Source organism: Aquamicrobium segne (assembly GCF_042656785.1).
Lineage (GTDB): Bacteria > Pseudomonadota > Alphaproteobacteria > Rhizobiales > Rhizobiaceae > Mesorhizobium > Mesorhizobium segne.
Genome location: NZ_JBHSLL010000019.1, coordinates 57672 through 139493, shown reverse-complemented (window position 1 = coordinate 139493; position 81822 = coordinate 57672). Strand labels below are relative to the sequence as shown.

68 protein-coding genes, 1 tRNA gene and 1 pseudogene (1 of these 70 cut by a window edge) are annotated in these 81822 nt (G+C 59.3%); 19 read left to right on the top strand and 51 right to left on the bottom strand.

Going from position 1 to position 81822, the window contains the following annotated elements; genetic code table 11:
* From trbL to ACFPLB_RS08110, 22 genes and pseudogenes are all read right to left on the bottom strand, one after another.
* On the bottom strand, positions 1 to 1017 hold a 1017-nt coding region (gene trbL, locus ACFPLB_RS08215; protein ID WP_378228868.1), incomplete at its 3' end, for a P-type conjugative transfer protein TrbL.
* A 3-nt stretch (positions 1018 to 1020) separates the two neighbouring features.
* Positions 1021 to 1308, bottom strand: a complete 288-nt coding sequence (trbK-alt, locus tag ACFPLB_RS08210) for a putative entry exclusion protein TrbK-alt (RefSeq protein WP_024707398.1) — start codon at positions 1306 to 1308, stop codon at positions 1021 to 1023.
* Positions 1309 to 1328: 20 nt separating this feature from the next.
* Positions 1329 to 2111 carry a P-type conjugative transfer protein TrbJ gene (trbJ, locus tag ACFPLB_RS08205; protein ID WP_378228867.1) on the bottom strand — a complete coding sequence of 261 codons (783 nt, stop codon included), beginning with the start codon at positions 2109 to 2111 and terminating at the stop codon, positions 1329 to 1331.
* Positions 2108 to 4615, bottom strand: coding sequence for a conjugal transfer protein TrbE (gene trbE / locus ACFPLB_RS08200; protein ID WP_378228866.1), 2508 nt, complete (start codon positions 4613 to 4615; stop codon positions 2108 to 2110). Before trbE ends, trbJ begins: the two co-directional genes overlap by 4 nt.
* 10 nt (positions 4616 to 4625) lie before the next feature.
* Entirely contained in the window at positions 4626 to 4907 is a 282-nt protein-coding gene (locus ACFPLB_RS08195; protein WP_024707401.1) for a VirB3 family type IV secretion system protein, read from the bottom strand.
* On the bottom strand, positions 4907 to 5239 hold the full coding sequence (locus ACFPLB_RS08190; protein ID WP_009450539.1) for a TrbC/VirB2 family type IV secretion system protein: 333 nt from the start codon (positions 5237 to 5239) through the stop codon (positions 4907 to 4909). The genes ACFPLB_RS08195 and ACFPLB_RS08190 overlap by 1 nt, the downstream gene beginning before the upstream one ends.
* On the bottom strand, positions 5236 to 6228 hold the full coding sequence (trbB, locus tag ACFPLB_RS08185; protein WP_024707402.1) for a P-type conjugative transfer ATPase TrbB: 993 nt from the start codon (positions 6226 to 6228) through the stop codon (positions 5236 to 5238). Before trbB ends, ACFPLB_RS08190 begins: the two co-directional genes overlap by 4 nt.
* Positions 6229 to 6374: 146 nt before the next feature.
* A complete protein-coding gene (locus ACFPLB_RS08180) occupies positions 6375 to 6836 on the bottom strand; it encodes a ribbon-helix-helix domain-containing protein (protein ID WP_009450541.1) in 462 nt (153 codons plus the stop codon).
* Positions 6837 to 6850: 14 nt separating this feature from the next.
* Positions 6851 to 8839, bottom strand: coding sequence for a conjugal transfer protein TraG (locus ACFPLB_RS08175; protein WP_378228865.1), 1989 nt, complete (start codon positions 8837 to 8839; stop codon positions 6851 to 6853).
* Between the two features lie 175 nt (positions 8840 to 9014).
* Positions 9015 to 10247: a DUF3363 domain-containing protein gene (locus ACFPLB_RS17655; RefSeq protein ID WP_417281648.1), complete on the bottom strand. Its 1233-nt coding sequence runs from the start codon at positions 10245 to 10247 to the stop codon at positions 9015 to 9017.
* Between the two features lie 1153 nt (positions 10248 to 11400).
* Positions 11401 to 12111, bottom strand: a complete 711-nt coding sequence (locus ACFPLB_RS08165) for a lytic transglycosylase domain-containing protein (protein WP_378228863.1) — start codon at positions 12109 to 12111, stop codon at positions 11401 to 11403.
* 4 nt (positions 12112 to 12115) lie between these two features.
* Positions 12116 to 12451, bottom strand: coding sequence for a DUF736 domain-containing protein (locus ACFPLB_RS08160; protein ID WP_378228862.1), 336 nt, complete (start codon positions 12449 to 12451; stop codon positions 12116 to 12118).
* 35 nt (positions 12452 to 12486) lie between these two features.
* Complete coding sequence (locus tag ACFPLB_RS08155; protein WP_378228861.1) at positions 12487 to 13032, bottom strand: S26 family signal peptidase; 546 nt, start codon at positions 13030 to 13032, stop codon at positions 12487 to 12489.
* The gene (locus ACFPLB_RS08150) at positions 13029 to 13547 is read right to left on the bottom strand and encodes a DUF2840 domain-containing protein (protein WP_378228860.1); all 519 of its coding nucleotides are present in this window, start codon (positions 13545 to 13547) and stop codon (positions 13029 to 13031) included. The genes ACFPLB_RS08155 and ACFPLB_RS08150 overlap by 4 nt, the downstream gene beginning before the upstream one ends.
* Positions 13544 to 13798, bottom strand: a complete 255-nt coding sequence (locus ACFPLB_RS08145; RefSeq protein WP_378228859.1) for a hypothetical protein — start codon at positions 13796 to 13798, stop codon at positions 13544 to 13546. Before ACFPLB_RS08145 ends, ACFPLB_RS08150 begins: the two co-directional genes overlap by 4 nt.
* The gene (parA, locus tag ACFPLB_RS08140; protein ID WP_378228858.1) at positions 13795 to 14448 is read right to left on the bottom strand and encodes a ParA family partition ATPase; all 654 of its coding nucleotides are present in this window, start codon (positions 14446 to 14448) and stop codon (positions 13795 to 13797) included. The genes ACFPLB_RS08145 and parA overlap by 4 nt, the downstream gene beginning before the upstream one ends.
* Complete coding sequence (locus ACFPLB_RS08135; protein WP_378228857.1) at positions 14445 to 15590, bottom strand: replication initiator protein A; 1146 nt, start codon at positions 15588 to 15590, stop codon at positions 14445 to 14447. The genes parA and ACFPLB_RS08135 overlap by 4 nt, the downstream gene beginning before the upstream one ends.
* Positions 15591 to 15609: 19 nt before the next feature.
* Positions 15610 to 15891 (bottom strand): helix-turn-helix transcriptional regulator, encoded by a 282-nt coding sequence (locus ACFPLB_RS08130; protein WP_035746363.1) that lies wholly within the window; start codon positions 15889 to 15891, stop codon positions 15610 to 15612.
* 137 nt (positions 15892 to 16028) lie between these two features.
* Positions 16029 to 16628: a DUF2285 domain-containing protein gene (locus tag ACFPLB_RS08125; RefSeq protein ID WP_378228856.1), complete on the bottom strand. Its 600-nt coding sequence runs from the start codon at positions 16626 to 16628 to the stop codon at positions 16029 to 16031.
* 25 nt (positions 16629 to 16653) lie between these two features.
* A pseudogene (locus ACFPLB_RS08120) lies at positions 16654 to 16791 on the bottom strand (transcriptional regulator domain-containing protein); the annotation flags it as partial.
* Positions 16792 to 16919: 128 nt separating this feature from the next.
* Positions 16920 to 17183, bottom strand: a complete 264-nt coding sequence (locus ACFPLB_RS08115) for a DNA -binding domain-containing protein (protein ID WP_378228872.1) — start codon at positions 17181 to 17183, stop codon at positions 16920 to 16922.
* A gap of 60 nt (positions 17184 to 17243) precedes the next feature.
* A complete protein-coding gene (locus ACFPLB_RS08110) occupies positions 17244 to 17510 on the bottom strand; it encodes a helix-turn-helix domain-containing protein (RefSeq protein ID WP_378228855.1) in 267 nt (88 codons plus the stop codon).
* A gap of 2 nt (positions 17511 to 17512) precedes the next feature.
* On the opposite strand from ACFPLB_RS08110, the gene ACFPLB_RS08105 reads away from it, so the two are divergent.
* The 3 genes from ACFPLB_RS08105 (at position 17513) to ACFPLB_RS08095 (ending at position 19368) form a co-directional block, all read left to right on the top strand.
* Positions 17513 to 17647 (top strand): hypothetical protein, encoded by a 135-nt coding sequence (locus ACFPLB_RS08105; protein WP_378228854.1) that lies wholly within the window; start codon positions 17513 to 17515, stop codon positions 17645 to 17647.
* A 181-nt stretch (positions 17648 to 17828) separates the two neighbouring features.
* A complete protein-coding gene (locus ACFPLB_RS08100) occupies positions 17829 to 18149 on the top strand; it encodes a helix-turn-helix domain-containing protein (protein ID WP_378228853.1) in 321 nt (106 codons plus the stop codon).
* Positions 18127 to 19368, top strand: coding sequence for a type II toxin-antitoxin system HipA family toxin (locus tag ACFPLB_RS08095; RefSeq protein WP_378228852.1), 1242 nt, complete (start codon positions 18127 to 18129; stop codon positions 19366 to 19368). The genes ACFPLB_RS08100 and ACFPLB_RS08095 overlap by 23 nt, the downstream gene beginning before the upstream one ends.
* A gap of 94 nt (positions 19369 to 19462) precedes the next feature.
* Here the strand turns inward: ACFPLB_RS08095 and ACFPLB_RS08090 are convergent, their stop codons facing one another.
* Together ACFPLB_RS08090 and ACFPLB_RS08085 are read right to left on the bottom strand one after the other, a co-directional pair.
* The gene (locus tag ACFPLB_RS08090) at positions 19463 to 19789 is read right to left on the bottom strand and encodes a DUF736 domain-containing protein (protein WP_009450558.1); all 327 of its coding nucleotides are present in this window, start codon (positions 19787 to 19789) and stop codon (positions 19463 to 19465) included.
* Between the two features lie 568 nt (positions 19790 to 20357).
* On the bottom strand, positions 20358 to 20798 hold the full coding sequence (locus tag ACFPLB_RS08085; RefSeq protein ID WP_378228851.1) for a hypothetical protein: 441 nt from the start codon (positions 20796 to 20798) through the stop codon (positions 20358 to 20360).
* A 229-nt stretch (positions 20799 to 21027) separates the two neighbouring features.
* On the opposite strand from ACFPLB_RS08085, the gene ACFPLB_RS08080 reads away from it, so the two are divergent.
* Positions 21028 to 21528: a hypothetical protein gene (locus tag ACFPLB_RS08080; RefSeq protein ID WP_378228850.1), complete on the top strand. Its 501-nt coding sequence runs from the start codon at positions 21028 to 21030 to the stop codon at positions 21526 to 21528.
* Between the two features lie 23 nt (positions 21529 to 21551).
* On the opposite strand, the gene ACFPLB_RS08075 is transcribed toward ACFPLB_RS08080, so the two are convergent.
* From ACFPLB_RS08075 to ACFPLB_RS08015, 13 genes are all read right to left on the bottom strand, one after another.
* Positions 21552 to 22478, bottom strand: a complete 927-nt coding sequence (locus ACFPLB_RS08075) for a DUF2493 domain-containing protein (protein ID WP_378228849.1) — start codon at positions 22476 to 22478, stop codon at positions 21552 to 21554.
* A gap of 307 nt (positions 22479 to 22785) precedes the next feature.
* Positions 22786 to 23823, bottom strand: a complete 1038-nt coding sequence (locus tag ACFPLB_RS08070) for a DUF7146 domain-containing protein (protein WP_378228848.1) — start codon at positions 23821 to 23823, stop codon at positions 22786 to 22788.
* Positions 23823 to 28142, bottom strand: coding sequence for a strawberry notch-like NTP hydrolase domain-containing protein (locus tag ACFPLB_RS08065; RefSeq protein WP_378228847.1), 4320 nt, complete (start codon positions 28140 to 28142; stop codon positions 23823 to 23825). The genes ACFPLB_RS08070 and ACFPLB_RS08065 overlap by 1 nt, the downstream gene beginning before the upstream one ends.
* Positions 28143 to 28299: 157 nt before the next feature.
* The gene (locus tag ACFPLB_RS08060) at positions 28300 to 28944 is read right to left on the bottom strand and encodes an antitoxin of toxin-antitoxin stability system (protein WP_378228846.1); all 645 of its coding nucleotides are present in this window, start codon (positions 28942 to 28944) and stop codon (positions 28300 to 28302) included.
* Entirely contained in the window at positions 28937 to 29353 is a 417-nt protein-coding gene (locus tag ACFPLB_RS08055; protein ID WP_378228845.1) for a hypothetical protein, read from the bottom strand. Before ACFPLB_RS08055 ends, ACFPLB_RS08060 begins: the two co-directional genes overlap by 8 nt.
* Before the next feature lie 65 nt (positions 29354 to 29418).
* Complete coding sequence (locus ACFPLB_RS08050; protein ID WP_378228844.1) at positions 29419 to 29967, bottom strand: hypothetical protein; 549 nt, start codon at positions 29965 to 29967, stop codon at positions 29419 to 29421.
* 198 nt (positions 29968 to 30165) lie between these two features.
* Complete coding sequence (locus ACFPLB_RS08045) at positions 30166 to 30330, bottom strand: hypothetical protein (RefSeq protein ID WP_015740132.1); 165 nt, start codon at positions 30328 to 30330, stop codon at positions 30166 to 30168.
* A 416-nt stretch (positions 30331 to 30746) separates the two neighbouring features.
* The gene (locus ACFPLB_RS08040; RefSeq protein WP_293333937.1) at positions 30747 to 31052 is read right to left on the bottom strand and encodes a hypothetical protein; all 306 of its coding nucleotides are present in this window, start codon (positions 31050 to 31052) and stop codon (positions 30747 to 30749) included.
* A 97-nt stretch (positions 31053 to 31149) separates the two neighbouring features.
* Entirely contained in the window at positions 31150 to 33288 is a 2139-nt protein-coding gene (locus ACFPLB_RS08035; RefSeq protein WP_378228843.1) for a ParB/RepB/Spo0J family partition protein, read from the bottom strand.
* 124 nt (positions 33289 to 33412) lie between these two features.
* Positions 33413 to 33802 carry a DUF2958 domain-containing protein gene (locus ACFPLB_RS08030; protein WP_378228842.1) on the bottom strand — a complete coding sequence of 130 codons (390 nt, stop codon included), beginning with the start codon at positions 33800 to 33802 and terminating at the stop codon, positions 33413 to 33415.
* On the bottom strand, positions 33799 to 34761 hold the full coding sequence (locus ACFPLB_RS08025; RefSeq protein WP_378228841.1) for an ArdC family protein: 963 nt from the start codon (positions 34759 to 34761) through the stop codon (positions 33799 to 33801). The genes ACFPLB_RS08030 and ACFPLB_RS08025 overlap by 4 nt, the downstream gene beginning before the upstream one ends.
* Before the next feature lie 422 nt (positions 34762 to 35183).
* The gene (locus ACFPLB_RS08020; protein ID WP_378228840.1) at positions 35184 to 38408 is read right to left on the bottom strand and encodes a DEAD/DEAH box helicase; all 3225 of its coding nucleotides are present in this window, start codon (positions 38406 to 38408) and stop codon (positions 35184 to 35186) included.
* Positions 38409 to 39296 (bottom strand): hypothetical protein, encoded by an 888-nt coding sequence (locus tag ACFPLB_RS08015; protein WP_378228839.1) that lies wholly within the window; start codon positions 39294 to 39296, stop codon positions 38409 to 38411. It lies immediately after the preceding gene.
* A 204-nt stretch (positions 39297 to 39500) separates the two neighbouring features.
* Here ACFPLB_RS08015 and ACFPLB_RS08010 point away from each other — a divergent pair, with 204 nt between their 5' ends.
* Positions 39501 to 40046, top strand: a complete 546-nt coding sequence (locus ACFPLB_RS08010; RefSeq protein ID WP_378228838.1) for a hypothetical protein — start codon at positions 39501 to 39503, stop codon at positions 40044 to 40046.
* A 64-nt stretch (positions 40047 to 40110) separates the two neighbouring features.
* Entirely contained in the window at positions 40111 to 40659 is a 549-nt protein-coding gene (locus ACFPLB_RS08005) for a hypothetical protein (protein ID WP_378228837.1), read from the top strand.
* Positions 40660 to 40720: 61 nt separating this feature from the next.
* Here the strand turns inward: ACFPLB_RS08005 and ACFPLB_RS08000 are convergent, their stop codons facing one another.
* Entirely contained in the window at positions 40721 to 42076 is a 1356-nt protein-coding gene (locus ACFPLB_RS08000; RefSeq protein ID WP_378228836.1) for a tyrosine-type recombinase/integrase, read from the bottom strand.
* A gap of 372 nt (positions 42077 to 42448) precedes the next feature.
* Here ACFPLB_RS08000 and ACFPLB_RS07995 point away from each other — a divergent pair, with 372 nt between their 5' ends.
* The gene (locus ACFPLB_RS07995) at positions 42449 to 43054 is read left to right on the top strand and encodes an IMPACT family protein (protein WP_378228835.1); all 606 of its coding nucleotides are present in this window, start codon (positions 42449 to 42451) and stop codon (positions 43052 to 43054) included.
* A 181-nt stretch (positions 43055 to 43235) separates the two neighbouring features.
* Positions 43236 to 44069, top strand: a complete 834-nt coding sequence (gene fghA, locus ACFPLB_RS07990; RefSeq protein ID WP_378228834.1) for an S-formylglutathione hydrolase — start codon at positions 43236 to 43238, stop codon at positions 44067 to 44069.
* A 1-nt stretch (position 44070) separates the two neighbouring features.
* Here the strand turns inward: fghA and ACFPLB_RS07985 are convergent, their stop codons facing one another.
* Positions 44071 to 44448: a GFA family protein gene (locus tag ACFPLB_RS07985; protein ID WP_378228833.1), complete on the bottom strand. Its 378-nt coding sequence runs from the start codon at positions 44446 to 44448 to the stop codon at positions 44071 to 44073.
* A 152-nt stretch (positions 44449 to 44600) separates the two neighbouring features.
* On the opposite strand from ACFPLB_RS07985, the gene ACFPLB_RS07980 reads away from it, so the two are divergent.
* Both ACFPLB_RS07980 and ACFPLB_RS07975 read left to right on the top strand, forming a co-directional pair.
* The gene (locus ACFPLB_RS07980) at positions 44601 to 45872 is read left to right on the top strand and encodes a metallophosphoesterase family protein (protein ID WP_378228832.1); all 1272 of its coding nucleotides are present in this window, start codon (positions 44601 to 44603) and stop codon (positions 45870 to 45872) included.
* A complete protein-coding gene (locus ACFPLB_RS07975; RefSeq protein WP_378228831.1) occupies positions 45872 to 49456 on the top strand; it encodes an AAA family ATPase in 3585 nt (1194 codons plus the stop codon). The genes ACFPLB_RS07980 and ACFPLB_RS07975 overlap by 1 nt, the downstream gene beginning before the upstream one ends.
* Positions 49457 to 49588: 132 nt before the next feature.
* Here the strand turns inward: ACFPLB_RS07975 and ilvD are convergent, their stop codons facing one another.
* On the bottom strand, positions 49589 to 51262 hold the full coding sequence (ilvD, locus tag ACFPLB_RS07970) for a dihydroxy-acid dehydratase (RefSeq protein WP_378228830.1): 1674 nt from the start codon (positions 51260 to 51262) through the stop codon (positions 49589 to 49591).
* A gap of 199 nt (positions 51263 to 51461) precedes the next feature.
* Positions 51462 to 51537, bottom strand: a tRNA-Thr gene (locus ACFPLB_RS07965).
* Positions 51538 to 51707: 170 nt separating this feature from the next.
* Between ACFPLB_RS07965 and ACFPLB_RS07960 the strand changes: the two genes are divergently transcribed.
* Entirely contained in the window at positions 51708 to 52805 is a 1098-nt protein-coding gene (locus ACFPLB_RS07960; RefSeq protein WP_378228829.1) for a hypothetical protein, read from the top strand.
* 46 nt (positions 52806 to 52851) lie between these two features.
* On the opposite strand, the gene ACFPLB_RS07955 is transcribed toward ACFPLB_RS07960, so the two are convergent.
* The 3 genes from ACFPLB_RS07955 to ACFPLB_RS07945 all read right to left on the bottom strand — a co-directional run bounded on the left by ACFPLB_RS07955 (position 52852) and on the right by ACFPLB_RS07945 (position 58640).
* Entirely contained in the window at positions 52852 to 53658 is an 807-nt protein-coding gene (locus ACFPLB_RS07955) for a TIGR02186 family protein (protein WP_378228828.1), read from the bottom strand.
* Positions 53658 to 54581: a sulfite exporter TauE/SafE family protein gene (locus ACFPLB_RS07950; RefSeq protein WP_378228827.1), complete on the bottom strand. Its 924-nt coding sequence runs from the start codon at positions 54579 to 54581 to the stop codon at positions 53658 to 53660. The genes ACFPLB_RS07955 and ACFPLB_RS07950 overlap by 1 nt, the downstream gene beginning before the upstream one ends.
* Positions 54582 to 54959: 378 nt before the next feature.
* Complete coding sequence (locus ACFPLB_RS07945) at positions 54960 to 58640, bottom strand: peptidoglycan-binding protein (protein WP_378228826.1); 3681 nt, start codon at positions 58638 to 58640, stop codon at positions 54960 to 54962.
* Positions 58641 to 58999: 359 nt separating this feature from the next.
* On the opposite strand from ACFPLB_RS07945, the gene ahcY reads away from it, so the two are divergent.
* The 7 genes from ahcY (at position 59000) to trxA (ending at position 72506) form a co-directional block, all read left to right on the top strand.
* The gene (gene ahcY, locus ACFPLB_RS07940) at positions 59000 to 60400 is read left to right on the top strand and encodes an adenosylhomocysteinase (protein ID WP_378228825.1); all 1401 of its coding nucleotides are present in this window, start codon (positions 59000 to 59002) and stop codon (positions 60398 to 60400) included.
* Positions 60401 to 60605: 205 nt separating this feature from the next.
* Positions 60606 to 63179, top strand: coding sequence for a sensor histidine kinase (locus ACFPLB_RS07935; RefSeq protein ID WP_378228824.1), 2574 nt, complete (start codon positions 60606 to 60608; stop codon positions 63177 to 63179).
* A gap of 8 nt (positions 63180 to 63187) precedes the next feature.
* Positions 63188 to 64711, top strand: a complete 1524-nt coding sequence (tsaE, locus tag ACFPLB_RS07930) for a tRNA (adenosine(37)-N6)-threonylcarbamoyltransferase complex ATPase subunit type 1 TsaE (RefSeq protein WP_378228823.1) — start codon at positions 63188 to 63190, stop codon at positions 64709 to 64711.
* Positions 64708 to 65433 (top strand): nucleotidyltransferase family protein, encoded by a 726-nt coding sequence (locus ACFPLB_RS07925; RefSeq protein WP_378228822.1) that lies wholly within the window; start codon positions 64708 to 64710, stop codon positions 65431 to 65433. The genes tsaE and ACFPLB_RS07925 overlap by 4 nt, the downstream gene beginning before the upstream one ends.
* Positions 65430 to 68594 carry a double-strand break repair protein AddB gene (addB, locus tag ACFPLB_RS07920; protein ID WP_378228821.1) on the top strand — a complete coding sequence of 1055 codons (3165 nt, stop codon included), beginning with the start codon at positions 65430 to 65432 and terminating at the stop codon, positions 68592 to 68594. The genes ACFPLB_RS07925 and addB overlap by 4 nt, the downstream gene beginning before the upstream one ends.
* Positions 68591 to 72109, top strand: coding sequence for a double-strand break repair helicase AddA (addA, locus tag ACFPLB_RS07915; protein ID WP_378228820.1), 3519 nt, complete (start codon positions 68591 to 68593; stop codon positions 72107 to 72109). Before addB ends, addA begins: the two co-directional genes overlap by 4 nt.
* A gap of 73 nt (positions 72110 to 72182) precedes the next feature.
* Positions 72183 to 72506: a thioredoxin gene (gene trxA, locus ACFPLB_RS07910; RefSeq protein ID WP_378228819.1), complete on the top strand. Its 324-nt coding sequence runs from the start codon at positions 72183 to 72185 to the stop codon at positions 72504 to 72506.
* Between the two features lie 58 nt (positions 72507 to 72564).
* Here the strand turns inward: trxA and ACFPLB_RS07905 are convergent, their stop codons facing one another.
* The 7 genes from ACFPLB_RS07905 to ACFPLB_RS07875 form a co-directional block, all read right to left on the bottom strand.
* Positions 72565 to 73896 carry a bifunctional folylpolyglutamate synthase/dihydrofolate synthase gene (locus ACFPLB_RS07905; RefSeq protein ID WP_378228871.1) on the bottom strand — a complete coding sequence of 444 codons (1332 nt, stop codon included), beginning with the start codon at positions 73894 to 73896 and terminating at the stop codon, positions 72565 to 72567.
* Between the two features lie 13 nt (positions 73897 to 73909).
* Positions 73910 to 74833 carry an acetyl-CoA carboxylase, carboxyltransferase subunit beta gene (accD, locus tag ACFPLB_RS07900; RefSeq protein ID WP_378228818.1) on the bottom strand — a complete coding sequence of 308 codons (924 nt, stop codon included), beginning with the start codon at positions 74831 to 74833 and terminating at the stop codon, positions 73910 to 73912.
* A gap of 43 nt (positions 74834 to 74876) precedes the next feature.
* Complete coding sequence (gene trpA / locus ACFPLB_RS07895; protein ID WP_378228817.1) at positions 74877 to 75716, bottom strand: tryptophan synthase subunit alpha; 840 nt, start codon at positions 75714 to 75716, stop codon at positions 74877 to 74879.
* Positions 75717 to 75718: 2 nt separating this feature from the next.
* Positions 75719 to 76939, bottom strand: coding sequence for a tryptophan synthase subunit beta (gene trpB, locus ACFPLB_RS07890; protein ID WP_378228816.1), 1221 nt, complete (start codon positions 76937 to 76939; stop codon positions 75719 to 75721).
* Between the two features lie 31 nt (positions 76940 to 76970).
* Complete coding sequence (locus tag ACFPLB_RS07885; RefSeq protein WP_378228815.1) at positions 76971 to 77630, bottom strand: phosphoribosylanthranilate isomerase; 660 nt, start codon at positions 77628 to 77630, stop codon at positions 76971 to 76973.
* Between the two features lie 115 nt (positions 77631 to 77745).
* A complete protein-coding gene (locus ACFPLB_RS07880; protein ID WP_378228814.1) occupies positions 77746 to 78642 on the bottom strand; it encodes an outer membrane protein in 897 nt (298 codons plus the stop codon).
* A 244-nt stretch (positions 78643 to 78886) separates the two neighbouring features.
* Positions 78887 to 80152, bottom strand: a complete 1266-nt coding sequence (locus tag ACFPLB_RS07875) for a glycoside hydrolase family 5 protein (protein WP_378228813.1) — start codon at positions 80150 to 80152, stop codon at positions 78887 to 78889.
* 268 nt (positions 80153 to 80420) lie between these two features.
* Here ACFPLB_RS07875 and ACFPLB_RS07870 point away from each other — a divergent pair, with 268 nt between their 5' ends.
* A protein-coding gene (locus ACFPLB_RS07870) for a heparinase II/III family protein (protein WP_378228812.1) crosses the window boundary here: on the top strand, positions 80421 to 81822 show its 5' portion. It continues 533 nt past the right edge of the window; 1402 of the gene's 1935 nt are visible here — the first part of the coding sequence; the start codon lies at positions 80421 to 80423; its stop codon lies beyond the right edge, outside the window.

Genomic DNA, 81822 nt, shown 5'->3' with positions numbered 1-81822 from the left:
TCCGTCATCGTTCCGTCCGTCCAATCTCCGCCAAGCATGCTCAAGCTTCACGATTTTTGCAACAGAGCCCGCAGCAGCACCGCCACGGACGGCAGCAGCTCCACCCGACAGCGCCGCTGCCCCTCCCTTCGCGGCCATGCCTGCGGCAGCGCCGCTGGCAAGCATCATGCCGCCAGCGGCAAGGCCGGTCCCAACAGCGGCACCTGCGCCAAGCTGCGGGCCGCCTGAGACGAGACCGGAAGCGATACCAGGCCCGAATATGCCGAGGCCGAGAAGGGAAAGGGCAGCCAGCACAATCGCCATGGCGTCGTCGATGGTCGGTGTCACGCCGCCGAAGCCTGCGGTGAACTGGCTGAACAGGGTCGATCCGATGCCGATGATGACGGCAAGCACCAGCACCTTGATGCCGCTCGACACGACATTGCCGAGAACGCGCTCGGCCATGAAGGCGGTCTTGCCGAACAGGCCGAAGGGGATGAGGACGAAGCCTGCAAGAGTGGTCAGCTTGAACTCGATCAGCGTGACGAAGAGCTGCACGGCGAGAATGAAGAAGGCCAGCAACACCAGCGCCCAGGCGAACATCAGGCAGGCGATCTGGATGAAGTTCTCGAAGAACGACCAATAGCCCATCATGTCCGAGATGGATTCGAGCAGCGGGCGACCGGAATCGAGGCCGGTCTGCGCCACCTTGCCGGGCCGCAGCAGATCGGCGGCGGAAAAGCTGGTGCCCGAACCTTTCAGGCCAAGACCGGCGAAGCTGTCGAAGATGATCTGGGCGAGATTGTTCCAGTTGCCAATCAGGTATGCGAAGACGCCGACGAAGAGCGTCTTCTTGACCAGCCGGGCGATGATATCGTCATCCGCACCCCAGGACCAGAAGAGTGCCGCGAGTGTCACGTCGATGACGATCAGGGTGGTGGCGATGAAGGCGACCTCGCCACCGAGCAGGCCGAAGCCGCTGTCGATATAACTGGTGAAAACGCCCAGAAAGTTGTCGATGACGCCGGTGCCGCCCATGGTTCACTGACCCCCGTTCTGATGCGGGGCGGCGGGCACCGGCGTCCGGCCGAGGAACCGGTCGCGGTTCTCGGCCCAGGTGGCGAGGCAGCCGGGGTCGTTCACGGCGGCCTCGCCTAACTGCTGGCAGTGGCGCAGGCTCTGGTGCAGCGGATCGGCAGGCGCCTGAAGCGCCGGCGCCGAACGGGGCTGTGCCGGTTCGTCCTCGCGTGTCATTTCGATCACCGTCGCGGTGATGGCGATGGCCACGAATATGATTGCGCCAAGCCGGGCCAGCATCTTGCCGTCCATGTCGCGCCCCTCCTGTCCGGTCAGTTGCTGCCGTTGCCGAACATCCGGGCATTGCCGGGCTGATAGCCCGATCCCGGTGTCAGGAAACGCTCGCGTTGGATGCGGCCCTGGTCGGCGGCGGTGGCGCGCTCGGCTTCGATCAGAGCTTCGGAGCGACCATTGGCGGACATCAGCGCGATCAGGTCGGAAAGCTGCTGCGACTGGAGCGCGAGAAGCTGATTGCCCGCTTGTGTCGCCTGCAACGCGCCGGTCGCGTTCTGGCTCTGCGCGACAAGGGCGGACATTTCAGCGCGATTGGTGTCAATATTTCCGACGACACCGGCCTGCACGCGCATGGCGTCCTGCAAGCCGCCGACCGTATTCTGCCAACGGGACCGTGCATCGGCGACGAGCTGGGCGTCGGTCGCGGATAGCGAAACCTTGCCGTATTTCTGTTGGAACATCTGATCGACGTTCTGCACGTCGAAGGCAATGTTCTGCGCCTGGGCCAGAAGCTGCTGCGTGCGCTGGACGTTCTGCTGCAAAGTCTGGAGCGAGGAATATGGCAGACTGGCGAGATTCTTCGCCTGATTGATGAGCATCAGCGCTTCATTCTGAAGCGAGGTGATCTGGTGGTTGATCTGCTCCAGCGTGCGTGCGGCGGTCAGAAGGTTCTGCGCATAGTTGGTCGGATCATAGACGATGCGGCCGAAGCCAAAAGCGTGAGCGGGGCTTGTCAGCATGGGCGACAGGGCAACAGGCATGGCGAGCGTCAGCGCCAGCACGGATGCACTGAAATATCGGCAAACGGGGATACGGATCATGGCAGGATCTCCTTTTCTTGGCTGTCATCTGGATGGATTTGATCTGGCGCGACCGACCGAGCGGGCTCTGTCCGTTCGACAAGATTGGTAAGGTTCGGGATCAGATCGACGGCCCATTCGACGCCGCGATCGCGCAGCCAGGCCGCGAGAAAACCGTCCTGCCCATGCTCGGCAACGAGTTCGGCGATACGGGTCTGATCGGATTTGGATGATGCGGCGCAGAGCGCGAGGCCGACTTCGCTGAGGCCAAGCTCGAACAGGCGATTGCCGCGCCGCGATTGGCAGTAATAGTCCCGCTTTGGCGTGGCCCGCGCGAGGATCTCGATTTGCCGGTCATTGAGGCCGAAGCGGCGGTAGATTGCCGTGATCTGCGGCTCGATGGCGCGTTCGTTCGGCAGCAGCAGCCGCGTCGGGCAACTTTCTATGATGGCAGGCGCGATATTGCTGCCATCGATGTCGGAAAGTGACTGCGTGGCGAAAATGACGGAAGCGTTCTTCTTCCTGAGCGTCTTCAGCCATTCGCGGAGCTGATTGGCGAACCCCTCGTCATCGAGCGCCAGCCAGCCTTCGTCGATGATGAGCAGGGTTGGCCGACCGTCGAGCCGGTCGCCGATCCGATGAAACAGATAGGACAGGACGGCAGGCGCAGCCCCAGTGCCGACCAGCCCCTCGATCTCGAAGGCCTGTACATCGGCTGATCCGAGATGTTCGGCCTCGGCGTCGAGCAACCGGCCATAGGTGCCGCCAATGCAGTAAGGGCGCAACGCCTGTTTCAGATCGTTGGATTGCAGCAGCACGGCAAGGCCGGTGATGGTCCGTTCCCCCGCCGGGGCGGATGCCAGCGATGTCAGCGCCGTCCAGATGTGCTCCTTCACCTCCGGCGTGATGCTCATGCCTTCACGCATCAGGATCGCGGCGATCCAGTCAGCGGCCCATGACCGTTCATAGGCATCATCGATCCGCGCCAGCGGTTGCAGGGAAACGGAAACCTCCGATCCCTCGGTCAATCCACCGCCGAGATCATGCCAGTCGCCACCCATGGCGAGCGCGGATGCCCGGATCGATCCCCCGAAATCGAAAGCGAAAATCTGGCTTCGCTCATAACGGCGAAATTGCAACGCCATCAGCGCCAGCAGCACGGACTTGCCTGCGCCGGTCGGGCCGACGACGAGGGTATGGCCCACGTCGCCGACATGAAGGGAAAGCCGGAACGGCGTCGAACCCTCGGTCTTGCCGTAAAGCAAGGGGGGCGCTCCGAGATGTTCGTTCCGTTCCGGCCCCGCCCACACGGCCGATAGCGGGATCATGTGGGCAAGGTTGAGCGTCGAGACCGGCGGCTGCCGAACATTGGCATAGGCATGTCCGGGGATCGAGCCGAGCCAGGCATCGACGGCATTGACGGTTTCCGGCATGGCCGTGAAGTCACGGCCCTGAATGATCTTCTCGACCAGACGCAGCTTCTCGTCGGCGATACGGGGATCGGCGTCCCAGACGGTGACGGTTGCTGTGACATAAGCCATGCCGGCGACGTCAGCGCCCAGTTCCTGCAAGGCCATGTCGGCATCGAGCGCCTTGTTGGACGCATCGGTGTCCACCAGCGCCGATTGCTCGTTGGTCAACACCTCCTTGAGGATCGCGGCGATGGATTTTCTCTTGGCGAACCATTGACGGCGGATTTTGGTGAGGAGTTTCGTCGCGTCCGTCTTGTCCATCAGGATGGCGCGGGTGGACCAGCGATACGGGAACGCGAGCCGGTTCATCTCGTCGAGCAGGCCGGGCGTGGTCGCTGTCGGAAAGCCTGTGATGGTCAGGATGCGCAGATGCGACAAGCCCAGGCGTGGCTCCAGCCCGCCGGTCAGCGGCTGATCGGCCAGCAGCGCGTCGATGTGCATCGGCACCTCGGGCACGCGGACGCGATGGCGGTTCGTGGAAATCGTGGAATGGAGATAGGTCAGCGTGCCCGCGTCATCGATCCAGTGGCATTCGGGCATGAAGCCGTCGAGTAGCGCCAGCACGCGGTCGGTGCGGTCGACAAAGCCGCGCATCAGCTCCCATGGATTGACGCCGGATTGCTCACGGCCCTCGTAGAGCCAGGTCTCGGCGCGAGCCGCATCTTCGGCGGGTGGCAGCCAGAGGAAGGTCAGGAAGTAGCCCGACACGAAATGCGTGCCCGCTTCCTCGAAGGCAGCTTTGCGCTCGGCATCGACCAGAGCGGAGGCCGGATCAGGAAATTGGCTGCCGGGATAGGTCGCGGCTTCGCTTCGTTGTGCCTCAACAAAGATCGACCAGCCGGAGCCGAGGCGGCGCACGGCGTTGTTGATACGCCCGGCGACCGCGACCAGTTCGGCGGCAACAGCGGAATCCAGATCCGGCCCGCGAAACTTCGCAGTCCTCTGGAAACTGCCGTCCTTGTTCAGTACGACGCCCGAGCCAACCAGCGCGGCCCAGGGCAGGAAATCCGCGAGGCGGGTGGCGGTACGGCGATATTCGGTGAGGTTCATCATGGCCGCGCCCTCACACCGACAGATGACCGGGGATGCGCAGATGCCTGCGCCCCACCTCGACGAAGAGCGGATCGCGTTTGGCAGCCCATACCGCGAGGAAATGACCGACTGCCCAGATGGCGATGCCAACCAGCCAGAGACGGAGGCCGAGGCCGACGGCGCCGGCCAGCGTGCCGTTGACAATGGCAATCGAACGCGGTGCGCCGCCGAGCAGGATATGCTCGGTTAGCGCCCGGTGAACCGAGATGGAGAAGCCCGGCACCGTATCGAGCTGTTCAAACCCGCCCGCCATCAGATGAGCGCCCCGCCGCCGAACGAGAAGAACGACAGGAAGAAGCTCGACGCGGCGAAAGCGATGGACAGGCCGAAGACGATCTGAATCAGGCGGCGGAAGCCGCCGGAGGTATCGCCAAAGGCCAGCGCCAGGCCGGTAGCGATGATGACGATGACGGCGATGATCTTGGCGACAGGACCCTCGATCGACTGGAGGATCGACTGAAGCGGTGCCTCCCAGGGCATGGAGGAGCCGGAGGCGTGTGCGGCAGGCGCCAGCATCAGACTGATGGAAACAGTGGCAGCGGCGGTTGCCATGATGCGGCAGCCGCGTGAAATCGTGCGGATCATGAAAGGTTTCCTTTCGGGGTGGTTGCCAAAGTGATGGGATGCGTGATGGCGTAATCGCCGTCCGGCCCCAGCCCATCGACGCGGGCGAGTTCGACCAGCCGGCGGGAAGAGCCGCGTCCGGCAAGAACGGCGACGAGGTCGATTGTCTCGGCGATCAGGGCGCGCGGGACGGTGATGACGGCTTCCTGGATGAGCTGTTCGAGGCGTCGCAGCGCGCCAATGCCGGAACCGGCATGGATGGTGCCGATCCCGCCCGGATGGCCGGTGCCCCAGGCTTTAAGGAGGTCGAGAGCTTCGGACCCGCGCACCTCGCCGACCGGGATGCGATCCGGGCGCAGGCGCAGCGATGAACGCACCAGGTCGGAGAGGGTCGCCACGCCATCCTTGGTGCGCATCGCGACCAGATTGGGCGCGGCGCATTGCAGTTCGCGCGTGTCTTCAATGATCACGACGCGGTCCGAAGTCTTGGCGACTTCTGCCAGCAGCGCGTTGGTCAGCGTGGTTTTTCCGGTCGAGGTGCCGCCCGCGACAAGGATATTGGCACGCGTGGCGACGTTCAGGCGCAGCACCTCGGCCTGAGCACTGGTCATGATCCCAGCGTTTACATAGTCGTCGAGCGTGAACACCGCGACGGCAGGCTTGCGTATGGCGAAAGCGGGTGCTGCGACCACCGGCGGCAGCAGACCCTCGAACCGTTCGCCGGTCTCGGGCAGTTCAGCCGACACACGCGGATTGCGGGCATGAACCTCGGCGCCGACATGATGGGCGACCAGCCTGACGATCCGCTCCCCATCGGCAGCCGACAGCCTCTCCCCCGTATCGGCCAGCCCTTCGGAGAGCCGATCCACCCAGATGCGGCCATCGGGATTCAGCATCACCTCAACCACAGCTGGATCTTCCAGAAACCGGGCAATCGATGCCCCGAGCGCGGTGCGCAGCATCCGCGCACCACGCGCAATCGTCTCGGGTTTCTGATGTGATGCGGTCATGGCGGCCCCATTCATGGCGGGACGCGCAAAAGACGGACCCCGGATTGGGGTCGATTAAAAGAACCTGATTTAGGGCCGTTTCAACAGATGTTTACGCGTGTGCGGGCATCGGCGGCGCAGGGCGGCAAATAGGATGGATCTAAAGTTCAGAGCTGGTTTCCATCCGCTTCGGACTGGCCTTGTGACGAAAGATCGTGAAGCGAATCCATATCCCGCGACAACTCTTTCAGGAATCTGTCGCCGGAAGCCAGGCGCTTGCCCAGCGTCTGCATGAAGCCTTCGAAGCGCTCGTTGCCCTTGATGCGCGCCGATTGTTTCGCGCTATCTGACAGCGGCGGCGTCATGGTGAGCCAGAATTGTACGAACAGCGAAAGCGTCTCGCCGAGGATGGCCACATCTTCGTCCAGCATATCGAACTGGCGGCCTAGCTTATCCAGGCGTCGCGACATTGCGGCTTCCAGCCGTTCGGTCGTGTCACCGGACAGGAAGGATGCTACCGCAGCCTCGATCACCGCGGATTTTGAAACATTGCGACGCAGCGCCAGACCCTCGACCTGCTTCAGCAGATCCGGGGAGAAGTAGACATTCATGCGGGTGCGACTCGTCATGCCTGTCTTCCTTCTCAAAGCTCGATGCCGTCATTTGGGTCAAGTGACGCCTGCCGCGCGACCATGCGCATCCGCTGACGCATGGCACGGGCTTTGGCGGCATCGACGTCGGGCTCATCATCGAGAAAGTCGAACTCCTGCGATGGCGGCGGTGGTGGCGGGATGATTTCCTCATGCTCGGGAAGCTCCGGCTCACGACGGATACCGGCATTGGCAGGATCGTCGTCGGACGTGTTCGACGTGGGTCCGTGGCCGGCCGCGGCCGTAACAACACGGCTCGTCCAGTCGTCTGGCGCCGATGTTTCCATCTTCACCGACTGCTTGCGTAGATCGGGCGGCGGCAGCACCCGTTCCTGAAGCCGCGCATCGGCATAGTAGCGCGCCTTGGCGGCGCGGATGGGCGGCACACCCGCTACCATGACGATCTCGTCGGTTGGCGGAAGCTGCATGATTTCGCCGGGCGTCAGCAATGGCCGCGCCGTTTCCTGCCGCGACACCATGAGGTGCCCCAGCCATGGCGCGAGGCGATGGCCCGCATAGTTGGTGGAATCGCGCATTTCCGTGGCCGTGCCGAGCGCATCACTGATCCGCTTGGCGGTGCGTTCATCATTGGCAGCAAAGGCGACACGCACATGGCAGTTGTCGAGAATGGCGTTGTTCTGTCCATAGGCCCGCTCGATCTGGTTGAGCGACTGCGCGATCAGGAACGCTTTGAGGCCATAACCGGCCATGAAGGCGAGTGCCGATTCAAAGAAGTCCAACCGCCCGAGCGCGGGGAACTCGTCCAGCATCAACAGCAGGCGATGGCGCTTGCCGGAGGTTTCCAGCTCCTCGGTCAGCCGCCGCCCGACCTGATTGAGGATGAGGCGGATCAGCGGTTTTGTGCGATTGATGTCCGAGGGCGGTACGACGAGGTAGAGGCTGACGGGTTCTTTTGCTCCGACCAGATCAGCAATGCGCCAGTCGCAGCGGGCCGTCACGCGGGCCACGACCGGATCTCGGTAGAGGCCGAGAAAAGACATCGCCGTGGACAGCACACCGGAGCGTTCGTTCTCAGATTTGTTCAACAGCTCGCGTGCCGACGAAGCGATGACGGGATGCACACCGGCTTCGCCCAGATGCGGCGTGTCCATCATGGCGCGCAAGGTTGCCTCGACCGGACGGCGGGGATCGGACAGAAAACTCGCGACGCCGGCGAGCGTCTTTTCCTTCTCGGCGTAAAGGACATGCAAGATCGCGCCGACCAGCAGCGAATGGCTGGTCTTTTCCCAATGGTTGCGCTTGTCGAGACTGCCCTCGGGATCGACCAGAATATCCGCGATGTTTTGCACATCGCGGACTTCCCACTCCCCCTGGCGGACTTCCAGCAACGGATTGTATGCTGCGGAATGAACATTGGTCGGATCGAACAGCAGGACGCGGCCGTAATGGGACCGGAAGCCGGCCGTCAGATTCCAGTTCTCCCCCTTGATGTCATGGACGATGCAACTTCCCGGCCAGGTCAGCAGCGTCGGCACAACGAGACCGACGCCTTTGCCTGATCGGGTGGGCGCGAAGCAAAGGACATGCTCGGGGCCGTCATGGCGCAGATAATCCTTGCTGTGTCTTCCCAGGACCACGCCATCGGGGCCAAGCAACCCGGCGGCATGGATTTCCTTAACCTCGGCCCATCTGGCCGATCCGTAGGTGGCGACATTGCGCGCCTCGCGCGCCCGGATGATCGACATGAAAAAAGCGGCGGCGATAGCGAACAACGCCCCGGACGCGGCGATGAACGCGCCTTCGGTGAAAATACCGGGCGCATAGGCGTCGAAAGAAAACCACCACCAGAAGAAGGCCGGAGGATAATAGACCGGCCATCCCGCAACATCGAACCATGGATTGCCGAGCTGGGGCTGAAAGCCAAGGCGGAAGGCCACCCATTGTGTCGAAGTCCAGACCATCGCCAGGACAATGGTGAATACAACAATGATCTGGCCCCAGAGTATTCGGCCACCACGCATACAGGCTCCAATCGGCAAGAGAGTCGGAGCCGATCAAAGAATAGACGTTTTCGAAAGCGGCAACAGGAAAAGCAGGGGTGCCGTGTTGCCGGATACTATCGGCGGCACATCGGACAGGCCCTTTCAGATGCCGATGTCGACAGAACAATTTGCGAGGTGCCAGATCGGCAAAGGCTCAGATCCCGAGCCCTCGTGTTCGCCCCATTTGCCACGATACCGATCCACCCTGCACGATGCCCGCAACCTCGCGGCCGAGCTGGCGGTCGATCACTGGCCGCCATGGGACAAGAGTGAACTCGTGGCTCTTTTCGACAATGGCGAACTTGCCGCTCGATAGATGTGCGGTCCCGGTGAACTTGCCGCTGATATTTTCGCCATCGGCAGCCGCCCGGAACGGCAAGCCTTTGCTGCTGGCCATTTCCGCACCGACGCGGGCCACTTCCCGTTCCCGCAGATTGGCGAGCAGGTTGCGCCGATAGAGAATGCGTCCATTCTGCTGCCGCGTGGCATCGCCCTGAGCGATATGGTGCTCGCGGCGCTGGTCCATAGCCTCGCGCACCTGTTGCCCGAACCCTGCCGGAGTAAGATCCGAAGCGTGTGGCGTAACGAGTCGCCGGTCCAGCCAAGTCGCACCATCGGCGCCGATCTGCTTTTCGAGATCGAAGGACGACACGACACGGATGCTGGCCTGCTGGTTGCGACCGGCATCATAGGCGGTGGCGCGGCTCTCGAAGTCTTCGGGGATGCGCCACTGGTCGGCGTCGATCCGCTCGGCAATCCCGGCCCGGCGTAGCGACTCCAATCGCCGGACATGGGCATCGACATAGCCCTCATAGTCGCCACCCGGCACACGTCCCTCGAACTTCGCCTGTTCGAGGTGGCGGCTCGGTCGGTAGATACCATTTTCCGAGATCGCAGCGATGGTGCGATCGGATGGGCGCTGTGCTGTATCGGCGGGGCCGACTTCCACGATGCTGCCAATCCGGGCGTCTTCGACGCGGGCCGGATCAATGCCGGGAAGATGATGTGTTCGCCCGTCGATGCCGTCGACCACGAGGGTCAGGTTCTCGCCCATCTCGTCGGTGAGATATTTGTCCACGACGCGGCCGGTGATCGGCATCGCGGGCGCGCCGTCGTGAAGCTGGAAGGTCATCGGATCACGTTCCTGCCCATCAGCCTTCAGCGCCTTGTGCATGTTGCGGATGATGTCACCGCGCTCACCGAGTTCACGCAGCGCTGGTTCCATCTTCGCGCCAAGCTCCCAGATGCCGGGTGCATGTTCCGTTGCCAACCCCATCTTTTCCAGTTTGGCGAGACGGCGCAGGCGAAGCGTACGGTTGAACTGGCGGCGCGTGTCGTCGGGATCATGGCGCAGATCGAGGATCCGTTCATCGGCCTCTTCGGTCATTGCCCGGTCGATCCGGGTGAAGCGGTCCTGGTCGATTTCGGCAGTCAACTTGCGGCTCTGCTCGATCTCGGTGGCGAGTCCAAGTTCCAGCGTGACCAGTTCGCTGGCCCGCTCACGAATACCATTTGCGAGATAATCGCCATTGATGACCAGGTTCTCGCCCAGATCGTCCTTGCCCCGAACAATGATATGGGCATGGGGATGGCCGGTATTGTGGTGATTGACCGCCACCCAATCGAGCTTCGTGCCAAGATCGCCCTCAATGCGGCTCATCAGATCGCGGGTGTGCTCGGTGAGATCGGAAAGATCGGCGGCATCTTCCGGCGAGACGATGAAGCGGAACTGGTGGCGATCATCCTTGCCGCGGTCAAGAAACGCATCTCCATCGGCGCCGTCCTCGTTCGCCGAATAAAGCTGGCCGCGCTCGCCATCACGCGATGTCCCGTCTCGCTGGATATAGCGCAGATGGGCAGCCCCTTTGCCATTCTTTCCCGCGCCTTGGACATAACGGGTTTTGACGACGACGCGGCGCGCTCCGGCCGTACTGTGACGCCAACCGCCCGACAGGGTTCGGGCGCGGACAAAGGCCGCGCCACGGCCACGCTTGACACCCGGACCTTTGCCAGTGCGCGATGCCTCCCCCCTCTTTCCAGCCGAACCAGATGAAACCGACGAGGAAGTCCGTGATGCGAAAGATGAAGATCTGCCGGAGCTGTTGCTATGCTGACGCGCTAGCTTCTTCGCCTGCGTCAGAAAGCACTTCGCCTTGCCCACCTTCGGCACGTCGGATTTGATCCGACCCGGCCTGGGGCGAAAGCGGTTCTCGTCATCGGCGCTCATGTGCGCACTCCATGACGCTTAGGCATGCAAACTGCAGATATTCGGCTAGAGTGCCGGTCAAAACTCAGCAAAACCAAGGCGTTGCGCCATATCGCGGCACGCGAGACCCAAAAGCAGGGTGCCGTGCGCCGCGCCCCAAAATAGTGTGCAGACAAGGGCTTGCCCAGAAACCGGCCAGATAGGGTGCCGGTTTCCTTTATCTTGCCCTCCGCCCTTCTTTCCCTTTTTGCCCCTCCTGCCGGAAATGCAGTCAGGCGCAATCCTGCCTGTCTGCACACCGGAGCCGGACCGAAAGAGCGCGCAAACGTCATGGTCATGGCCAATTTCCATCGCTCGAACGGGCCACGAATATGCCTCCGTCCTGCGGCTCCTGGTCGACGGGATGGTGCAGAGGAACGGTTGCGCGACTATCGCGCGGCGGCTGATCGGCCGCCGCTGAAATGCCGCCGGATTGCGTAACAAAGAGAGGAGCTTCGCGCCAATCCGGTGGCGGCGGCGGTACGATGGTCGGTGCGCCTGGCGCAGTTACGCCGCCGAGAAGTGGCGCAAGCGTGGCGACATAAGCGCGCGTCTCTGCGGGCAAAACGCGGCCGGTCGCCAGATGCTCGTCATAGCGACCCGGACCGGCATTATAGGCGGCAAGCATGGCTGCGACATTGCCGTAACGGTTCCACATCTCGCGCAGATACGCTGTGCCTGCGAGGATATTATCGCGCGGGTCATAGGGATCGCGCCCGAGGCCGTGGCGGCTGCGCAGGCCCGCCCAGGTATCGGGCATGACCTGCATCAGTCCCATTGCGCCCGCCGATGAGATGGCGCGTATATCGCCCGCGCTTTCCACGCGCAGCACGGCACGAATCCAGTGCTCCGGAATACCGAAGCGCTGTGATGCCTCGGCAATGAAAGCAGCATGGGGGTGCACTGTGACAGGCGCGGATTGCGGTGTCACTTCCGCCATGGCCACCGTCCAGCCGTCGCCCGCCGACAGCAGGGCCGTGAAGAGAAGCAGGGTGCGGGATCGCATGATGTCAGTCCCGATCTTCGCGGGGGCGTGGGCGGCTCCAGTGCAGCGACCATGACGAGCCAGCATCGTCGTCGCGGAACAGGTTGGCGCGGATCGGTTGCGGCAAGGCGGGATCGTCGAGTAGCACCGAAAGATATTCGCCAGCCTTCTCGCCAGTGCGTTTCCATGCGGCGCCGACCTCCGGTCCGTCCTGTTCAACGTGATGGACGCGGTAGTCCGGTGCATTCTCCGCATCAGAATGTTCAGCGGGAACGATGACGAGGTCGCGCTTCAGGGTGAGCGTTACGAGCTGACCGGCAAAGCCGGATGCGTCACGCGAGAATTGACCGATCTGTGGCATGGTAGGTCTCCTGTGTTTGAAAGTTTGGCTTGGGTTCAATGCGTGGCCGCCCGCCATTCGTAGCGGCCATCGCCTTCCTCATCGGTCCAGAGAGGGAGCGCCCGGCCGATGACGGAACTGGCAGGAAGAGGTCCGAAGTAACGGCCGTCGAGGCTGTCCCGGATTTTCCAATTCATGAGGAAGAGTTCGCCGTCGCCGATGATGCGGCAGCCCTGCCAGACCGGCAGATCGCGGCCCATGCGGTCGCGCTCCAGCGCGTCCCCCATCTCGACATGATCGACGGTAATGGTCGCGCCGCTGCGGCAGACGCGCTGTCCCGGCAGACCGAGGACGCGCTTGAGCAGCGGCACGCCGCGTCCGATATAGCCGCGCTCGACCATGAAGCGCTCCAGTGGTTCGGGCGGCATGAGGGCGACCAGTTCGGGGACTTCGAGCGCGTCCGCAGTCTCGACGGTGTAGAAACCGATGGGCGCGCTGGCGGTAGCATTCCAGATCAGCCGGGTCGGGAGATCGACGACAACCGTAGTGACGAGAGTGCCGACAGCTATCATCGCAGCGGCAAGGATATGACGGCGGCTCATGGCGCGATCCTCCGGCGGCTGATCCATGCGGCATGACGTTCGGGCGTGTAGGGATTGGGTTCCTGACCGGCGCTCTGCCGGTTGTGGACATGTCGCCAGTAATCCGGCGCGACATCCGCGGGATCGACTCCGAGGGCGTCTATGGTGTCGATAAGGGCGAGTGCCCGCTGAACCTTTGGCCAGCCATCGATACGCAACAGGATTTCGCCGCCGGGGCGAACGAAGGGCACGGTCTGGAATGGTTCGCCGCGCCCGACCGCACGCAGGATGTCGAGCCGGGAAACGATGGTGCCGTAATCATTGGAGGCCCAACGGACGAAGGCGAAGACGCTGCCCGGCGCAAAGCCGACAATGCTGCGACGGCGATCGATGATCTGCTCGAAGCTCTTGTGGCCGAAGCGTATCCATCGCTCGACCTTCTGCTTCTGGAAGGTCAGTTCAACCAGCGTGGTGAAGGGGGCTGGCCCGTCTGATTGCAGACGGCCATGCACAGGACGTGTCGCTCCACCGCTCATGACGGATCTTCTTCGCTGGGTGGAAACGCGCTGCCGAGCATCTCGCGCAGCATGACGGCGACAGTGACGCCGCGCCGGAAGGCCGCGACCTTGATGCGTCCACGCAGCTCGGGCGTGATGTCGATAGTCAGGCGGGCGGTGAACGCCTCACCAATCGTCTTGCCGGTTGCCGGTACATCGGCAGCCCTGACCCAGCTATCGGGATTGCCCGGACGCGACGCAAAGCCAGATCTGGCGGGCGGACGTATCATGGCACAACCCTTCCGATTCCGAGGCGATCGATCTCGGTCGCCAGCGCTGTGATGTCCTGTGCGGCCCGTTCGCCGCCATCGGTCTCCAAGACCAGCCGCCCGGTCTGTGCGGCTTCGGCGAAGGCGACGCGCTGGCCGATGGTCGCGGCCAGCAAGGGCGGATCATGGTCAGCCAGCGTTTCGGCTGTTTCGCGGGCGATGACGGTGCGCGCACCACATCGATTCAGCAGAAATCGGGCAGCAAGCTCGGGGCGATAGATGCGTGCTTCGCCCAGAAGCGCCAGCATTTCGGCCGAAGCCCAGCCGTCGAAGGGCGACGGCTGTACCGGGATCAGCACCAGATCGGCGGCAAGCAGCGCAGAGCGCATAAGACCGGCGACACGGGGCGGACCATCAATGACGATATGATCGGCGTCACGCGCCAGTTCCGGCGCTTCCCGGTGTAGCGTATCGCGGGCCAGACCGATAACACTGAACAGCCTTGGCAGCCCTTCATGGCTGCGTCGCTGCGACCAGTCGAGTGCGGAGCCTTGCGGATCAGCATCGATCAGGATGACGCGCTTGCCTTCCGCTGCCCAGGCCCCGGCGAGATGCAGGGCCAGCGTCGTCTTGCCCACGCCGCCTTTCTGGTTGAGGAGTGCGACGATCATCGCTGGCCTCCCGGTTTGCCAAGAGGCAGTTCAGACGCGCTTCCCGATGCGAGAGATCCTTGTTTTGGGCGTGTCAGTTCGCCTTTGCGGGCACCCGACCTGAGGGCCGCTCCAGCCCTGGCGATGAGCATTTCCACATCGCGCCGGCGCTCTTCAAAGTTAGATTCTGTGTTAGACTCTAAGTTAAGGGCGCGATTTTCGCTTTTATTCCCGGAGGATAGGAGCTGCTTGGGTTCCTGATAGCACGAGCCGCCGGTTCCCGATGGCACGATAGTGCGGGTTCCCGATAGCACGAGGCCGTCCACAGGTTTTCCACAGGGCGGCACCGGCTCGAAAGCGAGCAGAATCCGGCCGCCGGTCTCGACCTCGGTGAACAGGATGTAGCCGGGCAGCGGTTGGCGCCGGATAATGTCGCGCAGCTCGAACGCGAAGCGCTTGAATGGCGAGAGACTTCCCGATTTCTGGTAAAGGTGATGGAAATCGAAACGCCAGCCGTTTTTCTGCCGGCCACCATGTTTGCGCACCAGGCGATAGAGCCAGCGTTCCAGCCCGCCGGTCAGATTGAAATAGGCCCGGTCGATGGTGAGGATCAGGGCGTCATCCAGAACCGCGCTGTAGAACCAGTCAGGCACGATCATCTCGATGCCGTCCGGACGACCATTGGCATCGGTTCGTTCATGCCATTCGTTGATCCACGAGAAGCGATGGCGCCGTCCGTTGGTGCGCTGGCGGATCGACGTTGCAACTGTGGTTGATTGCAGGCGGTCCAGTGCCGCTTTCAGGCGCTGATAGTCCCGCAGGGAGGTTCCTCGCCCCGTGAACGTCAGGATCTCGTAGGGCGTTGCCGCCATCAGGCGTGACGTGCGCAGACCTGCGTCCCGTGCTTCCACGATCTGGCTGGCCGCCCAGATCAGTATATCGGCGTCCCAGATCGTCGCCATACCGTGATCGGGAACAGCTTCGACACGGATGGACACGTTGCCCAGGGCAAAATCGATGGGGCGGACGCGGTGCGATTTGGAAAGGGAGAAGAAGGGATAGGCCATGAGGTCCTGCGCGTCTCGTGGCGCGAATTCCCCGGGAAGCGCCCGAAACAGATCGAGTTGCCCGCGTTCCGAGGCGGATGGGTGCTGCGCTGCCATCAGGGGCTGACCGCCGTGTTCAGCGCGTGATGCGCTTGGGCGAGGTGAATGCGGTCGGCGGCATAGGTTTCGCCGGGAGAACTTGTCCGCGTGGGTCCGACGTGGAGGTAACCGATCCGCGCGCAACCCAGGCTGCGAGATCCTCGACCGAATAGACAACGCGGCCGCCGAGCTTGTGATAGGCAGGTCCCGTTCCGTAGGTTCTGTGCTTTTCCAGCGTGCGCGCGGACAGACTGAGGAAATCGGCGGCTTCCTTGGTGCGCAGATAGCGTGGCGGCAAGGCGGCGAGATCAGGTCGCATGGGGTGGCCTCCGTGGTTGTGCAGGATGCCGCTGACGATCAACGGCATGACATGCGCACGGTGGCGAAGGCGCGGCGGCATGGGGGATGAGGAAGATCGAAGGGGTAGAATCCTCACCCCTTGGTCAGTCGTGAGATTCAGCGTTTGCGACGCTGGCGCAGGAGGCCACGATAGCCGCCATCGATGAGGGCGGTGGCTGACCGGACAAGGGCGATGACAGCGGCGCGCAGGGCGGATGTCTTCCACGGCTCGGCGCGAACGCGCTCCTCTCCGTAGATCGCGATGGCAATTTCACGATAGGTCGCGTGGTTGGAGTTTCCGTCAGCGGCTTGCATCATCAGACGGAAGCGACGGCGTTGATATGGCGTTACTCTGGGATCGCTGCGCGCGGGTTTCGCGGCCAGCATGTGCCAGAACCGGAGAACGGCTTCGAGCCGGTCCGGCAGATCGTCGTCAAGTGGCAGGATGAGCGCGGGCTGCGCATCGTGGCCGGTACCAGCTAGGATCAGATACTGAGTGTCACCCTGGCAGCATGCACCATACGTCCCCTCTGGCCCGCGGATGACATCAACAGGATCGACGGATAGCGCGGCCGACGAAGGGGGTAGAAAATCGGGGGTGGCACCAAGGATCAGCACGGCCGGATTGGCAAGGGACGACCAGATAACCGGTTGGTCGAGCGCGGAATGTTTGGGGTCTGCCGGGAAATCGTAACCCCCAGCGACGCTGGGCATCATCCGAAAGGGGAAGATGTACGGCGTCTTGTGTTAGAAGATCATCGAAGCTGGCCTGATAGGCAGCGTTACGGCGTAAGCACTCCCACGCGACACCCTCAACGGGCAGCGCATCGTAGAATTCATAGTGGTTCTGGTCTCGCCAGCGGGACGTATCCGGCTTCATTGTTCCGCTCCCGGTTGAAACTGCACAGGTGGAGCGTGAAAAGATTCCGGCGCATCTATCGGGATGGAAGCCGGAATGGAGGCATGGAGTGATGTCCGCAGGGCATCACTCCGGGGCCGGTGGCGAGGTCAGTCGCGATCTGACGGACGCTGGAGCAATTGGCGATAGCCGCTCTTCGTCATCCAGCGCGCCCGTGCCAGATGACTGTCATGGACACGCCTTGCGCGCCCGGGTTCCTGAACAGGGTCGATGCCGAACAGCACATTAACAGCTTCGGTCCATTCGGCGCCATCGTCAGCGGCATCGAGCAGTCGCATATAAAGCTTGATATGCGCACGGTCATACTCGGTGAGCTCGTCGCTGACGGGAGCAATGTCGTCGAAAGATGTCATGTCGAGGATCGCCGTAAGACACAGGCCGTCGCTGCGGGTCGATGATGGCGCCTGCGCCAATCAACCGTCGTAGGTTTGCCGGTGTCTTCTCTCGTCTTGACCATGAACCAACAACACTCCTTGCCCGCGATCCGTGGACAGGAGAACAATCCCTGCTGCTTCAAGCGCCCGGCGCACCTGATCCCGCGTTGTCTCATACACCTCGAGCCGGTTCTCGGACTCAAGGCGTTTCAGGGCAGTCAGCGATATTCGGGCCTTGTCAGCGAGCGTCTCCTGCGTCCAACCCAGCAACGCGCGTGCGGCCCGCGACTGTCGAGCGGTGATCATGCATGATCACCTCCCATCGCGACCGGCGCGCATTCCAGAACTACGGCTATTTTAGTCGCTCTTGCGCAGCGCGCCACATGATTTCTTCGAAACTGGCGATGGCGACGCTTCTACAAAGCAGCACACCACAGGCCTGATTCGATTCTCTGTGCAGGCGCAGCACCTGCAGAGCGCTCGGTCGCGATCTGATAAAATGATCCCTAAACATATCCTCCGAACGCGACATGGTATGTTGGCAGATCAACTGCATTGCAAATCCTGGGAGACATGATACCTATTCAGATCAATATTAATACGAATGATCCGCAAAGGTGTCGCATGAAGTCAGAGGAAGAAACGCTGGGGTTGGTCGGCGACCATTTTCGCCGTGCCAGGCTGTCCATGGGTATGACCCAGGGACAAGTGGCCGATCTCGCCGGCATTTCACGGCCACGCTACCGGGATATCGAGACGGGGGCCGCGGCCGCACGCGCCACGACATTGATCAACATCGCCCGGGCGCTTGGTCTGGAAATGATGCTGGTCCCGCAGGCAATGGTGCCCGCCATCGAGGCGCTTTTGCGCCCCGAGGCCGAGGATGATTATCCGGCCTTCAGCCCGCAACCGGAGAGCGACGATGACAGCCGTCCGTACCGCTGAGACCATCACCGCGCTGGACGTGTTCCTAAACAGTGCGAAGGTTGGCACGATCGTCAGGACGCCGGGTGATTTCAACGCCTTCAGCCTTGATCCGGCCTATCGCGCGACCGGCGGCATTCCGGTTCTGAGCCTGTCGCTGCGCGCGGCATCAGGGGGCTTGCGCAAGGATCCGCGACCCGTCGCAGGCAGCCTGCCGCCCTTCTTTGCCAACCTGCTGCCCGAAGACCGGCTGCGCGAGGCGATGGAAAAGCACCATGCGGGCAATGTGCGGTCGGGGAATGATTTCGATCTCCTTGCCACCCTTGGTGCGGATTTGCCGGGGGCCGTTCGGGTGCTGCCAAGTGAAGGTGAAACCGGCATCGGGGCGGCGCCATCCCAAGGGCGGCCCAAGGCCCGCTTCTCGCTGGCAGGCGTGCAGATGAAGCTCTCGGTGATGAAGAACACCGGCAAGGGCGGTGGACTGACCTTGCCGCTCGGGGATGACGAGGGCCAGTATATTGCGAAATTCCCCTCGACCGCCTTTCCGGGCGTCTCGGAGAACGAGTTTGCAAACCTCGCGCTTGCCGAAGCCATCGGCATGGACGTGCCTGAGCGGGAACTGGTCAGCCGAGACCAGTTCGAGGGGATACCCGAAGAGTTCGAAACACTTGCCGAGGGGCTGGTTCTGCTCGTGCGGCGTTTTGATCGCGGGACAGACGGGCAGCGCATCCATATCGAGGATTTCGCGCAGGTTTTCGGCCTGTACCCGGCGCGCAAATATGATGGCGCCGCCTCCCACGATATCGCCTCTGTGCTGAATGTTGCGATCTCGCCGTTCGCCGCGCTGGAGTTTGTCCGGCGGCTGACCTTCTCGGTGGTCATGGGCAATGGCGACATGCACCTCAAGAACTGGTCGCTGATCTATCCGGGCGACGGCGACACGCCCGCTCTTGCACCGATCTACGACATGCTTTCGACCGTTCCTTATATTCCGGCAGATGGGCTAGCGCTGTCTCTGGGCGGCGAGCGAGCCTTCAAGGGCCTGGCTCCGGCCCGCTGGAAGACGTTTGCCAATCGGGCAAGGCTTCCCGAGCCAGCCGTGCTCAAGGCCGTTGTCGAAACGGTGCGGCGGATTGATGCGAAATGGTGGACACTGCCGGAACGCGAGGTGGTCCCGCCGCTCGTGCTGGAACGGATCGACGCCCATGTGAAAACCATGATCCCGATCCTGACCGGCTGAGCAGTTCCAGCCCGGACAGGTCACCGGGTCTGGCGGCTTTCCCGCGGGCACGGGAAAGGCCCCGACCTTGCGGTCGGAGCCTTTGTTCCGCGCCTCAGTCGCCGCGGCGACCGTTGGGGCGGGACCAGATGAGGGAGAAGGTTTCGCCGTCTTCTTCGTCGAAGAGATTGGCGTAGATCGGAGCGTTGAAGCTTGGATCGTCCAGCTTGAGGCCCAGATAGTCGCGGCCCTCGTTGGAGCGCTTGGACCAAGCGGCGCCGATTTCGGCGCGACCGACCAGAACGCGGTGGCTGGGGGCGTTCTCGCCGGTGGCGCGCAGGTCGGGGATGATGCGCACGCCCTTGGCCTGGACGCTGAGGGTGACGATTTCGCCGGTGAATTCGTTCGAGCCGGTCTTCTTGAAGGTGCCGATGGTTGCCAATTTAAGTCTCCGTTTTCCGTTTTCGAGCCCGCACCATTGCGGCCTCTATGGCGATCGACCGGCCGGAGACGAACGCTAGCGCACCCCCTTTGGGGGCTGGACAGCACAGGAGAAACTTTCTTGTTCCGCGCGGAATGTCGGCTTTGCCGGCAGGGGAAGAAAGTTGTGACGACGCTGTTGCGCTAGAGCGGTCGAAGCGCATCGCGCTGGTTTTCGGCCAGATCAGGCCATTGAAGAGGCCGTTTGGAGCGGTCGAGACACGGGGGTTGAACGGGGACGGTGGCAACCTCGAGGCTGCATCAGTATGACCTGACCGGCGCACCGGCTTGTCTGGCCCCCGGCGTTTCAGGCCGTGCACATCCTTTTCTCCGGCCTGTGTTATCGGCATTGCCCCAACCGGTTTTTGGCCAGTCCTCGAATGCTGGCACTGACCGTCCTGCACTCCTATGGACCGTGCCTGTGCCTCACGCTGCCCCGGGATCCACACGCATCTACCCACCCGCCTCCTGACGAAGACGGCAGATGATCCGTATCCGCTTCTGGTCCTGCCTCTACGGGTCACTCCAGTTCAGGTGCGTGCAAGGTTCCTGTCCGCAGGGCCGGTTGCCGCCATGCCTGCAACGCGCAGAAAAGCTGTCACGCCCACCGCGACCGCACCGACCACCGAGAAGATGATCTGCCAGGTCTCGGACGGCATCATGTGTTTGACGATCCCGAGCGTAGCGTAAAACCCGGCCATGCCCGCCGGGGCGACGAAGGCCAAAGCGATCAGCAGCCGTGCCCAGATCGGACGAACCAGCATGAGCAGGCCCTGACCGACCGCCAGTGTCAGACCCGCAGCGATAAGACCGATGAGGATGCCGCCAAGCCAGCCAGCGCCCGTGCCAATGGCCCATATGCCTGCGTTCAGGCCGATAAAGAACGGCAGGGCGAAGACGGCGAGATTGAACAGCAGCCAGCACATGGTACCGATGGCTGCAATGGAAACAAGAATTCCGAGAACGATCATGGTGGTGACTCCGTGCAAAAGGTTGGACGGCTGCGCCTTCCACCACCACCATGGCGCAATCACAGCATAGCAGCATTTCTCTCACCGCGCGAGAAGCGATGGCTTTCGAGGCCAGGCCTGTCCGAAAACTCGCAGTTTGAATGAGAAAGCTTATGCGTCTGGTGGACCAGTATCTGCTGCACCTCTACGATGACCATATCGTTGGGCGGAAGGATGCGGGTTAAACTTTATGACAGAAGTCGATTGGTCAGATCGGGCATTTTACGACGATGGCGAATGGGTAAGCTGGTCAGACATCGATGAGCAGCTTCGTCACAAGGAGTGGGGAGCGAAGTATCCAAACGCCATCCGATCAATGATCCCGTATTTTGAGGACCTGATCTCACTCGCTGAGAGCTACCATCTGGAGACGGGCCTGCATTTGTCCGTGTATGGCGACATCGGTGAGCTGTTCGGTGCCATCACCTACGGCATCAAGTTGAACAAGACCTACGCGCAAGGTTCGGACGGCAGGCTCGAAAACGATCATGTCGAAATCAAAACCATCACACCTTTCAAGACCAAGGACGTAGTGATGGTGGATACATCGAGGCATTTCAGCAAGCTGCTCGTGGTCAAAATTAATGCGGAATTCCAGGTCTCCGGGCGAATGGTCAGCCGCAAGCAATTGCCAAAGCGCTCAGGCCGTTATGTCCGAATTCGTTGGGACGACCTGGCGCTATTGCAGTAGTGCTTATGCCGAACAGGCAGCGCTCACGCGCTGCCGGTCCCGAAACGATAGACCGGGATGCCCATCTTGCGGGCCTTGTCGGCAAGGTTGTCCTGAATGCCCGTGCCGGGGAAGATGATGACCCCGATCGGCATGATGCCAAGCATCTGGTCGTTGCGCTTGAACGGTGCTGCCTTGGCATGTTTCGCCCAGTCAGGTTTGAAGGCGACCTGTGCGACCTTGCGGTTATTGGCCCATGTGGCCGCGATGCGTTCCGCGCCCTTGGGCGATCCGCCATGCATCAGCACCATGTCCGGGTGCTTGGCGTGGACCTGATCGAGCTTGGCCCAGATCGTCCGGTGATCGGTGGCGTCACCGCCCGAGAAAGCGATTTTCGGTCCGGCGGGCAGCAGCACCTCGTTGTCGGCCCGGCGTTTTGCGGCGATGAAGTCGCGGCTGTCGATCATGGCCGAGGTCATCTGGCGATGGTTGACCCGTGAGCCGGAGCGTTGCGACCAGGGCGTTCCGGTGGTGCGCAGATAGATGTCGGCGGCGGTATCGCGGAAGGTTTCCATGCTGTCGCGGCGCTCGATCAGGCTTTGTCCCGCGCCGATCAGGGTTTCGAGCTGGACGGATTTGACCTCGCTGCCATCCTGTTCACGCTGAAGGCGCTTCTGTGCCTGCTCGTTATCGTCGAGTTTGGTCTCGATCCGCTCGACAGCGCGGTGGAAGGTGTTGACGGTGGACCAGAGGATCTCGTCGAGGTCGAAATCGAGGCTGGTGTCGGCCATGGTGGAAATCAGGGCGTCGAAGATGTCCGAGACTGCGCCCTGGATGACGTGATCTTCGGGTGTAGTGCGGGGATCGGCCTCGTCTTCCGAGGGGCGGTAGCCGTAGAGTTCAAGTTCTTCGATGGCATGGCCGGTCGGGGACGTGCTGTGATCGGGTTCGAAATCGTCGTGCGCGTACATGGGATGCTTCCGTCAGTTGGACCGCGACCGTCGCGGCCTTCATGGCGACGAAAGCTCACGGGCGCTCCGGTCTGGCAGCGCGAGCCTCTGGCGAGGGCCTTGATGGCAAAGCCCGGCTGATTTGTTTCGCGCTGTAAAGGCGGGCTTGCCCGCCGACGGAAATCAGTCGGGCGCCGCCATTGCCTGACCGGAGCGTTTGTGGGCCGATCGCCCTCTCGGAAGGCCAAGGCGCGGTCCTCTGCTGGTGACAGGATGCAGCCTGCGCGCATGACAGGATCGGAACGGCCCGATCACGGCCCCGTACCGGCTATGCACTTGAAGCCATGAAGCGGCAGACGTCCTCGGGAGCGATTTGCACCCGGATTTCTGCCCGAACGGCATCCAGCCCGTAAGTTGCGAGATCTTCGTTGAAGTCCCCCATCATGGGCGAGAGCGTGATGGCCTCGATCCCGACTTCGTGCGCCCGGTCCACCAGGCTATCGCGGGCGCTGTCACCTGCCGGATCGTTGTCGCGGACGATATAGAGCCTGCGCAGTTGCGGCGGGAACAGGATGGCAGCGAGGTGTCCGGCCGAGAGCGCGGAAACCATCGGCATGGTTGGCAGAGCCTGACGCAGCGACAGGATGGTTTCGATACCTTCCCCCGCTGCCATGACATCCCTCACGCACCCGAAACGAACCGCATGTCCGAGCAGGTCGCCCATTGCCTTCCTCGGCGGATCGACAGGTGCCTTGCCGGAACCGTCAGGGGCCAGCCATGTGCGGTGCGCACCGGTGATCCTGCCATCGAGGTCGGTGACGGCGGCGATCATGGCGGGCCATGTTTCGGTCGTGCCATCGTCCTCGGGCCGCCAGTAGCAGTTGGGATGGAAGCGCAGATTTGCGGTTTGGCGTAAATCCGTAATGCCGCGACCGCGTAAATACGCTTCTGCGGTACTGCCGATCAGCGGCTGCGTCATGCGCCAGAGGCGGCGTGCTGCCTCGGATGATCCCGATGGTGCTGGCGTTCGGGACGGGCGCGATGGAGGCTGCGGTTCAGGATGCGGCAGGCTGAGGAAGCGCCGGGCCTCTTCGGCAACATCTGCGAAGTCGATCAGGCCGAGCGAGTCCCGGATCACGTCCAGCAGATCGCCATATTCACCCGTGGCCGAGTCCTGCCATTTGCCGGCAATGCCTTTCACGCTGTCGTGCAACCGGACGAACATGGAGCGGCCAGCCGTATTTCGGACATCGCCGACCTGCCAGTAATTGCCCTGCTTGCGACCATTCGACAGATAGTACCTGCATACCGCCTCGGCCTGTCGGCCGAGACGCTGCGCGAGTTCGGAAGCGTTGAGACGCGCCATTATACGGCCTCCCGCTCACCAATGCGCTCAACCGGAAAGCGATGCAGCAGCTTGGCCGTAATCTCCGGCCCCGTTGCATCGACTGGCACGAAGAAGCGCAGTTTCCACGAGATGATCTCGCTGAAGAGGCCATAGGCCCGCAACCGGTCACGCATTGCATCGGTGAAGCCGGTCAGTTCGATCCGGTTGGCGCCCATGACGCGGACGCGGCGCAGTTGCAGCCCTTCGGCAAGATCGAGAATCGTGCGACCTTCGATCAGCGCGGCATAGGCGGTATCCGGTGACAGGTTGCTGGTAACGCCGCTGGTCGAGGCATTGGTGGCCCAGGCCGGCGATACCCGACGACCGATGATGCGTTCGCCCTCGTCGGTCTGGAGCCGATAGACGCGGGAGGTTTCCTGCGGCAGGCGTTTCCAGATCGGCAGCAAAAGCCCAGTCACCATATGCAGGATATTATCGGTGAACTCCGGCACCTCGGCCAGTTCCGCCTTCCAGCCTGAACTGAAGGCGGCACGGTCGGCCTCTATCCAATGGGTCTCGCCCATCGCCCGCACCGGAATGTTCATCGCCTGCATGGGCCGGATCAGCCGCACGCGCCGTTCGATCTCGCCATCATCCAGCATGACGCTGGTGGTCGGGATCTGCACGGCGGCACGACCGGATCGCTCGTTGATGAGTAATCTTGCGCGGGGATCATCCAGTTCCGCCAGGGCTGCATCGAGCGTGACCGGCTGATTGCGTTTGCGCTCTGTCAGGGTCAGGAGCCGCGTTTCCGCGCCGGTGCCCGGATGGGTGTGGATCACCTGCCGGTCGGTGACGATGAAGCTCTCCGCCTTCAGCGTTTCCAGCCCCATGTCATAGGTGCCGGATGCAATCGCCCCGTCGATACGCGCCTGCAGAAGCTGCTCGAAGGCCGAGAACAGAATGCCCTGCAACTCGATGGTCAGCGCCAGCAGGCGGTTGAGGAAGGTGGTGATTGGCGGCAGTTCGTCCTTCACCCCGTTGCTGTCCATCAGCTTCAGCCCTGTGGCGGATTCAAACCGCTCCAGCGAGCATCCCTCGACCTTGCCGCGCACGATCAGCAGATAAAGTTGGCGCAACGCATCGCGAGCATAGGCGGATTCCAGATTATCCTCGGGACGGAACAGCCCCTGACCGCCGGTCTGGCGCTGGCCGCGTGTGATGGCGCCCAGCGTGTCGAGGCGGCGGGCGATGGTCGAGAGGAACCGCTTCTCGGCTTTGACATCCGTGGCGATGGGTCGGAAGAGCGGCGGCTGCGCCTGATTGGTGCGGTTGGTGCGGCCCACCTGAATGGCGGCATCTGCCTTCCAGCCCGGTTCCAGCAGATAATGGACGCGCAGTCGTTGGTTCCGCGCCGAGAGTTCGGCGTGATAGCTGCGTCCCGTGCCACCGGCATCAGAGAAGACCAGAACGCGCTTCTGGTCATCCATGAAGGCCGAAGTCTCGGCAAGGTTGGCAGAGGGTGCACGGTTCTCGACCGCAAGGCGTGTCGATGCACCGTCGCCCTTGCGCACGATCCGGCGCGAACGCCCCGTAACCTCCGCCACCATATCCGTGCCGAAGCGCTGCACGATCTGGTCGAGCGCACCCGGGACAGGTGGAAGCGAACCCAGCTGCTCCAGCATCTCGTCGCGTCGCGCTACAGCTTCGCGGCACTCAACCGCCTGACCGTCGCGGAAGACGGGGCGTGACGACAGGTTGCCCTCGCCATCGGTGAAGGGTTCATAGAGCTGCACCGGAAAGGAATGCTGCAAATACGAGCCGACATATTCCCTCGGAGTGACATCGACGGAAATATCGTTCCATTCCTCGGTCGGGATCTCGGACAGCCGCCGCTCCATCAGCGCTTCGCCGGTCGAGACAATCTGGATGACAGCGGCATGGCCCGCTTCCAGATCGGCCTCAATGGAGCGGATCAGGGTCGGTGTTTTCATGGAGGTCAGCAGATGGCCAAAGAAGCGCTGCTTGGTGCTTTCAAAGGCCGAACGGGCGGCGGATTTGGCCTGCCGGTTCAGCGTCCCCTCGCTGCCGGTGATGTTGGCGGCTTCCATCGCCGCGTCCAGGTTTCCATGAATGACAGCGAAGGCGGCAGCATATGAGTCGTAAATGTGCCGCTGTTCGTCCGTGAGCTGATGCTCGATCAGTTCATATTCGACGCCATCATAGGAGAGTGAGCGGGCGGTATAGAGGCCGAGAGATCGCAGGTCCCGGGCCAGGACCTCCATGGCCGCAACGCCACCGGATTCGATCGCCTCGACGAACTCGGCGCGGGTCTGGAACGGAAAGTCCTCACCGCCCCAGAGGCCGAGGCGCTGAGCATAGGCGAGATTATGGACGGTGGTGGCGCCAGTCGCCGAGACATAGACGACGCGGGCGTCGGGCAGCGCGTGCTGAAGCCGCAGGCCCGCACGTCCCTGCTGCGAGGCGGCGACATCACCGCGTTCACCTTTTCCGCCACCGGCATTCTGCATGGAATGGCTCTCGTCGAAGATAATGGCTCCATCGAAATCGGACCCCAACCATTCAACGATCTGCTTGACGCGGGAAACCTTCTCCCCCCGATCGTCGGAGCGCAGCGTGGCATAGGTGGTAAAAAGGATGCCTTCTGACAGCGTGATCTGCTTGCCTTGCGGGAAGCGCGACAGTGGCGTGACAAGCAGACGCTCCATGCCAAGCGCTGACCAGTCGCGCTGAGCATCCTCGATCAGCTTGTCGGATTTGGATATCCAGATCGCCTTGCGACGTCCGCGCAGCCAGTTGTCGAGAATGATGGCGGCGGACTGGCGGCCCTTGCCAGCGCCGGTGCCGTCACCGAGCATGAAGCCCCGGCGAAAGCGGATCGATCCGGCAGCATCCTCGGGTGCAGCGCTCACATTGTCGAAATGCTCGTCCACGGTCCATGCACCCGCGAGATGATCGGCATGGGCTTCACCAGCATAGATCACCGTTTCAAGCTGGGCGTCCGACAGACGCGCGCAGATGTCAGCGGGCAGCATGGGCCGGTAGGAAGGCTTCGGCGGTGCGACCGAGGCCATGGCGGCGGATTGCACCAGCTTGGTCGGATGCGGCTGCGCGCCAGCAATGCGCAGCGATTGCAGCGCATACTCCTCATAGATCGCATCGGACAGGCGAGCGCCGTCCGGTGGCGTCCAGTCCACAGTGTCATAGGCGAGTTCGACGCCATCAGGATCATTGGCCGAAGCAGCGACAGATCGCGTAACCGCCGAGCGTTCGAGATAGCCCCGCACGGTCTTCGGCGCGGTGGCCGAAGCGGAAACCACGATCTTCGGCAATGACACTGGCAGGCGCGGCGGAACCTGTTCCTCGATCCATCTGATCAGCGTGGCAACATCAGGCGCGATCCCCGGCGAAGCCGGCAAACTGGCGGGATCGTCGGCGGGCAGTTTGTCGATCACGGTCAGCCGCGTGTCGATCGTGGTGCCGTGCTTTGCATAGACCGCGCCATCTACGGCGGCGCTGAACACCACGCGGCCACGGGCCTGCAAGCGGATGAAGGCGTCCCGCCATGCCGGAGCTTCGGGGCCAAAGCCTGCGCCGGTGATCGTCACCAGCCGACCGCCCGGTGCAAGACGGGCCAGCGCCGAGGCAACATGGCGGTAGGCCGCATCGGCGACACGCCCACTGACATTGGCCATGACCGAGAATGGCGGGTTCATCAGCACCACGGACGGGACGGCATCCGGGGCCAGATGATCGTCGATCTGGGCGGCGTCGAAGCGGGTGACGGCAAAAGCCGGAAAGATCTGGGCAAGCAGATCGGCGCGGGTCTCGGCCAGTTCGTTGAGGACCAGCGAGCCACCGATGGTCTGCGCCAGGATCGCCAGAAGGCCGGTGCCCGCCGATGGTTCCAGCACCCTGTCATCAGGTGTGATCGCGGCGGCCGTCAGAGCGGCAAGGCCGAGGGGGATCGGCGTCGAAAATTGCTGGAAGTTCTGGCTTTCCTCGGAACGCCGGGTCTGCGTGGGCAATAGTCCCGCGATCTTTGCCAACACGGAAACCCGTGTAGCCGGAGACGCGGCCTTACGGAAAAGCGCCTTTCCGTATTTGCGCAGGAAGAGAACCGTTGCGACCTCGCACGCCTCATAAGCCATCTTCCAGTCCCAGACGCCGGTAGCATCGGACGCGCCGAAGGCCGTTTCCATAGCACCGCGCAAGGTGGCGGCATCGACACGCTGACCGCGTTCGAGATGGGGGAGCAGGAGATTGGCCGCAGCCAGGATCGCAGGCGCGGCCGCCAGCGGTGTGACCGGATCGGCTACGGGGAAAACCATGTTCATGTCGGGAACCTCAGGAGAGCGGGAAGGACAAGCCCGGACAGCGCTCTCTCTCGACCACCCGGACCTGACCCTTTCCGGCCCACCTCTCACTCTCAAAGCGCAGCATGAAAAAGCGCCCCGACCGGACGGCGGGGCGCTTGTCAGTGTCTTCTCGGGATCATCCGAAGCGGCGACCGGCTTCGGTGAACGTGTATTCATTGGCGGCGATGGTTTCATCGACCGCTTCGTCCGAGGACAGATAGTCATATTCGCGCTCAAGCTGGCGGTAGAGCCAGCGGGCCAGATCGCGCAACGCCTCGATGATCGTCTCCTCGGCATCGGCGGTCATGTCCTGCCAGGTCGGGCTGTCGCGCTCGACCGAGATCGACATGCAGTATTCGTGATAATAATGGCCGCGATGGCTGGCCTCTGCGCGAATCTGATAGAAGTTGCGGCGCTGGATCGCCTGAAGGGCATCGGCGATGCGGTGCAGTTCGGTGTCCTGCGGGGCGTATTCCCGGATCAGGTGCGGCGCCTGTTTGCGGTAGGAATAGAGAGATTCGAAGCAGGCACCGTCCCCTTGTGACCAGAAGCCCCGGAACCAGATGCACGGTTCCAGCCGTGTGCCGCCGCCCATCAACCGGACGGTGCGGGTCTTGAGGTTGAGCCCGAGGATTTCGGCGATGCGCTGGAAATCCTCATAGACGGCATCGTACCAGTCATAGTCGAAGCCGCCCTCACGATACCAGGCGCGGGCCTTGTCCTTCGCCGCGTCGGAAAGTTCTCCCAAGCGATAGACGGTGGTTTCGATGATCTCAGGCATAGGGATCTCTCCCTTCCAAAACCGAGGAAAGCCAGCCGTCAGTATAGATCCAGTCCACTGTTTCGCCGGTGGCAAGATCGAGGACATGCGCACCACCGCCGAAGCCGTCGATGCGCGGTTTCGAGCAGCTATTTGCGTACTGGAAACCCCACAATCCGCTCAGGCCAAATTCGGCAGCGCAGCGTTTGACGAATTGGATGACATGCTCAGGGTCACCCGTGACATCATCACGCATCCAGAGCTGTGTGCCACCATGTTCTGGCTGGATGGAGAGCAGGAAGCCATCCGAGGGCGGATCCTCAGCGGCATTGTCATCCGCCAGAGCGTTGTAGAGATCAAGCGCGCGGGCAGCGTTTTCGGGGGTGCCTACGTCGAGGAGGCAAGAAAAATGCGTGTAATAGTCGGCCATGGCGGTCTCCAGGCATGACATGGCCCGGCGTATGGCCGAGCCGAATGGGATGGAAAGGGTTAAGCTCAGGCGGCCTGCGGCAGGCGGAGCAGATCGGCCGAGGTTTCGCGCCAGAAGGGATCGGCCAACCGGGCCTCCAGCGCAGCGGCGCGATAACGCAGCCGTCTCGCATCACCGGGGTCCGAGGCCCGGAATGCCATACCGCGCAAGCGGCTGGCCTCGGTCACGATCCTGCGTGCCTCGGCATCGGATGCGACTGGCTGTTGCCAGAGGATAATGCCGGCGCGGATTTCACCGGCGAGGACCAGGCGCTGATCTCGGTCCTGAATGAGCATGATGCGCGGCTGAAAATACGGGAAGCTGTCCGGCCCCGTGCAAATATCACCGCGCGCCACGCGCAAGGCTGCGGCCTGGATGGCCTCTTCCGGTGACGGGCATTCGCCAAGCGGGATCACGCGGTCGAAGCTGTTCGCCGCGTCACTGGCGTCATAGCTGGCGACGCCCAGGCAAGAGATGCGCAGCGGCAGCTTTTGCGCTCGATAAAGCGCCGGCAGAATATCGACAGCCAGAATCTGACCGATGGAACGGAAGGTTTCGGAACGGACAAAGGTCATCGGGATCACTCCATGACGGGCGCCGGTGAGCCTCTCTCTCCGACCCTCAACCCGTCACGGCCGAACGGCCCGCACTCTTCCTCTCTGACCGGGGCAGCCCGGTTCCGCCGTCGACGATGGGCAACCATCGCGACGCGCTGAAGGCCGGGTCGCGAGCTTGTCGCGGCCAGGCCGTCGGGGATGAGGCGCGGTCGCGCCTTACCCCCAAGGATCCAGCTCCAGCTTTACCATGTCGTCGTCGCCGTCGAACTCGGCGGCGGGACAAGCGGCGTGGGTGCCGTCCCCGGCCTGGAACACGACGATCTCGACCATCAGCGTGGCGGCGAGGCTGGCGGCGAAGGCGGTGGCATCTGCATAGGACATGGGTTCCGGCTCCTGTCTTTGGAGGCGGGGGACCATCCCCCGCGCGACAGGCGCCCGAAGTGTCTGACCGGATCTGCAATCACCCGAGGGCGTTCGGACTTTTTCCGAATCCCCGAGGGCGGCACGCGCGCGTAAGCCGACCCCTTTGGGGTTGAATGTCAAAGAGACGGATCGGACCAAGGTTTGCGAATGGAATCGGGGGTGGTTCTTCGCATCTGACAGGATGCCGGATACCCGTCGCAGATGCTCTGCCGCGCCAGTCTTGCCACCATGCTGGCATCAGGATCATGTTCCCTTCAGGCCAGAGATGGCTGCCGCTTGTCCTGATGGAGATGGCGGATTGCATGGTGAAGCCGGATTGGACCCGTCCGGTGCAGACCTCGCATCCTAACGGCCCGAACCCTGCGATCGGGTCTTCAGCTCCAAAGCCCATCTGCAATTTCTCGGGCGATCATCGCGCGCGCTTTCATTATCAGGTCATCGCCTGAAGTATCGATATGACCGAAGAAACGGGCACGAGCACCATGAGCTGTCCACTCGGCGTAGCGGCAATATTCACGGGCATCGAGCAGGAACACCCGCATGTCTTCGGCCCAATGGGGCTTTGGCTCCACGACAACAGTGATGCCATCGCGGGTTTCGGTCCACGGTAAGGTACGATCCGACGGGGGGTGTTCGCGGTCTTCCAGAAAAATCTTATCGATGTCGATCATGGCCGGCATGGCGGCTCTCCAAAGAAAAAGCCCGATCACGAGGATCGGGCGAGTTGCGGAAACGGAGGGCGATAAACGGGGCGACCGAAGCCGCCCCGCATGAGTGCTATTCAGCAGCGACCATATGCTGTTCTTCCTCGTCGTCAGCCGGATCGTCCTCGCCATCGCCGGAGAGGAAGTCGGGCAGATCGTCGGCTTCCGCCGCAGCGCCCGATGCCGTATCGACTTCGATACTATCGTCCACCATGCGCAGCGGCTCAGGCAGCCAGCCGGAATCGGCCAGCAGGCGTTCGGCTTCCTTGGCCATGTCGCCCTTCTTGAGGTGTCCGATCAGATCTGCGGCCCGGTCTCCGGCCCCTTCGCGCACAGCTTCAAGGATACGCGGCTTGGTCACGCGGCCTAGATAATTGCCAACTGTAGGCCGCCAGCCCACCGCCACCATGTCGAGGCCGGTCGAACGGGCCAGCCGGTCAGCCTGCGACAGGCGGATGCCCAGCCCGTGCTGGCTGACGCCCGTACCGCTGTAAGGGTTGGGCTTTTCATAGAGCGCGTTGACACCGAAGCTGACGCAATGGGCGAGCAGATCCATGCGCGAACCATCGTCCAGATCGGTCAGCCAATCCCAGAGGGCGGCATCGTCTGCCGGGACATGATCGCCCCAGCGTTCGTGCCGGTCTGCAATGGCCTTGGCGGAAGCGCTATCGCGCAGATCCTCGGCCTGTGCCGGCAGATGGACCTCCCGGACCTGCGCTTCCAGGCAGCCCTTGCTGGAATGCGGCATGAAGCAATCCATGACCAGCCGGTGCAGCAGCGCGGTCATGGCGACATGCGGGTTCACCGCAACCGCATCCCGCAGCGCCAGGGTGCGATGCGCGGTCAGTTCGCTGACCAGACGATCGGGCAGCGGCTTGATGGTGTCGGCCTCGTCTTCCTCCTCCGTTTCGACCTGTTGGCCGCCCAGCGTGATAACCGCACGCATGCGGCTTGCCTCCGGTTCTGCCCGCTGGATCACTTCGCCGGTTTCCGGGTCGATTATCTCTGCCTCCGGTTCCGAAGGCGTTTCATCCTCGGCGCGAACATAGCCGCGCTCGACCAGCAATGCGCCATCGACGTCTATGCTGATGAAGACACCCGCCTTGGCCGTCTGATCCGGATCGAAGGTCATCGGACGGCGCTCGAAGGTTTCAAGCGCCTGTTCGATCTCACCGAGTCGGGCGTCGATCTCGTCCGGCAGTTCATCGGCCTCGACATAGTCTGCTTCGAGCCGGTCATACTCTTTGCGCAGCGTCTCGCGCCTCATGCGCTCTTCCTCGGTCAGGTCGACCGTGGTGCCGACAAGCTGCCGCAGTCCATGATCGTGACCGTAGGGGAAGGTCATGGCGACCTCGACCCACTTCCACCCTTCGGCAGCGATGGCTTCGGCTTCCGCCTTCAACTTTTCGCCCACCAGCCGGTCGAGCAGCACCGGATCTTGTAGCCAGCCACCATCGTCTTGCTGGAAGAGATCGCGCAGCACGCAGCCGCCAGCCTCCTCATAGGCGTCGATGCCGACGAAGAGCACCCGCTTGTCAGCGGCACGGACCGTGGTTTCGGTCAGCATGCGCCGGATGGTATAGGGCTCTTTCTGCCAGCCGTCCTTGATCCCATCCCAGACCTGTTCCTGGCGGGCATGGTCAGAGCTGACGGTGAAGGCCATGAGCTGCTCCAGCGTCATACCATCCTCGGCGTAAGTCTCCAGCAGCGTGGGCGAAACGGATGCAAGGCGCAGGCGCTGTTTCACCACCTTCGTGTCAACGAAGAAGGCGGCCGCGATCGCTTCCTCGGTCATGCCTTTCTCGCGCATGGCCTGGAAAGCGCGGAACTGGTCGAGCGGATGCAAGGGTGCGCGCTCGATATTCTCGGCGAGCGACACCTCGTCGATCAGCACATCGGCGCTGGCCTCCGACACCACGCACGGGACCGGCGCGATTTTGGCGAGGCGCTTCTGCTTGACCAGCAGTTCCAGCGCGCGGAACCGGCGACCGCCGGCAGGCACCTCGAACATGCCGGTTTCCTTGCCCTCGGCATCCACCACCGGGCGGACATGCAGGGACTGGATCAGGCCGCGACGGGCGATGGACTCGGCCAGTTCCTCGACCGAGATCCCGGCTTTGACGCGCCGGACGTTGGACTGGCTGAGAACCAGCTTGTTGAAGGGAATGTCGCGTGAGGACGACAGGGTGATCTTCTGAACGGCAGTGGCCATGTCAGTTACTCCATGACGGACGCCGGTGAGCCTCTCTCTCCGGCTATCAGCCCGTCACGAAGCGAAGCGCCGCCCTCTTCCTCTGAAGAGAGCGACGCCAGCCACAGAAGCTGAAACCCGGAAATCAGGCACTCCGGCTTTCCGTATCGGCGGATGTGCGGGAAAAGCTCACGCCGACGCGGTAGAGCAGACGTTCAGCGGCGCGGATGCTGCCGGTCTCACGAGCGGCCTCGGCCCAGACGGAGATCGGGAAATCGCCGGTGAACAGCAGATCCCGCTCGATGCCCATGCCGAAGGGCAACCGGACTGACTGCATCTCGCCAAGGCTCCACGAACCCAGTTCGGGATGGCCGAGATCGGCCAGACCGAACATGATGTCGCCATCCAGTTCGGTGGCGAGCCAGACGCCTTCACCGAGAGGGTTGAAGAACTTCACGACCGGGATGTGATCCTGATCGCGCTGGCGACTATTCGCTAGCAGACGGTCGCGCTGTGTGCCGGTCAGGAGGATCATGCTGCAGCCCTCCGATCGGTTTCGCTCGCATCCGGCTCTCCGGTGTGCTCGGCAGGCAGATGCGAAAGCAGCCAGTCTGCCGCCTTGCTGGCCTGCGAGGCCGCGCGGACAATGGCGCGGGAATCCTCGCGCATGACCTCCAGCCACGACCCGATATAGTCGGCATGGCGCACGGTCGGCACGATCCCGAGCGCGGCGCAGCTGAAAGCCGCGGTCTGTTCCGCAATCATTTCCTCGAAGGCGTATTTTTTCGAACCAAACGAGCCGGTCAGATCGCGGTTGAGACGGCTGTGATGACCGCTGGCGTGGCCCAGCTCGTGCAGGGCCGTGCGGTGCCAGTTGATCGGCTCGAAATAGGCTTGCGGAGGCGGCACCTGCACATAGTCGAGGGACGGCATATAGAAGGCGCGATTACCACCGATACGGAAGTCGATGCCGGTGGCTCCGATCAGCGCCTCGACCCGAGGTTCGATCAGACCCGGCGGCGGTGGCGGCGCGACTGCCGTGATCTCATCGGGCAGGCCATCGCATTGCGCGGCGTTAAAGACCGTGAACCGCTTCAGGAACGGAATGGCATGCGCATCCTCACCTGTTTCGCGGGCACGGCGCTTCTCGTCCTCGGGGGTGAAACGGTCGGCATAAACGACAGTCGTGCCACGCTCGCCCTTCCTGACATTGCCGCCAAGCGAAAGCGCCTGGCGGAAAGTCAGCCACGCCTGACCAGGGAAGCCGTGCTGGATGACAGCGCCCCAGAGGATCAGAATATTGATGCCGGAATAGCTGCGGCCGGTTGAAGCATTTCTCGGCAGGCCCAGAGGGGCGGTATCGGGTGACGCGCCCCAGGGCTGGACCCAAGGTAGCCGCCCTTGCTCCAGCTCTGCGATGATCTTGTTGGTGATGTCGTCGTAAAGGTTGCTGCGCGCGCCACCGCCTACGGGGCTGCGATCGTGTCTGGCCATCGTGATGATCTCCGCGACGGGCACCGGAAGCCTCTCTCCCAGCCCTCAACCCGTCACGGAAAACCCGTCCGCACTCTCACTCTGAGGGGGTGTTGCGGGGTCTCCCCGCAGAAGGTGTAGGCCGAGACTAAGGCTCGGCCTCAGGGGAAGGCTTTCCCCATCAAGATAGGATATCGAAGAAAACGCAGCTACGGATTCTAGTAGCCTTCGTCATGTTGAACTGAAATCTGGGTCTGACATCGCGTCCTACCTGACCATCAGATCGGTCCTTGAACGCAATACTAAGGCAATCCAGGATCGCGATCCGTCCGTACAAGTTCATGCGATAATCAAGGCGCTTCCGGTTAAGAGTCCGGGATGTACACCAGACCGGTTAGTACGGTGCCTTTGGGTCGTATGAAAGTTTAGTGGCCAACATCGAATTAGGTTCTGGTGGCCTGCGCAGCCAACCGATGGATCAGAACGCGGCTGAGGATCTTTGGATTTTCGCCGGACAGTAAAACCTTTGCGGGTGTGTCGTACCCTTTTCGGACAGCCGGACCGAGGCACTCAATTAGTTGTCGGTCGAGCTCAACTTGCTTGTCAAAAGGATCTTCCTCGTCAACGATATGTGAGACAAGCCCCATTATGAAAGAAAGGCCTCGCGGCACGACGCCACTTACGAGCTCGCGCGCCCTCGGACATATCTTTTCGGCATCGGAGGTGGAATCAGGGTTCCCCCCCAAGGCGCGTTCGATCTCACAGAGTGGTGCGCCACTGATCCACGCAAGGAGCCCTGGGAGGATAAGGTGCAGTTCCTCCGAGCTGAGCTCCGTGTCCCGCTTGCGACCGCAGGAGCCCATGATTTGCCGGCTTACATCGCTTAGGAGCGATCCGCGCGCATCCTCGTCGGCAGACAACCAATCAATCGTCCAAATTAGCCAATCGCTGACCGTGATGGGTAATGCCCCAGCACCATCGGTGATCCGCTGTCGAAGCCGCAGCAGCAATTTCATCGACAGTCCGCTCTGCGAGGCGAGTTCGGCGGTCATATTGTCGACGTCACCGGGGGCATCCTGCACGATTGCCTTCTTGAGATCGGCGATCTTTGCTCCGAACTCGGCTTCCGCGTGACGCTTGCGAGCGGCGAAGGCACCAAAGGATTTGCGCAGATCGAATAGGACGTTGGGCTCTTCGACGCCTTCGGCTTCACGCAACGCCGCCATGCGATTGACGACGTAGCGAACATCGGCATCAACGGTTTGCCCCTGCATGAGCCGGTCGAGTACGATTTCGAGCGGGTCTGAAATAACCACGCAGCGATCGTCTTCGGGGAGGACGGACTTCAGCTTTTCGATCACCTTCCAACCCAAGGCCTTGCCGGCAGTAAAGCTGATCATCGGCTCTGGGATGAGGAGGACAACGCCGTTCGCGAGGTGGCCTGCTCGCCCCGCTCGGGCGGCGGCGTTCAGTATCTCATGGGCTTCGAGATCGGCGCGGCCTTTGCTGTCAGCATCGGCTCGCTTGTCTCCGGCGAGAATAGCGAGATGGGCGGGCAGATTGAGGCCCTGGGCAAGCGTTGGTGTTGCCACGATCGCCTTGGCTCCGTTCGCGCGCTTGAACATGCGCTCTGCAAGATCGCGCTCCAGACGAAGCATGGCCGAGTTGTGTGGCACGGCAACGGCAGGCTCGGGGAGCAGTGAGTGCTTCAAATCGCCGAGTTCTGCCTGCAAAGCATCCCAGCGCTCCCGCTCGGCCTCAGTAGCGTCGATCGTATCACCAAGCTCGGTGGCTATATCCTTCGCCACCGAAACCGCGTCGTTCTTCGTGTTGACGAAGACGATGGACTTGATGCCGCTGCGGGCAGCGGAAACCGCGAGCCGCACGGCGACGTCGTTTGCGTTCGGCTTGATGGTGATCGGACCGTATTTGATGTCACCTGCTAGCTGGACCGGAGTTTCCAACACCTGCGTCATGACGCAATGAGCGGTCTTCTGGCCCAGCCAATTGTGCTGGAGGCCCCAAATCGCCCATGGATGCGCCACCAGCTCGCGCGCGGCGGCGACGCGAAGACCTTTGGCCCGCTTTCCTTTCTTCCTGTTCTCGGCAAGCTGAGCGGCCATGGCGGCCTTCTTTGCGGCGTCGATTTCCTCGTCCTTGTAGATCAGGACGCCGCGTGCCTGTCGGCTCGGCTTCCAGAGAAGATCGACGCATACGCAGTCCCGGCCGGTGAGCTGATTGATCCACTCTCCGAACTCGGGTCCGTTCTTCAGCATGGCGGACAAGAAGAGGAGATCGGCGTCCGGGGCGATATGGTTGAAGGCGAGTACGCACAGCATGCTGTCTAGTGCACGCCGAATCTTGCCCGATTGCGGGCTGAGAAGATGGCATTCGTCGAACACCAGAAGACCGACGTCGGAAAATGCCTCGGGCGCGAAGGATAGCATCGCAAGACATCGTTCGGGGGTCATTACCTCGATTTCCCGTAGTTGCGCGTCGAGCTGGAACAGAAGATCGAAATCGCTGGAAACGACGGAGCCGAGGAGGTCCTGGGGGAATATCTCCTGCAGGTCGCCCGTGAGCTGTTCGACAAGCGCATGTGTAGGCGCCAGGAACACGACCTTCTTGCCTCGCGCGAGCGCGCCCGCCAGCTTCAGCGCCGACACCGTCGTCTTGCCCGCGCCGGTGGGCAGGACGACGACCGCGGATTTGCCGGTCTGGTGGAAGCCCACGGCGATGGCATCGCGGTGGTTTGGCCACAGGTAGGGAAAGAGGCTGGCTCTGGCGTGGATCCACTTCGCCCAGAACTGTGCGTCGGCTCCATCGGGAGGCGGCAGATCGGCCAAAGCAGCCTGCGCGATCCCGTCGTGCGCCGCGATCAGGAGCGCAGCCAGATGATGGGGACCTGCGAAAGCGTTCAGAAGAGTTCCGCCGAGCAAATCACTATGTTGGTCGTCCAGCACAGCGGAAAGCTGAAGCACCCTCTGAAAGGCATGACGCGGGGCTTCAAATCGACCGGCGGCGGTCTCAGGAACCGGAAGGTTGAGTAAGCGGGCCGCAAGCATTTCGATACCTGTGGCGAGAGCCTCGAACAATGCGGCGAGCGCTCGCTCGTCCAGGCTTCGTTCGCCCCGGTGCGTGCGCCAGCGAGCAGCCCGCTCGACGATGTGGTTGAGCTGGCCACGGGCAAGGTTGGCGATGTGTTCGGCGAGAATTGTCGCCTCATACGACTGGCCTTCGCGCCTAGCATGAATCTGGGCCGCAGCCTCATTGGCGTCGGCATATTGCTCTGCGGCCAGGAAAAGCAGTGACGCCGCGATGGTTGGGTCGACACGATCCCGGTCGATATTTGCCACTGCGGGTCCGTCGGGCGCGGAAGCCACTTGCCTGCGAGCGAGAAGCTGTTGGGCCGTGCCTGCGACAAATGCAGCGGCCCTGCGCAAGGTGCCGTCGGTATTGAGTGACGTGACCAGCTCATAAGTGTCCGAGATACGCTCGAGCGACCATCCGGAATCCTCATCGCCCGAGGGCGCGCCACTCGTGCCGCCCAATCGCGCCGATACCAGATTGGCGAAGTGGCTGGTCAGGAGGGCCGGTATGTCGTCAGGATCAAGTCCCGGCACAGGCGGCGCCGATCGCAAGAGCTGGGCTGTGGTTGCGTCGAACATTCAGGCCTCTTGCTCTTCGAGTTCGCCGAGATAAGCAATCGCCTGGATCGAGAGGGCGTCGAACCAGTCGCGGACCTTGCCCTCGATTATCAGGCTGGCACCCACACGGCGCTCCTGACTGAGGCCGTCCAGCGCATCGTAACCCTTAAAGAGCTTTTGCCGCTCGGCCTCGCTGTCCTGGCCCTTGGGCAGGGCGAAGGCCGCTCGGTAACGCCGTTGGCTGCGATCCATGACACTCGCCGCCAGCTTGGCGGCGTCGCCTTCGTCAATACCCCCCATGCGGAGCAGCGCGGAGGCCGTGGCGACGAGTTCGGCTGCGCGCTTGTTGCGATGGCGATCAAGAAAAGCGGGTATGACCTTTTTAAGAAATGTGTCTCTGGGATTGTCAGTGCATTTGTCTTCAAAGACCGTCGTCATGACGACTTTAGATTTGTCGTCCGCAAGTTCGATCATCAGGCCGTCGAGCCCTTGGGATGTGGCGCTCACATGCGGGTCTTTCAGGAGCACATCGCGGCCATAGGCCTGTCGCGCGGCGATCCAGGAGATGGCTTCGAACATGAAACCGTCTCGCTGCCATCGCGGGTAGCCGGTACGCGGACTCTTACCGTCTTCCTGGACGGTCATCCTGATGCGCGCTTCGGTGCAAAGATCTGCATCCGAGAAGGCTGGAGCGGCGGGAAGGAGTTCTCTTAAAACATAGGCGGCGTAGGCTGCCTGACCCATGGCGATGATCGCGATCAGCTTTGAAAGGGTTGGCTCGTCCTGTGCTGTCCAGCGGTCGCCAACGCACGCGGCGTCGATCGAGACGGTTTGAGTAAGCAATGACGGCGTCGCCGTTGCAGCAGTGATTGGCGGCTCTACTAGGTCCACGTCGTCGGATTGCTTCATATCCCCCCCCAGAGGATCAGTAAAAATTTCGAGCTTTCATCTTGATAGTATCGGTGTTCAGATCAGGAATATAGGTATCGCGTACACCAAAGGGCCTCGGTGGCGTCTCACTTGAAACGGAACCAGAGCTGCGCCGGGGCTGATCTCTGCGACCATTGGAAACGGGAAATCCGCGTCATCGATTGAAGTGGGAGGAGGCAAATTTTGACTATTGTATGCTTGGGCTGGGGGTCGCTGATATGGCGCCAGGGCACTCTGCCGGTTCGCGGCGAGTGGCAGCCGGACGGCCCCGTCCTTCCGCTGGAGTTCGCCCGCGAATCAAATGACAAGCGGATAACCCTTGTCATTACTCCAGGCGCGCCAATGATAACCGCGCTCTGGGCCGAGCTTGATGTCGAAACGCTCCACGAGGCGAAGGCAGCGTTGGCTGCACGGGAGGGAATTTCTGAAGCAAACATTAGACGGAGCATCGGCGCATGGAGCGCAGATACCGGTTCGAGCGATACCATTGGTCATTGGGCCGAAGGAAAAGGCTTTGCCCATGTCGTATGGACAGCGCTCAAGCCGAAAATCAGGTCGGAGTATCGGACCCCCTCGGCCGCCGAAGTGTTGGGGCATCTCGCATCACTTGCAGATGAGGCCCGCGGCCGAGCTGAGGAATATGTGCGGAAGGCTCCCCAGCAAATAGCGACGCCGTATCGCGCTGCGATAGAACAGGTGCTGGGATGGACGCCGCATGGTGTGACATAGGCACGTTGTGCGTGTCTCACTGGCCAGACCGCACAGAGGCACCACGACATAATGTAGGAAAAAGATGATGGCGCTTACCGCTGCGCAAGAATTTCTAAGAGTGGCGCAGATGGTATCTGACCTCACCGTGAGCGTGCCGATAGCTTTGATATCAAAGGAACGTATCAGCGAGATCGAACAGCGCGCTCCAAGCGACCCAACAATAGGTGCCCTCAATGCGGAGCTGCGTAAGAAGCTCAAGGCAATCGCCCGTCCCGAAGACTATACGCAGATGGCCCAAGCCTATGAGGCATATGCGGAGGCATCTTTTTGTCTTGTTATGGCTGACCGCGGCGTGCAGCTTGAGCGGACGCCTGGCACCGGGAAACTAAATCAGAAGCGACCCGACTTCGTACACCATCATGGAAACGGCGACATCTACTTCGAGGTGAAAGCGCTTGAGATCGCGGCGCCAATAGCGCGCCATAAAGAGATCGCCCATCAGGCACTGGAGATAGCAGCGGACCTTGACCAGCGCGCGCGTGCCGGGAGTTCATTTCGGCAATCCGTTGGAAATCTCAGGGCCGCTTCCGGGAATGCCTCTCGCCGAACGCCTATGCGCTACGGTCGATAAGATCGCCAACAATGTGAAGCCGGATCAGATTCACTACGGAGCAACAGTTCTGGTCGTCGATCTAGGTAACGACGCTCAAATCCTCTTCACCCACGCTGGGAGATTTGACGGCTTTTTCTAGGAAATGAGAGAGTGCGGCCTTTCGCGATTTCCGATCCAGCGCATAGGCGGTTTGCTTGAATTCAATCCCATCAAGTAGTCCCTGAATGTAGCCAGAAATTGTGTCGGCAGCCATGATCAGGGCTGTATCGAGAGTATGGATATATTTGCTCGTAACGGTTCCCTTAGAGTGGCCAACCAATGCGGCAATTGTGACCTCGGTAAACCCAAGGTCATTGGCGATACTCGCGAAGCTATGACGGAGGACGTGCGGGGTTACATCGGCGAGCTGAGAGGTTCTGAAAATCTGTTTCCAATGATTTGGGAAGCTGCCAAATGCATTGTCCTCGTCCTGGCCGGGAAAGACGTACGATCCCGTCGCAGTCTTTCGACGCTCCTCCAGATATTCGACGACAGCAAGCCCGACAGGGCGAACGGACGCACCTTCCTTGCTGTCTGTCAGGCGCAGGCAGCTCGCGTCGGTGTCGGCCTCGCGCCACATGAGCCCGATAATTTCACTTCGCCGACATCCGGTAAGCGCAATCTGACGAATTAGATCGACTGTCATTGTGAATTTTGGGTTCTCGGCTGCTGCGCGAAGAATCTCCCCCAAAATCCTGTACTCGGCTTCCGTCAGCCGCCGGTCACGAACATTGTCCTTCGGCTTGCGGATGCCATGTGCCGGATTGGTCGTTATGATCCCGGCTTCCATTGCGTAGGTGAAGATGCCGCCCAGAAGCCCGATCGTTCGCGTGGCGGTGCCGGCACCGCCCGTGACGACGGCCTTGCCACGCAGTTTCTTGGTTTTGACGGACACGGCGGTTTTACCGGCCATAATGTCCTTCATGACCTTGGTGATGTCGGTTTTCGTGAGATCTTTGACGCGCCGGTTGCCGATGAGGGGCGTGATATGTCGGTGGATTCGGCCGGTGTCGGTGATGATGGTCGTTGCCTTTTTCGGCCGACCACCTTTCCCGAGGATAAGGCCAGCGTCGAGATCCTTCAGGTACATGGAGCACAGCTCCTTCACGGTAAGCGCCTGATGGTCGAGCAGGCGTTCTTCTGAAGGGTTGTCACCCTGTGCTACGCGGCCAAGTTGCACCTTGGCTTCTTGCCGCGCAGTTTCTGCGGTCCAGATTCCGTGAAGACCTATGGTGTAGCGTCGGGTTCGACCTGCCGCCCGGTACTGGATCAGATAGCTGCGCTTGCCGGATGCGAACACGCGCAGGCCGAAACCTGGCAGTTCGTCGTCCCAGATGAAATAGTCCTTCTCACGGACTGCTGCCGCGTCCACGACGCGCTTCGTCAGCTTGGCCATTATGCGATACCTCCTTGGTGAACCCGCTGCTTCCGCGGAAGCGCCACGGAAGCAGCAGGAGGAAAGTCAGAGCGAAGCTTCGGATATGAATTTCGGTGAGGCGAGAGTAATTGTCTATTAGTTTCAGTGGGATATCGTGCCATAGCGTGTCCTAGCGTGCAATTCGGATAGTCAGCCCAAATTGCTCCGAAGGCAGAGGTCACAGGTTCGAATCCTGTCGGGTGCGCCATTTCAGAACAGAACTATGAACGTTATTCACTGCCGTTTCCGCGCTGAAAGCAGCAACCATTCATAATTTCAACAAGCTGTCAGCAAAAGCAGTTTGAGCAAAGCCGGGTTGGCCGAAAGGCCATACTGGCTTTATGAAGGTGCATGACCACGCTTCATACCCTCATAACCACCGAAAACGCCCGGCAGGAAATCAAGAAAAGCCGCTTTCTGGCCATTGCCGGCCCGATTGATTCCGAAATGGCTGCAAAGGCCTTCATCGCACAGCATTCCGATCTTACCGCCAACCATAATTGCTGGGCATGGCGGCTGGGCCAGAACTACCGCTTCAGCGATGATGGTGAGCCTTCCAGCACCGCAGGCAAACCCATCCTGCAAGCCATTGACGGCCAGTCTCTGGATCGCGTGGCCGTTGTCGTTACCCGCTGGTTTGGCGGAATATTGCTGGGAAGCGGCGGCCTGATACGCGCCTATGGCGGAACGGCAGCGCTTTGTCTGCGCACTGCTGCCAAAACGCCTCTGATTGAAACCACGCCGTTGAACATCACCTGTATTTTTTCCGACCTTGCCCTTGTCGAGGCACGGCTTTCGACAATTGCCGCAATACAGATAACAGCGCGCAAATACACAGAAATGGGCGGCGAACTGACACTTGCTGTTCATGTGCCTGAACTTGAACAAATCATTGCCCTGATTAATGACCTGACCAGTGGGCGCGCCATCATCAACACCTGCCTCGCACAAGAATAGATGCTGGCTCTCTCCTTGACCCGAATCCTTTTGTAGGCTCAGTTGCAGCCGCCCGGCACGGGCTGGCTTGAGCGTGTCGTGATCTTTCAGGCTCACGCGCTTGCTTTAAGTTTTGTTTTTACGCATGTCTTTATCCCGACCCTTAGGTTCGGGAGACAGACTTTATAAAGGATTGGCAATAATGAAAACGGTTTCGACCGCAAAGGTCCATGGTGGGGTTCAAGGTGTCTATACGCACGCTTCTGAAAGCTGCGCCTGCGATATGACCTTTGCCGTTTTCACCCCGCCACAGGCTGAAAATGGCCCGGTGCCTGTTTTGTGGTATTTATCCGGCCTCACCTGCACTCATGCCAATGTGATGGACAAGGGCGAATACCGGCGCATGGCGGCTGAACTGGGCCTGATGATCATCTGTCCTGACACCAGCCCGCGCGGCGAAACAATCCCCGACGAAAAGGACAATTGGCAGTTCGGTTCTGGTGCAGGCTTTTATGTGGACGCCACTCAAGCCCCTTATGCGCAAAATTACCGCATGTATTCTTACATCACGCAAGAGCTGCCGGAATTGATTGGCGCCAACTTCCCCGCCGACATGAGCAGGCAGGCCATATTCGGCCATTCAATGGGCGGGCATGGCGCATTGACCATTGCCTTGAAAAACCCGGAGCGCTTTCGCAGTTGCTCAGCCTTTGCACCCATTGCTCAACCCAGCACTGCCGGATGGTCGCAGCCGGCACTGGAAAAATATCTTGGTCCGGATGAGAAAGACTGGCGCGCCTATGACGCAACCTTGCTGATCAGGGACGGCCACCGTTTTCCTGAATTTTTAGTCGATCAGGGCACGGCTGACGGTTTTCTGGATGAGGGCCTGCGCCCCTGGCTGCTGGAAGAAGCCTGCCGCGAGGCGGGCATATCGCTCACCTTGCATATGCGGGACGGTTACGACCATTCCTACAATTTTATTTCCACCTTCATGGATGATCATCTGAAGTGGCACGCCAAGCGGCTGAAATAATTTAGAGCGTGTCACGATCACGCTCATAATGTTTCCTGAGCGGAAATGGTGGCAACCACCCTTCACGGCGAATGGTCCATAATTCATAGGTTGGTTGCAACTGGTCTGGCGCATCAAGTGAACCAAGGTTCACCTCAACTTCATCACCGGTACGCGCAAAAACAGAAGAGCCGCAATCGGGGCAAAAATAGCGTCCCTTATAGCTATGCGTTGCCCCTTCAACCGTTACTGCCTCTTGCGGAAATATTGCAGAAGCATGGAAAAGCGCCCCATGATGCTTTCGGCAATCCAGACAATGGCACAAGCCGACCCGGCAGGGGCGGCCTGACGCCACAAGCCGGACTTTTCCGCAAAGGCATCCTCCGGTAAAGCTGTCCATATTTTTTCTCATCAGAAATACTAAAGCATTTTGTGAGTACAGATGGAATCATCTGTACTCACAAAATGCTTTGAAAGCCCGTACTGGCCCCTTGAGACTGAGGCAGATAAGATAGCTCTCAATACCAAACTGATCTGAAAGCCCTTTGCTGCATGCCCTTTCGATTTGTTCACACGGCTGATCTGCATCTTGATTCTCCCTTGCGCTCACTGGCCATGCGCAGCCCCGACCTTGCCGCGCTGGTCAGCGATGCAACACGTCAGGCCCTAATCGCCATTGTTGATTTATGTATGGAAGAACAGGTGGACGCCCTGATCATTGCCGGTGATCTTTATGATGGCGACCAGACATCAATGAAAACGGCGCGCTTTCTTGCCAGTCAGATGCACCGCTTGCATGAAGCGGGCATTGAAACCTTCATCATTCGTGGCAATCACGATGCCATGTCGAAAATCACACAGGAACTGGACCTGCCCTCATCGGTCAGACGCTTTTCCGGCCGGGCGGGAACTGTTGATCTTGTCAGCGGCAATCTGGCTGTTGCCATCCACGGCCTGAGCTTTTCCAAGCCCCATGCCCCTGAAAGTCTGCTCGAAAAATATGCCCGCCCGACACCGGATGCAGTCAATATCGGCATCATGCACACCAGCCTTGACGGTGCGCAAGGCCATGATCTTTACGCCCCTTGCAAAGCATCGGACCTGCATGGCTGGGGTTTTGATTACTGGGCACTGGGCCATATCCACATGCGGGCGCAACATGTCGGGGACAGTACAATCATCATGCCGGGCATGCCACAGGGGCGCGACATCAATGAAGCAGGAGAAAAAACCGTTACCCTTGTAACCGTTCATGATGATCGCAGCCTGACAATTGAAGAACGGCCAACCAGCATTGCCCAGTTTGAGCGCATAGCAATCGACCTTTCGACAGCGCAGACATGGCAGGACGCCCTTGAATTTATTGAGACAGGCATCGGCAAGGCCCGCGACCAGACACGCTCGGCCCATCTGGTCGGGCGTCTGCACCTGACCGGCACAACCGCCTTGTCATGGCAATTGCGCCGGGACCGTGATCTGCTACTGGCAGAAGCCGAACAGCGCGCTGAGGGTTTTCATAAAACCTGGATTGAAAAAATCGGGATCACAACCACAGCCCCGGCCGCCACTTTTTCTGGCAGCCTGAGCGCCGACCCGGTTCTGGAACTGGGCGAACTGATCCAGAACGACATTCTCCACCAGCATGGCATTCGCCAGACCATTCATGAGATGGTTATGGAATTGCGGGCGGATCTGCCTCATGAGGCTCGCGGTTTTAGTGGCGATAGTGAAAGCGCATTTGAGGCTCTTATTGATCAATTGCTTGCAGAAGGAAGTCAGGACATGCTGGCCCGGCTGAAGCTGGATACATCGGTGAGTAACTGATGCGCCTGCGCCGTCTTGATCTTACCCGCTACGGGAAATTTACTGATTATTCGATCGACTTTGGCGAACATGTCGCCGCAACACCGGATTTTCACATTATTTACGGGCTAAATGAGGCAGGAAAATCGACCTCCTTGTCAGCCTATATCGATCTGTTATTCGGCATTGAAGAGCGCACGACATATGGTTTCCTGCATCAGGGCAAAGCCATGGAAATCGGCGCCTGTCTGGAATTTGGCGGGCAGGAACATGAATTCAGGCGCCTCAAGCAGCGCGCCAATTCCTTGCAGGATGTTCAGGGCCAGCCGGTCAATGAAGCGCTGCTGAGCGTGCCGCTGGCCGGCCTGACGCGCGACACCTACCGCATGATGTTTTCGCTTGATGATCAGACGCTGGAAGAGGGCGGCAATGCCATTCTTGCAAGCAAGGGTGATCTGGGTGAATTGCTGTTTTCGGCAAGTGCTGGCCTTTCCGGGGTCAATTCCATATTGGAAGCCGCCATTTCAGAGGCCGATGGCCTCTATCGTAAACGGGCCAGAAGCACGAAGATTGCGCTTCTCAAGCAGCAGATTGGCGAGCTTAAAGCCCAGTGCGATGAAATTGACACGCAAGCCTCAACATATCGAAACCTGGTGAGCGCGCTTGAACAGGCAACAACGGCTTATGATGAGGTCATGGAGGAGTTTGGCGCCGCAAAAGCACGCAATGACCAGATCGCGCGCATTTTGCGCGTCTATCCTCTGACACTCGACTATGCGCGGGGAACAGCCCGGCTTGCCGAATTTGAGGATTTGCCCCAGCCTCCCGCAGAATGGGCCACAACAATTTCCGATTTGATTATCGAAGAGGCACGACTTCAAACCAGACAGGCCGGTCTTGTTCAGCGAGAGCAAAAGGCATGTGAAGAACAAAGCCGCATCGTGGTTGAAAGCCGCCTGCTTGAAATGGAAGATCGCCTTGAAGAACTGAACGAGGCCACCAGCCGCTATATAACCGCAGAAGAAGACCTGCCCAAAAGACAGGCCGCATTGCTGGAGGCAAAACGCAGGCTTGATCTTATCCTGGCCAAGCTTGGCCAGTCAGACATTGATGACCCCAAAACGCTGCTGGTTCCGGTGGCGACGCTTGGAATCTTGCGTGATCTGATCAGCGAACAATCCGGCATTGAGGTGGCCTTGCACACGGCCAGACAGGAACATGACGCGGCCCGCCAGGCGCTTGAAAAAGAACAGCGCGACCGGCAGGCTCTTGATGGTCAGGGCACCCGGCTTGACGCAGGCATGAGTGCGGCGTTGCAATCATTGCTGGCGCAGTTGCACGATGGCAATCTCATTGCCGAATTGCGCCTTGCCGAACGGGCGGTTTCAGCCAGACGCCAGAATTTTTCCGATATCACAGCCCGGCTTCACCCATGGTCGGGGGATGGCGATGCGCTTTGCAAGATCATGCCTGTTGCAACAAGCCTTCTTGAAGACTGGCAGCAACGGGCCAATGACCTTGCCAGGCGTCGCGCCCGGATCATGGAGCATGACAGAGAGCTTGCAAGCACGCTGGAGGAAGAAGAAGCAAGATGGGCTGCACTTCGCAGTGCAACCGATATCATGGAGGATGAGGCAGCAAATGCTGTTCTTGGCGCGCGTGACGCTGCCTGGGCACAGCATCTGAACATGCTCGACCGGGAATCAGCCGATCATTTTGAAGCGCAGATGCGCAAGAATGATGCTGTTATTGCTGCACGCCTCAACAGCGCCAGAGAGCTTGAAGAATTGCGAACCCTGTCTGCGAGGCTGGCGACAACCCGGGCACGCCGCACCCGCCAGCAGCATCTGCTGCAAGACGTCGATGACGAGTTGCAAGCCCTGAAATGTGAGATCAGGGCACAAACACCGGCTGAAATCAAACTTGACGACCAGCTAGAGCGCCGTGCGTCCTGTCGGACGCACAAAGGACGCTCTAACTCTTTGAATGAGCATCGGAATCATCCAAAAACCGATTCCACTTTTTGGTCCGATGCTCTAACGCCCGGATCATGGCTGGCAAGCATCAGACAATGGATGGAGGCTCATGCGGCGGCGCTGCTGGCATGGGAGGAACTGCGTCAGAGCCTGCGGGACGCTAAGGAGGCGCACACGGCTCTGGCGTCCATACAGGGTGGACTTGGCGCAATCCTGACAAAAGTCGGGATCGCGGTTGATGGTCTTGATCTTGCAGCCTTGCGGCAGGCGGCCGACACAATGCTTGCCGCCCAGACACAGATGCAAGCAAGACAACTGGAGGCAGACAAGCGCGCAAGCGATCTGGAGGCAAATCTTGTTTCCCGCAAAGCCGCAGTTGATCATGCCACAGCCAAAGCCGATCTGTGGCAAAAACGCTGGCTGGAAGCCCTTGCAGGCACCTGGTTTTCAGATCAACACAACAGCATCGGTGCGGTTCGTGAAATTCTCGATACTGTCGCCAGCCTGCCCGACGCCTTGCGCGAAAATGCCGACATGCAACACCGCATTGCGGCCATGCAGGCTGACCGGAAGGCATTTGTCCATGCCATTGGCCAGCTTTATGAGCGGCTCGGGGATCAATTTGACGCCAGCAACCCGGTCAGTGCCGCCAAAGCCCTGAGCCTGCGCCACGAGGAAACCAGACGGGCCAGGGCAAAGCAGCAGGAATATGAGGCCATTCTTGCCGCTCTTGCAGCAGAGCGCGAGGAACTGGAAGACAAGATTGCGCTTCATGAAGTGCGCAGCAGGCAACTGACAGAGTTTTTCCAACTCGATACGCTGGCCGAAGCCCAAAAGGCGCTAGAGGCTTGCGGCAAAAGGGATGAGTTGATCAAGCAGCAAAGCAGGCTTGAACAGCAGATTGTAAGCGATATGCAGCTACCATCGCTGGATGCTGTGCTCACCAGCCTGGCAGACATGAACGGGCCTGAATTGCAACGCGAACAGGCTCAATTGCAAGCGAGCCTTGAAGACCTTGATCAGCGGGCAAAAGACCTGTTTGCCAACAAGGCGCGCGCAAATGATGCACTGAACACCATTGATGGCGATGATGAGGTTGCGCGGCTTATGGCCAAACGGCAGACGCTGTTTCTGGAGATGGAAGAGCGCGCGCTCCAATATCTGCGCCTCAAAACGGGCAGCCTTGTCGTTGAGCATGGTATTCGCGCCTATCGCGACAAACACCGCAGCGCCATGATGAACCGGGCCTCCGAAGCGTTTCGGCTGATCACCCGTAATGAGTATTCCGGCCTTGCCACACGTTCTGACAAGGAGCGCGAAACATTGATCGGCTTGTCACGCCATGGCGGTTCGCGACTGGCAAGCGAAATGTCAAAGGGAACACGGTTTCAGCTTTATCTGGCGTTGCGCCTTGCCGGTTATGAGGAATTTGCCGCGTCCCGGCCTTCGGTTCCCTTTATCGCCGACGACATTATGGAGACATTCGACGAGCCGCGCTCTGAGGAGGTGTTTCGGCTGTTTGAGCAGATGGCGCATGTCGGACAGGTTATTTACCTGACCCATCACCGGCATTTATGCGAAATTGCCGCGCAAATCGTGCCATCCGTAAAAATTCACGAAATTGCATAAGGCATGATCCCGGCTCGGGATCATGCTCTAAAGCCTGTCTCCCGAGACTTGAGAACCAGTTTTGGGATAAAGACATGCGTAAAAACAAAAGCTTAAAGCGGGTCGCGTGAATCTGAAAGATTGCGATACGCTTTAGCCAGTAATCGCTCCCTCATTGGCAGGGCGGGCAAGGGTTGCGAATTTGGCTAAAACACCGCGCCTGTAGCGTGGTTGCGGCTGCTTCCATGCAGCCCGTCGCCTGGAAAGCTCTGCCTCATCCACATGCAGATGCAAAAGCAGCTTATATGCATCAATAGTGATGGTGTCGCCTTCTTCGACCAGTGCAATGGTGCCGCCCTCATAGGCTTCTGGCGCGACATGACCGACCACCATGCCCCAGGTGCCGCCCGAAAAGCGCCCATCCGTGATGAGGCCAACCGTTTCGCCAAGCCCGCGCCCGACCAGTGCTGAAGTGGGGGCCAGCATTTCGGGCATGCCCGGACCGCCCTTTGGCCCCAGATAGCGCAGCACCACGATATCGCCTGCCTTGATCTTGTCGGCAAGAATGGCATCCATGGCCGATTGCTCATCATCAAACACACGGGCCGGGCCGGTAATGACCGGGCTTTTCAGACCGGTGATCTTGGCCACGGCACCATCTTCAGCCAGATTGCCCTTCAAGACAGCCAGATGGCCTTGCGCATAAAGTGCTTTGTCAAACGGCATGATGACATGCTGGTCAGTGCGTGGCGTATCGGGCACATGGGCCAGCTCTTCAGCCAATGTGCGACCGGTAATGGTCAGGCAATCGCCATGGATCAGCCCTTCCTTGAGCAGGATTTTCAACACCTGGGGAATGCCGCCAGCCTGATGCAGGTCAACCGCCATATATTTGCCTGAAGGTTTTAAGTCACACAGCACCGGCACTTTGCGGCGCACACGCTCAAAGTCGTCCAGCGTCCAGTCAATTTCGGCTGCCTGCGCGATCGCCAGATAATGCAGAACCGCATTGGTTGAACCGCCAATGGCCATGATCAGCGCCACTGCATTTTCAATGCTCTGACGTGTGATGATGTCGCGTGGCTTGATATTTTTCTTCACCGCCTCGACCAGTATGCGGCCAGATTCTGCCGCACTTTCCAGCTTCTCCTGATCGGGACTGGCCATTGTCGAAGAATAAAGCAGCGACATGCCAAGCGCTTCAAAGGAAGAACTCATCGTATTGGCCGTATACATGCCGCCACAGGAGCCGGTTGTCGGGCAGGCATTTTGCTCAATACCTTCAAAATCCTCCTTGCTCATCGTGCCAGCCATGAAAGCGCCAACGGCCTCAAAGGCCGAGACAATGGACAGATCCTCGCCTTTCCAGCGGCCGGGTTTGATGGTGCCGCCATAAACATAGATGGCTGGCGCATTGGCGCGTAAAATACCAATCATGCCGCCCGGCATATTCTTGTCGCAGCCGCCCAGCACCAGAACCCCGTCCATCCACTGGCCCTGCACGGAAAGCTCCACGCAATCAGCAATGACCTCGCGTGACACGAGAGAATATTTCATGCCTTCAGTGCCCATCGACATGCCATCTGAAATGGTGGGGGTGCCAAATGTCTGCGGATTGGCGCCTGCTCCCTTGATCGCAAGAACAGCAGCATCCGCCAGCGGCTGGAGACCGGCATTGCAGGGCGTGATGGTGGAATGGCCATTGGCAATGCCAATCATCGGCTTGTCAAAATCAGCCTTTTCATAGCCCAGCGCATAATACATGGCCCGATTGGGGGAGCGGGCCACACCTTGCGTGATGTGTTTTGAGCGTTCGTTGAAAGGCATGATGGATTCTCGTGTCTAGAAAGCGCAAAGACAGGATGATTGCACGTGGGAACTTTACGTCAACATCAAAAAGAGCAATGCAAAATATATCTTATCGGAGGCAGGATCACAATTGCCAGGCCTGGAAAGCCATATCAGCCGGCCCGACAGAAAGTCGTCTGGCTGGGCAGAAATAAAAATTGACAGAACGGATGAGAAATGGTGCCGCTTAGGTGACTCGAACACCTGACCCCATCATTACGAATGATGTGCTCTACCAACTGAGCTAAAGCGGCCCGGAAAAGCGTATTCTCCGAGAATGCGGGCGTGATAGCTGCAAGCCTGCATGATTTCAAGATGCTCTTATGAAATTCAAGACAATTTGTTGGAACTCGTCAACAACATTGATTGATCCGCATTCTGCAGGTAACCATCACGATAGTGTATCTTTCACAAGGATTTCGGTTTGGACCCGATCGAAAAAGCGATTCGGAATGCGCTTGAAAAAGGTGATGCCGGAAACCGGGCCTTCCGCGAGAAGGTGTACCGCTCAGCTTTTGCTGCGCTCGACCGTGCCTTGCAGGCCAATCCCGGCGTCACGGTTGAGACAGCGATCAACCGCCGCAAGGCCATGCAGGCCAAGGTTGCTGAAATCGAGATGCAGTTTCTGCCGCCGGCAAATATAAGAACAGCGACCTCTCAAGACAGCGAAAATCCGGGCATCAATGCACCTGAGGAACCATCTGTGACCCCGCAGCAGCCAGATGAATCCACATTCCTCAACACGGTCCCCAGCCGCGATACAGCCGCATCCAGTGACCATGTGATACCCGTTGTTCCCGACATCATTCCCGAAGGCCCGCTGCCACGCACAATTGCCAAGCCAAAGCCTGACCGTGCGCCCCGTCAGCGGCGGCCACGCAAACGGGGTCTGCCTGCGCTGTTTTCCATCCTCACGCTGCTTGCCGTCATCGGCCTTGGCGCATGGTGGCTGCTGCAATCGGGCGCACTGCGCACGGCTGAACAGCGCGGCGAAGTGCCGGTGCCTCCGGCAACAGTCGAGGACGAGGATTTTTCACCCTCCGGGACAAGCACACCGCTCAGAGCCGGGCAGGAGACATTTTCGGGTGAATGGATCACCGTCTTTTCACCTCTTGATCCGACAACTGTCTCCAGCCCGGCTGACGCCAGCGCACAGGTGATGGAAGATGACAGCGGCACATTTTTGCGCCTGCGCTCAGGCGCATCCGGTTCTGCCATTTCCTTTGATGTGGGCCAGGGCATTCTTGATGAAATTGCAGGCACCCATGCGGTCTTCGTTCTGGTGGCGCGCGCCGAAGACAGCCAGACAACGCAAATTGCGATCGACTGCAATTTTGGTGAGCTGGGCGATTGTGGCCGCAAACGCTATGAGGTTGGGCGCGAGCGCAACGAATATCTGTTTGACGTGCAATTGCCAGACAAGCGCGCAGGCGCAGCCGGTACCATCGCCATCAATTCCGATGTCGACAATCAGGGCAAAGCCATCGATATTTACGAGATCAGGGTTTCACCCAATCCGTAACTGCCTGAAGCATTTCTTTGTTTTTACGAAAAACGGATGAAATGCTTTAATCCCTGCGGAAGACAACGCTGCCCAGCCAGCCCACGCCCATTGCCAGCGCCACAGAAAGCACACCATAAAAGAAACCATGATTATGGGCGAGGCGAAACACGGCCTGCTCAAAACCTGCCTTGCGAATTTCAAGCTGGGCTGAGCTTTCCTTCACAAACACACCGTTTTTAAACAGGAAGGCCCGCGCCTTATGGGTGCCGACGGGAGCATCAGGCGCAAGGCGCACGGTTGCACGAAACAGGTTTTGCGACAAAAAACGCACCCCGCCTACATTTTCGCTGTAAAGCCCGTCAGCAACCTTTCGCTCTCGCAGCGCCTGAGTAAACTCAGCAATAGTGAGCGGGGCGCCTTCTGCATCGACAGGCTGGAGATAGATATTATTGACGCCCAGCGAAAGCTGGCGATAGCTGACCGGCTCGGTAATGTCCTGAAACGGCCGTGTCGTGGCTACCGAATAAGAAACCGGCACATTTTCAAATTCTTCAGATTGAAGGTTGATCCATATGCCCAGCACACGGGCCTTGCGACGCACAACAATGCGCCTGGACGGTCCCTCCAGAACCACGATCACATCATAGCGCCCCTGCCGGGCCACTTCGGGATCACCATTTTCAAGCGACCCGAAAATGGTGAGGTCCGCCCCTGAAAAGCCAGCCGTTATTGCAATCTGCTCGGTCGAAAGTCCGATCTGAAGGCCTTCAGGGTTGATCGTCTCAGGCGCCTGTCCTGCCGCATGGAGCACACTGGCAAAGATCCCCGCCAGTACCAGAAAAAACCGCAAGATTGACAGGCCGCTCTTCATCAGCCCATTCCCGGAATGCTGAGCGAATAGATATTGGCCGGTTCCAGGAACAGATCAACCGCCAGACGCAACGCCACAGCCAGCACCAGCAGCGCCAGCAGCGCCCGCAATTGCTCGCCACGCAATTTCTGACCGGCCTTGACCCCATATTGCGCCCCGGCAACCCCGCCGACCATCAAAAGCAGGGCCAGCACAATATCAACCGTGAAATTGGTCGTGGCATGAATGAGCGTCGTATAGGCCGATGTAAAAATGATCTGGAACAGGGACGTTCCCACAACCACATTGGTGGGCACACGCAGCAGATAGATCAGCGCCGGCACCATGATGAAGCCGCCGCCTACCCCCATGATGGACGACAGGAAACCAATAATGGCTCCAATGCCGAGCACGGGAATAATGCTGACATACAGCTTGGAGGTGCGAAACCGCATCTTGAGTGGCAGGCGGTGAATCCAGTTATGCTGACCGGGGCGTTTCAGACTCACGGGTGTGCCGCCTCGCGAAGCCCGTAAGGATTTGAGGCTTTCGATCAGCATCAAAGAGCCGACAGAACCGAGCAGGATGACATAAAGCAGTGAAATGAGCAGGTCGAGTTGACCAAGACTTCGCAACAGCGAAAACACATAAACGCCAGCCGTTGAGCCAACGACACCGCCTGCCAGCAGCATAAAAGCCAATCTGAAATCAAGTGTACCCCGCTTCATGTGAGACATGGCCCCCGAAAAAGAGGAGCCGATCACCTGATTGGCGCCGGTGGCAACCGCGATGGCTGGTGGAATATTATAAAAAATCAGCAGAGGCGTGATGAGAAAACCCCCGCCAACCCCAAACAGGCCCGACAGAAAGCCGACTGCTGCACCCATTGCCAGCAATACAAAAATGTTAACGGAAATTTCCGCAATCGGGAGATAAATGCCCACCCGTCTCTTCCAATCGACCCTCGCTTCCGGGACTTATCATAGCACCGAAAAGCTAACCGCTTCTTGCACAGGAACCACTGCCGCAATTTTTGCAGGCCCTGAAGATAAAATCAAAAATATCTCAATCAGTTAACAAGAAAATATATGGTCGAATATAAGGCAGGGCATCGCAATAACGACACCTGCTGCACTTATTTGTCCGATGACGCAAAAAGCGGCAGATAAAATAGACAGAGCATTTTATTTTCACGCATGCCTTATCTAAAGCCTGTCTCCCGAACTGGGAACCAGTTTCGGGATAAAGACATGCGTAAAAACATAGGCTTAAAGCAGGTCGCGTAAATCTGAAAGATTGCGACACGCTCTAGGATCAGGACCCTAATTCTTTGCCAGCAGGGCCTCGATCAGCTTTTCATCCACCTCACCGGTTGCGGGCAGTCCATTGTCGGCCTGAAAGGCAGCAATCGCCTGTCTGGTCTTGTCCCCCATTGCCCCGTCAATCGCCCCGGCTGCATAGCCGTTCTTGTTGAGGATGGCCTGGATATTACGCACGGCCTTTTTCATATCGACAGAGGCCGTGGTGACAGGCTCACCCACCCAGGCGTCAGGAATGGTGACGCCATTGGCATCAAGATCAAGCTCTCTGGCTTCCCACAATTCTGCCGTCTGGCGGGCCTTTTCAAGCTGTTCGGGCCGCAACGCCCTGGCAATCTCATCGCGCTTGGAGGCAGCATCCTTGTCTCCGGTCTTGGCCACCAGCGAAAACCATTTGTAGGAATCTTCAAGATTTTGCGCCATTCCCACGCCCTTGGCGGCAAGAATGCCCAGATTGAACTGGCTGTCCTTGACACCAAGGTCGGCAGCAGCCTTGAACCAGCGCACTGCGCCGGCATTGTCAGCTGCACCGTCTGTCCCCATCGTCAGCAAAACAGCCAGATTGTGCATGGCGCTGGCATTGCCCTGCTTTGCCGCCATCTCATACCATTTGCGGGCTTTGCCGATATCACGCGCAACACCGGTGCCCTTTTCATAGAAATTGCCAATCCGGTACTGCGCCGGAGCAAGCCCCAGTTCGGCAGCCTGCTCATACCATTGTGCAGCCGCAGACAAGTCTTCGCTGACACCGCGCCCTTCCGCATAATGCGCCCCAATTTCAAACAATGCCTTGGCATCTCCTGCAGCTGCGGCTTCCCGCAAGACAGGCGTCCCGACACTGACTGGAATATCGTGCAAAAGTGGCGATACCGGCAAGGATACGGGCGAAATTGCCGCGGTGGACACTGTGTCAGTCAAGGCGGCATCGGCAAGCTCTGCTTCATCTGGCGCAGCAAGACCTGCCACCTCGGCCTGCACGGACAGATCGTCTGGCTGGCTGTTTTCAGACAAGCCGGTTTCCGGCAAGGCGTCAGTTACAGGGGTTTTGTCCTGCACTGCTGGTGCGACCTGCGCATCACTCAAGCGCACAGGTTCGACAATGCGAGTTGGTTCAGCCAGCGGCGCTTCAACCGCCTCCGCAGATTTTTCTTCTGCAATGGCCTGTTCAACCGTAACCGGCGCATGGGCAACAGTTGAAACCTGCTCGCCACCGGCAAGATAGCTCTTGCCAAACTGCAAACCTGCCAGAGCCAGAACAATCGCACCCGCAGCCATCAAAACCGGTTTACGGCGCGCCTTGAGCCCATCACTCATGCGCGCAGCCTTGCCTGTGTCGTCAGGGCCCGGCTCGCGGTTCAGCGTTGCAGCTTCTGTGGCTGCCGCCTGTGCGGCACGACGCGCTGCGGCAATGAAGTCCGAGCGGGCCGCATCCCCGGTTGCAGGCATGTCTGCAACCCCGCGCTCATCGCGCACCCGCTTGAGAATGGCATTCAGGTCCGGCGTCCCCGAACCCGGCTCCAGCGGTGTATTGACCAGCAAAGGCTCCAGCGGCTCATCCAGTTCCGGTTCAACACTTTCATGCGCTTTCAGCGCCTCTTCAGGCTTGAGCGCGGCCTCCTTGCGGAAAGCCCGGGAAAAACCGCCAAACAAGGAGTTTTTGCGCGTGCTCTCGTCATCGGCAGCCTTTGCAGGCGCGGGCGACGGCACTTGCGCATCCATGGCATGATCGAGCAGGGTTTTGCCCTCCTCAGCCAGTACCTCCACGCCCGGTTCCGGTGCAGTATCAAGCGCAATCTTGGGTGCCTGTTCCGGCGTCTCCTGAGAGGCTTTAACCGTTTCCAGCGAGCCCAGCCGATCAACAATTTTCAAAAGCGTGTCGTGGATGGCTTCAAAAGTGCGCGCATTGCGGTCATCAGAGCGGCGCGTCAGCGCTTCCAGCGTCTTGAGATCCTGAGCAAGGCCGGCAACGGCGGCATGTTCATGCCCTCCCCCCGCACCTTCGGCCACGATTGCCTGAACAGCGCGTTCTGTCGCCTCACGGGCAGCCTCTAAAACGGTCTCGCGTGTGCCAGCCAGCGATTGTTCGATCTGGCTCAGGCGCGGGCTGATATCCTCAAAATCAGGAAGCGGTGCACCCGGCATGGAAAGATGAGCAGACAATCCTGCCACCTGCGCTTCCAGACTGCGGATCAGTTCCGGGTCAATACCCCCAAAACGCTCGGCAGAATCATCAAGCTGCTGTGAAATACCGGCAAGGCGCATTTCAAGACCGGCAATCGCCTGCTGTCCTGCCGGTTCACGGTCATCCAGTTCACGAGTCAGCGCAGCAAAGCGGGCATCGATGGCCTCAATCACTTCTGCGGGATCAAAAGCAGGTATCGCCTCAGAGCGATCCAGACGCTGGGCCACATCATCCAGCCTGCGCTCCAGATCACGAAAAATGATATTGCCCTGCTCGACCGCCTCACTCTGGCGGCGATCCATCGAGGCGGCAAACAGATCAAAACGCTGCTCCAGCCCTTCCAGCAAAGGCCCCAGATCAGGAAGCTGCGGCGCCTGGTCAACACGATCGGCAATGGCTGCAATCTGGTCGGCAAAGCGCACCAGAACATCTTCAGGCAGATGGCTTTCTACCGCCATTTCATCCACGCGCTCAGACAGCAGGGTCAACCGTTCCATGATTTCGGCTTGCTGGCGGTCCTGCGCCACCTCCTCGATCTGTCCCGCCAGCGCCGCAATGCGGTCCTCGATCCGCTCCAGCACTGTGGCGTCAAAACTGTTTGCCTGCGCCGCAACCGTAGAGGCGACAATAGCGCGCGAGATTTCGTCCAGGCGCTCATCAATCAGGCCCAGCATGTCTTGCGGCGCAGAACAACGGCTGGCTATCTGATCAACCGCCAGCGCCAGCGCATGCAGCTTTTTTTCCAGCGAAGGCTGCGAAAGCGACTGCGGCAGAATATCGACCGCACGTGCAATCTCCTCCAGCCGCTGATTGAGCAGAGCCAGCGCCGGTTCTGAATGTTGCTGATCTTTACCGGCCTCAAAGCGGTGTTCAAAAGCCGACCAGCGCCGGTCGAACTCTTCCCAGCGACGCCCGACCGCCTGTACACTTTCCTCGCTGGCCAGCGTCTCGATCCGTGCCCTGAGTTGCTCAAGCTCCAGGCGCATGAGGCCAATGCCGCGATCGTCATTTTTATGCGCCAAATCCTGAACCGTGCTGGAAAGCCGCTCCAGTTCACGGCCAAGACGCACGCTTTCATCTGCTCCCTTGCCTGAATGGAAAGCGTGATCAATATCCTGACGCAGCACTTCAAATTCGCGCTGCAGGCCTTTTGTCATCTGCTGGCGCAGATCATTGCGCAAACCCTGCAATTCACCGGCAATACGGCCAGCCGTGGCAAGACCGTCCTCCTGACTGCGCGCCCGTTCAATATCCTGCATCAGCGCCTGATAGTTGCGCTCAAGCCCATAATTGCGCTCAAGATCGGCATCGGGGCCAGCATTTGACTGGCGTAAAATCCGCTCCCGATCTGGGCCGCTTTTGCGCAACGGCATATCGGCGCGGCTGCGGTGCAGGCGCTCTTCAAGTGCGGCCAGAGATTCGTTGATCTGATCCAGTGCCGAGGTGGAATTGTGCTGGCGCCCTGCGGCCGATGCGCCAGGATAAGGCCTTCTGTTGCTCATCGCCCTGTTGCTCATCACCACAACCGTTCCCCTTAAAACCCGGCCCAAAGACCGGAACCCCCTTTAATAATCGGCCGGCTTCAAAAAGGTGCGGATGGCATGATCGACCAGGCACCTGCCGAAAACCGTGAATGTTTTGTAACTGAACAAGAAACGCAGAACCGATAAGCGCACAATTCACTCAACGTGGTAAACAAGCGGTTAACCGCGCCCGTTTTCAGCGCAAATATAATGATCCATGTCGCAAAAGTGACATTGCCAGATAAGGATTTCCTTATATCCATTGTTGCTATCGGCCTGATCTGCTAAGAGCCAAGAAAATCAATATTTTCTGCCGATATTTCGACCGGAGCACCATCATGACTGCCGACAAGGATTATGTGATCACCGATATCTCGCTTGCCGATTGGGGGCGCAAGGAAATCGAGATCGCGGAAACGGAAATGCCGGGCCTTATGGCCTGCCGCGAAGAGTTTGGCGCAAGCCAGCCCTTGAAGGGTGCGCGCATCACCGGCTCCTTGCACATGACCATTCAGACTGCCGTGCTGATCGAGACGCTGAAAGCGCTGGGGGCAGAACTGCGCTGGGCGTCGTGCAATATCTTTTCCACGCAAGACCATGCCGCAGCCGCTATTGCCGATGCCGGCATTCCGGTTTTTGCCGTCAAGGGCGAGACGCTGGAAGAGTACTGGACCTATACCGACAGGATTTTCCAGTGGCCGGACGGAAAACCTTCCAATCTGATCCTCGATGATGGTGGCGACGCCACCATGTATATTCTGCTGGGCGCGCGCGCTGAAGCTGGCGAAGATGTGTTGAAAAATCCCGGCAGCGAGGAAGAAGAAATCCTTTTTGCCCAGATCAGGAAGCGCATGGCGGCCACTCCGGGCTTTTTCACCCGGCAGCGTGACGCAATCCGCGGTGTTTCGGAAGAAACCACCACCGGGGTCAACCGCCTCTACCAGCTTCAGAAACAGGGCCTGCTGCCGTTTCCCGCCATCAACGTCAACGACTCGGTCACCAAGTCGAAATTCGACAATAAATATGGCTGCAAGGAATCGCTGGTCGATGGCATTCGCCGCGGCACCGATGTGATGATGGCGGGCAAGGTTGCTGTCGTCTGCGGCTATGGCGATGTCGGCAAAGGCTCTGCGGCCTCGCTCTCAGGTGCTGGTGCGCGCGTCAAGGTGACCGAAGTTGACCCGATCTGTGCGCTTCAGGCAGCCATGGACGGCTATGAAGTGGTGACATTGGAGGAGGCCGCCCCCAGCGCAGATATTGTCATCACCACCACCGGCAACAAGGATGTCATTCGCCTCGAACATATGCGGGCAATGAAGGACATGGTGATCGTCGGCAATATCGGCCATTTCGACAATGAAATTCAGGTTGCAGCCTTGCGCAACCTGAAATGGACCAATGTAAAGCCGCAAGTGGACATGATCCACTTTGCCGATGGCAAGCGCATGATCCTGCTGTCTGAGGGCCGTCTGCTCAATCTGGGCAACGCCACCGGCCATCCGAGCTTTGTCATGTCGGCCTCCTTCGCCAATCAGGTGCTAGCCCAGATCGAGTTGTTCACCAAAAGCAGTTCGTATCAAAACGAGGTTTATGTGCTGCCCAAACATCTCGATGAGAAGGTCGCCCGCCTGCATCTGGGCAAGCTTGGCGCAAAACTGACCACGCTCTCAGAAGAACAGGCTGCCTATATCGGTGTCACACCACAGGGTCCGTTCAAGTCGGAACACTACCGCTATTAATTAAAACTATATCCACCACTACATATAGAGCCGGACGCATGGTTTTGCGCCCGGCTTTGTTTTTGCCGCGCTTCCAGCTTCACCTCGATTCGGTCAGGCGGTATTGTGGGGTGATTCGTGGCGCTTCAGTCAAACAGGGGTTTGGGGCCAACAGGCCTGTTTTTCGACTGGACGTCCTTGCAAAAAGGCCGGAGAGGACAACACCATGCCGGGGGAATGCCCGCTATTTGCGGGAGCAGCCATCACGGGCGGTCATAGCGATTCCAGCAACAGCACCGGTCACCATTTGTGTGCCCGCTGTTTGCATGTTGCGCGCAGGCTCGGCTTGTCGTCCGGGGCCAGCATGCTTGCATTTCCTCTGTTTTCCTTAAGCGCACACGCACAAACATCAATGCAGGCCGCCGCCATGCCAATCGGCACATCAGAAGTTATCCAGCTTGCCCTGTCGGTCGGCGTGATGGGCACGGCACTGATCACAGCCATTGTGCTGATCCGCGAACGGCAGCGGATGTCTGCCGAAAATGTCCGGCTTCGGACCCATATCGCCGATGTCAATGCAGCCCTGCAACGCCAGGAAGCCATTCTTAATCTGCGCGACCAGCGCATTATTGTCTGGGACAGCGCCACCCAGAAGCCGGAACTGATCGGCTTGTTACCGCCGGAAGCCGGCGCACCGGAAGAGCGCGCCACTTTTCTGGCCTTTGGCCGCTGGCTGACACCGCGTTCTGCCGCAACACTCGAACGCAGCATTGTCGCCCTTCGTGAAAAAGGCACAGCTTTTGACATTGCGGCTGAAACACATGGCGGCGCACCTCTGGAAATTCAGGGGCGCAAAGCAGCCAGCCTGACCCTGGTGCGGTTTTTGTCTCTATCGGAAAACCAGCGCAGTCAGGCTCGGTTACGACTGGAAAACAAACGGCTGGCCGACAGCAATGAAACATTGACCGGCTTGCTTGACGGCCTCGACATGCCTGTCTGGCTGCGCGATGAAAATGGCGACCTGAAATGGGTCAATCCAGCCTATTCCCACGCAACCGAAACCACCGACACACAAGAGGCCATACGCCAGGGCAAGGAATTTTTGGGCGATCAGGCCCGCACCATGATTGCCGACAAACACCGCACCAGCCCGATCTTTGCACAGATAGTTTCAACGGTCACTTTCGGGGATCGCCGCCAATATTCCGTTACCCATTATAACGGGCCACGCGGGTCTGCCGGGCTTGCCTGCGATGTGAGCGAAATCGAGATGTTGCGCGCGGAATTTGAACGCACGGTGCGCAACCATTCCGACACGCTCGACCATCTCAACACGGCAGTCGCCATTTTTGACACAGACCAGAAATTGCGCTTCTTCAATCAGGCTTTCCAGAATTTATGGATGCTGGATATTGCCTTCCTCAACAGTGCGCCTGACAATGCGCTGCTGCTTGACCGGCTGCGCAGTGAAGGCAAAATTGCCGAACAGCCGGAATGGCGACGCTGGAAGGAAAATCTGCTGGGCGTCTATATGGCCGTGGAAACGCAGGAGCACTGGTGGCACCTGCCCGACGGCAAGACAATCCGCGTTGTCGCCAATCCGCAACCCAAGGGTGGCGTTACCTGGCTCTTTGAGAATCTGACCGAAAAGATCGACCTTGAAAGCCGCTATCAAACAGCCGTGCGGGTACAGGGAGAAACACTGGACAATCTGGCCGAAGGGGTGGCCGTGTTCGGCCCTGACGGGCGTTTGCGCCTTTCCAACCCTGCCTTTGCCGCCCTGTGGGAACTGGATGAGGGTATCATTAAGCCCAATGTTCATGTTTCGCTGATCCGCACCAGTTGCGACCAGCGGGCCAAGGACAGTCCCTGGGGTGGCTTTGTCGCCGCCATCACCGGATTTGATGAGGAACGGCGCAATTGGCACGGATTGGTGGAACTCAATTCCGGCTCGGTGCTGCGCTATGCAGCCATTCATCTTCCCAATGGCCAGATGATGACCACTTTTGTCGACGTGACCGCCAGCGTCAATGTCGAACGGGCGCTAAAGGAAAAGAATGAAGCCCTGCTGAAATCCGACCAGATCAAGAATGATTTCGTCCAGCATGTGTCTTATGAATTGCGCTCGCCGCTGACCAACATCATCGGCTTTACCGAATTGCTGTCCCTGCCTGCCACCGGGCTGCTGTCACAGCGCCAGCGCGAATATGTCGAACATATCGGCTCGTCCTCATCGGTGCTGCTCACCATCGTCAATGACATTCTGGACCTTGCCACTATTGATGCGGGCATCATGCAGCTCGATATGCGTCAGGTGAATGTGAAGGAAGCCATTTCAGCCACCGCCGAGCTGGTTTTCGAGCGCTTGCAGGAACACGCAATCAAGCTCGACGTGGACGCTTCCACCGCCCCGGTCAGCTTCCACAGTGACGAGGTGCGGCTGCGCCAGATCCTTTATAATCTGCTCATCAATGCCGCCAATTATGCCCCTGTTGGCAGCGCGATACGCCTCACCTGCCGACAAGTGCCCGAAGGGGTCGAGTTTGCCGTGCACGATGATGGGCCGGGCATGCCGCCCGATGTGCTTGATCTGGTGTTTCAGCGCTTTGAATCACGCGTCAATGGCGGGCGCAGGCGCGGCGCCGGTCTTGGTCTTTCCATCGTCAAAAGTTTTGTTGAACTGCATGGCGGCCATGTACGCATCAAGACCGGCGAGGATAAGGGAACCACCGTTATCTGCACTTTTCCTGACAGGCCAGCCCCCGACAGGCCAGCGGATATGCACGACGCTGCGGAGTGATCACCCATATGACAGCCTCCTTTTTCGAGGTCATGCTGGAGGATGAGGCGGCAACACAACGCCTCGGCAATGATCTGGCTATTGCCGTACAATCCGGTGATGTGCTGGCCTTGAAAGGTGATCTTGGCGCTGGCAAATCCACATTGGCGCGAGCCCTCATTCGCGCTCTGGCCGATGATGCGGCCCTGGAAGTGCCCAGCCCCACCTTCACACTGGTGCAAAGCTACGAGGCCCGCCTGACCGTCCATCATTTCGATCTGTATCGCCTGAGCCATGAGGATGAACTCGACGAATTGGGGTTTGACGATGCCATTGCTGACGGCGTGGTGCTGATTGAATGGCCAGAACAGGCAGGCGACCGCCTGCCCGATACTGCCATCCTCATTGAGCTTGACCATGATGGTGAGGGGCGCCGCGCACGAATTTGCGGCACAGGCGCCACAATGGAGCGGACTATGGAACGGATTGGGCGCTCCCTAGCCATCCGTGCTTTTTTAGGCGGCACAGGCTGGGCTGGCGCCCGGCGTCGCTATCTGACCGGCGATGCCTCGGCCCGCTCCTATGAAAAGGTTGAACTGGAAGGCTTGCCCGAGCGCATCTTGATGAACTCGCCACCGCTGGTGATGGGGCCGCCTGTGCGCGATGGCAAACCCTATGCTGAAATTGCCCATACGGCCCAAACCGTTTCCGCCTTCGTCGCCATTGACCAGATTTTACGTGAAGCTGGTTTTTGTGCGCCTGAAATTTATGCGCAAGACCTTGATGCCGGTTTGCTGCTGATCGAGGATCTGGGCGATGTTGGCGTATTGGACGCTGACCGCAACCCCATTGGCGAGCGCTATATTGCGGCTGCTCAATTGCTGGCAGCCAGCCATGACAGACAATGGCCCAACAAGATCGAAGTCGCCCCCGGTGTGGTGCATGAGATCCCATCCTTTGATCGTGAAGCCATGCTGATCGAGGTCGATCTGCTGCTTGACTGGTATGTGCCTGCTGTTACCGGCAAACCGGCCAGCGACCATTTGCGCAGCCGCTACCGGCAGGAATGGAATGCAGCGTTTGACCGTATCAAAGGCGGTCAAGCCACATTGATGCAGCGTGACTATCATTCACCAAACCTGATCTGGCGCGCAGAGCGCCATAGCCATGACCGGCTGGGTCTTATTGATTTTCAGGATGCGCTGATCGGGCCACCCGCCTATGATCTGGCCTCATTGGCCATGGATGCGCGCGCCACCGTGCCCGTGGACGTGGAACAGGCAATTGTCGCCGCCTATCTGGCCGCCCGCCATGAAGCAGGCAGTTTTGACGAGGCTGTTTTTTTGGAAAACTATGCCGTGATGGCCGCGCAGCGCAATTCAAAAATCCTCGGCATTTTTGTGCGTCTCGACCGCCGCGATGGCAAACCCGGCTATCTGAAGCATCTGCCGCGCATCCGCGACTATCTGCGCCGGGCGCTCGCCCACCCTGCACTTTTCCGCCTGCACGCCCTTTATGAAGAACAGGGTTTTTTAAAAGAGCAGCCCTTATGAGCAGGCCAACAACTGCAATGGTGCTGGCTGCAGGACTTGGCACACGCATGCGCCCGATCACCGACACTTTACCCAAACCACTGGTAAAAATTGCCGGGCGCACCTTGCTTGACCGCGGGCTTGATGCGCTGGCCGGGGCAGGTGTCAACAAGGCAGTGGTCAACACTCATCATCTTGGCGCAATGATTGCGGCTCATCTTGATCAGTACAGCCACCTGGACATCATCATTTCCGATGAAAGCGAGTTATTGCTGGATTCAGCCGGGGGCATCGTCAAGGCTCTGCCGGAACTGGGACCAGACCCGTTTTACATCCTCAACGCCGATACATTCTGGATTGATCGCGACACACCCGAACTTGAGCGGCTGGCCTTGATGTGGGACGATACGCGCATGGATATATTGCTCATGCTCGCCGACCCAAAAAATTCTACCGGCCATAGCGGCTCAACAGATTTTCTAAGCGATGAAGAGGGCCGCCTGTCGCGCGGGCGCAACCATCCGCAAGGTCTGATTTATGGCGGGGTCGGCATCATTCATCCGCGCATCTTTGCAGGCGCAAAAGCTGCGCCCCATTCGCTCAATCTGTATTTTGACCGGGCCATTGCCGCTGGCCGCCTGTTCGGGCTGGCCATGAAGGGCCACTGGATTACGGTTGGCACACCCGACGCTATTTTACCGGCGGAAGCCGCCATCCTGACATTTTCGAGCCAGACGGCATGAGCAGCAGCACGGCAACCACTACCGGCCTCATCATCCCTCGCGTTTTTTCCATACCGCCCGGCACACCCTTCCTGCCAACACTTGCCAGCACCCTGCTTGCAGGAAAACTGGTTCCGGATTTTCATTTTGAGGGTGATCCGCTGGCGCTGGCTGATGTCACCATCTTTGTGCCCACACGCCGTGCCGCGCGCGCATTGCGCTTTGAATTCATGCAATTGATGGGTGGCCGCGCAGCCATTTTGCCGACAATACGCCCGCTTGGCGAATTTAATGAGGACGAGGCGCTGTTTGAGGCCACCACGCCTGAAAATTCCGCAGCACTTGATCTTGCCCCTCCCATTGCCGCAACCGAGCGGCTGTTACTGCTTGCGGTTCTGGTGCGCGCCTGGAAAAGCCGCCTGCCTGCCGAAGTCGCAGCCCGCTTTGCCGAGGAAATCATGGTGCCAGCCTCAGCCGCCGATGCCATCTGGCTGGCGCGCGATCTGGCAGACCTGATGGACGAGGTGGAAACCGAAGGCGCGGACTGGGCCAGACTTTCCGAACTTGTCAGCGGCAATCTGGCCGGATGGTGGCAGGTAACGCTGGATTTTCTTAAAATTGCCAGCCAGCACTGGCCGCTGATCCTTGCCGAGCACAAGCGCACAAATCCGGCAGCCCATCGCAGTGCTCTTATCCGTTTTGAAGCCCAGCGCCTGCAACGCAATCCGCCTGCCGGCCCGGTGATTGCCGCTGGCTCGACCGGCTCAATCCCTGCCACGGCAGAATTGCTCAAGATCATTTCACGCCTGCCCAAAGGTGCTGTGGTCCTGCCCGGCTTTGACGCCACGCTGGATGCGGCCTCACTTGCCGCTATTTCTGCCCCGCAGCCACAGCCCGCCCTGCTTGGCCACCCGCAATATGGCCTTCTCAAACTGATCGACAAGATCGGCATTGCCCGCGATGAGATCACCATGCTGGGCATGTCTTCATCTGCTTGCCGCCTGCGCAATCATATTGTCAGCGAAGCCCTGCGCCCTGCCGATACAACGCAATTATGGCCGCAGACGCGCAAATATTTCAGCGACACGGACATGGCGGCAGCGCTGGAAGGTGTCAGCGTTCTGGAAGCGCCCAATGAGCGCGAGGAAGCGCTGGCCATTGCTGTCGCACTGCGCCATGCGGTCAGCACTCCCGGCAAGCGGGCAGCCCTTGTCACCGGCGACCGCTCCCTTGCCCGGCGCGTCTCCACCGAATTGCTGCGCTTTGGCATCAGCGCCGATGATTCAGGTGGCACACCGCTTGCCAACACGCCGCCAGCCGCCTTGTTGCGCCTTGCCATTCAGGCCGCTTTACGCCCCGGTGATCCGCTGCCGCTGCTGGCGCTGGTCAAGCACCCCCTGCTGACACTGGGGCAGCCGCGCTCAATGGTGCGCCATGCTGCCGAACTGATTGAGCTTGCCGCCCTGCGCGGCGGCACCGGACGGCCCGACAGTGCCGATTTCGCCAAATTGTTTGAACACAGCCTGACCACCAAGAGCGATGGCGGGCGCCCCCCCTTCTGGCTGGCACGCTTTTCAGCAGGACGTGTCAAAGACGCAATTGCTGTGACCCAACATCTTGTTGCAGCCCTTGATCCATTGCTGCAATTGCGCGAACGCGCTGATTTGAGCGTGCCCCAGCTTGCCCAGGCAAGCACCGCAGCACTGGAAGCGCTTGGCCGCCATGAGGATGGCAGCGTAACAGCACTTTATTCCGGCGATGCCGGCCAGAAGCTGGCGCAGGTGCTGCGCGATCTGGTGGCTGCACAATCGCCCTTTACCTTCAAGGCCGAGGAATGGCCGGAAGTGCTTGAAGCTCTTCTTGCCCCCGAGGTGGTCAAGCCACGCCAGGGCAGCGACCGGGCCATCGCCATATGGGGCGCATTGGAAGCCCGGCTTTTGCATGTTGACACATTGGTAGTGGGCGGTCTCAATGAAGGCGTGTGGCCACGCAAGCCCGAAAGCGACCGCTTCATGTCACGCCTGATGAAGGGCGGACTTGATCTGGAGCCGCCGGAACGACGCATCGGTCTTGCCGCACATGATTTTCAAATGGCGATGGGCGCGCCCAATGTCATTCTGGCGCGCGCATTGCGCTCCGGGGATGCGCCTGCCGTACCCTCGCGCTGGCTGCAACGACTATTGACCTTCACCGGCAAGGAACAGGCTGAAATCATGCAGCGACGCGGCGAGCAATTGCTTGTCTGGGCGCATGCTCTTGATGCTGCCCCGCAAACACACTATGCCCCGCGTCCCTGCCCGACCCCGCCGATCGTTAACCGCCCAAACCATTTTTCGGTTACGGAAATCGAGACGCTGCGGCGCGACCCCTATGCCATTTATGCGCGCCGTATCCTTGGCCTTCGCGCCCTTGACCCGGTCATCCGTGATCCGGGAGCAGCAGAGCGCGGCACGCTGTTTCACGCTATTTTGCATCGCTTTTCTTTAGAAGCCGACCCCAATAGCCCTGATGCGCTGGAACAATTGCTGCAGGCAGGGCGCGACTGTTTTGCGCAAAGCGAACTGCCGCAGGATGTCGAGGCCGTCTGGTGGCCGCGCTTTGAGACTCTGGCCGCCAATATTATTACCTGGGAGCGTAATCGTTTCGATGTCATTTCACGCCATGCCGAAGCACGGGCTGAAAAAACACAAGTCGGCAGCACCCGTGTCACGCTGTCTGGCTATGCCGACCGCATCGACCTGCTGACCGGCAATATGGCCGATATTCTAGACTACAAGACCGGCTCCTCCCCCTCCAAGGCACAGGCCCATACGCTGCTTTCCCCTCAGCTTGCGCTGGAGGCAGCCTTGCTGAAACGCGGCAGCTTTCGCGAACTGGGCGCCCGTGAATCGGCAGACCTTGCCTTCATCCGCCTGCGCGCCAATGGCAAGGTGACGCCAGAATCAATCCTTAAACATAACAAGACCATCCGCTCCGGCGCAGAACTGGGTGAAGAGGCATGGGCGCGTCTGGAAAAGCTGCTTGAGCATTATGCCGATCCGGCCCATGGCTATCTGTCACGCGCCCTGCCCTTTCGTGAGGGCGAGACAGACGGCGATTATGATCATCTGGCGCGGGTGCTGGAATGGTCGGCTGGCGGTGATGGAGCCAATGCGGGCGCAAATGAGGGGGGCGAGGAATGAAATATCCAATCCCCACCGATACAGCGCTGGCGCAGGCGCGCGCCTCCGACCCCGCAAATTCCGCCTGGGTGTCGGCCAATGCCGGTTCGGGCAAGACACATGTGCTGGCCCAGCGCGTCATCCGCCTGCTGTTGCGCGGCACTGAGCCGTCAAAAATACTGTGCCTGACCTATACGCGCGCCGCCGCTGCAAATATGTCAAACCGTATCTTTGCCACACTGTCGGAATGGACGGTTCTCGATGAAGCCACCCTTGCCGAACACATCGAAAAAATGGAAGGCGCAGCACCTGACCTCAAAACCCTGCAACGGGCACGACGCCTGTTTGCCGAGGCACTGGAAACACCGGGCGGGCTGAAAATCCAGACCATTCACGCTTTTTGTGAAGCTGTGCTGCATCAGTTTCCGCTGGAAGCCAACATTGTTGCGCATTTTCAGATGCTTGACTCCCAGATGGAGCAGGCGCTGGTGGCGGCGGCCCGCCGTGACATGATTGCAGGCACGGTCGGTGGTGCAAGCCATGAATTGACCGATGCCTTTGCCACGGTGCTTGAACGCGGCGGCGAGAGCGGTCTTGATGCGCTGCTTGCCGAGATCGTGAGCAAGCGTAATGGCTTGCGGGAGTTTTTGACCCAGATCGGCGGCACGGCAACCCATTTCGAGCCGCTGTTTGAGGAATTCGGCTTTGATATTCATGACAGCGAGGCCGATATTGCCAGTGCACTCTGGCCGCTGCCTGAGTTCGACCCGGCCTATCTGACACGGCTTGATCAATTATCCCTGCAATTGGGCGCCAACCGCGCCCGTTCATCACTGATGGAAGAGGCGCTGGCCGCTTTTGCCCAACAGGAGCCGATCCTGCGCCTTGCCCAATTGCACTCTTCCTTTCTCAGCGGCAAGGGCGAGGCTTACAAGCCCGACTGGCTGTTTTCCAAGGCACTGATTGCTGCAATGCCGGACCTGCCGGAGCGCTATCTGGCCACCACAGAAAAAATCATTGCAGCCTGTGACCGGCTGGCGCTTTATCGCATGGTGAAATGCACCCTGGCTGCCCTGACAATCGCCGACTGGCTCATCCAGCGCTATGAGGAGTTAAAGCGAGCCCGCGGCCTGCTTGACTTCAACGACCTCATCACCCGCACGGTCAATCTGCTCAAGCGCCCTGACGCGGGAGCCTGGGTTCAATACAAGCTCGATCAGGGCATCGACCATATTTTGCTGGATGAGGCGCAAGACACCAGTCCCGAGCAATGGGATGTGGTGAAAAAGCTGGCCGAAGAGTTTTTTACCGGCGAAAGCGCGCGTGACAATGTACTGCGCACGATCTTTGCCGTGGGTGATGAAAAACAGTCGATTTACTCCTTTCAAGGGGCCGCCCCGGACTCCTTCATTGAAAGCAAGAAGGCGTTTTCTCATCAGGCTCAAACTGCCAGCCGCGAATTTGCCGATCTGAAACTGACCTTTTCCTTCCGCTCCAGCGAAGATGTGTTGCGCGCTGTCGATCATGTTTTTACCGATCCACAGGTGCGGCGCGGCATCAGCCATGATCCTGATCCGCTCGACCACAAGGCCATTCGCAATGACGCGCCGGGCTATGTCGAAATCTGGCCTTCCTTGGGCGCAGATCAGGTGGAAGAACCCGATGACTGGACACAGCCAGTCAACCACGCCAGTGCGCCTGCCGTGCGGGTGGCTGAACATGTCGCCACCACCATCAAAAACTGGCTGGACAGTGGTGAAATTCTTGAAGGCAAGGGCCGCACTTTGCGTGCTGGTGATATTCTGGTGCTGGTGCGCAAACGCGACCGTTTCATTCACGCCCTGTCCAAAAGCCTGAAGGAAAAAGGCGTACCGGTCGCTGGCGCCGACCGCCTCAGCCTGCCCGGCCATATTGCGGTCAAAGACCTTGCAGCCCTTGGCCGTTTTCTTGTCCAGCCTCAGGATGATCTGTCGCTGGCGGCTGTGTTGCGTTCCCCGATTTTCGATTTATCCGAAGAACAATTGTTTACCCTTGCCGCAGGGCGCGAACCTGGCCAGTCGCTGATCCAGTCACTGCATTACCACGCAAAAACCGATCCGCAACTGGCGAAAAATGCTCAAAAACTCGAACACTGGGCCAGTGAAGCGGCTTTCAAGCCGGTCTTTGAGTTTTATGCCGCCCTTCTGGCGCGTGACGGGGTGCGCCGGAACATGATTGCCCGGCTTGGGCCGGAAGCTGGCGATATTTTAGACGAATTTCTGAATTTCTGCCTGGCGCAGGAACGCACCGGCCTGCCCGGTCTCGACAGCTTCCTTTCCACGCTGGAAAACACCGGCCCGGAAGTCAAGCGCGAGATGGACCAGACCCGCAACGAAGTGCGCATCATGACCGTGCACGCCTCCAAGGGCCTTGAAGCGCCGGTGGTGTTTCTGATCGATAGCGGCGCGCGCGCTTTCAGCGACCAGCATCTGCCACGCCTGATGCCATTTGAAAGCTCTGGCCAGCACTGGAACGGGCGCGGCTATCTGTGGCGCTCTGATGCTGAAATCGCCAACTCCATCTCACGTAAAGCTGCCGAAAAAGCGCGCGACCTTGCCGATGATGAATATCGCCGTCTGCTTTATGTGGCCATGACCCGCGCCGAAGACCGGCTGATTGTCGCTGGCTACCATGGCAAGCGTGATCCGGGCGATGCAACCTGGCACAGCATTGTCAGCCGCGCCTTGATTTCTGTGCCCGAAACACGCGAAGTGGCGCATCCGGCCAACGGCGAGACGGTGCACCGCTTTCATGCCAGCGGTCTGGCCCCGCTCAAGGAAAAGCAGACTGACAAAAAGCTTGCGCCAGATAATTTTACAAGCCTGCCACAACAGCTTTTTGAAAAGCTGGACGAAGATGAGGAACTGCCGCGCCCGCTCTCGCCTTCCGGTGCTTCGGTTCTGATCGATGAAGATGTGGTTGAACCGGTCGCTGATTTGCGCTCGCCGGTACTAGATACAAAAGAAGAGCCTTCACAGGCCATTTTGCGTGGCAACGTCACCCACAAACTATTACAGATGCTGCCCGATATTCCCCTGGAAAACCGGCTGCGGGCAGCGCAACGCTATCTGGAGCGTGCTGGCGCACACTGGAGTGAAAGCGAGCGTGAACGCCTGCTTTTCTCTGTCATGAGCGTGCTGGAAAACCCGCATTTTGCTCCTGTTTTTGCAACAGGCTCACGTGCCGAAATTGCCTTGATGGGGCATTTGAAAATCAAGGGCCGGAACCGGGCGCTTTCAGGCAAGATCGACCGGCTGGCGGTAAGTGCGCACAAGGTCCTGATTATCGACTACAAGACCAATCTGACACCGCCTGCCACTCTGGCGCAGGTTCCGCAAGCCTATATTTTGCAACTGGCGCTTTACCGGGAATTGCTCAAACCGCTCTATCCTGAGCGCGAAATTGCGGCTGCACTGCTGTTTACGCAAACCCCGCACCTGATGGAACTGACACAAGATATGATGGACGCTGCTCTTGCCCGACTCGCCCTGTCGTGAAACAAGGCCAGCTTGAAATAAGCGGTCCTCACCGCCACATAAGGTAAAACCAAACGCCTGAGAGGATTTTTGCATGGCAACCGTCAAGGTCGATACAAACAATTTCCAGACCGATGTGCTCAACGCCAAGGAGCCCGTCGTGGTGGATTTCTGGGCTGAATGGTGCGGCCCCTGCAAGATGATCGGTCCTGCGCTGGAAGAAATTTCCGACGAGCTTGCCGGAAAGGTGAAAATCACCAAGCTCAATATTGACGAAAACCCGGAACTGGCCGCGCAATTCGGCGTGCGCTCCATTCCAACCTTGATGATCTTCAAGGATGGCCAGCTTGCCGATACCAAGGTGGGTGCAGCCCCCAAGACGGCTCTTGCACAGTGGATCAACAGCGCACTTGACTGATCCTGTCAAAATCACGTCTCAATAAAAAACCCGGCAGTTCAGCCGGGTTTTTATTTTATCAGGTGGGAGGCGTTCCGTTTTCAGCCAGCACCATGCCCGCCAGATAAAGCGATCCGCCAATCAGGATACGTGGCGGCACCTGGCCCTGCGGCCATGTATCACGCAGCAGGCCCAGCGCATGGCCAGTTGAGGCAACCGGCTCCGCCGACAGGCCAGCCGCCTGCGCCCGTTTCGCCAGTTCATCATTGGCGACACCTGCATCACTAAACCCGCCAGGCACGGTATAGACATGCTTCACCAGCCCGGAAAAGGCTGCAAAATAGCCGCTTTGGTCCTTGGTGTTGATCATGCCTGCAATCAGGAATAACGGGCGCGGGTCTTTTTGTTCCAGTTCTGCCAGCGCCTCGGCAATGACCAGACCGGCAGCCGGATTATGTCCGCCATCCAGCCAGATATCCGCCCCCGGCGGCGCAAGCTCCACCAGCTTTCCATGCGGCAGTTTTTGCATACGCCCCGGCCAGAGTGCTGTTGTCATGGCACGGTCAACAGCCTGTTCAGGCGGAGAAAAACCAGCCGCTTTCACGGCTGCAATAGCTGCCGCCGCATTGGCGATCTGATGGCGGCCCGGCAGATGCGGCAAGGATAGATCCATCAACCCGTCCTGATCCTGATAGACCATGCGGCCATATTCTTCAAAAGACAGGAAATCCTGCCCGTAAATATATGTGGGACTGCCAAGCCGTGCAGCCTTGTCCTGCAAGACCGTCAGCGCCTCTTCATGTGGCTGTGAACCGATGACCACCGGACAACCGGGCTTGATGATACCGGCCTTTTCGCCAGCCACCAGTTCCACCCGGTCACCAAGATAGGCTTCATGATCAAGTGAAACCGGCATGATGACGGAGACGGCCGGGCGGGCAATGACATTGGTGGCGTCATAGCGCCCGCCAAGCCCCACTTCCATGACCACGACATCAGCCGGATGCTCGGCAAACAGCACAAAACCGACCGCTGTGAGTATCTCAAATACGGTGATCATCTGTCCATCATTGGCTTTGGCGACACGTTTGATTGCCTCTGCCAGCGTCGCATCATCGACCAGCCTGCCGCCGCCATCGGCAGCAAGACGGTAGCGCTCATGCCAGTTGACCAGATGTGGCGAGGTGTGTGTGTGAACCAAAAGCCCCTGCGCCTCCAGAATGGAGCGGCAAAAGGCAGAGCATGAGCCCTTGCCATTGGTTCCGGCAATATGGATCACCGGCGGCAATAAATCCTGCGGATTGCCCAATCTCTCAAGCAGACGCGACACCCGATCCAGCGAAAGGTCGAAACCTTTCGGATGCAGCCGCATCAGATGCTCGATTTCACGATCAGCAGCAAGCGTCGTCATTGCCGGTTTTGCCTCAGGCTTGCGGGCGGGCATCAGGTTGCGCAGCATCCGGCAGCGGCAGAATTTCAACCTCCGGCACATCTGCCTGCGGCTGTTTCAGCAACAGTTTGAGCAGGCGGGCAATGGTCTCTTTCATCTCCAGCCGCGACACAACCATATCCACCATGCCGTGCTCCATGAGATATTCGGCACGCTGAAAGCCTTCAGGCAGTTTTTCACGAATGGTCTGCTCGATCACACGCGGCCCGGCAAAGCCGATCAGCGCATCAGGCTCGGCAATATGCACATCCCCAAGCATGGCGTAAGAGGCCGTAACCCCGCCCGTGGTCGGGTTGGTCAGCACCACAATATAGGGCAGACCCGCCTCCTTGAGGCGGTCAACCGCAACGGTGGTGCGGGCAAGCTGCATCAAGGACAGGATGCCTTCCTGCATCCGGGCGCCACCCGAGGCGGCAAACAGCACCAAAGGCAGCTTGCGTTCGCGTGCCGTATCAAAAGCCTTGATGATCGCCTCGCCTGCGGCAAGGCCGAGCGAACCGCCCATGAAGGTGAAGTCCTGCACGGTTGCCACGATGGGCAGGCCGTGGATTTTTCCCACTGCGTTCAAAATGGCATCTTCCATGCCGGTCTTGGTGCGCGCATCCTTCAAGCGATCCGTATAGCGCTTTTCATCACGAAATTTCAGCGGGTCCTGCACCACTTTGGGATTTTCCAGAACCTCATAATGTCCATCATCGAAGAAGAATTTCAGCCTTTCCTTTGCAGAAATCTTCATATGATAGCCGGAAGCGGGAATAACGAACTGGTTTTCCTCCAGATCCTTGTGAAAGACCATTTCACCCGACTCAGGGTCCTTGATCCAGAGATTTTCCGGCATTTCACGGCGGCCGAGCATCGAATTGATTTTCGGGCGAACGTAATTGGTGATCCAGTTCATTACAGGCTCCTGACCGCTCAGGGTTAGGTTGGAATAAATTATATCAGGTGGTGCTCAGGCGGGCTTGCCGCACGCCTTGTGCAAGGTCCGACACCAGTGTTTCTACAGCTTCAACCGGGTCCGCCAAACGCTTGCCCTCCGCTCCCAACGTATTGGCGACCGCATTGACAATGGCCGAACCGACCACCACACCATCGGCAGATGAGCCAATGATGCGGGCCTGTTCGGCTGTCTTGACGCCAAACCCGACACAGATCGGCAAATCGGTATGGGCCTTGATGCGCGCAACCGCCTGCGCCACCTTGCCGGTATCCACCAGCGCCGAACCGGTAATACCTGTCATCGACACATAATAGACAAAGCCGGAGGTGTTTTTCAAAACTTTTGGCAGGCGCTTTTCATCGGTGGTCGGTGTGGCCAGTCGAATGAAATTGATGCCCGCCTTCAATGCCGGAACGCATAATTCCTCATCCATTTCCGGCGGCAAATCAACGATGATCAGCCCGTCAATACCACAGGCTTTGGCATCGATCAAAAAGCGCTCAACGCCGTAACTATAGACGGGATTGTAATAGCCCATCAAAACGATTGGCGTCTCATCGTCCTTCTTGCGGAAATCAGCCGCCATCTGCAAGGTGCGGGCCAGCGTCTGGCCATTTTTCAGGGAGCGCAAGCCAGCAGCCTGAATGGCCGGGCCATCGGCCATCGGATCGGAAAAAGGCATACCCAGTTCGATAATGTCAGCGCCCGAGCGGCTTAGCGCCTGCATGATCGACAAGGAGGTGTCATAATCGGGGTCGCCGCCCATGAAATAGGTGACAAGGGCCGGACGCCCCTCAGCCTTCAGCTTTGCCATGCGGCGATCAATGCGGGTCTTGCTCATCGTCAGATCTCCATACCCATCATTGAAGCCACAGTGTGCACGTCCTTGTCTCCACGCCCGGACAGGTTGACGATCACGATCTCGTCCTTGCCCATCGACGGTGCAATCTTGACGGCATGAGCGATGGCATGAGCCGATTCCAGTGCAGGAATAATACCTTCCGTGCGGGTGCAAAGCTGGAAAGCCTCAAGCGCCTCATCATCAAGGATCGGCACATAGTCAACCCGGCCCGTATCGCGCAGCCATGAATGTTCAGGGCCAACGCCCGGATAATCCAGCCCGGCTGAAATGGAATGGCCGTCGAGAATCTGGCCATCCTCATTTTGCAGCAGATAGGTGCGGTTGCCATGCAAAACGCCCGGACGCCCGGCATTCATGGAGGCGCAATGTTCCTGCCCGTCAAGGCCACGGCCACCGGCCTCGATGCCGATGATCTTGACCTGCCTGTCGTCAAGGAAGGGATGAAACAGGCCGATAGCATTGGAGCCGCCGCCAACAGCGGCAATAATCACATCGGGCAGACGGCCTTCCTGCTCCAGAATCTGGGCGCGCGCTTCAGTGCCGATGGCAGACTGGAATTCGCGCACCATTTCCGGGTAAGGGTGCGGACCGGCAGCCGTGCCGATCAGATAATAGGTATCTTCAACATTGGTCACCCAGTCGCGCAGGGCTTCATTCATGGCATCTTTCAGCGTGCCATGACCGGCGCTGACCGCATTGACCTGTGCACCCAGCAGTTTCATGCGAAAGACGTTCGGGCTTTGGCGCGCCACATCGGTGGCTCCCATATAGACCACGCAAGGCAGGTTGAAGCGCGCAGCCACCGTGGCTGATGCTACACCATGCTGTCCGGCGCCGGTTTCAGCAATGATACGTGTCTTGCCCATGCGTTTGGCAAGCAGGATCTGACCAAGGCAATTGTTGATCTTGTGCGAGCCTGTGTGGTTGAGATCCTCGCGCTTGAAATAGATTTTTGCACCGCCCAGATGATTTGTCAGACCTTGCGCCAAATAGAGCTTGGAAGGCCGCCCGGCATAGAATGTGGACAGTGACTGCAACTCGGCCCGGAAGGCAGGATCATTTTTTGCCTTGTCCCATTCCTGTTCCAGTTCAAGGATCAGCGGCATCAGCGTTTCGGCAACGAAGCGGCCACCAAAAATGCCGAACATCCCCTGTTCATCGGGGCCGGTGCGGAAGGAATTGGGAATAGCCGGCTCGTTCATTGCCGATCTCCTGAAACAAAGGGCTGCGGGGTCAGGCTGCACGCTCATTGCGTGTTGCGTCAACCACCTTGAAAAACTCTTCGATGAGCCGGGTGTCCTTGACCCCCGGTGCGCTTTCAACACCAGACGATATGTCGATGGCCGAGGGTTTTACAAGCCGCAGCGCATCGCCGATATTGGCCGCATTCAGACCGCCCGAAAGCATGTAATCAATGCCAGCGTCAAGTCCGGCCAGAAGGTTCCAGTCAAAACGCACACCGTTTCCGCCCGGAAGACGTGAACCGGCGGGCGCTTTGGCATCGAACAGGAAACGATCGGCAATGCCGCGATATGGCGCAATGCGGGCCAGATCAGCCTGATCATGAATGGCAAACGCCTTCATCACCGGCAAGCGATAGCGCCTCTTGACTTCGGCAACGCGCTCCGGGCTTTCCGTCCCGTGAAGCTGAAGCATATCCGGCTGCATTGTTTTTACAATCGCATCCAGAACCATATCATCAGCATCAACGGTTACTGCAACCGCCTTTGCTTTACCGCCACTATGGGCCCGCAGTTTTGCTGCCTCCTGCGGGGTCACATGGCGCGGGCTTTTGGGAAAGAAAATAAAACCGACATGGCTGGCCCCGCCTTTAACGGCAGCGTCCAGCGCTTCAGTGGTTTTTAGCCCGCATATTTTGGTGTCGAGTACCATGGCGCGGACTTGGCATGAAAAACAGGCAAAGTCGAGACAAAGCCGCATATCACACCAAACAACAAAGGCCGGGATGCAAACCATCCCGGCCTTTGTTGTATCGGAAAAGACAGGATTACTTGGTGTAGATCGGCGCAGGCGGCTCATAAGCCACCGTTTGCGGCTCATAACAGCCATTGGCGCTGCCACCAAAACTATAGCGCAGACCGGCGCGGACCTCATGGGTATTGAAACCCTTGTCAAAGCCCGGACCCGCACCATTCTTCTCAAACATGCGCCCGCCTTCAATGCGGCTGAAGCGATACCCGGCATCCAGAACCGTCCGGTCGGTCAGGCAATAAGAGGCGCCCGCCATCAGCGCATAGGCAAAGCGCCAGCTCTTGGCGCCCTTGTGCCGCTGCTCATAACCGCCAATATCGTTGATCAGATCGCCCCATTTGACATGGGCCCCGCCAATGCCTGCACCAACATAGGGGGTGATGCCGTTCCAGGTGCCCAGATCAACATAGGCATTGGCCAGCAGCAGCAAGGCCGACATTTTACTGCGATCAACCGATTCACAAGGGCCGTCACCGCCGCCGCAGCTATAACCACCCTCATCGGACGTGCCGCCCCTGAATTTCGACTTGAACCAGTAGTCGAGGGTCAGGTCGGTGCGGAAATAACGATTGGCCTGATAGCCGACGCCCGCCCCCAGCGAAAACGAGCTTTTAAGGGCTGCCGTATCGAAGCTCTTGGTGCCGCCCACGCCTGTCCAGGCATCAGGATCGCCACAATCATCAGGGCACGGTTCTGCGCCATAAGTGAAATATTCGGTGCCGCGAATTTTCGACTTGTGATAATCGACATCGCCACGAATATACCAGCCACCGAACTCCCTGACTTCCGCATAGGGCTGGACGATGGCCGGCTCCTCGATCACCATTGGAATATCAAGGTCAGCCGCCAGAACCGGGGAAACTCCACCGGCAATGATAACGGCCAAAGACGTCTTCCTGAACAGATAGGACATAAATTCACCCCTCATCCGGCCACCATGCATATACCGGAACATAAAAACCGCTGCATGGAGAATGAATGGCAAACATTAAAACGAGATTAACCCTGCCGATTAACCAGAATATTCTGAATTACTCTGTATAATCAGCACGAAAGCCTGTTTCTCGAACCGGAACCGGTTTCGAGATAAAGACATGCGGTTAAAACAAAGGCTCAAAACGGGTTGCGTGAATTGGGAAGAAAAACGACACGCTTTATCAGCCTGACATGACCAGTTCCGATATCAGCTCATGATCCAGCCGGTTTTCATCATCAGCCAGACAAATGCCCATCTGATAGCTGTTCAAATCCCATACCGACCAGCCAAAACCACGCGCGACGGCCGCTTGCGTGACATCCCTCATCCAGCGGCGGCGATCTTTCTCGGCCGCACCCGTCATCTTGTCGGAACGGCGCGTGACCCCGAACTCTCCCATGACAATGCGCTCGGGCGCAATGCCGTTGCGATCTGCCCATTTGGCGACAATCGCAAAATCATCTTCAATCCGGCTTCGGTTCCAGCCATCAGCCAAAAACCCCTTCAAGATCGTTTGCGCATGACGGTGCGCCGCCTCTTTTGCGGGGGCATCCAGCCGGGCCTGCTCAATACGCTGTTTGAGTGCAGCGCTGATTTCGTCTGGCGGCACCGCATCATAAGGATAGGGAAGGTCTGAAACATAGGCAGCCGCAGGCGCATCCGGATTGCCGAAATCCATACCCTGATGGGTGAAGCTCAACGGCATGTAATAATGATAGGAATAAAAAACGTCACTGCCGCTATAGGGCGATGGATCAAGATCGTTCAATCCGCTGATCCCGCCATAATGCGCCCCCGTCAGCATCAGTGGAAGGTCAGACGAGACGCGGCGCGCCGCATCATGCAGCGCCAGTTGCGCTGCCCCCCACACCATGACCTGTGTGCGGTGGCGGGCATTGTCCAGCAAAGGCTCATTCATCAATTCCAGCGCCACAAAGCCTGTGCTGCCCATCTGAGCAAGCAATGCAGTCAGCCGCATGATCATTTTCTTGTATTCGTCAAATAACGGGCCTTCAAGATCACTCAAAATGGATTGCGGCGCATAAAGCGGAACCTGTTCGACCGGGTGGCAATCGACCAGAACGTCAAGGCCCAGCGCGTGCATCCGTTCAATATGGCCCACAAGTTTTTTCTCCAGAGCGGTTCTGTCTACCCCCTGCAACTGCATGAACGGCCCGACATCCAGCGACAGGCGAATAAAATCAAAGCCTGTTTTGGCAAGCTCGCTCAGCAGCGTTTCAGAAACAGCATTGCGTGGAGTTTCAAAGGGCCGCGCCAGATAGCGATCATTGCTGCCTTCCTGAAGAATGCCCCAGTTCATCATGTTGTGAATGCCCGCCCCGCAGCGGAATGGCGCTTTTTTAGTCCCGGCAGCAGCGGCCCGATGCGGCACAACCACAAGCGCCCCAGCAGATAAAGACAGAAACTGACGACGGCTGAAGCTCATGGCCCAAAACACCCGGTTGCAAGGATGTTGCAAGACTAAAGCATTTTGCAGTCAGATGGCTACATCTGACGTCGCAACAATGCGGCAAGAAAAAGAAGCTGGAGCAGCAGAGGCTGCATTCGTCAGAACACCGGCTGCTCCAAACCAGTTTTCATTCAAAACGAGTATCTGGTGTTAGAGGCAGAACCTGCCAGGGGCAGAACCTGTTAATGCGAATGCAACCACCATCTGCTAAAGCCTGCCTATGTTAAGACGGCTAAGCTGGTATGTGCGGCGTCTGGCCGTCATGGAACGCGGCGAGATCCGCCATCGCATTCACGAGCAATGGAAAAAACGTGCCGTCCGGCGCGAGACGAGCGGCTGGGCGCCATTTGCCATGCCCGCTCAACGCCCTGTTTCACTACCGCTTTTTGCGCCTCTGCTAGCCGACAATCTTGCCCCTGCAATCAGCGCGCAACTGGAACGTGCCGCCCAAAAATTTCAATCAGGAAAACCCACGCTTCTCAATTGCGACTGGCCGACCGAAATTCTTGATCAGAAGGGTTGTATTGCACCCCATATATGGACACTTGATCCGGTCAGCCTCACCCACTGGCCAGGTAAAGAAGTGTCTGCCTTCGATATTGATTTTCGCTTCGGAGCCAATAAACGCGACATAAAATATGTCGCAGAACTCAACCGTCTGCATTTTCTGGTCGCGCCAGCCATTCAGGCGCGCCGTACTGAAAATAAAATACTGACCAAAGCCATTCTTGGCTCCATCCTGTCATGGATGGAGGCCAATCCGCCCGGGCGCGGCGTCAACTGGTATTCAGGCATTGAGTCTGGCTACAGGCTGGTCTCGGTGGCTGCTATCGTAAGTGTCCTCGACCCATGGATTGACGGCCAGACAGCCAAAAACCTTGCCGCCTTCATTGCGGCGCACGCCACATGGCTTGCCCGTTTTCCGTCGCTGTTTTCATCGGCCAATAATCATCTGGTTGCCGAAGCCATGGGGCTGGTTCTGGCTGCCCGCCTGCTGCCCGATCACCAACAGGCAAAAAACTGGCTGGAAAATGGCAAAATATATCTGGAAGACCGGACGCTGGCGCTGTTTCATGAAGACGGCATCGGGCAGGAGCAATCACCTGCCTATGCCGCTTTTACGCTGGAAATGCTGCTGATCGGCTTTGGTGTGCTGGACCAGGATGCGATTTGCCCGGCGATCAAGCAGCGCCTGACAAAAGCCGCCAGCGCACTGAAGGCTTTCCTTGATGATGAAGGCACAGTGCCATTGATCGGTGATGATGACCAAAGCCGTGTGCTGATGGCTTATGGCAGCAATGAACCACGCTATGCCGCTTCGATTGTGGCAGCCCTGGCCGGTTTTCTCAACCGTCCTGACCTTGCTCCATCACGGTACGATGCACATTGGCGCGATATCGTCTTTGCCAGCCCGCCGCCCGGCCCTTTCTTAAAAGACGGGACGACAAGCTTTTTACAAGGCGGCTATACAATCCGGCGCGGCACCATTGCGGGTCGGCGCATCCATCTGACCTTTGATCACGGCCCGCTGGGTTTTGGTGCGCTTGCCGCCCATGGCCATGCCGATGCGCTATCTGTCTGGCTCTCACTTGATGGCAAGCCGGTTCTGGTTGATGCCGGCACCTATGCCTATCACTCGGAAGGCG

Bases quoted from the DNA above. Each gene is read 5' to 3' on its own strand.
- ACFPLB_RS08080 (WP_378228850.1), top strand. From the start codon at position 21,028: ATGACAGAAGTCGATTGGTCAGATCGGGCATTTTACGACGATGGCGAA.
- ACFPLB_RS08130 (WP_035746363.1), bottom strand. From the start codon at position 15,891: ATGCGACCTGATCTCGCCGCCTTGCCGCCACGCTATCTGCGCACCAAG.
- ACFPLB_RS08145 (WP_378228859.1), bottom strand. From the start codon at position 13,798: ATGATACGTCCGCCCGCCAGATCTGGCTTTGCGTCGCGTCCGGGCAAT.
- ACFPLB_RS08070 (WP_378228848.1), bottom strand. From the start codon at position 23,823: ATGGCGCGTCTCAACGCTTCCGAACTCGCGCAGCGTCTCGGCCGACAG.
- trbE (WP_378228866.1), bottom strand. From the start codon at position 4,615: ATGATGAACCTCACCGAATATCGCCGTACCGCCACCCGCCTCGCGGAT.
- ACFPLB_RS08180 (WP_009450541.1), bottom strand. From the start codon at position 6,836: ATGACGAGTCGCACCCGCATGAATGTCTACTTCTCCCCGGATCTGCTG.
- trbK-alt (WP_024707398.1), bottom strand. From the start codon at position 1,308: ATGGACGGCAAGATGCTGGCCCGGCTTGGCGCAATCATATTCGTGGCC.
- ACFPLB_RS07945 (WP_378228826.1), bottom strand. From the start codon at position 58,640: ATGAGCAACAGAAGGCCTTATCCTGGCGCATCGGCCGCAGGGCGCCAG.
- ACFPLB_RS08035 (WP_378228843.1), bottom strand. From the start codon at position 33,288: ATGGCCACTGCCGTTCAGAAGATCACCCTGTCGTCCTCACGCGACATT.
- ACFPLB_RS08115 (WP_378228872.1), bottom strand. From the start codon at position 17,183: ATGACATCTTTCGACGACATTGCTCCCGTCAGCGACGAGCTCACCGAG.
- ACFPLB_RS17655 (WP_417281648.1), bottom strand. From the start codon at position 10,247: ATGACCGAAGAGGCCGATGAACGGATCCTCGATCTGCGCCATGATCCC.
- ACFPLB_RS08065 (WP_378228847.1), bottom strand. From the start codon at position 28,142: ATGAACATGGTTTTCCCCGTAGCCGATCCGGTCACACCGCTGGCGGCC.
- trbB (WP_024707402.1), bottom strand. From the start codon at position 6,228: ATGACCGCATCACATCAGAAACCCGAGACGATTGCGCGTGGTGCGCGG.
- ACFPLB_RS07975 (WP_378228831.1), top strand. From the start codon at position 45,872: ATGCGCCTGCGCCGTCTTGATCTTACCCGCTACGGGAAATTTACTGAT.
- ACFPLB_RS08155 (WP_378228861.1), bottom strand. From the start codon at position 13,032: ATGAGCCGCCGTCATATCCTTGCCGCTGCGATGATAGCTGTCGGCACT.
- parA (WP_378228858.1), bottom strand. From the start codon at position 14,448: ATGATCGTCGCACTCCTCAACCAGAAAGGCGGCGTGGGCAAGACGACG.
- ACFPLB_RS07985 (WP_378228833.1), bottom strand. From the start codon at position 44,448: ATGGACAGCTTTACCGGAGGATGCCTTTGCGGAAAAGTCCGGCTTGTG.
- fghA (WP_378228834.1), top strand. From the start codon at position 43,236: ATGAAAACGGTTTCGACCGCAAAGGTCCATGGTGGGGTTCAAGGTGTC.
- ACFPLB_RS08025 (WP_378228841.1), bottom strand. From the start codon at position 34,761: ATGGCCAGACACGATCGCAGCCCCGTAGGCGGTGGCGCGCGCAGCAAC.
- ACFPLB_RS07955 (WP_378228828.1), bottom strand. From the start codon at position 53,658: ATGAAGAGCGGCCTGTCAATCTTGCGGTTTTTTCTGGTACTGGCGGGG.
- ACFPLB_RS08060 (WP_378228846.1), bottom strand. From the start codon at position 28,944: ATGCCTGAGATCATCGAAACCACCGTCTATCGCTTGGGAGAACTTTCC.
- ACFPLB_RS08005 (WP_378228837.1), top strand. From the start codon at position 40,111: ATGATGGCGCTTACCGCTGCGCAAGAATTTCTAAGAGTGGCGCAGATG.
- ACFPLB_RS08105 (WP_378228854.1), top strand. From the start codon at position 17,513: ATGATCACCTCCCATCGCGACCGGCGCGCATTCCAGAACTACGGCTAT.
- accD (WP_378228818.1), bottom strand. From the start codon at position 74,833: ATGAACTGGATCACCAATTACGTTCGCCCGAAAATCAATTCGATGCTC.
- ACFPLB_RS08100 (WP_378228853.1), top strand. From the start codon at position 17,829: ATGAAGTCAGAGGAAGAAACGCTGGGGTTGGTCGGCGACCATTTTCGC.
- ACFPLB_RS08000 (WP_378228836.1), bottom strand. From the start codon at position 42,076: ATGGCCAAGCTGACGAAGCGCGTCGTGGACGCGGCAGCAGTCCGTGAG.
- ACFPLB_RS07980 (WP_378228832.1), top strand. From the start codon at position 44,601: ATGCCCTTTCGATTTGTTCACACGGCTGATCTGCATCTTGATTCTCCC.
- ACFPLB_RS07875 (WP_378228813.1), bottom strand. From the start codon at position 80,152: ATGAGCTTCAGCCGTCGTCAGTTTCTGTCTTTATCTGCTGGGGCGCTT.
- ACFPLB_RS08110 (WP_378228855.1), bottom strand. From the start codon at position 17,510: ATGATCACCGCTCGACAGTCGCGGGCCGCACGCGCGTTGCTGGGTTGG.
- trpA (WP_378228817.1), bottom strand. From the start codon at position 75,716: ATGAGCAAGACCCGCATTGATCGCCGCATGGCAAAGCTGAAGGCTGAG.
- ACFPLB_RS08135 (WP_378228857.1), bottom strand. From the start codon at position 15,590: ATGGCAGCGCAGCACCCATCCGCCTCGGAACGCGGGCAACTCGATCTG.
- ACFPLB_RS08040 (WP_293333937.1), bottom strand. From the start codon at position 31,052: ATGCCGGCCATGATCGACATCGATAAGATTTTTCTGGAAGACCGCGAA.
- trbJ (WP_378228867.1), bottom strand. From the start codon at position 2,111: ATGATCCGTATCCCCGTTTGCCGATATTTCAGTGCATCCGTGCTGGCG.
- ACFPLB_RS08175 (WP_378228865.1), bottom strand. From the start codon at position 8,839: ATGCGTGGTGGCCGAATACTCTGGGGCCAGATCATTGTTGTATTCACC.
- ACFPLB_RS08125 (WP_378228856.1), bottom strand. From the start codon at position 16,628: ATGATGCCCAGCGTCGCTGGGGGTTACGATTTCCCGGCAGACCCCAAA.
- ACFPLB_RS08150 (WP_378228860.1), bottom strand. From the start codon at position 13,547: ATGAGCGGTGGAGCGACACGTCCTGTGCATGGCCGTCTGCAATCAGAC.
- ACFPLB_RS08160 (WP_378228862.1), bottom strand. From the start codon at position 12,451: ATGCCACAGATCGGTCAATTCTCGCGTGACGCATCCGGCTTTGCCGGT.
- ACFPLB_RS08085 (WP_378228851.1), bottom strand. From the start codon at position 20,798: ATGATCGTTCTCGGAATTCTTGTTTCCATTGCAGCCATCGGTACCATG.
- ACFPLB_RS08075 (WP_378228849.1), bottom strand. From the start codon at position 22,478: ATGTACGCGCACGACGATTTCGAACCCGATCACAGCACGTCCCCGACC.
- ACFPLB_RS07885 (WP_378228815.1), bottom strand. From the start codon at position 77,630: ATGGTACTCGACACCAAAATATGCGGGCTAAAAACCACTGAAGCGCTG.
- ACFPLB_RS07905 (WP_378228871.1), bottom strand. From the start codon at position 73,896: ATGACGACGCTTGCTGCTGATCGTGAAATCGAGCATCTGATGCGGCTG.
- ACFPLB_RS08045 (WP_015740132.1), bottom strand. From the start codon at position 30,330: ATGTCCTATGCAGATGCCACCGCCTTCGCCGCCAGCCTCGCCGCCACG.
- ACFPLB_RS08195 (WP_024707401.1), bottom strand. From the start codon at position 4,907: ATGGCGGGCGGGTTTGAACAGCTCGATACGGTGCCGGGCTTCTCCATC.
- addA (WP_378228820.1), top strand. From the start codon at position 68,591: ATGAAATATCCAATCCCCACCGATACAGCGCTGGCGCAGGCGCGCGCC.
- trxA (WP_378228819.1), top strand. From the start codon at position 72,183: ATGGCAACCGTCAAGGTCGATACAAACAATTTCCAGACCGATGTGCTC.
- ACFPLB_RS07995 (WP_378228835.1), top strand. From the start codon at position 42,449: ATGACCACGCTTCATACCCTCATAACCACCGAAAACGCCCGGCAGGAA.
- ACFPLB_RS08015 (WP_378228839.1), bottom strand. From the start codon at position 39,296: ATGAAGCAATCCGACGACGTGGACCTAGTAGAGCCGCCAATCACTGCT.
- ACFPLB_RS07880 (WP_378228814.1), bottom strand. From the start codon at position 78,642: ATGTCCTATCTGTTCAGGAAGACGTCTTTGGCCGTTATCATTGCCGGT.
- tsaE (WP_378228823.1), top strand. From the start codon at position 63,188: ATGACAGCCTCCTTTTTCGAGGTCATGCTGGAGGATGAGGCGGCAACA.
- ACFPLB_RS08055 (WP_378228845.1), bottom strand. From the start codon at position 29,353: ATGGCCGACTATTACACGCATTTTTCTTGCCTCCTCGACGTAGGCACC.
- ACFPLB_RS08165 (WP_378228863.1), bottom strand. From the start codon at position 12,111: ATGCGATCCCGCACCCTGCTTCTCTTCACGGCCCTGCTGTCGGCGGGC.
- ACFPLB_RS08020 (WP_378228840.1), bottom strand. From the start codon at position 38,408: ATGTTCGACGCAACCACAGCCCAGCTCTTGCGATCGGCGCCGCCTGTG.
- ACFPLB_RS07925 (WP_378228822.1), top strand. From the start codon at position 64,708: ATGAGCAGGCCAACAACTGCAATGGTGCTGGCTGCAGGACTTGGCACA.
- ACFPLB_RS08190 (WP_009450539.1), bottom strand. From the start codon at position 5,239: ATGATCCGCACGATTTCACGCGGCTGCCGCATCATGGCAACCGCCGCT.
- addB (WP_378228821.1), top strand. From the start codon at position 65,430: ATGAGCAGCAGCACGGCAACCACTACCGGCCTCATCATCCCTCGCGTT.
- ilvD (WP_378228830.1), bottom strand. From the start codon at position 51,262: ATGCCTTTCAACGAACGCTCAAAACACATCACGCAAGGTGTGGCCCGC.
- ahcY (WP_378228825.1), top strand. From the start codon at position 59,000: ATGACTGCCGACAAGGATTATGTGATCACCGATATCTCGCTTGCCGAT.
- ACFPLB_RS08095 (WP_378228852.1), top strand. From the start codon at position 18,127: ATGACAGCCGTCCGTACCGCTGAGACCATCACCGCGCTGGACGTGTTC.
- ACFPLB_RS08050 (WP_378228844.1), bottom strand. From the start codon at position 29,967: ATGACCTTTGTCCGTTCCGAAACCTTCCGTTCCATCGGTCAGATTCTG.
- ACFPLB_RS08030 (WP_378228842.1), bottom strand. From the start codon at position 33,802: ATGATCCTCCTGACCGGCACACAGCGCGACCGTCTGCTAGCGAATAGT.
- ACFPLB_RS07935 (WP_378228824.1), top strand. From the start codon at position 60,606: ATGCCGGGGGAATGCCCGCTATTTGCGGGAGCAGCCATCACGGGCGGT.
- trpB (WP_378228816.1), bottom strand. From the start codon at position 76,939: ATGAACGAGCCGGCTATTCCCAATTCCTTCCGCACCGGCCCCGATGAA.